The following is a 108,206-nucleotide window of genomic DNA, read 5'->3' as shown; positions in this document are numbered from 1 at the left end:
GTCCTCGGCGGCTGCACCCGGGCCCTCGTCGCGACTCGTGGCCGAAGCCGAACTATCGGCGGTGGGCACTGCGGGGTCGGCGGCTGGGGTGGGCTCCGACTCCGGCAAGTCCGAGACCGGGGTGTCGGTGTGCTCGGTCACCCGTAGTCCTCCTCGATGGTCACGGTGCTGGTCTGGACGTCGTCACCGATCCAGCTGATCGACAGTGGGCCGAGCGGGTCGGGCTGGTCGAACTCGATCGTCTTGCCTCGGTACAGCTCGAGCAGCGCGAGGAAGCGGGCGACGATCTCGACCGGCACGGTGCAGTCGGCGACCAGGTCGGTGAAGGTCGTCCAGCCACCTTTGCCTGCCAGCTTCAGCCGTTCGAGCACCAGCGCGGCCTGTTCGGCGATCGACACGGCGTGGTTGTGCAAGTGGTCGAGCCCCACCTTGGGCACCGGGCGCGGCCGGAACGCCGCCGCGGCGATCGCGGCGAATTCGTGCGCGTCAACTCCCAGCGTAACCTCGGGCAGCAGGTCGGCGAAGCGCTCCTCCAGGCCGACGGCGCGCGGATACCGCCGCAGCGCGACCGCCTCCAGCTCGCCGAGCAACTCGGCCACCTGCTTGAACGCCCGGTATTGCAGCAGCCGCGCGAACAGCAGGTCGCGGGCCTCCAGCAGTTCGAGGTCCTCGGCGTCGGTCATCTCCCCCGACGGCAGCAGGCGTGCCGCCTTGAGATCGAGCAGGGTGGCGGCGACGACCAGGAATTCGGTGGTCTGGTCGAGGATCTTGTCGGCCCGCAGTTTCGTTGTGGCGTCCTCGGACAGCGCCGCGGTCAACGCTTTGGTGTAGGCGATGAACTCGTCGGTCACCTTGTGCAACGCCACCTCGGTGACATCCAGCTTCCGCGAGCTGATCAGGGTCAGCAGCAGATCGAACGGCCCCTGAAAGTTGCTCAACCGCAGATGAAACCCGGACTTCTGCTCCGTCTCCTGCGCCCCGCCCGCGACATCCGCATCGGCAGCCGTCGACTCCGAGGGGGACTCGGAGTTCGCGGTAGCGGGCTGCTCGGGCATCTGGACATCATCGGGTACGCCGGAGAGAGCCGATGTGTGCAGGTCCGGGGTGGCCTCGACTTCGTCCGCCGCACAGTCCGGTCGGTCGGCGCGCGCCGCAGCCCGCTCCAGGAGATCGCCCGACGGGTGGTCGTCGCCGTGGCCGGGCGTGTGGGTGGTAGCGGGTGGTGCGGGGTCGTTGCTGCCGATCACCGGCCGGACCGGTGGATGACTTCCCGCGCCATCGCCCGATACGCTTCGGCTCCACTGGATTTGGGCGCCCACGTGGTGATCGGCTCGCCCGCGACGCTGGCGTCGGGGAACCGCACGGTACGCGAGATCGCCGCGTCGTAGACCAGGTCACCGAACACTTCGACGACCCGCGCCATCACCTGACGCGAATGCAGTAGTCGCGCGTCGAACATGGTGACCACTATCCCGTACAGGCTGAGCCTGGGGTTGAGGCGGTCGCGCACCTTTTCCACGGTGTCGTTGAGCAGCGCGAGCCCACGTAGCGAGAAGTATTCGCATTCCATCGGAATGATGACCCCGTCGGCGCAGGCGAGCGCGTTGACGGTGAGCAACCCGAGCGACGGCTGGCAGTCGATGATGATGTAGTCGTACCGGTCGCGGATGGAATGCAGGGCGCGGCCGAGCGAGTGCTCCCGCCCGACCTCGTTGACCAGCTGGATTTCCGCGGCCGAGAGGTCGATGTTGCTGGGCAGCAGATCCATGTTCTCGACCCTGGTCTGCATCAGCACGTCATCGATCGAACCTTTGGAGCCGACCAGCAGGTCGTGCACGGTCAGCTCGAGATCGTGATGGGCCACACCCAATCCCGCCGACAGCGCGCCCTGCGGGTCCAGATCGACCAGCAGCACCCGGCGCCCGTACTCGGCGAGCGAGGCGCCGAGATTGATGGTGGAGGTGGTTTTGCCGACGCCGCCCTTCTGGTTGCACATGGCGATGATGAGGGCGTCGCCGTGCCGTTCCAGCGGCGTCGGGTCCGGCACGAGTCGCAGGGGGCGCCCGGTCGGGCCGAGTGCCGCGTCCTCCGCGACAGGGAGATCGACCCCGGTGCCCCACAGGGTTTCGGCCGCCGCCGCCGAGGCGGGACCCGGATGCGGCTCCGCCCCAGCACCCATCGGCGGCTCTGCCGCTCCGGCTGATGTCACGATCCGCTGCTCCTTATACGTTCCTGCCCGTTGCCTCGCCGAGCGTAGCGAAGCCGATCAGGCCCGACCTCGCTTTCGTACGGTCCAGCTCTCGATAGACGCTACCGCTTATGAGCGTGCAAGAGCCGCGACGCGCGCGGCGTGTTCGCGGCACCACGCCGGGCCGCGAACAGCAGAACGCTACCCTGTATCGCTCTGCGCCACTCCGGGTCACCGTTGAAACGCACGTCGAAGCGGCCGGGTGACTCGTCCGAGCTGTCCCGTGTCCGCCTCCCCGCGGCTGTCCGGATGTGCTCGGATCGAACGATACCCGGTGCCGCGACCGCGCCGTTCTAGCGGGCGCGGGGATGCGCGGTCGCCCACACCTCGCGCAGGGTGTTCACGGTGACGAGGGTGTAGATCTGGGTGGTGGTGACCGACGCGTGGCCCAGGAGTTCTTGGACCACACGGACATCCGCGCCGCCGTCGAGCAGATGGGTGGCGAAGGAGTGGCGCAGCGTATGCGGCGAGACGGCGGCGCCGATGCCCGCGCGTTCGGCCGCGGTCTGCAACACCTGCCATGCGGTCTGGCGCGACAACCTGCCGCCGCGCGCGTTCAGGAACAGCGCGCCCGCGTTCGCTTTGCCGGCGGCGGCCAGCATCGGACGCCCCCGCACCAGATAGGCGTCCACCGCGGCGAGCGCGGGCCGACCGATCGGCACCATGCGTTGCTTACCGCCCTTGCCGTGCAGCACGACCGCGCGTTCGGCGATATCGAGATCGTCGACATCAAGTCCGACCATCTCGGAGATGCGCGCGCCGGTGGAGTACAGCAGTTCCAGCAGCGCGCGGTCACGCAGCCCGCGCGGTCCGCCGTCGGCGCCGAGCGCGGCGTCCGGATCGTCGGCGGCCCCGCCGCCCGCGGCTTCGAGCAGCTTCAGCACCTGGTCGTAGGGCAGGGCTTTGGGCAATCGGCGACCGGGCGCGGGCGGTTTCACCGCGTGCGCGACATCGGTGACGGTGAGGCCTTCCGCGGCCGCGAACCGGTGCAGTCCGCGCACCGCGATCAAGGCGCGCGCCACCGAACTCGCGGCCAGCGGCGGATGGTCGGCGCCGCCCGCGCGCAACGCCATGGTGAATTCGGCGACGTCGCCCTCGGCGACCTGATCGAGCGCGGTGATGCCGCGCCCGGTCAGGAAGTCGAGATAGCGCCCGAGGTCACGCCGGTAGGCGCCGAGGGTGTTCCGCGCGGCGCCGCGCTCGACCGCGAGATGGTCGAGGTAGGCGTCCAGTTCCCGCGCGAGCACCCGGCGCCCCCGTCAGTCCGCGGACTTCTGCGCCGCCTTGCGGCGCAGGAACGCCGTGGGCTGACCCGGCCATGGCGCGTCCGCCGGACGTAGCTCGGTGTCGCCGGCCCGCGCCGCGGCGAGCGCGAGCACACCGGCCACCGCGGTCGCGTTGACGATCTCCCCGGCCAGTGCCGCGCGCACGGCGTCGGCGACCGGCATCCGCACGATCGCCAGATCGGCTTCCTCGAATTCCGGCTCGGGCTGGTCGGTTTCGTAGAGTCCGCGCGCGACGTACACGCGCAGCGCCTCGTCGGTGAAACCCGGCGACAGCGCCACGTCCACCAGTACCGACCAGTCCCGCGCGGCCAGCCCGGTCTCCTCGGCCAGCTCACGCCGCGCGGCGACGAGCGGGTCCTCACCTTGCAGATCGAGCAGACCGGCGGGCAGCTCGAGCAGCCGCCTGCCGATCGGATGCCGGTACTGGTTGATGAGCACGACATTGTCGTCGTCATCGATCGCGGCGACCGCGACGGCACCGTGGTGCTCGATCACCTCCCGCTCGACGACCTTGCCGCCCGGCATCCGCACCTGGTCCAGCCGCAGCGCGAGAATCGCGCCGCTGTAGACCGTTTCGCTCGACACCGTCTCGAAATCGTGGCTGCCCGGTGCGGCAGCGCCCCCGTCCACCGTCATCGCGCTACGCCTGCTCCGCCGCGCTCACGAACTCTTCGTCCGGGATGTCCACGGGCAGCCGCTCGGCGAGCTTGTAGGTCAGCGCCGCCGCGACCAGCGCCGCGAACAGCGGATGCGGACGGGTCGGCCTGCTCTTCAGCTCCGGGTGCGCCTGGGTGGCGACGAAGAACGGATGCACGTCGGCGGGCAGTTCGACGAACTCGACCAGATGCCCGTCCGGGGAGGTGCCGCTGAACCGCAGCCCGCTCTTCGCGATCCGGTCGCGGTAGGCGTTGTTCACCTCGTAGCGGTGCCGGTGCCGCTCGGACACCTGCTCGGCGCCGTACGCCTGGGCCACCACCGAACCCTTGGCCAGGGTCGCCGGGTAGGCGCCGAGGCGCATGGTGCCGCCGAGATCGGCCTCACCGGCGACGGCCTGTTCCTGATCGGCCATCGTGGAGATGACGGGATGCGGGGTGTCCGGCTCGAATTCGGCCGAATTGGCCTCGTCCAGACCGACCGACCTGGCCGCTTCGATGACCACGCACTGCAAGCCGAGGCACAACCCGAGCAGCGGAATACCGCGCTTGCGGGCGTAGGCGATCGCCCCGACCTTGCCCTCGATGCCGCGGATACCGAACCCGCCGGGAATCAGCACCGCGTCCACGTCCCGCAGCGCGGCCTGCGCACCCGCGGGCGTCTCGCACTCGTCGGAGGGCACCCAGCGGATCTGCACCTTGGCCCGCGAGGCGAATCCGCCCGCGCGCAACGCCTCGGTGACCGAAAGGTAGGCGTCGGGCAGGTCGACGTACTTGCCGACGAGCGCGACCTCGACCGTCTCGCGCGGCGAATGCACCCGGTCGAGCAGATCGCCCCACACGGTCCAGTCCACGTCGCGGAACGGCAACCCGAGCTTGCGCACCACATAGGCGTCCAGGCCCTCGCGATGCAGCACGCGCGGGATGTCGTAGATCGACGGCGCGTCCGGGGTGGAGATGCAGGCGTCGACGTCGACGTCGCACATCAGCGCGATCTTGCTCTTGAGCGCCTGCGGCACCTCGCGGTCGCACCGCAGGATCAGCGCGTCGGGCTGAATACCGATGTTGCGCAACGCGGCCACCGAATGCTGCGTCGGCTTGGTCTTCAACTCGCCCGAAGGCGCCAGGTACGGCACCAGCGAGACGTGCAGGAAGAAGACGTTGTCCCGGCCGACATCGTGCCGAATCTGGCGCGCCGCCTCCAGGAAGGGCTGCGATTCGATGTCGCCGACGGTGCCGCCGATCTCGGTGATCACCACATCCGGGGTCTGCCCCTGCGCGTCGGGCGCGCTCATCGCGAGCACCCGGCTCTTGATCTCGTCGGTGATGTGCGGAATCACCTGGACGGTGTCGCCCAGGTACTCGCCGCGCCGCTCCTTGGCGATGACCGTCGAATAGATTTGCCCGGTCGTCACATTCGCGTCCCGGGTGAGATCCCGGTCCAGGAACCGCTCGTAGTGACCGACATCCAGATCGGTCTCGGCGCCGTCCTCGGTCACGAACACCTCGCCGTGCTGGAACGGGTTCATGGTGCCGGGATCGACATTCAGATACGGGTCGAGTTTCTGCATCGTGACGCGCAGCCCACGCGCCGTCAGCAGCTGACCGAGGCTGGAGGCGGTAAGACCTTTACCCAATGAGGAGGCGACTCCACCGCTCACGAAGATGTGCTTCGTAGCTGTTCGCGCCTGAATCCGTGTTTGACCCACGGGTCTTCACGGTAACACGGATCAACTGTCCAGAAGTAACGCCACGCACGTTTGCTGTATATGTGCCGCGCGTGGCTGTCACCACTTGCTAGCGGGGAGCGGAGGCCAGTGTGAGGGAGGTCGCCTTGTCGCCGGTGCCGTATCGGCCGGCGCCGCCGTTCAGCTGTTCGGTCAGCGCCAGGACGGTGGTGACGCGGCCGATCTCGCGGTCCAGGTTGTCGACGGTGGTGACGGAGGTCGCGAGGGCGCCGTCGGTGCGGACGACGGCGATCGGGCCAGGGGTCTCGGCGGCTCCGGCGCGACCGGCCAGGACCACGCCCGCACCGCGGCCGCGCAGGGCGCCGGCGAACCTGGCGATGTTCGCGCCCTGGCTGTTCTCCGCGGACTTGGCGCCGTTGCCGGTGATGACGACGGCGAGCTGCGCCGGGTGCACCGGGGTGTCGCCGTAGGCGAGGAAGCCGCCGCCACGCAGGGTCTCCAGGACGAGGCCGAGTTCCTGTGGGGTGCCGCGGGTTTGCCCGTTGGCCGGATCGAGCAGCAGCACCAGGCCGAGCAGGTCGCCCGCCATGCTGCCCTGATCGACTGCGCCGGTGCGCAATTGGGCCCCGGCCGGGATGACGTTGGTGACGGCGGTGCGCATCCGGTCGCCCTCGGTGGCGTCGGCGAACGCGTCGGTGAGCGCGATCCGGCCGGTGATCGCGGCCCCCGAGGTTTCCAGCGATTTGGTGACGCCCTCGATATCGGCGGGATCGGCGTCCGGTGTGGTGAACACGACCACGCTGCGGTCGGCGAGGGTGCCGCCGAGGATACGTCCGGCGGAGCCCGCGATGAAGCGATCGGCGGCGTTGAGCTGATCGGTCAACTGCCGGTTCTGTTCGGACACGGTGTCGACCTGCTGACGCAGGTCGGACTTGTCCGCGCGCAACCCCGACAGCAGATCCGCCGCGAGGGTCTGCGAGCCGAGCACGACGCCGATGGCGAGTGCCAAGAAGATCGCCACGATCGAGACGGCGTGCTGGCGTAGCGAAATCATCGTTCTCCCTTGGTCGTGAAGCGCAGGCCGGTCACTGGCCGCCTGCGCCGACTAAGCCCTGCGCCCAGAGCGCGAACCGGTGCCAGGTGTCGGTGGCCCAGGTCAGAGCGTCGGTGCCGGTGTTGGACGCGAGCAGCACGACGATCACCGCGACCAGCGCGGCGAGCACCACCAGCGCGACCCCGATGCCGGAGACCCGGTTGCGGTACAGCGTGGCAACGGCTTTGGCGTCCATCAGCTTGGTGCCGAGCTTGAGCCGGGTCAGGAAGGTCGCCGGATTGCTCTCGCGCCGGCTGCGATCGAAGAAGTCGTCGAGCGTGGCGGCCGCGCCCGCGGTGACGATCAGCGCCGCACCGTGATGGTGAGCCAGCAGCAGCGCCAGGTCGGCGGGCGAACCCGAGGACGGGAACGTGGTGGCGCCGATGCCGAGATCCTGGATCCGCTCGAGGCCCTTGGCATGACCGTCGGTGTCGGCGGGCAGGATCACCTCGGCACCGCATTTCAAGGTGGCGGTGGTGATCTCGTCTGGATCGCCGACGACGAGGTCCGGCTTGTACCCCTGCTTCATCAGCGTGTCGGCGCCGCGACCGACGCCGACCATGATCGGCACGTACTCCTTGATGAACGGCTTGAGCCGCTTGAGATCCTCGGCGTGATCCGGCCCGTCGGCGACCACGACCACGTGCCGGTGCTTCATCGACAGTTCCAGTTCGGGCACGCCGATGCCGTCGATGAGCAACGCGCTCTCGGTACGGATGAACTCGATCGTGTTGCCCGCGAAGGCCTCCAGATGATCGGCCAGCCCGTTGCGCGCCTCGATCATCCGCTCGGCGATATCGGCGTCGGTGAGCTCGATGCCCTCGACGAGCACCTCCGGCTCCTTCTTGGTGACCTTGTCGAGATAGACGACGCCGCCGTCGATCCGGACCTTGATGCCGTCCTTGATCTTGCTGAAGGCATCCGAACTCACCGTGTCCAGCAGCAGGATCCCGTTGGCCACCAGCACTTCGGGGCCGAGATTGGGATAGCGGCCGGAGATCGAGGGCGAGGTGTTGATCACGGCGACCACACCCGCCTCGACCAGGCGGTCGGCGGTGAGGCGGTCCAGGTCCATCTCGTCGAGCACGACGACATCCCCCGGCCCCACCCGTTTCAGCAGACGCCGGGTATTGCGGTCCACCCGGGCGATCCCGGTGCGGCCGGGCAGCGTTTCGGTGTTCCTCGACAACAACGCCAGCATCTTCATGGCTCCGATGCTGCCCGCTAACCCTCAACCTTTGGTGGAGGCGCGCCGTATCACCTACCACATGGGTCACTGCTAAAACAGCGACTCGACCCACGACACGCGGAACTTCTGCCGGATCCGTTGTGGTCAGAGGCGAAAACGCCGCCTCGGACGGTCTGCGGGCCGACGAACTCGGCCGACGTGTGCCCTAGCTAACATTCGGCGCGTCTTGTGCGTCGGCAACCGTCCGGCATACCTTGACCCCATATTTCCATCTGGGATGGCTTTCGTCCGCGGCGCTGCGTACCGACAGAACTCCCATGGCATCTCCGACCCACCGGCCGAGCGCGACACCCACGTCGGCCACCGGGCCGAATCGAAGGCGGTACGCACCGTGCACAGATTGACGAGATTCCTTGCTGTTTCGGCGAGCACCGCGGCGATCGGAGCCGCGTCGACTCTCACCGCCCACGCCGATCCGGAAGCACCCGGCATCCGCTACACCGCGCGGGCGGTCGACGACGCCGTGGTGCTGACCACCGATTCCGGATCGCTCGACACCGCGGGCGACCAACTGGAGATCCGAGACGATGCGGGCGTCCTGCGTGCCTCGTTGCCTCTCGGTTACTACCAGGACAATCGACGCTGGCCCATCGCCGCGCGCCTGGACGGCACCACCGCGACTCTGACGCCGAGCGTCGATCCGGCCGCCGCGACACCGGCGCCCGGGGTCACCGACCCGTTGCACGACGTCGCGCTGGATCCCGAGTCCCCGGAATTCACCGACGCGCTGAAGAATTTCACGGCGATCGTCGGCGTCGGCACCGCGGTGGGCACGCTCATCGGCACGATCGTCGGCGCCGGGGTCGGCTGCGTGGCCGGCGGGGCGCTGGTCGGCGGCGCGGCGACCATTCCGACCATCGGGGTGCTGACCATCCCCGGGTTCCTCGGCGGCTGCCTGGTGACCGCGATCCCCGTGGCAGCCCTCGGCGGACTCATCGGAACCATCACCTTCGGCGTCACCGCCCTCACGATCGGCGGCTTCCTGCTCGGCGACGCGCTGTCCAAGCAGAACGCGGCTCCGCCGAAACCCTGACCCGCGAATCACCTGAGCATTCAAGGCATTACGGACAATCGCCCGCCCAAACTGTGTCTACCGTCACAGGAAGCGAACTATTTCGCGCGTCTAACTAGCGAGGTCGCTACCGTTTCGTTACCGTCGGCCGACATCGACGACCGCTCGACGGGACGCAGCAAAGGACACCGGCTGGATGCGCTTCGAAACAACCGCGAATATCGGTGCGACACACCGAATACCAGACGTTTCTCGCATACCGGCGCGTTCTGGACAATCCAGACAAACGCGGTCGGCGCGATGAGTGGATACGGTCCGCGAGGTTTCGAGCAGCGCAACACCTTCCGGCTGCGCAACCCGAACGACTTTCAGCAATGGATCAGCTATCCCCTGCGGCGAGCAGACCGGGCCGCTCGGGAGGATCATCGGCCCACAGCCGACCGCTGGCCCACCACCGAGGACCGCTGGCCCGGCGGCAACGATCGGTGCGCCGCCGCCGAGAAGCCGCGATTCGCCGCAGAACCGTGGTCCCCCGAAGACGGTTGGTCTGCGAACCATTGGCCGCCCGCCGATGAGCAGTGGGCCGAGGACTGGCCGACCGACGAGCCGCCCGGCGACCCGACACCCACCGATCAATGGACGTGGTCGAACGATCGCTGGCAGTCCCCGAACGAACCGTGGGCGGCCCCCGCCGCGCAAGTCCCGGGCGATCGGCCCCGCCCGAGCCGGCGTGCGGACCGATCCGACACCAGCCGCGCGCCTCGAACCGGCGTCGACCGTCGCGGGGGCGACCACAACAGTGTGTCCCGCACCGACCACGGCCGAGAGCGCCACATAGGTGCCGAGAGGGCGACGCTCGATTCTGCCGAGCCCCGCAAGCGACGGAGCGGGCGGCATCGGATGCCTGCGCCGCCGACGGCACTGAAAGGGCGGGCGGCGATCGTCGCGGTGGCCGCGGGCGCGATCGTGGCGGCTGGACAGAACCTCGAGACCGGGAGCGCGAAGGCGCCTGCGCAGTCGGTCGCGCCGATGGCGCTGGGGCAGCCGCAGGCAGTGGACCCGGTGGCCGTCAGTTCCGAGCCGCACAACACCGACCCGGGCCTGCTCGCGGAAGGTCCGGCCACGCTCGGCCAGTTCGCTGACATGCTGCAGAACGGCAGCAAGGTCGCGGACGAGATCGCCGCCGACGTCCAGGCAAAGCTGCGCCCCCTGTTCGTCAAGTTCACCTCCGGCACGTTCACCTCCGGTTACGGAATGCGCTGGGGCACCCTGCATCCCGGCGTCGACGTGGCCGCCCCCATCGGCACCCCGATCGTCGCGGTGGAGGACGGCACCGTGATCAGCGCGGGACCGGCCAGCGGCTTCGGCATGTGGGTGCGCGTGCTCGGCGACGACGGCACCGTCACCGTGTACGGCCACATCAACACCGCACTGGTCTCGGTGGGCCAGCACGTCACCGCGGGCGACGAGATCGCCACGGTGGGCAACCGCGGCGAGACCACCGGCCCGCACTGCCACTTCGAGGTCTGGCTGAACGGCACCGACCGCATCGACCCTCTCCCCTGGCTCGCCACCCGCGGCATCGGCCTCGGCCCCGAACGCGATTGACCTTTCCGGCCAGCGCAACTGACCCCGCCTGAATTATCGACACCGGAATCACGGCAGGTCAGGGCAACTACCCACACTCCCGAGCTGCCACGTGCGACTCGTCGCCGGGCGGTGAGGGTCGAACCCGGGCTTGTCGGATCCCACCATCCGCGAATTCGGATGGTGGGATCCGGACGACTCACCCAGCGCGCGCAGGCCGACCGGGCATCAGGGCACCGGCGACGAGACAAGCCGCGCCGAGGCAGACGCCGCAGGCGGCGAAGGCCGCACCGTAGCCCGCGCTCAACGCGATCGCGCTCAATGCTGCGAGCCCGACCGCGCCGCTGGTCTGGCGCACGGTGTTCAGCACACCGGCGGCCAAGCCGTTACGTTCCGGCGGCACGCCGTCGGTCGCGGCGACGGTGAGCGGGGTGAACGCGGCGGCCGTGCCGTAGCCGAAGATCATGCCCGAGACCAGCACCGACCAGAAGTACGGTGCGCCGAGCGCGATGCCGAGCGCCGTGCCGAGAAAGCCCAGCCCGCCGATCGCACAGCACAGCATGGCCGCCCGGCGGGCGCCGAACCGCACGGTGAGCCAGCCCGCGGAACGGGAACCGACGACCATCGCGATACCCGAAGGGAGATAACCGATCCCGGCCAGGAACGGCGAATAGCCGTACACGTCTTGCAGGTACAGCGACAGCAGGATGGGACTGCCGAGGAAGCCGGCCCCGAGCAGGAAGATCACGATGTTGGCGCTGGTCACCGAGCGCAACCGGAAGATGGTCAGCGGCAGCAGCGGCTCGGCGGACCAAAATGCCTGGTGCACAGCGAAAATGGCGATCAATGCCGAGCCGCCCAGCACCGCGCCGAGCACACCCGGATCGGTCCAGCCGGCGGCCGCCGACCGCATGATGGCCAGCACGACACCGGTGATGCCCGCAGTGGCCAGCACCGCGCCCACCACATCGAGCCGCGGTCGCGCGACGGCCCTCACCTGACGCGGCAGCACCACGAATGCGCCGATCATTCCGACGACCCCCACCGGTGCCAGGACGAAGAAGACCCAACGCCACCCGGCCAACTCGGTGAGCAGCCCGCCGAGCACCGGTCCCGCCGCGGCGCCCGCCGCCGCGACCGCGCTCCAGATGGCGAGCGCCCGGGCCCGCCCGGCGGGCTCGAGAAATGTCGCGGTCAGCATCGACAGCGTCACCGGCATCAGCAGCGCACCCCCGAATCCCTGCACCGCACGGGCCGCCAGCAGGAACCCCGGCGTGTCGGCGAACCCGGCCGCGACCCGGGCGACGGTGAATATCCCCAAGCCCGCCAACAGGATTCGGCGTCGGCCGAACACGTCCGCACAGCGCCCGCCGAACAGCAGGCAACCCGCGAAGGCCAGGGTGTAGGCGTTCACCGCCCAGGGCAACGCCGCGGGCGTGAAACCGAGGTCGGCACGCAGGTCGGGCAGCGTGATCGAGACGATGGTGGCATCCATGACCACGCTGAACGAACCGAGGCAGGCCAGCGCCAAGACCAGAACCTGCTGCCGTGTTGGCTGCTCGGCGCGCACGGCCGCACCGACGCTCACTGCTCCCACCCCGGTTCACCGGGTCGCGCATCGAATCGAATCGCGGGAACCGCGTATCGGGCCTCGGGTATCGCATAGAGCGCGTCGACCGCCGCACGGAGATCCGGATATTTCACCGCATGACCGCGGATCTCGGCCGGGTGCGCGGGCAAACCGGCTGCGGCGAGCAGTGTTTCGACCAGGTCGCTCATGCCGCCGCCGTCCAGGTCGGCGGCAGCTGCCGGTGCCATGCGGTGTCCTGCTGGAACGCCTCGCCGACCCGCAGGATCATGGCTTCACCGAAGGCCGGGCCGGCGATCTGACAGGACAGCGGCAGGCCGTCCGCGCCGAAGCCCATCGGCACGGCCAGCACCGGATTGCCGAGGGCGTTCCAGTACGGGGTGTGGATCATCCGGAACAGCGCGGCATCGTCCTGATGTCCTGCCGCATCGGCCAATTGGTCCAAACGCGGCGCGGTGACCGAGGCCGTCGGGCATACCACCACGTCGACCTGTGCGAACAACGCACCGACCGCCGCCTGCGCGACCCGCCGGACCCGTTGCGCCTGAACGTAATCCGCACCGGATATCAGCGCACCCTGGGCGAGCAGGCCGCGGGCGGCGACGAAATAGTCGTCCCAGCTTCGGGTCAGGTCGTTGCGGTGGTACGCCAGGCCTTCCGAGACCGCACTGACGATCGCGGCGGTGGTGGCTTCCCGGTAGAACGGCAGCGTGATCTCGGCCGTCTGGGCACCCCGCGCGCCCAGAACCGCTATCGCACGGTCGAATACGGTCGGCAGCTCAGGGTCGCACCCCTCGGCGAGTTCGCGAACCACGCCGATCCGCACACCGCTCAGGTCGGTCTCCGGCGGCTCGACGGTGAAGACCGTGTCCACCACGGGATGCGTACTGTCCGGGTCGCTCGGGTGCGGACCGGCGAGCACCGCGAGCAGTGCCGCGCAGTCGGCGGCGGTGCGCGCCAGCGGTCCCACCCGGTCGAGGCTGTAACCCAGTGGCACACAACCGGATTTCGGCACCCGTCCGAAAGTCGGCAGCAATCCGGTCACCCCGCAGAACGCGGCGGGCATGCGAATACTGCCCGCGGTGTCGGAACCGAGCCCGGCCGGGAACAGTCCCGCGGCGATCCCGTTCGCCGTGCCGGAACTGGAACCGCCGGCCCAGCGGTCGGCCCGCCACGGATTACGCGGCAGCGGGAACGGCTTGCCGGAATCCGGTATGCCACAGGCGAACTCCATCGTCGTGGTCTTGCCGGTGATGATCGCACCGGCCGCTTTCAACCGTGCCACGACCGGTGCGTCACGTCCCGCACCCCACGTCCGATCGTGCACCAGACTTTGTGCGGTGGTCGGACCTTCGGCCACCGCCATGGTGTCCTTCACCGCGACCGGAATGCCGTGCAGTGGCCCGCGAGCGAGCCCGGCCGCACGCTCGGCATCGGCCTGCCACGCCTGGTCCATGGCGGTTGCGTCGAAGCGGGTGAGATAGACCCCGAGTTCGGTGTCGTGCCGGTCGGCGAGCGCGATCGCGGACTCGATCAACGCGGCGCTCGTCGTTTCGCCCGCGCGCAGTGCGCGGGCGGCCTCGGCAATGGAATACATCGGCCGTCCCTTCGGAGTGATCCAGCAAGTTAGGGTTACCTTGCCCGTTCAACCCGAGTTGAGGTCAACTAGAGAAATGCCGGAGCTCACGGACATCTCCACCGTCGTCGACCATTTCGCGCTCCCGCTGTCGACACTGCACTACTGGGAACGCCGCGGCCTGCTGGCGCCGCATCGCCGCGGCGGCCGCCGCTACTACGACGACGATCAGCTCTATCGGATCGCGTTGATCAAGCAGTGGCGGACCACCGGATTGCTGAGCCTCGACGAGATCGGCGAGTTGCTCACCGCCCGTGCCACCGATCCGAACTGGCGCACCACGGTCGACGCGCATATCGCCGCGATCAATCGGAACATGGCCGAACTCGAAACCGCGCGCGCTTATCTGGACTATCTGCTCACCTGCCGATATGACGGTGAGCTGGAGAGCTGCCCGGCCTATCGCGCGACGATCGCGCTGCCGGACCGGCCTGGTCCATGATGTACGGAATGCACTGTCTGTGACACCGGCCACCCGGACTCCCGGCGAGTACCGGTGGTACCTATATGCTGCGGGTCACAGGTAACTCGAAGAGGAGACCCCCATGGCCAGCACCACCGTCGACGCCGTCATCGCCGCCCCGCGCGAGGTCGTGTACCGGCTCTTCGCCGATCGCGAGAGCGTCAGCCCGTACCTGCCGATCAATATCAAACTGACCAAGCCCGGACTGACCGAGCGCGAGGGCGTCGGCGCGCAGCACCTGCTCGGTGTCGGACCGCTCGGTGTCACCGAGGAGATCACCAAGCTGGTGCCGGGCGAGCGGATGGAATACAAGATCGTCAAGGGGGCCCCGGTGAAGCGCCACGTCGGCGTCATCACCTTCGCCGACGCCGAGAAGGGCACCCTGGTGTCCTACACGATGGAATCCGAGCCGAGCCTGCCCGTCCCGGCGAAGGTGCTGGAGTTCGGGTTGAAGAACCTGATCGGCCAGTTCATCAAGGCCGCGCAGAAGGCCGCGCGCTAAAACGCTCAGACGACCGCGCCGGACTTCTCCGAGCGCGCCGTCTCCAGCAGTTCCTCCGCGTGTGCCCGGCCGGTTTCGGTGTCGTCGAGACCGGCCAGCATGCGCGCCAGTTCGATGACCCGTTCGTCCTTGGTCAGCGCCCGCACTCCGCTGTTCACCTTGCCCTTGCCGTCGTCGGACTTGTCGACCACCAGGTGGGTGTCGGCGAAGGCCGCGACCTGCGGCAGGTGCGTCACCACGATGACCTGATGGGTGCGGGCCAGCCGGGCCAGCCTGCGCCCGATCTCCACCGCGGCGCGGCCGCCGACACCCGCGTCCACCTCGTCGAAAACCATGGTGGCGCCGTGATCCGAGCGGGCGAGCACCACCTCGAGCGCGAGCATCACCCGGGACAGCTCACCACCGGAAGCACTCTTGCTCAACGGAAGTGACTGCGCGCCCGAGTGCGCGGACAACCGGAACTCCACCTCGTCGACACCCGAGGATCCGGCGTGCAGCTCCTTGCCGCCGACGAGCAGCGGCGCGGAATCCTGCGGCCCCGCGGGAACCGGCCGGACCTCGACCTCCAGTTTCGCCTTGCCCATGGCCAGTCCGCCCAGCTCGGCGCTCACCGCGGACGCGAGCTTGCCCGCCGCCTTCTTGCGCGCGGCACTGAGCTTCCCCGCCGCCTCCCGCACCCGTTCGGCCGCGATATCGACCTCGGCCGCCAATGCGGTGAGTGCCTCCTCGGACACGTCGAGCGAGCCGAGCTTGGTGCGCGCCTCGTCGGCCCAGGCGAGCACACCGTCGATGTCGGGGGCGTACTTGCGGGTCAGCGACTTCAGTTCGGCCTGGCGAGTGAGCAGCGAGTCGAGCGCGCCGGGATCCGACGGCAGGTCCGAAAGATAGCCGCTGAGTTCGGTGGTCAGGTCGACCACCACCGCGATCGCCTCGCCGAGCCGCGGCGCCAGCGCGGTGAGCTTCGGATCGTCGGCCGACTCGATGCGCGAGCGCGCGGCGCCGAGCAATTCCAGTGCGCCGGAACCGTCTTCGGGCGAATCCGGCGAGCCGGCCAGCGCGTCGTGCGCGGTGACGGCGGCCTCGCGCAACGAATCCAGGTCGCTGAGCCTGCGCACGTCCTCGACGATGCGCACATCCTCACCGGGTTCCGGTGCGATGGCATCGATCTCGGTCAGCGAATGCTGCAACCGGTCGGCCTCCTGCGCCAATTCCCGGCTGCGCGCGGTACGTTCGAGCAATTCGTTGCGGGCGTCCAGCCAAGAGCGCCGCTGCACACCGTATTTGCGCAGCAGCGGCCCCACGGTGTCGGCCGCGAACTGGTCCAGAGCCGCCAATTGCTGGTCGGGACGCTGCAAACGCAGCTGATCGTTCTGCCCGTGCACGGTCAGCAACGGCGCGGTGAAATCGGCGAGTACCGCGGCGGGCACGCCGCGACCGCCCAGGTGCGCGCGGGAACGGCCGTCGCTGCCCACGGTGCGGATCGCGATGATGCTGCCGTCGTCATCCTGTTCGGCCGCAGCCGATTCCAGCACCTGCGCCACTTCGGCGCGGGCGCCGTCGTTCACGTCGTCGACGGTGAAACGGCCCTCGACCACCGCCCGCGCGGCGCCCAGCCGGACCCGCCCCGGATCGGCGCGCGCACCGCTCAGCAGGTGCAGGCTGGTGACCACCATGGTCTTGCCCGCACCCGTCTCGCCGGTGAGAACCGTGAGACCCTCGTGGAATTGCGCGGTGGCCGTCGAGATAACGCCAAGCCCGTCAATCCTGATCTCTGTCAGCATGTGTGCTCTCCGTTCGCCGTCGGCCACGCCAGCCTGTCACGGGCAATTGGAACTTGCGCACCATCCGGTCCGCGAAGGGCGCGGAATCCAGCCGCACCCAGCGCACCGGCTGCGCGCCGCGGACCGCTTCCAACCGGCCGCCACGCGGCAGGTCGAGCGTGCGCCTGCCATCCAGGAAAACTATCGCATCGTGTCCCTCGGCCGCCGCCTCGACCGCGATCCGCGACTCCGGGCTGGTCACCAGCGGCCGGGCGAACAGGGCGTGCGCGTTGCTCGGAATCACCAGCAGCGCTTCGAGTTCCGGCCACACCACCGGGCCGCCCGCGGAGAACGCGTACGCGGTGGAGCCGGTCGGGGTGGCGATCAGAATGCCGTCGCAGCCGAACGCCGACACCGGCCTGCCGTCCACCTCCAGCACCAGCTCCAATACGCCCATCCGCGAGGCGTTTTCGATGCTCGCCTCGTTCAGCGCCCAGCCGGTGTCCACCACCTCGTCGTCCACCCGGACGTTGACGTCGATGGTCATCCGGTGCTCGATGCGGTAATCCCGCCGCACCACATGGGCCAGCGCGTCGTCGAGATGCTCGGCCTCGGCCTCGGTCAGAAAACCGATGCGGCCGAGATTGATTCCCAGCACCGGCACCCCGGCGGGGCGCGCCAGCTCGGCGGCCCGCAGGAATGTGCCGTCACCACCGAGCACCAGCACCATCTCGCAACCGACCGCGGCCTCGGGCCCGTGCGCGACCACCCGCACCGGATAACCGCCCGGCTCGGCCTCGAACCGGGTGCTGTCCGCCTCGTCGTCGAGTACTCGCAGGCAGATGCCCGCATCGGCGAAGATCTTCGCCAGCCGGTGCGCGGTCTCGATGATCTCCGCCCGGCCGGGATGCGACACCAGCAGGATCTCCCGGCTATCGGCCCTCGTCGGCGCGTTCACTGTGGACCCTCCTCAACCGCACGCTCGACGAGGGCAGCCACTCGCGCCTCGTCGTCTTCGAGCCCGCCGTCCGCGGTAACGGACTTGCGCAGCCACAGGAAGTATTCGACATTGCCCGACGGGCCCGGCAACGGGCTGGCGGTCACGCCCTCGGTGTGCAGGCCGAGCGCCGCCGCGGCCGTCGCGACCGCACGTACCGCCGAGGCGCGCAGCGCCGGATCGCGCACCACACCGCCGGAACCGACCCGCTCCTTGCCGACCTCGAACTGCGGCTTCACCATCGGCAGCAGATCCGCGCCCGGCGCGGTGCACGCGGCCAGCGCGGGCAGCACCAGGGCGAGCGAGATGAACGACAGGTCACCGACCACCAACTCGACTGGGCCGTCGATCATTTCGGGGGTGAGGTTACGCACGTTCGTGCGATCGACCACCCGCACCCGTTCGTCGTTCTGCAACCGCCAGATCAACTGGCCGTAGCCGACGTCCACCGCGACCACCTCGCGCGCCGCGCGCGAGAGCAGCACATCGGTGAAACCGCCGGTGGACGCGCCCGCGTCGAGGCAGCGCTTCCCCGCGATGGTGAGCCCCGCCGGTTCGAACACCTCGAGGGCACCGAGCAGTTTGTGCGCGCCGCGCGAAGCCCACGACACCTCGTCGGCCTGCTCCCGGACCAGCAGCGGCGTACCCGCCTCGACGGCGGTCGCCGGCTTCACCGCGACCGTTCCGGCTATCAGGACGCGACCGGCGCCGATCAGCTCGACCGCGTGTTCTCGCGATCTCGCCAACCCGCGGCGAACCAGTTCGGCGTCCACGCGCGCGCGTCTGGCCACCTCAGATCTTGTCCACCGTGGCCAGGGCCTGCACGAGCACGTCGTGCGCCTGCTCCAGGATCCGGGCGCGGCGGGTGATGTCCGCGCCGGTCTCCGCGCTCTCCGCCGTCGCGTGCGCGCCCGGCCAGCCGGTGCGGGTGACGAGTTCGGTGAGCAGGCCATCGATCTCGGTGCGGATGCGCTCCGGATCGGCGGGCTCCGGACGCCCGGGTGCACCCGGCAGATGCTGGCCCGGCAGCGGAACCCCGGGGCGGGGTCCGCTGGCACCTGGCGTCGGCATTCCTGGGCGGGGCATGGGAGTAGTCATCGTGCGGTCAACGCTATCGGATTTCCGAACCGGACGCGCGCACCGTCACGGCTCGTCCCGGGTTGCGCCGCAACCGTTCGGCCAGCACTGCGGCGAGGTCGCTCGGATCGATGTCCGATTCGGCCGGAATCGGCGGGTGGTTCAGCGCGTCCAGCGAATCGGCCACATAGGTCGGAATGAACTCGGCCGCCGCGTCTTTCAGCTCGTCCAGGGTGCTGACGCCGGTGAGCACCAGCAGCGATTCCAGGCCCACGGCGTTCGCGCCCTCGATATCGGTGTCCAATCGGTCACCCACCACCAGCGCGCTGCGGGTGCCCGCGCGCACCAGCGCGTCCTCCATCAGCGGCGCGAACGGTTTGCCCGCCACCATCGGCTCGAGGTCGGTCGCGGTGCGCAAGGCGGCGACCATCGCGCCGTTGCCCGGAGCGAGACCGCGCTCGTTCGGCAGCGTCTTGTCGGTGTTCGCGGCGACCCACAGGGCGGCGGCGCGCAAGGCGTACGCGGCCTCGGCGAGTTCGGGCCAGCCGGTCTGCGGTGAATGTCCTTGCACCACAGCGGCAGGCGCGGCACCGTCGAACCGGCGCACGGGGCGCAAGCCGACCGCCGTCACCTCGGCGGCCAGATCGTCGGTGCCGACCACCAGCACCTCCGCGCCCGGAGCGAGGCGCTCGGCCAGCAGCCGGGCCGCCGCCTGCGCACTGGTCACCACGTCGTCGGTGGTCGCGGGGAAGCCGAGATCTGCCAGATGTGCGGCGACCGTCGCCGGCGACCGGCTCGCATTGTTGGTGACGTACACCAGCCGCTGCGCACCCTCGGCCGCCAGCGCCGCCGGCGCGCCCTCGATCACCACGGGACCCCGGTACAGGGTGCCGTCCAGATCAAGCAGCAAGGCTTCGTAGCGATCTCGTAGCCGCTTCACACCACTCTCCGTGTCACCGAACTTCGCATCCTCCGGATGCCCGAACCGGCCCCGCCGCGCCCATGGCAGCCCCGAGACACCCGCACATTACGCCAAGGCGCCGACACGAACCCCCGCCGGTTCGGCCTCCGTCCACCACCGATGTGCACCCGCACCGCACGGTCCGGGGTGCACAGCCAAGACGCGGGCGCACCCGTCCGCGATCGGGCCAGAGCTCGACAAGCGGGCGTCCCTCCAGCTTTGCCGCACCTGGTCGGGGCTACCGGTTGCTGCTGACGGCGACAAGAACCGCGCCGCGGCTCACGCGGTGCACCGAGTCGCGTCGACCCGTGCGCTCTTTCGAGGTGACGAGAACGGAGTCGACGGGGCGACTCGGCGCTGTTGCCGGATCCGCGGCGGTGGCGGTTCGCTATCTCAGCAGAGTGATATGCGTTCCGGGCGGAGTGCGGCGGGCGGTCCATCGAGCAGACCAGTTCTTGACCTGGCTGGGGCCCGACTCGGCAGGCAAGACCACCGGCCCAACTCTCGGTTGGGGAGGCGGATCGGGCGTTAAACTGCTGATCAAGTCGTCGGCGTCGGTCCTCGGGGGCGGGCCGGCACGGGAAGGTGGTGCCACGGTGTTTCCTGCCGAGGTGTTGGTTCCGGTGCTGCTGTGCGCGGCATCGCTGGCCGGTGCGGGACAGGCCGCGGCGGACAGTTACGGCGGCTGCCAGGTCGGCAGCATGATGAGCGGCCGGTTGGTGCCGGGGACCGGCAGTGCCGGACAGAGCATCCAGCGGGAAGCGAACCTGCGCGAATGCGCCAGTCCCCTGCTGCCCGGTGTGGACGCCGCGCGGATGAGCGTGACCATCCCGTTCAACGCGCCGGGCGCGACCAGCTCCGCCGAATTCGCCTGGTCCGACGGAAGTGTCAGCACGGCAACCGGTTACGGCAACGGCCTGTGGTCGATCACCGCCGGGCCCGCCACCGGCCACGCCCTGCACATCCACACCGCCGACACCTGGAACGGCTGGTACTTCAGCTACGCCGAGGTTCTCGTCACCTCCGCCGCCTTCGTCTCCTGAACCCCTTCTCCCCCAACACTTCACGAACCGATCCTGTACCCCCGTCCAGATTGCCGGTGAGTTGCGCGACACCGGTCCCGCGTTTCCAGCAACACACCGAACAAAATTGTCCCTCAGACACTTTTCGAATGCATTTTCGAGACTCGGCCCCTACGTTGGCCCCATGGTCAGCTCGCAACACGAAGCGATGCACCGCATCTTTCAATACGACCCTGGTACGTTCGCGCGCGCCTTCCGCGCTCTGGACCTACCGTTCCCCGACCCGCTGGAGGTGATTCAACTATCCGTCGACCTCACCGAATGCCGCCCGGTCGAGCGCCGCGCCGACACCATCCTGCAGATCGACACCGCCGAAGGACCATTCCTGCTGCTGGTGGAGGCCCAGGGCAAGCGGGATCCGACGCGGCCGCCCGCTTGGGCCTACTACCTGTCGTATCTACAGGCCAGATACGACCTACTACCGGTGCTCGTCGTCATCTGCCAGGACCATGCGGTCGCGTCCTGGGCCGAGGGTCCACTCGAAGTCGGCCATGAGCGGTGGCCGAGCCTGATCCTGCGCCCGCTCGTCCTCGGCCCGCACAATGTGCAGCCGGTGACCGACATCGACACCGCCGTCTCCGATCTCGCGCTCGCCACGCTGTCCGCCATCACGCACGCCAAACAACCCGATATCAACGAGATCCTCGAGACACTGGCCGCCGCCCTACGCAAAACCGGCCCGACCGAATCAGCTCATATGTACCGCGAACTCACCGAACTCGGCCTCGGTGATGGCGAAACCCAACAGATGTGGAGGAATATCATGTCCATGGACCTGGACTTCTTTCGTTCGAAGACTTCCAATGACCTGCGCGCGGAGGGGGACGCGAGGGGACGCGCCAAGTACATCGTTCGCACCTTGGACCAACGCGGCATCCCCTTGTCCGACACGGACCGGAACCGAATTCTGACCTGCCTGGACTTCGAGGTCCTCGACCGCTGGTTCGACCGCAGCTTTTCGGCCACCAGTGTCAACGAGGTCTTCACCGATGACCACTGAAGCGAATTCCATTCCGCTGTGGTTCTTCAGGTCCGAGACCTCGCAACGCATCCGTGCCGACGGAGAAGCCAAAGGACGCGCCGAGGACATCATCCGGATCCTCGAGCACCGTGGTGTACCTGTGTCCGACAGCGTCCGTGGCCTCATTCTGTCTTGCCGGGAGGCCGATTATCTGGACTCGTGGTTCGACCGCAGTCTCGTTGCCAGCACCATGCACGAAGTCTTCCTCGACACGCCGCCGTACGCCGAAGGGTTCGCCGACGGGCTAGCTAAGGCAGAGGCCAAAGTACGGGCCAAGCTCATCGTGCACATGTTGGAGCGTCGCGAAGTCCACCTGTCCGAAGCCGACCGGGAACGGATCCTGGCCTGCTGGGACCCCGAAGAACTGGACCGCTGGTTCGACCGCAGCATCTCCGCGACGACAGTCGACGAGGTCTTCGCCCAGGACGGGTGATCTGGCGCGGGCTCGAGCTGGACAGTTGATCACCAGGTACTGGTGGCGGCATCGGCCGAGAGGGCTACGCCACCATTACCTGGCGATCAGGCGTCCAGGACGGGTGCCGCCGGAGTGGCCGTGATGCGTGTGCTTGTTGAACGGCAACGGGTTTCGAACCGCGGCGGCCTCGTCCCACCCGATCGGCTCGCAACGCGAGACGCCGATCCCGGTCCTCGTCGGCGGCAACGGAGACCGCGTCCTGCGCCGGGCACCGGATCGAGCGACGTCTCGTCGGGCCACCACTAGCGCAGGGGCGGTGCTGGCGGGAGTTCATCCCGGCAGCGCGGCGGAAGGTGACGCCCGCGCGCTTCGTACGCGGGTGGCCAGTTAGCCACGACCAGGTGCGGACTCCAACAGCATTGGACTCAGCCGATGCGTCGTGCGAGCGGTTACGAACAAGCACGCTCAGGCGGGAGGAGCGGGCTCAGCTTTCGACGGGCTGGGCGATGAAGTCGGCGTGTTCGGCTTCGGTGGCGTCGCGGGCTTCGTCGATGAGGAGCACGGGGATGCCGTTGTCGATGGGGTAGGCGCGGCGCAGGCGCGGGTTGTAGAGGACGGTGCCCTCGGTCGCGCGGACCAGCAGCAGCGGGCCCTTGTCCTGCGGGCAGGCCAGCAGGCTCAACAGCGTGGCGTCCAAGGTGGTGTGCTCCGGCATGACCGAAAACCTACCCGACGACGTCCCGCGATTCGACCGCCGGTCGGCGGTGGAAGGAGATGTGGCGGTGGCCGAAGTAGCTGGCGACGGCTACCAAGCCCATCACCACGACCGCCGCGGGTTTGTCCGGGAAGTGCCATACCGACACGGCCAACTCCAGCAACACCATATTCAGCAGCAGCCCACCGGAATTCACCGCGACGAACCGCAGGAAATCACGCAGCAGATGCCCGCGCACCCGGAACACGAGCGTCCGATGCAACACGAACGCAACCGCAATACTCACCGCGTACGCCGCGGCCACCGCCACCGAGGGCGGCACGTTGTCGCCGAGCACCGCCAGCCACACCACGGTCATCCCGATACCGAGCGCGGTATTGAACCCGCCCACCACCGCGAACGCCAACTCTTGCCGCCGCACCACCCGCAACAAAGGCCCCGGATTCTCCACGCCCCCCGCGGCACTATCCCCCACCCCCGCCGCGACGCCTCCCCCCGCACCAGCAGCACCCCCACCAGTCAAAGCCCCACCACCCGCACTGGTCGCGCCACCCCGACCACCATCGGCCAGACCCGCAACACCCGCGCCAGCAGCGGCACCAGCCGAAACCTCACCACCCGCACGCGTCACCGCAGCCCGACCACCATCAGCCAGACCCGCGCCAGCCACGCCAGCAGCGGCACCAGCCGAAACCTCACCACCCGCACGCATCACCGCAGCCCGACCACCATCGGCCAGACCCGCGCCAGCCACGCCAGCAGCGGCACCAGCCGAAACCTCACCACCCGCACGCGTCACCGCAGCCCGACCACCATCGGCCAGACCCGCGCCAGCCACCACGCCATCAGGCACCGGCTCGCCGCCCGCACCGGCGACGGCTTCCGACCCCATCGCGCTCGGTCCACCTCGCGAAACATCTGTGTCCCCCACGGCAATACGAGCCGAGTCGGCCGCCGCGTAGCCGCCCAGGTCCGGAGCCGTCGCGCCTGTGCCACCGGCAGTCCGGAACGTCTCCCCCTCGGGCGCGAACTCCGCTGAACTCTGCACCGCATCGCCTGACTGCTGCGCAAGACCCTGATCTGCCTCGGCAGGCGACGCGGGCGGCACCTGATGGTTCGCGGTGTCAGCCCGCAGGTCGTACTTGTCGGCGTCGCGGAGAGGAGCTCTGGGCACTGCGCGGACCACCTCCTCGGTGCGTGCGGAAGCCACGCTCCGGTCATCGTCGAAATCCACCAGGCGGCACCTCCTGTCGCGCTGGGCACTCTAGTCGCCATCGCACGATTCCTCGACGACCACCCCGACCCGCGCGCCAACTGCCCGCCCCTCCACCCCCGGAACCGGCCGTGAACCGCACAGCACTCGCCCCTCCTCACGTCCGCCCGCCCCGCCAATCCGCCCCATCACAGACCTCCCGCACCGAGCCTCGGCGCGCCCGACTCTGCGGCGACCCGCTGATTAAGCCGACATGCGCACAACCTCCCGCGGCCGTGAGTCCGGCCCGCCGCATCACAGACCTCCCGCACCGAGCCTCGGCGCGCCACACCGCAAGTCGCTGTGCAAGGTGTCAACAAACTCTGTGAGGTCGGCCGCTAATCCGCTCAGCGGACGCATCTGGCGCACCCCCTCCGGGTACGTGCTGGTGAGCATGACGAATCTCGCTGAGGATCAGCGTGGACATACCCCCGCTGCGGGATTCGTGTCGGCGACCGAAGGGGCCGCCATGCGGGCACGTCCGGCTACGGGCGGCGGTCCTTCACAGGAGCGCGTCTTCGCGGATGTTCGCTCCGACTTCGTTGCGCCACAAGAAAACTCACGGGCCCGTGACCTTCGTCGACCCACTCGGACCGAGTCCTCGGTACAAGATCAGGGGGAACTGGTGGCGGCATCGCGCGAGAACGCGCCGCCACCAGTTCCCCCTGATCTTGGTTGTGACTCGCTCCCTCGTCCGGCCGAGATCGACGCTCCCGGACGACTTCCCCGATCAGCGCGACGCGTCGGCCAGGTCGGGTTCAGCGGGGTCGGGGGACGGTTCGGCGAGTTCCTCGGGGCGACGGCGGGTGTAGGACCAGTGGAGCAGTCCGGCGCCGACCAGGCCGAGGGCGATGGCGGCGGCGCCGATCTGCCAGCCGGGGGGCTGCCAGGTCACCTCGAGGTCGCCGTTTTTGGTGCCGGCCGGAATGTCCACTGCGAGGAAGGTTTTGGCGACGAGGTGGGTGGGGAGGTCTTTGCCGTCGAGGGTGGCGTGGTAGCCGGGCCAGCCGAGGCGGGCGAGGACGACCTGGCCGCCGGTATCGGAGCTGACCCGCACCTTGCTGGTGCGGTCGGATTCGGTGACCGAGGTGGCGGTGACGCCGAGACCGGCCGCGACGCGCCCGTTGCGGGTGGAGAGCAATCCGTCGACGCGTTCCAGCACGGAGATGTACTGCTCGTGGCCGGGGTAGTCGACCCATTTCCAGCCGGGCGGCGCGGGCTGGTTGCGGGCGTCGGGGTACATCGCGCGTTGCAGCACGACCCGGTCGACCTTCATGAGGTCGACGATGGTGCGCCCGGTGCCGGGTTCGATGTCGAACGCGCGCCGGAACGCGTCGGGGCACACGCTGGTGTCCCAGCGCATGCAGAGCAGCTCGCCGAACCAGTAGTGGCCGTTCGGTGTGTACCCGCTGACGTAGGTGAGTTCGAGATCTTTGGCGTAGTTGCCGAAGACGAGAGACCCGTAGGCGCCCTTCAGGTTTCGTTCGCCGGGTGTGATGGGTCCGCGATCGGCGAGTTGCAGGGTGGTGCCGGTGAAGTCGGGGAACGCGGCCTTCATCTCGGAGCGGTTGGTCGGCAGGTTCCAGCCCATCGGGGTCGGCTGCGCGGCCCACACCTGGACGTAGGCGATCGGGAACACCGCGACGAGCGTGAGCACGCAGGCGGCGACCGTTCCTTTGTTGCGTCCGAGCCACACCACGGCCGCACCGAGCGCGACCACCGCGAGCACCGCGACCACATGCCCGCCCAGTTCGTGGGGCGCGGCGGAGAACGACCGCACGAACAGCAACCCGATCAGCACGCCCGCGGCGATACCGCGCCGCCGCCAGCCGTCGAAGGTGGCGTAGCGCCCGAGCAGCACGCACACCAGCACCAGCAGCCCGAGCGCCACCATCGGCAGCACCCGCGCGGGCCAGCGCAGCGGGCCGATGGCGCCGGGCCCGGCGGTCCACATCAGCGCCATGATCGCGAACAACGCGATCGCGGTGAATTCCCGCCAGTTCTCCCGAGCTCTACGCCAGTCGATGAACGCCAGCGCCGGGATCAGGAACCACGCGATGTAGACGACCGGCATCGGCTGCACGTAACCCCACCAGGAGCTGTAGGCGGGCAGCGTGCTGGGCAGGCTGGCGTTCAGCGATTCGGACCAGGGCACGGTGAGGAACTGGTCGTTGTTGATCTGGGCGGTGCCGCGCCAGGTCACCTTGGCCGAGAGCATGCTCGGCAGGTAGGTGGCCAGGCCCACCAGTGCCGCGCAGCCGGCGGCGGCGAGCAACCACAGCGACGGACGCCATTTGCGTTGGTAGACAACCTCACCGACGGCGACCGCGCCGATCATCAGCCCGGCTTCCACGGCCGGGAAGATGTACTGCACCGAGATCGCCAGGTACAGGAACACGAAAGTCGGGATCGGCCCGCTGGACCGACCGAGTCCGCCGAGCCCGCGCGCGTACCGGACCCCGGACGCCCACGCGTGCGCCAGCCACGCCGTGCCGACGAACGCGGTGTACCAGCTGGCCTCGTCGAAGAACAGCAGCCAGCCGGTGAACGGCATGGTGACGCCGGCGACCGCCGCCCACGGGGCTTTCGCGCCGTAGGCGAGGCAGATCCGGTACACGCCGAGGCCGAGCACGATCGCGAAGACCAGTTTCACCACGGTGGCGTAGAGCGCCACGTTGTCCACCGAGGGCGCGATCAGATCGATCAGCAGCTGCGGCGGATTCAGCAGGCCCGCCTCTTCGATGGTGTAGTTGCCCGCCATCCAGTGTTCGGGAACCAGCATCGGAAATTGCCCGTCGCGCAGGCGATTTCCGAGCATCACCCACAGCGGGGCGTACTGCGACTCGGTGTCGTCGGTGTAGAAGTGCCGGACGTTGGCCAGCAGGACGGCGCCATATCCGGCGATCACTCCGAGTGCGGTTATCAGACCCCACTTGTACACGTCCCGCCGGGCGAGCGCGCTGCTGCTTTCCACCACGAGTCCCAGACCCTACAGGCATCACACCGCGGCGGGCTGTTCCCCTGTCCGTCGCCGCGACCGCACGTACACCCACTGCAGCACACCGGTACCGACGATGCCCGCGGCCAGCGCCGCGATGCCGATCTTCCAACCCGGCGGACGCCAGGTCAGCACCAGTTCGGCGTTCTGGGTGCCCGCGGGAAGGTCAACGGCGACAAACGATTTCGCCACGGTGGTGATCGGGATCTGCTTGCCGTCCAGCGTCACGCGATAGCCGGGCCAGCCCAGGCGCGCGAACACCACCTTGCCGCCCGCGGGCGCGCTCACCCGGACCCGGCTGGTGGTGTCGGTCTCCGAGATCGACGTCGCCGTCGCGTTCTTGGTGGCCGAGACCCGTCCGTTCACCGTCGAGATCGGCCCGTCGACGCGTTCGAGCACCGAGATGTACTGCTCGTGTCCCGGGTAGTCCACCCACTTCCAGCCGTCCGGTGCGGGTTGGTTGCGCGCGTCCGGGAACAGTGCCCGCTGCAACACCACCCGGTCGATCTTCATCAGGTCGGCGAGGTTGCGCCCGGTGGTCGGCTCCGGGGCGAACATGCGCCGGAACGCGTCCGGGCACACGCTGCTGTCCCAGCGCATGCACAGCAGCTCACCGAAGTAGAAGTGGCCGGTCGGGGTGTAGCCGTTGACGTAGCTCAGGTCCAGCGACTTGGCGTAGTTGCCGAAAACCAAGGAACCGTAGGCACCTTCGAGGCTCTTGTCCCCCGGCTGCACCAGGCCGCGCTCGGCCAGCTGAAGGGTGGTGCCCGGGAAGTCCGGGAAGGCGGCCTGGGCCTCGGAGCGGTTGGTCGGCAGGTTCCACGTCATCGGTGTCGGCTGCGCGGCGTTCACCTGCAGGTAGGCGATGGGGAACATCGCGACGATGGCCAGCGCGCAGGCCATCGCCGTGCCCTTGGTCCGATCCAGCCAGAGCACGCCGGCACCGAGCGCGACCACCGCCGCGACCGCGAGCACATGCCAGCCGACCTGGTGCGGATCGGCGGAGAAGGTCCGCACGAACAGCAGGAAGATCAGCACGCCCGCCGCGATCGTCCGGTTCTTCAGATCCCGCGTGGTCGCGTAGCGCCCGAGCAGCACGCACACCAGCACCAGCAGCCCGATGGCCAGCATCGGCAGCACCCGCACCGGCCAGCGCAGCGGACCGATGGATCCCGGCCCGGCCGCCCACATCAGCATCACGACCGCGAAGAACGCGACGCCGGTCAGCTCGCGCCAGGATCGCCGGGACCGCTGCCAGTCGATGAACGCCAGCGCCGGAATCAGGAACCAGGCGATGTAGGTGACCGGCATCGGCTGCACGTAGCCCCACCACGAGGTGAAGGCCGGCATCGAACTCGGCAGGCTGGCGTTGAGCGATTCCGACCACGGCACGGTCAGGAACTGGTCGTTGTTGATCTCCATGGTGCCGCGCCAGGTGACCTTGGCCGAGAGCATGCTCGGCAGGAAGGTCAGCAGCCCGGCCAGTCCGGCGCAGCCGCCGACGATCGCCAGCCGCAGTACGGGCAGCCATTTTCGTTGGTACACAAGCTCTCCCACCGCGACCGCGAGCAGCATCAGCGCCGCCTCGACCGCCGGGAAGATGTATTGGGTGGAGATCGTCAGATAGAGATAGACGAACACCGGGATCGGTCCGCCCTGCCCGCGGGTGTAGCGCACCGACGACGCCCAGGCGTGCACCAGCCAGGCCGTGCCGGTGAGCGCGGTCATCCAGCTGGCCTCGTCGAAGAACAGGAAGAAGCCCGAGAGCGGGAACGCGATACCCGCCACCGCCGACCAGGCGGGCCGGCCGCCGTAGGCGAGGCAGATCCGGTAGACGCCGAGCGCGGAGATGATCGCGAAGATCAGTTTCACGACGGTGGCGTAGAGCGCCATGTTGTCCACCGACGGCGCGATCAGATCGATCAGCAGCTGCGGCGGGTTGAACAGCCCCGCGTCGTCCATCGTGTTGTTGCCCGACATCCACCGCTCGGGCACCAGCACCGGGAAGGTGCCGTCGCGCAACGCGCGCCCGAGCCCGATCCACAGTCCGGTGTACTGGGATTCGGTGTCGTCGGTATAGAAGTGCCTGGCGTTGGCGAGCAACACCGCGACGTAACCGAGGATCACGCCGGCGACGGTGATCGCACCCCAGCGGTATACCTCGCGACGAGCGGAGCTATCGCCCGCCGCGGGCTCGGGCGCCGACGCGGCCCCCGCGGATCCGGCATGCGCGGGCGGCTCGGCAGAAGTAGCCGTGTTGACCTCGGCGGACCCGGGGAGCACCACCCTCGTCACTGCGCTATCCGTCACGAGTTCCAAACCCTACACAGCGGTGTGGCACTTGGCATCAGCCCGCCGCCGCGATGATGATGGGGGGATGTGCTGCCCCGGAATCGGAAACCCGCACCATGCTAGAGTTCTGGACGGCTCGGGCCCTGCTGTCCCGCGGGAGCTACCGGCACGCACCGTCATCGAAAGTCGATCAAGCTGATGCCGATTCCGTCCAATCAGACGCCCCGTTCCGCCGTCGTACCGAACGGCCGGTCCGCCCGATCGCACGGCATCTCCGTCGTCGTGCCGATCTACCGGGGTGAGGACACCGTCGGCGGGCTGGTCGCCGAACTCCACGAACTCACCCGCCCCAGCACCACTGCGGGTGGAGTCACCTTCCAGGTCGACGAGATCATCCTCGTGCACGATCACGGACCCGATCGCTCCGATGTGGTGCTGCAAGAACTCGAGCGGGCCTACCCCGAGGTGCGCACCATCTGGCTCAGCCGCAATTTCGGCCAGGACGCCGCGACCATCGCGGGCATGTCCGCGGCGAACGGCGACTGGATCGTCACCATGGACGAGGACGGTCAGCACGATCCGCGGTTCATCGGCACCTTCCTCGACGCCGCGCTGACCGAACGCGCCGAACTGGTCTACTCGAAGCCGAGCAACACCCGCCCGCACGGCTTCCTGCGCAACCTCACCTCGCGCGGCGCGAAACTGGTGCTGGCGACGCTGTTCGCGTTCCCCGACTCCACCCGGTTCGAGAGCTACCGGCTGATCCGCGGTGCCATCGGCCGCCAGCTCGCTGAGGTCGCGTCCAACGGGGTGTACCTCGATGTCGCGCTCACCTGGGTGGTCGGCAATGTCGCGCAGGTGCCGGTGGTGCTGCGCGCCGAGGGCCGCGAAGAATCCGGTTACAACTACCGCCGGCTGTTCTCGTTGTTCTGGAAGATGGTGCTGTGCAGCGGAACTCGCGGCCTACGCCTGGTCAGCATGCTCGGCGTGACGCTGGCGCTCGGTGGCGGGCTGCTCGCCGCGTTCATCGTCTACGAGGCGCTCACCACCGACAACTGGGCGCCCGAGGGCTGGGCGTCGATGATCGTCGTCCTGCTGCTCGTGTCCGGCGCCATCCTGTTCTCGCTCGGGCTCATCGCCGAGTATCTCGGGGTGGCGCTGCACATTCTGGTCGGTAAGCCGCTCTACCTGACCGTCGACTCACCCACCCCGCGTCCGCAGCCACTACCCTCCGCAGTCGAGGATCCCGCCGCCGACGCGACCGCCGAACTGCGGACCTTGACCACCACCGCCAACAGGGGGAACGACCGGGTTGACCACTGACCGCATCATCTTCAGCCGCCCCTTCCGGGCCGAGCGCGAACTGGCCAATCTGGCGGCCGTACTCGGCTCGGATCACAGTCACGGCGACGGTCCGTTCACCGCGTCGGCGACCGCGAAGCTGAAGACCATCACCGAGGCGCCGCACGCGCTGCTCACCACCTCGTGCACCTCCGCGCTGGAGATGGCGGGCCTGCTGCTGGAGCTGGGCCCGGACGACGAGGTGATCGTGCCGAGCTTCGCCTTCACCTCCACCGCGACCGCGATGGCACTGCGCGGCGCCACCTGCGTGTTCGCCGATATCGATCCGGAGACCGGCAATATCGATCCGGAATCGGTGGCGGCCGCGATCACCGACCGCACCAAGGCCGTCGTCGTCATCCACTACGGCGGTGTCGCCGCGGACATGGCCCGACTGCTCGAACTGTCCAACGCGCACGGCTTCGCCATCGTCGAGGACAACGCGCACGGCCTCGGCGGCCGCTGGCGCGGACGCGCGCTGGGCACCCTCGGCGCGCTCGGCACGCTGAGCTTCCACGACACCAAGAACGTGCACTGCGGTGAGGGCGGCGCACTGCTGCTCACCGACGAGATCCTGATGGCGCGCGCGGAGATCATCCGGGAGAAGGGCACCGACCGCGCCCGCTTCCTGCGCGGCGCGGTGGACAAGTACTCCTGGCAGGACATCGGTTCCAGCTACCTGCCCAGCGAACTGAATGCCGCCGTGCTCGACGCGCAGCTCGACGAGTTCGCCACCATCCAGGCCGGACGGCACCGGGTGTGGGACGCCTACGCCGCCGCGCTGCCGGACTGGGCCGCCCGCAACGACGTTCGGCTGATGACCGTGCCCGGCGATCGCGAGCACACCGCGCACCTCTACTACCTGCGCGTGCCCGATGAGGACCGCCGCGACGACCTGATCACGCATCTGCGCGGTAGGGGCATCGTGGCGCCGTTCCACTATGTGCCACTGGATTCCAGCCCGGCCGGGCTGAAACTCGGCCGCACCCCGCACCCCTGCGTGCGCACCGCGCAGTTCTCCGGAACCGTTGTGCGCCTGCCGCTTTGGCCGGACCTCACCGACGATCAGATCGGCCGCGTGGTCGCGGCGGTCACGGAGTTCACGGTCTAAGCGTTGAGGACGTACAGCTTTTCGCGGCCGCCCGCGATGAGTGACTGCCGGTCGATGCGGGCCGCGTAGCGCCGGAAGAACTCGTCCAGCGTCGCCTCGGTGAAACGGTGCGCCTGCGCGCCGTCGCCGGCATCGGTGAAACGCTGGCCCAGCAGCGCGAGCACCCGGTTGTCGCTGCTGGCCAGGTTGCGCACGGGTTCGGCGATGATCACCTGTTTGCGCGCCGCGGCCAGCATCCGGTCGAGCACCGGCGCGGGATCGGGCAGGAAGTGATAAAGGCTGGCCTGCATCAGCACATAGTCCGCCGCGGGCAGCGGTGTGTCGGAATTCAGATTCCAGACTCGGCCCTGCCCGCCTGCCGCGGTGAGCTTCGCGACGAAGCCGTCGTTACGATCCAGCCCCGTGTAGTCGACCGACTTCTGGCGCAGATACCGGGTGTACAGGGTCGCCGGACCGCAGCACAGGTCGAGCACGCTCGCGCCCGCCGGCACCAGCGCCTCGACGGCGCGGTACCGGGCCGCGTAGTGCCGGCCGTACAGCGCGCGCATCAGCAGCTCGTAGACGGTGGCGTTGCGGTAGATCAGGCTCGATCGCACCAAATACCCCTGTGAACAGAATCGGACAGCAACGTCAGCGTGGGATGCTACGGCGCGCGGCCGCCGCCCGCACATGCGGGCGGCTCGAGCCGGTGAATTCGGCGGCGCGCGAACGGCTATCGGTCGCCGAGCACGGCGGCCGCGTCTTCCTCGGTGAGGATTTCGTAGGCGTCCGAAGTCCGGTTGTACCACCAGGTGTCCGGCCCCGGCTCGGGGCGGCCCGCCGCCTGCACCGCACGGGTGGACGGGCGGTAGGAAGAACTGCGCGGGATCTCGTCCACCACGTAGACCACATCGGGCCGCTGGTCCGGATCGAGCGCGCGCAACGCCTCGGTCACGTCTTTGGGCTCCAACCGGAATCCCTTGCGCACGCACACCGCGGCGACCGCGATGCAGTTCTTGCCGGTGTCCAGCCCGTACGCGACCTCCATATCGATCGCCATGACGTCGTTGAGCACGTCGACGATCGGCTGGCCGAACACCGGCCCGCGCGCGGTGTGAATGACGGTGTCCTTGCGGTCGACCAGCCAGTAGTCGCCGTCGCTGTCACGGCGGAACAGGTTTTCCGTCGGCATCCACGAGTCGCCGGGCGCGAAGACACCGCGCAGCCCGCCCGCGGAGATGTCGATGCCCTCGGACGCTTTACCGATCAGCAGGCCGACCTCGTTGTCCGCGCAGCGCCGGGCGTAGCCGGCCTCGTCGGTCAGGATCTCCTCGGTGACCGGGTCGTAGGCGACCAGTTCCACCCGGGCGGTGCCGGGAACCGGCCTGCCCTTGCACCCGCGTTTGGCGCCCTGCACATTGGCCAGCACCACATCGCCCTCGATGGAGGCGTAGAACTCCACCACCCGAGCCGGGTCGAACTGTTCGGTGGTGCGCCGCCACAGTCCCGCGGGCATGCCGGAGCCGATGAACAGCCGGATCGGATGCCAGTGGTGGTTGGCAGCCGAGGTGGATGAAACCGGCCCCGCCGGGAACACCTCGGCGTCGAGGATGTCGCGCATCATCGTCCAGGTGTAGGTGACCACCGTGACGCCGTAGCGGTGCACCTCTTCGGCGAACCGGGCCGGATCCAGCGAGCGAGCCAGCGCGATCCGGCTGCCGCCCGCGATCGCGCCGCCCAGACTGACCAGCAGACCGGACGAATGATGCAGCGGCGCAAGGCAATACACCGTGTCCCTGCGGTTCAGATCGGCGGTGGTCGCGGTGCCGAAGGCCGACAGCGCCCAGCGATGGTTGGTGATGTATTTGGTCTCGAGCCGGTCGCCGGTGCCGGTGACGAGCACGAACGCCAGCTCCCTCGCGAGGCCGGGGTCGGGCCGGTACCAACCCGGCAGCTTCACCTGCGCGGGGTCGATCTGCTCGAGGTCGATCACCTGACCGTCGGCCGGCAGATCGAGCTGCCTCGCATCCCCGCCGCCGAGCACCAGCACCCGCGCCCCGGTGCCCGCCGCGTGCCGCAGGTTCTCCGGATCCGCGATCACCGTGTCGACGTGGGTCAGTTCCAGCGCACGGACGAGTTCGCTGCCGGGCGCGAGCAGCACCGCCACCGCGCCGAGCCGCGACAGGGCGGCGACCGTCGCCAGCGCGCTGGGCCGGGTTTCCATGAGCACGCCGACCCGCATCGCCGGGCGGATGCCGACCGAGATCAGCCCGCGCACCACATTGTCGATGCGCACGTTGACCGCGGCGTTGGTGTGCACCCGGTCATCGAAGAGGAACAGATCCTTCTGCGGGGCGCGCCTGCCCTGTTCGGCGATCAGCCTGCCGAGCGAGATCCGGGTGTGCGGCTGGATCATGCCGAGCCGGGTCAGCCGGGGCAGCGCCCGCGCGGCCTCGCCCGCCAGCTCCACCGAGCCGCGCACGGTGTTGTTCGCGATACCCTCCAGCGCCTTGCCGACGCCCGCGCCCGCCTCGGCCAGCGAGGCCGCGGTGTGCACCACACGGGTGGCCGCCGAACGCGGCCGGTTCGTCTCGACCTGATCGACCATCGGATGGATCTCCGGCGGCAGCAGGGTGTCTCGTTCGAGCCAGTCGACCCACTGGCGTACCAGCGGCCAGGTGTGGTTGGTCGCGGTGCTGCCCGCGACCAGACCGAAATGCCCGGCGACCAGCGTCGCCTCGTAGACCTCCGCGTTCGGCGCGGCCCGCACGATGCCGCGCACCGCGCCGGGCTGGCCGATGTCGTCCACCTCGCCCACGAACGCGAGGATCGGGCACTTCAACTCCGCGAGCGACACCGGGTGATCACGAATCACGAAGCCGCCCAACATCAAACGGTTGTGCGCGACGAACTGCTTGAGCAGATCGGCGGCGGCCGGACCGGCATAACCGACCCAGCCGTCGCTGTTCAGGAACCGGCGCTGCCGTTCCTTGGGCAGCAACGCCTCCCGGTCGTGCAGCTGGCGCAGGAAGTCGAGCCTGGCCTTCGCTGTCTTCATCGGATCGAGCATCTGGAAGCCGATCCGCACCATCGAATCGGTGATCGGCAGCCGGGTCACCACGTGATCGGCCAGGAAATCGGCCACGTCGGAGACCATGCCGTAGGGCAGGCCGAACGGCATGCCCGCGACGATGTCGACGGGACTGCCGAACGTCACGATACTCTGTACGCCTCTGCCGTACCGGTAAGCGGCGACCTGGTAGGCGAACATACCGCCCTGCGAGTACCCCATCAGGTGCACGCTGCTGCCGGTCGCCTCGGTCACCGCGTCGATCGCGCTGCTCACCGCGAGCACATGGTCGGCCAGGTCGCGCTCCCAGCCGCCCTCCTCTTTCGCGGGGGAGCCGAAATCGACCACCCAGCAATCGATTCCGCCGCGATGCAGGATTCCGACGGCGCCGTCGTCGGCGTTCACGTCCCAGATGTCGGCGTTCACCATCAACGGGGGCACGAGCAGCACAACCGGGCGGTCCGGGGTCGTGTCGTCCGGGAAGTAGTGCCGCAGCCGGTACATGCGCCGGCGCTCGACCACCTCGAACGGGGACGACTCGACATCGTGGGTCAACCCGCCGAAGCGGATGACCTCGAGGCCGTTCTGCGCAGTTGCCATCAACCGCTGCACCGACCCGACCAAATCCTTCGCGCTGAACTTCACAATCGCTCCTGGCCCTACCCTAGAACGTGGCACACATGACCGGCGCACTCCGCCGAAAAGGAGTCCCTTCCGGCCCCCGAGAAGTACGCCGACTACATGTTCTGTCGAGCTTCCCACACCAAGTGTCCATTATGTGGCTGCTGTGACCCGATCCATGTCGGTTCGCGCACTGATCGCGGCGCGCGAGGGTAGCTATCATCGCGCGATCTGTCCGCCGAATCACCGTTCGTGCACACTCCGTTATCCGGCGTTGTTTCGATCGGTCGCGTGTCGTGACCATCCGAACCGGCACGGGCACATCTGCCATATTTCGCTGCGCGGGCCATGTTTCCCCGACTAAACTCGGGCCGTCTGGAACACACTGTGGTGTAAGACATTTCGTTCGATCAATCAGGTTTCGCGGGTTTCCTGCCCGCTTATTCGTGGTGCAGTAAAGCCGTTTTGCGCTCATCGTATCGGTGCCCTATCTCGAGGGGAGGACCACGCATGACCATCGAAATGCCAGTCCACACGGAAAACAACGTACGCAAGAGCCTCAGCACGTCCGCCGCCGCCAAGCTGGCGCACACCACCAAGTCCGAACCGCAGATGCAGGGCATCAGCTCCCGCTGGCTCACCCGCATGCTGCCGTGGACGCAGGTCAACGGCGGTGTGTACCGGGTGAACCGCCGCCTCACCCACACCCTCGGCAACGGCGAGGTCGAATTCGTCGTCGAAGGGTCGCAGGCGCGCGTAATTCCTTTGGAACTCCGAGAACTTCCGGCACTGCGCGGTTTCGACGACGAAGAAGTGCTGCGCGCATTGTCCGACCGTTTCGAGCAGCGCGACCTGGAACCGGGCACCGTGGTCGCCGAATTCGGTAATCCGATGCATCAGGTCGTGCTCATCGTGCACGGAAAGCTGAGCAAACTCGGCTCCGGCGAATACGGCGAGCAGACCAAACTCGGCATGTTGGCGGGCGGCGATTTCTTCGGCGAACAAACGCTCACCGACCCGGATGCCATCTGGCCGGCCACGGTCAAGACCGTAACGCGGACAACGGTTCTCGTGCTCCCCCGGCAAGCCCTCGACGAAGTGACCGAGAACGCACCCGCGCTGCGCGAGCAACTCTCGCGCGTCGCCGCGGTGTCCACCCGGCCGCAGAACCACAAGGGCGAGGCCGATATCGAGGTCGCGTCCGGGCACGCCGGGGAGCCGATGCTCACCGGCACCTTCGTCGATTACGACGCGGCACCGCGGCAGTACGAGCTGAGCCTGGCGCAGAGCGTGCTGCGGGTGCACACGAGGGTCGCCGATCTGTTCAACGATCCGATGAATCAGGTCGAACAGCAGTTGCGTCTTACCGTCGAGGCGCTCTACGAACGCCGAGAGAACGACCTGGTCAACAATCCCGATTTCGGCCTGCTGCACAACTGCGATCTCAAACAGCGCATCGCCACCGAGTCGGGCCCGCCCACCCCGGACGACATGGACGAACTGCTCAGCATGCGGCGCAGCACCAAACTCTTTCTCGCACACCCGAAAGCCATCGCCGCCTTCGGCCGCGAATGCAGCAAACGCGGACTGTACCCCGACCCCGTCGACGTGGACGGCCACCGCGTACCCGCCTGGCGCGGCGTCCCGATCTTCCCCTGCGGCAAGATCCCGGTCAGCGACACCGCGACCACCTCGATTCTGGCCATGCGCACCGGCGAAAAGGACCAGGGCGTGATCGGCCTGCACCAGATCGGCATACCGGACGAGTACGAGCCGAGCCTCAACGTGCGGTTCAAAGGCATCGATGACCAGTCGATCATCTCTTACCTGGTCAGCTGCTATTACTCGGCCGCCGTCCTGGTGCCGGACGCGCTCGGCGTGCTGGACAACGTCCTGGTCGCCCGCCAAGCCGACTGACGGGGTGCGCAGCCATGTCGGTGCTCCCCCGCGCCGTGGCGCCGCCGGCCGCCCACGAGGTCGCCGTCACCGTCACCGCGCTGCTCTGCGGCCACGGCAGCCTGGCACCACAGGCCCTGCCGCGTCCCAAACCCGATCCGCCGGGCGATCCCGCGGCGGCGTCGGAACATCCCGCGACGGAGGTTGATCCCGCTCTCGCGCAACCTGATTCGCCCGAACCGGAGCCGTCGATCCCGCTCCGAATCCGGGGGCCGGTCTGTCTCGGCACCACCGGACTGTTGACCAGCCCGACCGTTGCCGAGGCCGCCGCGGCGGTCATCTCGTCCACCGGCACCGCACCGCCGGTGGTCGTCGGCGGCACCCTGCCGACGTCCACCGGCACTGCCCATCAGGATCGGGCGAAGGGCGTCATCCCTTCCGGCCCAACCGGATCGGGTACCGGCTCGGTGCGGCGCGCCCCAGCCGACGACCCGATCCCGCCGATGTACTGCCCACCTCCGCGCAGACGCTACAACGACCCCTGACCACCGACCCGACAACCAGAAAGACGCTGTCCCGCAATGTGAGCCCTACCGTGACCAAAGGGGATGATCTCGCATGACCACGCTCAACCCGCACACCGATACCGTGCTCCGCACCAGTTACCAGAAGTCGGTCGCCGAGTACTGGAACAACAACCCGAACGACGACCGGGTCAACACGAAACTCGGTGAGGTGGACGGGCTCTACCACCATCACTACGGTATCGGCGCCCCCGACCTGTCGGTCCTGACCGGGCCCGAGGAGACCAGGCAGGAACGCATCGTCAAGGAACTGCACCGGCTCGAGACCGCGCAGGCCGAGTTGCTGCTCGACAGTCTCGGTGACGTCCGGCCCGGAGACCGGCTGATGGATGGCGGATCAGGTCGCGGCGGGACGAGTTTCATGGCCAACCAGCGTTTCGGCTGCGCGGTCGACGGCGTCACCATCTCCGAATACCAGGTGCGCTTCGCCAACGAGCAGGCCGTCGCACGCGGCGTCGCCGACAAGGTGCAGTTCCACTTCCGGAACATGCTGGAAACCGGGTTCGAGTCGTGGTCGAGGCGCGCCATCTGGACGAACGAGACGACGATGTACGTCGACCTGTTCGATCTGTTCCGCGAATTCGCCCGGCTGCTGGAACCTGGTGGCCGCTATGTCTGCATCACCGGCTGCTCCAACGACCTCACCGGCGGGCGATCCTCGTCGGTCAGCTGGATCGACGCGCACTACGGCTGCATGATCCATCCGCGCAGCGAGTACTTCCGTGCCATGGCCGACAACGGCCTGGTGCCGATCGGGGTCACCGACCTCACCGCGGCGACCATCCCCTACTGGGAACTGCGCACCGAATCCGAGCTCGCGACCGGCGTGGAGAAGCCGTTCCTGACCGCGTACAAGGAGGGCAGCTTCCAGTACCTGCTGATCGCCGCCGATAAGGTAGGCAGGTGACCAACTCTGCCGACCAGCCGCTGACCGACCGCGAGGCCCTGCTCGTCGAGCTCGTCGACGACGCGGGTCACGCGGTCGGGACGTGCTCGGTGGCGTTGGCGCACCAGGCGCCGGGCCGGTTGCACCGCGCGTTCTCGGTGCTGCTCTACGACGCGGACGGGCGGGTCCTGTTGCAGCAGCGAGCGGCGGTCAAGACCCGCTTCCCGGCACAGTGGGCCAACACCTGCTGCGGGCATCCCGCACCGGGCGAACCGGTCGAGGCCGGGGCCGCGGTACGCCTCGCCGAGGAGATGGGCTTGGCTACCGCGCTCACCGAGGTGGGCGTCTATCGCTACCACGCCGAGGACTCGGCCACCGGTCGCGTCGAATTCGAATGGGACCACGTGCTGGTCGGCAAGCTCCCCGCCGGGACACCCCGCCCGAACCCGGCCGAGGTCGCCGACTACGCGTGGATCCACCCGGAGGCGTTGCGCGAGAAGCTGATCGCCGACCCCGGCAGCTACACGCCGTGGCTGGCCGGCGTTCTCGACGTCGCCGAGCAGGCGGTCACTGGAACGTCGCCGCGCTGAGCCGGCCGACGCCGGTGCGCAGGCCCGGGCCGAGGCAGCCCCCGACCATCTCGGGGGTCATCTCATAGTCCGCGGTGATCCGGACCGTGCTGCCCTGGCCGAGTCCGGCCACCACTGCCAGCGGGCCGACGGTCGGCTGCTGCATGGTGACCGGCCACTGACCCCACAGCCTGCTCGTCTCCCCGTTCGACCACAGCACGTCGACGGTGATCGGCCCGTCCGCCGGATGCATGCAGTCCGAGGTCGCGATGTGCGTGCCCGTGAACGTGCCGCCGGTGATGCCCTCGGGGCCACCGGAACAGTCCCGCAGCACGCCGACCGAGGTGAACGTCAGCGTGTCCGGCGACATATCGATCGCGCCGTCGACGGCGGTCCAGCGAAAGTCGCCGCCCGCGCAGGTGCCCGCCGGTGGCAGCGCGGACGCCGTGCCCGGGAAGAACGGGCCGAGCAATGTGGCGGATACCGCCGCCGTCAGGATGAACTTGCCGAGCAGCAACACCGCGGCACCTCTTCTCGCGGGCGGACCCCGAGCCGCGACCTGCCCACAGGTCGCCGATCGGGCTGGACCTTGCCGGAGCGGGTGGAACACGAGCATGACGAGAATCTCATACCGTCCCTGCGGTTTTTGTTCCGCCACACAGGCATCGGCTATCGGCCGCCCAGAACGGATCAGATGTTCGGATGCGCATATCTACGTAGGAGCATGTTCGAAATCCTGAGAGAAATCATAGGAACGGCACAGGCTACGACCAGGTCGGTCTTGCATCCTGGGACCCGTAGCAAGTTGCCGGCAAAGTGAGGTGCGCAATGGTTGAAGTCGAGGTCACCGGTACGACCGTGACGATCCAGGTGCTCGGTGGGCATCAGGTCCTCGCGCTACGTGAGCAGATCACCTTCGATCTAGCCGACATCACCGCGGTGACCAAGGCAGAGGTGGACCTGCGCCCGCCGTGGCTGCGCACGCCAGGCACCTTCTTCCCCGGCGTGATCGCCGCGGGCACCTTCCGTGGCAAAGGTCGAAAAGAGTTCTGGGACACCAGGTTCGACGGCCGCGCGCTGCGCATCGAGCTCTCCGGCGCCGCGTTCACCCGCCTCGTCATCGACGTGGAGGACCCGGACGCCGCGCTGCATCTACTCCGAACCGCGGTAGCGGCATAACCCCTCCCCCCGATGCCCCGCATGCTCGACGCATGCGGGGCATCGGCCTGCTCGGGGTACCCTCAGTCCGCTCGACTGCCGAACGAACGGAGCAGTCCCGCATAGGTTTTGGGCGGCGGCGTGGCGAACTCTCCCCTACCCGACTTGCGCACGCCCAGGGTGAGCAGCGACTGCACGGTCAGCGTCGCCGCCGCGACACCGTCCACGACCGGCACGCCGAGCTCGGCACGGATATCCGCGCACAGCCGCGCCATTCCCGCGCAGCCGAGCACGATGGCGTCGCAGCCGTCGGTGTCGACCGCCGTCCGGCACGCCTCGGTGACGATCTTGCGGGCGTCCGGATCGTCCAGGGCGAGCACCGGCAGTTCGCAGGCGTGTATACCACGGCAGAATCGTTGCCGCCCATAACGTTCCACCAGATCGGCGGCCCGGCCGACGGTGCGGCTCAGCGTGGTGACCACGCTGAAGCCACCGCCGAGGTGACTCGCCGTGGCCATGGCCGCCTCGGCTAGGCCGATCACCGGTCCGCGAGCCAGTTCCCGGGCGGCGTCCAAGCCCGGATCGCCGAAGCAGGCGAGCACGTAGCCGTCCACCCCCTCCGCCTCGCCGCGCCGGATCGCGGCGAGAATCCCTGGAACACTGAGGGCTTCGTCGTAATGGCTCTCGATCGAGGCGGGCCCCATCGCGGCGGTCACTGCGTCGAGCCGAGTGCCCGGTGCGATCACGGCTCGTGCGCACGGCTCGATCGCGTCGGTCATCGCCTGCGTGGTGTTCGGATTGATCACCCGGATCCACATCAGACAGAGACCTTCCACTTCGTTCGCGTGGCCAGCAGGAAGTAGACGAGGAAACCGAGTCCGCAACCGATGAACCAGCTGTACTGCGCGGCCGTGGACATCCCGGTGATGTTCTTCGCCAGTACCGGGAACACCGCCGCCAGCGCGCCCACCGCGGTGGCGAGCACCGCCGCGGGGTTGTATCCGCCCCGGTACCAGTATGTTCCGGACTTCGCCATGGAGAACAGGTCATCCACCACCACGTGCTGTTTGCGCACCAGGTAGTAGTCGGCGATCAGCACACCGAACAGCGGTCCGATGAACGCGCCGAGCACCTCGAGCGTGTAGTGGATCACCTCCGGGTTGTTGTACAGATTCCACGGAGTGATCAGCACCGAGCCCACCGCGGCGATCATGCCGCCGGCCCGCCAGCTGATCCGCTGCGGGCTCACGTGCGAGAAGTCGAAAGCGGGCGAGATGAAGTTCGCGACGATATTGATGCCGATCGTGGCGACGGTGAAGGTCAACGCGCCCAGCACGATCGCGAACGTGCTGTCGATCCGCGCGACCGTCGCGACCGGGTCGGTGATCAACTCACCGTAGACCGGCACAGTCAGCGCGGCGGTGATCACCACCAGAAGCGAGAAGACCAGGAAGTTGAGCGGAAGACCGAGCAGATTGCCACGACGCACCGCGGCGAAAGTCCTGCCGTAGCGCGAGAAGTCGCCGAAATTCAGCATCGGCCCGGAGAAGTAGGACACCACGAGCGCAATGGCGCCGAGCATCACCGGCACCGCGTCCCAACCGGTGTAGGTCACCGCGCCGAGGTTCAGATCGATGGCGTCCCAACCGGCTTCGGCGATCAAGTAGCCGCACAGCAGGAACATCACCACGTAGACCGCCGGTCCACAGAAGTCGATGAACCTGCGGATGGATTCCATACCGCGCCAGAACACCGCCGCCTGCACCACCCACAGCGTCAGGAAACTCCCCCAGCCGAGCAGCGAAAGGCCGAGGAACCCGTAGTCGCCGGTCACGGCGTACGGCGCCAGGCCTGGAAAGAGTTTCACCAGAACGACATCCAGCGCCGCCGACGCCAGAAACGTCTGAATCCCGTACCAGGCCACCGCGATCAGCCCGCGGATGATCGCGGGTATGTTCGCGCCGAGCACCCCGAACGCGCTGCGGCACATCACCGGATACGGTACGCCGGTCACCTGGCTCGGCTTCGCGACCAGATTGCAGAGCAGGTAGACGATGCCGATACCGATCAGCAGTGCCGCGAGCACCTGCCAACTGGCCAGGCCGAGCGCGAACAGGCTGCCCGCGGTGACGTAGCCGCCGACGCTGTGCACGTCCGACATCCAGAACGCGAAGATGTTGTAGGCGCCCCATTTCTGTTCCCGCAGCGGCGCCAGATCGGCATTGGTCAAGCGGGGGTGATACTCGGCGGGCACGGTGCTGCCGGACGTTGCGGGACGAGCGGGCGGCACGAACAGCGGTGCCGCGGGGACGAGTGCGTCGGTCATGAGGTTTCCCATCCGGGTGGATCTGTGATCGCACCGACGGTAGGAAGCCGCTATTGCCCGGCCGTTGCGTTGTTATTTCCCGGCTATTGCGCGGCAGATATATCTTCCGGCGCGAGCAGGCCGGTATCGGTGGGCAGTGTCGCGAGCACGGTCTCCAGCCTGCGGTGATGCCGCTCGGCAAGGGCGAGCAGGCGGTCCACGTCACGGGCCAGGAACGCGTCGAGCAGCAGTGCGTGGTCGGTGTGCAGCCGGATCCGATCGGCGCGGCCGATATGCACCATGGACTGCACCGGCTCGGTGACATTCCACGCCGCTTCCAGCATGTGCAACAGTCGGAACATGCGCGAGGGCCGGGTCAGCGCGACATGGAAATCGCGGGATCGGCGGTGATAGGCGGCCGAATCGTCGTCCCGGATCGCCTGTTCCAGCGCAGTGTTCACCGCGATCAGCTCGGCGCGATCGGCCGCGTCCGCGTGCCGCGCCGCGGCGGCGAGCGCGGCGCTCTCCAGGGTCTCGCGCACGATGTACATTTCGCGCAGCTCGGTGGCGGTGAGCTGGGCCACGGCATAGCCGCCGTGCGGCTGATGGGTGACCAGCCCCTCCCCGATCAACGTCTTGAGTGCCTCCCGGACCGGGATATGGCTCACGCCGAACAGCTCCGCCACCTCGCGTAGCGGAATGACGGTGCGCGGGGGCACCGCACCGTCCAGGATCACCCGGCGTAGCTCGCCGAGGATGATCTGCGGGCGGCCCGGTGTGTCGGCGACCAGCCGCGCGAGCAGCGCCGAACGTCGTCTCGGGGGCATACGAACACGCTAGACCAGGCATGTTGCGATTTCGCTCGGCATTGTGACGCTCAGGAAACGTCTGCGCGGCGGACACCGACGGGTGTGCGGGTGCTGCGATCGGGCATGCCATCCTGGAATCGATCCGTACAACAGAGAGTTTGGCGATGACGGTTTCGGCAGCACAGTTCGTAGATCGCCGGTTCGCGACACTGGTCGCCGAGTTCGACCGGCTGTTCCGCCGGCCCGGCGACGGCGGCGGCGCGCTGGCGGTCTATCTGCACGGCGAGCCCGTGGTCGATGTCTGGGCCGGGTTCGCGCGGCCCGGCGTGCCGTGGGCGCGGGACACGGTGGCCATGGCGTTCTCCACGGGCAAGGGTGTCGCGAGCACGCTGCTGCACCGGTTCGCCGAGCGCGGCCTGCTGGACTACGACGAGCTGGTCACCGCCTACTGGCCCGAATTCGGTGCGGCGGGCAAGGATCGGATCACGGTGCGCGAATTGCTCACGCACCGAGCGGGTTTGCATCGGCTGCGGGATCTGCTGCCCGGACCGGTGGAACGCTTTTTCGACGATGTGGCGGTGACCGAGGCCCTGGCCGCGGGGACGCCGGATCCGCGCCGGCTGGTCACCAGCGGCTACCACGGCATCACGTTCGGGCATTTGGTGGCCGAGCTGGTGCGCCGGGTGAGCGGGGCGAAGTTCACCGACGTGCTGCGCACCGAGATCGCCGAACCGCTCGGCGCCGAAGAACTCTGGTTCCGGGTGCCCGAAGCCGAACGCGGGCGCATCGCGACCAACTTCCCTCGGCTGACCGTGGCGGGGATGAGCTGGGAGAACAGCCGCCGGCTCGCCCGCAGGACCAGGTTCGCGGCCGCCATGGACACCACCCCGAACGGCTTCGCGGAACTGATCGCCGATCCGCGGCTGCACGATTCGGTGATGCCCGGCGTCAACGGCGTCTTCGGCGCCCGCGCCCTCGCGCGGCTCTACGGCGCGCTCGCCAACGGCGGCACGCTCGACGGCTTCGAGCTGCTGCGCCCCGAGACCATCACGGCGATGACCGAACGCCAGGTCTTCACTCCCGATTATGTGCTCGCCCTGCGCATCCCGTGGGCGCTCGGCTTTCACGGCGTGCCGATGAAGCCGTCCAAGGCCGAACCCATCTCGGCGTTCGGCCATTTCGGGCTCGGCGGCTCCGGCGCCTTCGCCGACCCGGCCACCGGAGTGGGGCTCGCCTTCGTCACCAACCGGCTCGGCAGCAGGATCACCCCGCTCGGCGATGCCCGGCTGGCCCGGCTCGGCGCGCTGGCACACAATCTCGCCAAACGGTGAACCGCACCGTTGTCCTTCGTTCGGCGTAAAGGAGAAATGGCCGAAGATTCGTGGGAGGAATGGCGGCCGAGGTGGCAGCATGTGCGGCATGGAGTTGGTCGGTATGGAACGGATCGAGGCCGCCGCGGCCTTGCTCGCGCCGGTGATGCGCAAGACGCCGATGGTCACCTCGCGGGTGCTCTCGGAGCGGGTCGGCACCGAGGTGCTGCTCAAGTGTGAGAACTTGCAGCGCACCGGGTCGTTCAAACCGCGCGGCGCGTACAACCGGATCGCCAATCTGCCCGCCGAGGACCGGGCGCGCGGGGTGGTCGCGGCGAGCGCGGGCAATCACGCGCAGGGCGTGGCCTGGGCGGCGGCCTCGCTGGGCCTCACCTCGACGGTGTTCATGCCGGTCGGCGCCTCGCTGCCGAAGTTGGCGGCCACCAAGGCCTACGGGGCCGAGGTGCGACAGGTCGGCGAGACCATCGAGGATTCCCTGGACGCCGCGATGGAGTTCGCCGAACGCACCGGCGCCACGCTGATCCATCCGTTCGATCACCCGGACATCGTGGCCGGGCAGGCGACGGTGGCGCTGGAGATTCTGGAGCAGCTCCCAGACCTGGGCGCGGTGCTTGTGCCGACCGGCGGGGGCGGACTGATCGCCGGGGTCGCGGTGGCCCTGCACAAGCTGGCGCCGCAGGTGCGCGTGATCGGTGTGCAGGCGGCCGAGGCGGCGGCCTGGCCGGGATCGCTGGCCGCGGGCAAGCCGGTGCGGGTCGGGCGGATGTCGACGATGGCCGACGGCATCGCGGTCGGCCAGCCCGGTCAGGTGCCGTTCGCCCATGTCGCCGAGCATGTTTCGACAATGCTGACGGTCGACGAGGACTCGCTGTCCAAAGCACTGCTGCTCTGCCTGGAACGCGCGAAGCTGATCGTGGAACCCGCGGGTGCGGCGGCGGTCGCGGCGTTGATGAGTTGTGCCGCAGCCGATCTGGATCTGGACCTGAGCCGGCCGGTGTGCGCGATACTGTCCGGCGGCAATATCGATCCGCTGCTGCTCACCCGGCTGATCGGCCACGGATTGAGCGCGGCTGGACGCTATCTCGCGGTGCGCGTGACGATCGCGGACCGGCCCGGTGGGCTCAGCGCACTGCTCGCGGTGGTCGGCAAGACCGGCGCCAGCGTGGTCGACGTCGCGCACTCGCGTACCGGTACCTGGTTGGCGCTCAACGAGGTCGAGGTCTCGCTCACGCTGGAGACCCGCGGCCACACGCACCGCGACGACGTCCTCACCGCGTTGACCAACGCGGGCTACTCCGTTCGTGTCGAGGACTAGATCGCCGACCGGCGCGACGGGGCGGCCGGCTGCTTTCGGGTACCGCCCGCAGCCGTGTCGCCGCCCTCGGTCGAGGGCGGCGACACGGGTGGTTACCAGCGAATCGAGTTGCTACCGAACCATATTCGTTCAGGGGAGCACGTCGGCGGACGCGTAGGTCTGCATCGCGTCGGCGATCGCACCGGCGTTGTCGGTCAACGCCTTATCGCTGATGTTGGCGGTCGTATCGCAGGAGCGGTGGTAGCAGGGGTCGTACGGACGACCCGCGGTGCCACCGAACTGCCGCTGCTCCTGGGCGGTCTTGATGCCTTCGGCGCCGGTGAACAGGCCGCCGACCGAGATACCCACCCGCATGAACGGGCCGTAGTCCGACCGACCGTCGAGCGCGGTGCGCCCGTACGGCAGCCCCTTCGAGGTGAAGTAGCGGATGAAGTTCTGCTCGATCTCGGCCGAACCGGCCGGGCCCTGCCTGCCGTCGTAGATCTTGTAGGCGTAGTTGATCGAACCGATCATGTCGAAGTTCAAGTAGAGCGCGATCCGGTTGCGATTGGCCTGAGACAGGTTGTTCACGTAGAACTTCGAGCCGACCAGGCCGAGTTCCTCGGCGCCCCACCAGGCGAAGCGGACCTTGTTCTTCGGCGTGGACGTGGCCATCTGCAACGCGATCTCGAGCAGAGCCGCACTGCCGGAACCGTTGTCGTTGATGCCGGCGCCCGCGCGCACGGAATCGAGGTGCGCACCGGCCATCACGACCTTCTCCGCGTTGCCCTGCGGGGACTCGGCGATCACGTTGTGCGTCGTGGCGGGCAGCGCCTCGGTGTCGGTCTTGAGCCGGACCACCGAGTTCGCCTGGCCGGCAAGGTCTTTGCCGACGGCGTAGCTGGTGGCGACGACCGGCACGGTGATGCCCTTTTCGTCGAGCGCCTCGGTGAAGGCGTCGGTGCGGCCCGGCTGCCCCTCGTTGAAGATGATCACGCCGGAAGCGCCTGCCGCCTGGGCATTTCGCGCCTTGTCCGCCGCGGTGCAGGTGCCGCGCTGCAGCAGCGCGATATTGCCGCGGGTGAACTTCGCGAAGTCCGTTGCCTCACAACCGGACGTCGAGGCGTTCGCCTCGCCACGCGGCGACAAGGCCAGGTCGACGCCCTGGACCGCGGCCTTCGTCTCGCCCGAGCCCGAGTAGGTCAAAGTGGCGAAATCACCGAGCTGGCTACGGTCCGTCGGGGTCGCCTTGTAACTGGTAGCGCCGCCGGAGACCCGTTCCATGACCGCCGTCGTCCGCTCCCGGAAAGACTGGAAGGTGAACGGCTGCAAGGTCACCTGATATCCGGCCTGGCGCAGCGCGCCGGCCACGTAGTCGCGCGAAGCGTCATAACCGGCGGTGCCCGCGGCGCGGGTACGACCGTTGGCGTTGGCGATGGCCTGGAACCGATCGAGGTGCTGCTTCACGGCGGGCGCCTTGATCGAGTCGGCCAGGTGCCGCTCGGGCGGTGCGCCGGGTTCCGCGTACGCGGAACCCATCAGCGCGAGTGAGAAAACGACGGGCAGAGCGGTGGCTGCGGCGATAACGCGGCCGGCCCTGTCTCGGGGGAAGATGCGGGGCATATCGGCTCCTCCAGAAGGGATGGATGAATCCCGGATGGTCGGAGATTAAGCCGATGCGTCACTGTGATGAAACCCCAGTTGATAGTGGGGAAAGCGGCTGCGTGCCAGGTTGTCCCGCCCGTGCCGACCGGACGCGTACGCGCCCGGTCGGCCCCTCATCGGGCAGTGGTCAGCACTTGCGCTTGTAGAAATACTTCGAGTTGGCCTCCATATCGGCCTGGGTGATGGCGATCATGTCGGTCTGGATCGTCCGGGTCACCGGCTTGCCCTCGATCGCGGCGACCGCCTGATCGACGCCCTTCGCCCCGATGCCCGCGGGATCCTGAGCGATAAGGGCTTGCACCGTACCGGCTTTCAGATCCTCGACCTGCTTCGGGCTGGCGTCGAAGCCGACCAGCTTCACCTGGCCGAGTTTGTTCGCGTTGCGCAGACCGGTTGCCGCGCCCTCGGCGGAGCTCAGGTTGGTGGCGAAGATACCGGCGAGATCGGGATGCGCCGCCAGCGTCGCGGTGACGATCGAAGCCGCCTGTGCCGCTTCGTTGTTGTTGTACTGCACGCCGAGCGAGGTGATGCCGGGGAAGCTCTTGACCGCCTCCTCGAAGCCCTGCGCGCGGGCGTCGGTGGTGGACGTGCCCGCCTTGGTGTTGATCACCAGCACCGGGCCCTTGTCCCCCACCAGCTTCGCCAAAGTCTGCGCCGCGAGCGCGCCGCCCTTCTTGTTGTCCGACGAAATCGACGACAGCGCAACGGAAGTGTCGTCCAGCGCGGTGTCCACCTCGACGATCTTGATGCCCGCGTCCTTGGCCTGCTTGATCGGATTGGCCATGGCGGTGGCGTGTGTCGGCGCGATCAGGATGCCGCCCGGCTTGTTCGCCACCACGCCGGTCAGCACCGGGGTCTGCGTGCCCGCGTCGAACTTGGTCGGCGCCTGCGTGTCCAGCTTGTAGCCGAGCTTCGCGGCCTCGTCCTGCGCGCCGCACTGCATCGAAATGTAGAACGGCTCGTCCGCGACGCCCGGGATCAGCACCAGCTTCTTGCTGTCGCCGCTGCCCGAATTGCTCACCTGCCCACTGCAACCCGCCAGCAGCGCGCCGACCGACACCATCGCGCCGATCACCACCGCGGTCCGCTTCGCCACCCTCATTCGGCTACCTCCGCCATTTCTGTTGTTGCCATACCTATTTCCGATCCCGGGCCCGGCGCCGGAACTGGTCGAACCAGACCGCCGCGACGAGGACCACGCTCACCGCGATCGGCTGCCAGAACACCGGCACCTGCGCGATGACGAACCCCTTCTTCAGCACCGACGGGATGAACACGCCGATCACCGTCCCGACGATCGTCCCGTCCCCGCCGAACAGGCTGGTGCCGCCGATCACCACGCCCGCGATGGCGTCCAGGTTGTCGGTGGTGTGGCCGCCGATCGTGGTGGTGCCGAAGTAGGCCAGATTCATGAAACCGGCCAGCCCGGCCAGCACCCCGGTGAGCAGGTAGACGGTGATCAGATGCCGGGTGACCGCGATGCCGGAGCGGCGCGCGGCCTCCTCGTTGGAGCCGATGGCATAGGTGTAGCGGCCGAAACGGGTGGTGTGCAGTACCCAGGCGGCCAGCACGGTCACCACGGTGGCGACCAGGACCAGGTTCGGCACGCCGCCCAGGGTGGTGCCGAAACCCAGTGTGTTGCGCAGTTTTTCGGGCACGGTGCGAGTGTCGACGCCGCCGGTGATCAGCTGCGCCGCACCGAGCGCGGCGCCGAACGAGCCGAGCGTGACGATCAGCGGCGGAATCTTGGCCTTGGCCACCAGAACTCCGTTGACCAGGCCCCAGACACCGCCGCCCACAACCGAAAGCAGGAAGCCGATGCCGATGATGCCCCAGCCCGCGTTGGTCGCGTCCTGATCCGGGCTGAGCGCCTCCATCGTCTTCGCGCCGATCACACCGGCGAAGATCAACACCATGCCCACCGACAGATCGATGCCCGAGGTGATGATCACGAACGTCATGCCCACCGAAAGCACCAGCAGCACCGAGGTTTCGATGAGCAGCGTCTGAAAGGTGAAGCGGGTGGGGAACGCGTCGGGGCGCAGCACGCTGAACACGATGCACAGCGCGACCAGCACCACGCCGATCCACACCGTGCTCGCGCCCATGAGCCGTTGCAGGGCAGTGCGTTGCGGTAGCTCGACCGCGCCGTTGCCGGTCGCCTCGCCTGCGACGTCCTGGGAACCGCCGGGGCGCGTCATGCCGCTTCCTCCTGTGACAGCGCGCCGGTCATGGCGCCCACCAATTGTTCGAGCGTGGCGTCGGCCGCGGTGAACCGCGCCACCCGCTTGCCCAGCCGGAGCACCTCGATGCGGTCGGCGACCGCCAGCACCTCCGGCATGTTGTGACTGATCAACACCACGGCGATGCCCTGATCGCGGACCCGGCGGATCACGTCGAGCACCCGCTCACGCTGCACCACGCCGAGCGCGGCGGTCGGCTCGTCCATGAACACCACCTTGCTCGCCCACATCACCGCCCTGGCGACCGCGACACTCTGCCGCTGGCCGCCCGAGAGCGAACCGATCGGCACATCGGTGCTCTGCAGGGTCACCCCGAGCCGCCGGAAGTGTTCGACCGCTTGGACTCTCATCGCTGTGCGGTCGAGCATGCCGAGCTTGCCGGGTAACCCTTTGCGCACCAGCTCCCGGCCGAGGAACAGATTCGCCGCCGGATCCAGGTCCGGGGCCACCGCGAGATCCTGATACACGGTTTCCACGCCGAGTTTGCGGGCCGCCGTCGGGGTATTCAGCACCACCGGCTTGCCGTCCAGCAGAATCCGCCCGGAATCGGGCTGTTCGGCGCCGGAAAGGCATTTCACGAGCGTCGATTTGCCCGCGCCGTTGTCCCCGATCAACGCGACGACTTCGCCCGCGCTCACCTGAAAGTTCGCGCCGCGCAGCGCCTCGACACCGCCGTACCGCTTCACCAGTCCCTCGGCCCGCAACGCGACCGCCGATTCCGCAGGCGCATCGGCCGTTTTCGCCGCATCGTCCGAGGTCATCGGCCACATCCGCGCACGCGCAGCTGAGCAAACGTCCAGTCCATCGCCCGATGCTACGACCGCCCCCGATCTCATGGGACGATTTCGACAAAATGCGTCCACCCCAACGCAATCCCACTTTTCCGCCCCCGAAAACAATGCACTCAATGTTCCATACGAACACGCTATGGAGTAGTGCGGCAGGAATTGCCTCAGACACCCTTCCCGGAAATCCCCGTTTCACCAGAACCGCCCGGTGCAGTGCCACGTCAAAGGAATCGCAGCCCATTCCTGTCGCCGAGCGGAGTAGTCACCTGGTGAAACCGACAGATTCGGTCGCCGGTTCAGTGCTGGCCGCCGAGTTCCAGGGCTAGAACGCCGAGGATGACGAGGGCTATGCCGCCTACCTGGATGAGGGTGAGGCGTTCGTCCAGGAAGAGGACGCCGATGACGGCGATGGCGGCTACGCCGACGGCCGACCAGATGCCGTAGGCGACGCCGATCTGCATGCCGCGCTTCAACGACTGGGACAGGAACCAGAAGGCGGCGCCGTAACCGATGACCACGACGATCGAGGGGACCAGTTTGGTGAAACCCTCGGACAGCTTCAGGGAAACGGTGGCGGTCACCTCGGACGCGATGGCCAAGGCCAGCAGAAGCATGGTCATGGCGGCAGCGTAGCGAGTATCGGACAATGGCAAGGCGGTGCGGGGGGCGAACGGCGACAAGGTGTGGTGATCAGCGTGGACGTGATGGTGCTGATCATCGGCGTGATCGTGGTGACCGTCGTGATCGTGCTCGTTGTGGTTGTCCCGCTGTCGATTCGCGCCGAACGCAGGCGTAAGGCCGCGCTGGCCGGCTGGGCGCACGCGCACGGCTGGTCCTACGCGGAGCGGGTCCGGGCGGACTGGACCGTGCGCCTACCCGGGCGCAACAAGCGCGGCCTGGGTGTGACGATGACGGGGCAGCTCGACGGCCGCTGGGTGACCGTCGCGGACTATTCGTACGAGACCACCTCGTCCAGCAACTTCTCCTCGACCTCGCACAGCACGACCAGTACGACGACGCACTACTACATCGTCATCGTCGTGCACCTGTCCCAGCCGCACCGGCCGGTCGCCGTGTTGACCCGCGGCCTGTTCTCTCAGCTCGGCCGCAGCTTGTTCGGCGACAAACCCACCGCCACCGGCAATCCGGACTTCGATTCCCGCTTCCGCATCGTCTCCCCCGATCCCCGGTACGCCCACTGGCTGGTCACCAAGGATCTGATCACCGCCCACCTGCACAACGCCGTCCCGCACTGGAGCGTCGGCAACCACGACCTGGTCACCTACCGCCCCGGACGCCTGAAAGACCCGAACGCCATCCCCGCCCTGGCCGCGCCGCTCCTCCACGTAGCAGCGTTGTTCCCCCGCTGAACCGCGTCGCACGGTCATCCGCCCGCACCGCATGCGGGCGCGTCTCGGCCGAAAACGCAGTGCACCGGGCGAGCGCAGCGGCCCGCGCAGATCAGCTGAGCCAGGTGCGTACTTCGCCGGTGGCCGTGCGGATTTCGTCGAGCTGGCGGGTGACCTGGGTGCCCGCGGTGCCGCCGCGGGCGTTGCGGGACGCGATGGAGCCCTCGACGGTGAGTACTTCGCGGACCTGGGGGGTGAGGGCGGGGTCGATGGCGGCGAATTCCGCGTCGGTGAGTTCGTCGAGTCCCACGCCGCGTGCTTCCGCGGCACGCACGCAGGCACCGGCCGCTTCGTGCGCGACCCGGAACGGAACGCCTTGCCGGACCAGCCATTCGGCGATATCGGTGGCCAGGGTGAAACCGGCGGGGGCGAGCTCGGCCATCCGCTCGGTGTGGAACGTGAGGGTCGAGACCAGGCCCGCGATGGCCGGCAGCAGGAGTTCCAGCTGCGCCACCGAATCGAACAGGGGTTCCTTGTCCTCCTGCAGATCCCGGTTATAGGCCAGCGGTTGCGCCTTCAGCGTGGCCAGCAGCCCGGTGAGGTTGCCGATGAGCCGGCCCGCCTTGCCCCTGGTGAGTTCGGAGACGTCCGGGTTCTTCTTCTGCGGCATGATCGAGGAGCCGGTGGACCAGGCGTCGGCCAGCGTGATGTACCCGAATTCCGGTGTGCTCCACAGGATCACCTCTTCGGCCATGCGGCTGAGGTCGACCCCGATCATGGCGAGCACGAACGCGGCCTCGGCGGCGAAATCGCGCGACGACGTGGCGTCGATCGAATTGGCCGCTGCCGCATCGAAATCCAGTTCGGCGGCGATCGCCTCGGGGTCGAGCCCGAGCGAGGAACCGGCCAGCGCGCCGGAACCGTACGGCGACACCGCGGCCCGCTTGTCGAAGTCGCGCAGCCGATCGATATCGCGCAGCAGCGGATGGGCGTGGGCGAGCAGGTGGTGCGCGAGCAGCACCGGCTGCGCGGCCTGCAGGTGCGTCTTGCCCGGCATCACCGCGTCCGGGTGCGCGCCCGCCTGCGTCACCAGCGCGTCGACGACCTCGATCAGTCCCGCCGCGACCCGCCGGACCGCGTCGCGCAACCACATCCGGAACAGCGTGGCCACCTGGTCGTTGCGGGACCGCCCGGCGCGCAACCGGCCGCCGAGTTCGGCGCCGACCCGTTCGATCAGCCCGCGTTCCAGAGCGCCGTGCACGTCCTCGTCCGAGTCGGCGGGCCCGAACGCACCCGAGTCCACGTCCGCGGCAAGCTGGTCCAGCCCGGCCAGCATCCCGGCGAGGTCGCTCTCGGACAGCAGTCCGGCCTTGTGCAGCACGCGGGCGTGCGCCTTGGACGCGCGAATGTCGTAGGGCGCCAAGACCCAGTCGAACTGGGTCGACTTGCTCAGCGCGGCCATCGCCTCGGCCGGTCCGGACGCGAATCGCCCGCCCCAGAGCGCACCTGTGTTCGTGCTGCCGCTCTGCGTCATGGTGTGCTGTCTCCTCAGGGTCGGATGGCGGTCATCAGTAGATGGGTTCTCATATGCGCGGCAAGGTCCGCGGCGACGGGGCGGCCGTGTTCGGCCAGCACGGTCGCCGGGTCGGCCCGCGTTGCGGACCAGCCCTGTTCGGTGAACCAGGCGACCGGATCACTGCGGCCTTCGGCCGGATACCACAGCGTGCCCACGTCGACATCGACGTCGAACGCGGCCCGCATCCGCGCTCTGGCGTCGTCGCTGTGCACCGTGTCGGGCGCTTCGGCCAAGGTCATGTTGAGCGCGACCCGGCTGCCCGGCGCGCTGAGTTCCGTCACGGCCGTCAGCAGCCGGTCCTGGGCGTCGGCGGGCAGGTAGCGCAGCAGTCCCTCGACGAGCCACGCGGTCGGCACGGCGGAGTCGAAACCCTTGTCCCGCAAAGCCGCAGGCCAGTCGTCACGCAGATCCACCGGGACCTCGCGGCGCTCGACCGCCGGTGCGATGCCCTGCGCAGCGAAAGCGGAAGCCTTGAACTGCAACACTTTCGGCTGGTCCAGCTCGTACAACATACTGCCACCGGCCCATTCGAGCCGGTAGGACCTGGCGTCGAGCCCGGCGGCCACGATCACGATCTGCCGGATGCCCGCGGCCACTACCGCGGCGAAGAAGTCGTCGAAGTAGCAGGTGCGCGCGACGATGAGGTCGGCGAGCAGCCCGTAGGAGCGCGTCGCGGCCGGATCGGCATCGCCGGAGCCCTGAACGAGCCGGGCCCAGGCGGCCGGATCGACCGCGTCCACCAGGACCTCGGCGTACGGATCACGGAACAGCGCGTCCGGCCGCCGGGACTCGCCCGCGCGCACCGCGGCGACACCGAGCGCCGTCGCGCCGACGCTCGTCACGATGTCCCAGCTGTCGTCGTCGGTCCGCATCATCGCTCCCTTCGGGTCGGCCGGTTCAGGGCCGACCCGTCCGAGGCTACTGCGCGCGCCGCCTACTTCTGGTTCAGGTCCCGGCGCGCGGCGACCTTGGAGGACAGGCCGTGGATCTGCACGAAGCCCTTGGCCAGCGACTGGTCGAAGGTATCGCCCTCGTCGTAGGTGGCCAGGTTGAAGTCGTAGAGCGACTGGTCCGAGCGCCGGCCGTTGATCACCGCGCTGCCGCCGTGCAGCACCATCCGGATATCGCCGGTGACAGCCTGCTGGGTGTCGCCGATGAAGGCGTCCAGCGCCCGCTTCAGCGGGGAGAACCACAGGCCGTCGTAGGCCAGCTCGCCCCAGCGCTGCTCGACCTGCCGCTTGTACCGGCCAAGCTCACGCTCGATGGTGACGTTTTCCAGCGCCTGGTGCGCGGTGATCAGCACGATCGCGCCGGGGGCCTCGTAGATCTCACGGCTCTTGATGCCGACGAGCCGATCCTCGACCATGTCGAGCCGGCCGACACCCTGCCGTCCAGCCCGATGGTTCAGCTCGACGATCGCTTCCAGCACGCTGACGGAGCGGCCGTCGATGGCGACCGGCACACCACGCTCGAAGGACACGATCAGCTCGTCCGGCGCCTCGAAGTTGACGGTCGGGTCGGCGGTGTAGTCGTAGACGTCCTTGGTCGGCGCGTTCCACAGGTCTTCGAGGAAGCCGGTCTCGACGGCCCGGCCCCACACGTTCTGGTCGATCGAGAAGGGCGACTTCTTGGTGACGTTGATCGGCAGCGCGTTCTCCTCGGCGAAGGCGATGGCCTTCTCCCGGGTCCAGGCGTAGTCGCGGACCGGGGCGATCACGTTCAGGTCGGGCGCGAGCGCGCCGATGCCGACCTCGAAGCGGACCTGGTCGTTGCCCTTGCCGGTGCAGCCGTGCGCGACGGTGCTCGCGCCGTGGAACTTGGCCGCCTCCACCAGGTGCTTGACGATGAGCGGCCGGCTGATCGCGGAGACCAGCGGGTACTGACCCATGTACATCGCGTTCGCCTGGATGGTGGGCAGGCAGTACTCGTCGGCGAATTCGTCGCGGGCGTCCACCACGATGGCCTCGACCGCGCCGCAGTCGAGCGCTCGCTGGCGCACCACGTTCATGTCCTCGCCACCCTGGCCCAGGTCGATGGCCACAGCCACCACCTCGGCACCGGTCTCCTTGCCGATCCAGCTGATCGCGACGGAGGTGTCCAGCCCACCGGAGTAGGCGAGTACGACGCGTTCGGACATGGTCTGTGTGCTCCTCGGTTTCGGTACGTGTGTGCGAAGTGCGGGCGACTGCCGGCCCCGGTGTTCGCCTCGGGAGCACGGGGCCCGCACGTTCTACAAATGATTATGCACGATGATGCAAGCCCATGCATAACCGGGGGTGCCCCAGCTACCGAACCGCATCATCGAGGCGGCGAAAGTCTCTGCCCATCAAGCGAATCCCCGCGCGCGAGCCCGGTCCTGTGCGACCCTTGGGGGCGGAAACGTTCGGCCAGGCAGAAGGAAGAACGTCATGCTGCTGCATCTCATCGGGCAAGAATTCAGCACCCTCGGCAACGGCGTCCTCGACGTCGGTCGCGCGGTGGTCGACCTCATCCAGGACATCATCAACGTGGCCACCCCCGACAACGGCGGCACCCCGCGCAGCGGCGGCGGTGGCCAGTACCCGTTCAGCTGACGCCGCTCAGGCGATCTCCTCGATCTTCGCCGCCAGTTCGGCGCCGGTGAACGGTTCGCGGGCGATGACGGCGATGGTGTCGTCACCCGCGATGGTGCCGACGATGTAGGGCAGGGCCGCCCGGTCCAGCGCGCTGGCCAGGTAGTGCGCCGCGCCCGGCGGAGTGCGCAGCACCGCGATGTTGCCGCTGTGGTCGGTGGATACCAGTAGATCGCCGAGCAGCTTCGCCAGCCGATCGGTGCCACCGGTGACCCCGCGGATGGGACTGCCGTCCTCGGGCACCACGTAGACCCCCGCGCCGCCGTCGGCCGCGCGCAGCTTGACCGCGCCCAGTTCGTCCAGATCCCGCGAGAGCGTGGCCTGAGTGGTCTCGATGCCCTCGGCGGAAAGCAGCGCCGCCAGTTCGGTCTGGCTGCGGACCGCGTGCGCGGTCAGCAGCTCGACGATGCGCGACTGGCGCCCGGCGCGGGTCCGCGCGATCTCCGGACCGGTCACGCCACACCGTCACTTCGCTTGGCCAGCAACCAGACCAGCAGCGCCTTCTGCGCGTGCAGCCGGTTCTCGGCCTCGTCCCACACCACGCTGTGCGGACCGTCGAGCACCTCGTCGGTCACCTCCTCGCCGCGATGCGCGGGCAGGCAGTGCAGCACCACGGCATCGGCGTCGGCGCGCCCGAGCAAGGCCGAGTTCACCTGGAACGGCCGGAACGGACCGACACGATCGAGCCCGTCGTTCTCCTGTCCCATCGAGGTCCAGGCGTCGGTCACCAGCGCGTCCGCGCCGTCGGCCGCCGCCTGCGGATCGTCGGTGAGCGTGATGGTGGCGCCCGTCTCGGCGGCCCGCTTGCGCGCCGCCTCCACGATCCACGGCAGCGGTTCGAATCCCGCGGGGGCCGCGATGGTGACGTTCAAACCGGCGGTGACACCGCCGAGCAGCAGCGAGTGCGCCATGTTGTTGGCGCCGTCGCCGAAATAGGCCAGATTGCGGCCCACCAGGGTGCCCTTGCGCTCGACCAGCGTCTGCAGATCGGCGAGCACCTGGCACGGGTGGAATTCGTTGGACAGCGCGTTCACCACCGGAACCGTTGCGGTCGCGGCCATTTCATCGAGCCGGACCTGCTCGAAAGTGCGCCAGACGATCGCGTCGACATAACGGGACAGCACGCGACCGGTGTCGCCGAGCGTCTCCTCACGGCCGAGCTGGGTATCGCGCCCGTCCACCACCACCGCGTGCCCGCCGAGTTGAGCGATGCCCACCTCGAACGAGAACCGGGTGCGGGTGGAGTTCTTCTCGAAGATCACCCCGACCCCACGCGGCCCCTCCAGCGGGCGCTGCGAGAACGGCGCGTGCTTGAGTTCGGCGGCGAGGGCGAGGATTTCGGCCTGCTCGGCCGGGCTCACGTCGTCGTCGCGGAGGAAGTGCCGGATCGGGGCCGAGGTCCCCGCAGCTGTGGAAGTCATTGCGCCGCAGCCTCCTTTGCGTCTTTGGTGGCGGCGTCGAGGATCCCGGGCAGATCGGCGACGAAGTTGTCGGCTTGGGTTTCGGTCAGGATCAGCGGCGGTGCGAGCCGGATGACGTCGGGCTTGGCCGGGTTCACCAGATAGCCCGCCGCCCGCGCCCGCGCCTCGACCTGCGCCGAGATCGCGTCGGTCAGCACGATGCCGAGCAGCAGTCCCGCACCGCGCACCTGATCGATCAGCGGATGCTCCAGCAGTTCGATGCCGTCGCTGAGCCGCTTGCCGACCGACTCGACGTGCGCGAGCAGTCCCTCCTCGTCGATGGTGCGCAGCACCGCGAGCGCGGCCGCCGCGCACACCGGGTTGCCGCCGAAGGTGGTGCCGTGCAAGCCCGGGGTGAGCAGCTCGGCCGCCCGCCCGGTGGCCAGCACCGCGCCGATCGGCAGTCCGCCGCCGAGGCCCTTCGCCAGCGTGATCACGTCGGGCACGATGCCGACGGCCTGGTGCGCGTAGAACTTTCCGGTTCGGCCGATGCCGGTCTGCACTTCGTCGAGGATGAGCAGCGCGCCGTTGCGCGCCGTGATCTCTCTGGCCTTGGCCAGGTAGTCGAACGGCGGAACCACCACACCGCTCTCGCCCATCATCGGTTCCAGGAACACCGCGGCGGTGTCGGCATCGACCGCGGCCTCGAGCGCGGCGGCATCACCGTAGGGCACGTGCACCACGCCCGCGGGCATCGGCTCGAACGGCGTGCGCTTGGCCGCCTGCCCGGTGAGCGCGAGCGCGCCCATGGTGCGGCCGTGGAACGCCTCCTCGCAGGCGACGATCTTGGACCGGCCGGTCAACCGTGCGATCTTGAATGCCGCCTCGTTCGCCTCGGTCCCGGAGTTGCAGAAGAACGCCCGGCCGGAGTGCCCGGCGTCGTTGGAGCCATCGCCGAAATGCGCGAGCAACCGCTCCGCCAATTCGATGACCGGCTCGTTCGCATAGATATTCGAGACATGACCGAGCGTGCCCAGTTGCTGGGTGACCGCGGCGAGGATCGCCGGGTGGGCGTGGCCGAGACTGTTGACCGCGATGCCGCCGAGGAAATCGACATAGCGGTTGCCGTCCGCGTCGTAGACCACCGCACCCGCGCCACGCACCAGCGTGAGCTTCGGGGTGCCGTAGTTGTTCATCATCGCGGCGGACCACCGCTGTTGGAATTCCTGGTCTTTGCTCATTGTTTCGTTCCGTCCGGCGAGCCGGCCCCGGCCGGGGCGGGCGTCACCATCGTTCCGATTCCTTCTCCGGTGAACAGTTCCAGCAGCACGGAGTGCGGGACGCGGCCGTCGATGACATGGGCGGTCGGCACGCCGCCGTGCACGGCGCGCAGGCAGGCTTCCATCTTCGGCACCATGCCCGCGTCGAGGCGGGGCAGCAACTCGGCCAGGGCCGCGGTGTCGATCCGGGTGATCAGCGACGAGCGGTCCGGCCACTCGGTGTACAGACCCTCGACATCGGTCAGCACCACGAGCTTCTCCGCGCCGATGCCCTCGGCGAGCGCGGCCGCGGCGGTGTCGGCATTGATGTTGTGCACCACGCCGTCGGCATCCGGCGCGATGGTGGAGACCACCGGGATGCGGCCCGCGTCGATCAGATCGAGCACCGCTGCCGGATTCACCTCGCTGACGTCGCCGACCAGACCGATATCGGTCGGCACGCCCTCGACGTCGACGGTGCGGCGGGTCGCGGTGAACAGGCCCGCGTCCTCCCCCGAGATACCGACCGCGTACGGACCGTGCGCGTTGATCAACCCGACCAGCTCGCGACCGACCTGCCCGAACAGCACCATGCGCACGACATCCATCACCTCGGGCGTGGTCACCCGGAAGCCGCCGCGGAACTCGCCTTGCAGGCCCAGCCTTTTCAGCATCGCGCTGATCTGCGGCCCGCCGCCGTGCACCACCACCGGATGCACGCCGACGGTACGCAGGAAGGCCATGTCCGCGGCGAAGGCCCGCTCGAGTTCGGCGTCGACCATGGCGTTGCCGCCGAACTTCACCACCACGATCTTGTCGCGGAACTTCTGCAACCAGGGCAGCGCGTCGGCCAGCACGTGCGCCTTGTCCAGCGCCGAAAGCTCGTGGTGCAGTTGGCCGGTCATGAGCTGTAGGCCGAATTCTCTTCGACGTAACCGTGCGAGAGGTCGGTGGTGCGGATAGTCGCCTGTGCGTCACCGACATTCAGCTCGATGCGCACCTCGATGTCCATTCCGGACAGGTCGACGTCGCGGGCGCCGGGCGCGCCGGCACCGTCGACGCACACCGGATTTCCGTTGAACGACACCGAGATCCGGTTCGGATCGAGGGTGACCGGCGCCATGCCGACCGCGGCGAGCACCCGGCCCCAGTTCGGATCCGAACCGAACAGCGCGGTCTTCACCAGGCTGTCACGGGCGACCGTGCGAGCCGCGGCGACCGCCTCGTCCTCGCTCACCGCGCCCGCCACCGTCACCAGCACCCGCTTGGTGACGCCCTCGGCGTCGGCCATCAGTTGCGCCGCCAGGTCGTCGCACACCGCGAGGACGGCGGCGTCCAGATCGGCCTGGCTCGGGGTGACCTCGCTCGCGCCGTTGGCGAGCAGCAGCACCGTGTCGTTGGTGGAGCAGGAGCCGTCCACGTCGAGCCGGTCGAAGGTGCGCGCGGTCGCGTTGCGCAGCGCCTGATCCAACTGGTCGGCGCTGACGGCGGCGTCGGTGGTGAGCACCACGAGCATGGTCGCCAGCGAGGGTGCCAGCATGCCCGCGCCCTTGGCCATCCCGCCCACGTTCCACTTGTCACGGTGATGGAAGGCCGCTTCCTTGGGCACGGTGTCGGTGGTCATGATGGCGTGTGCCGCATCCAGACCGCCGGACAGGCCGCCGCCCATCTCGTGCACGATCTCGGTGATCGCGGGAATCACCTTGTCCATCGGCAGCCGGTCGCCGATCAGCCCGGTCGAGCAGACCGCGATCTCCCCCGCGCCGGTTTCCGTGCCCCAATTGCTCAGGGCCGCAGCGAGTTCCTCGGCGGTCTTATGTGTGTCCTGAAAGCCGCCCGGCCCGGTGCACGCGTTCGCGCCGCCGGAATTCAGGATCACCGCGCGCAGCCGCTTACCGGTGAGCACCTGCTGTGACCACAGCACCGGCGCTGCCTTGATCTTGTTGCTGGTGAACACGCCCGCGGCCGCGTACTCGGGCCCCTCGTTGAAAACCAGGGCCAGGTCCGGCTTTCCGCTCGCCTTGATGCCCGCCGCGATACCGGCCGCGCGGAAGCCGAGCGGTCCGGTCACACCCTGGTTGCGTACCAGTCTGCCGTTCGCGTTCGATGCTGCGGCGAATGTCGTCACGGTGCCACTCCTACGGTGGGAAGTCCTGCGGTCTCGTCGAATCCGACGGCCAGATTCATGGATTGCACCGCGGCGCCCGCGGTGCCCTTGGTCAAATTGTCGATCGCACCGATCACCACGAGCAGGCCCGCGTCGGTGTCCACCGCCACCTGCAGGGTGACGGCGTTCGCGCCCAGCACCGCACCGGTCTGCGGCAGTACGCCTTCGGGCAGCAGATGGACGAAAGGTTCGTCGGCGTAAGCCTTTTCATAGACGGCGCGCGCCTGCACGACGTCCACCGTGGTCGGCGCGGTGCAGGTCGCGAGGATGCCGCGCGGCATCGGCGCGAGTACCGGGGTGAACGACACCGCGATATCGGTACCGCCCGCCGCCTTCAGGTTCTGCGCGATCTCCGGTGTGTGCCGGTGCGCCCCGGCGATGCCGTAGGCGCGCGCCGATCCCATCACCTCGGAGCCGAGCAGGCCCACATCGAGTTTGCGGCCCGCACCCGAAGTTCCGCTCACCGCAACGATATTCACCTGCGGCGCGACGATGCCCGCCGCGACCGCGGGCGCCAGCGCGAGGCTGGCCACGGTCGGGTAGCAGCCCGGCACCGCGATCCGGCGCGCGCCGCGCAGCCGCTCCCGGCCGCCGGGCAGCTCGGGCAGGCCGTAGGGCCAGCTGCCCGCGTGCGCGCTGCCGTAGTACTTCTCCCACGCCTGCGCGTCCGTCAAACGGAAGTCGGCGCCGCAGTCGATGATCACGGTCGAGTCGGGCAGTTGGGCCGCGATCGCCGCGGACTGACCGTGCGGCAGGCCGAGGAACACGATGTCGTGGCCGGCCAGTTCGTCGACACTCGTCGGACCGAGCACCCGATCCGCCAGCGGCAGCAGATGTGGCTGCAACTCCCCCAGCGCCGTCCCGGCATTGGCCCCCGCCGTCAGCGCGCCGATCTCCAGGCGCCCGTCGCGGTATGCCGGGTGCCCCAGCAACAGGCGTAGTACTTCGCCACCCGCGTATCCACTCGCCCCGGCCACCGCCACCCGCAGCGCGGGCGCGGTCGACGCCGGCGCGTGCACCGAATCAACCATGTGATGATTATGCACGACCATGCAAGCTCATTCATAGGCAGGGCTAGGTTTCCCAGCCCCCGCCGCTCGTCCAACAGTCGGCCGGGCACCACATCCACCGTAACGATTCACCACCCACCCCGGGGCCCGTCCCTGGCCCGAACGTCTCCATCACATCTCCACACCCCCTCCGAACAGCCAGTTTCGACCTGTCCCCAGAAAGGGTGTGACCCGAACCACCGGAAAGAAGGCAGCTCCCCGGTCTCATTCCGGCCCCGACCCCGACCGCCACCCGCCGCGCGGCAGCCGGATCGAGCAACCACGCGACGCGACCAACCATGCGACGAATCTTCGGATCAGCAGCCATCGACCGGAATGGACAGCGCCGAGACCACGGCCCCTCGGAGCCCCGGACCGGCCCCGCCTGGACCGGCCCGCGTATGCCCGAGCTTTCCTCCTCGCACACCCGCGCCACCTGGTCGCGCGATCGCCGGGTAGAGGTGGCGGCATCGCCCGAGTAGCCGGCGCCATGAAGCCGCTATACGGCCTCCGCCAACGTTTTCCGTGTCAAGTAGTCGAAAGTTGTAGCGCCGGTTATTCACCCGACCGATAATGCATCGGTAATGTCGACATGCCTGGTCAGCAGCGGGGATTCATTGCCGCACATGTCAAGCATCGAGAGACATCGGATGTCTTGTGGCGCAGCGTGTCTCAGACTCCGAGCGCGTAGAGATTGAGACACGAGAGCGTGGCCGTTTCGCACTCCGGTCGGCGTAGTTACGGATATTGTCTGCCAATGGTGTACGCGATTGCCAAGAGTGCCGGTTTCTATGCGGCGCACGGTATCTGGAGTGTTTCCGACGGCGATATGCTCACTCCGCTGCTCGGTTACGCGGCTACCGACGGAACAGAAGGCTTGGAGCGTCTGCACTCCGACGACGCTGCCGAGGCAGCCCACATCGGCGCCGAGCGATTACAGACCGGGCGGCCGAACTGGGTGCGCGCAGTGTTGATCGTCGACGCGTTCCTGCACCTGCCGCGCGGACGCACCGACGCCCTGATCATCGATGCCGTCGAGTACACGCCGCGACCACGATCCATGCGCATGGCTGTGCCGTACCGGCCACAGTCACCCAACGGCAAGTTCGCCGTGTACCGACCGAAATTCATTGACACCCAAGGATTTACCGATCCCGACTACAGCGAGCTGGCGGACTCGTTCTACGCGGGCGTCGATTCCCATCAACAGGCCGCGGCGGTCTGGCACGCCCACCTGCTGGACGAATCCGCCTGATCGCCACGCGCCCATCGACGGTTTTCAACGCCTACATCCGTCGAGCAGCAGACCGATGGTGATGCGTGCGTCATAGTTCGGATCTTCCCGCTCCGCACCCGCGCAGATGTCCCCGATGGCACGCAGCAACTGATAAGCGCTCACGTCGGCCGTTACCTCATCCATACCTTTTGCCGCACAGAGGATTTCGTCGAACACCGGGACGAGGCGGTCCAGGAACAACGCGTGCAGGGCGGTGAAGCCGTCGGGATCGTTGCGCAGTGCCGCGGCGAGTCCGTGTTTGGTCACCAGGAAGTCCACGAACAAGTCCACCCACCGGCGCAGCGCGTCGAACGGTGCGGTGGCGCTCGCGAGCAACGCGGGCCCGGCTTCGGTGCACGCGTCGATCTGGTGCCGATAGACGGCGGCGACCAAGTCCGCGCGGGTGGGGAAATGCCGGTAGATCGTGCCCATGCCGACCCCGGCCGCCGCCGCGATCCGGCGCACCGGCGCGTTCACCCCGTCGGCGACGAAGACCGCGGCCGCGGCGTCCAGCAGCGCTCGCTCGTTGCGGCGCGCATCCGCGCGTTTCGCCGAGGTCTCGGTCGGCGATGTCTCTTCGCCAGCACTCACGCGACGCACCTTTCCCAGGACAGCAGTTGTGAAGCGGAACATTGCTCCGTATATTCGGAACGGCGCTCCGTTTCTTCAGTCTATCTGCTACCACGGGGCGCGCTGCTCAACACGTTCGAAGGGAAGCCCATGCCCGCTACAGCCCCGGTCACCACGAGTGCCGTCCCCACGCTGAGCACGCCGATCATCAGCGTGAAACCCGTCGTCCTGCCCGCTCCGGAACGCGGCGACGACCTCCAGGTGCGAATCAGCGCCCCCGTCAACGGCACCGGCCTCCCGGTCCTCGTGCTCGCGCACGGCTTCGGCAAGTCGATGTCCTCCTACGATCCACTGGTGGACTTCTGGGCGGCCAACGGATTCGTGGTCGTCCAGCCCACGTTCCTCGATTCCCGCACGCTCGGACTCACCCCGGAAGACGCACGCTATCCGCGCATCTGGGAGATCCGGGTGCAGGACGTACTGCGCGTGCTCGATGAACTCGACCGCGTCCTCGCCGCCGTGCCGGGGCTCGGCACGCGCGTCGATCCCGAGCGGATCGCCGTCGCCGGGCACTCGTGGGGTGGCCAGACCGTCGGCATGCTGCTCGGTGCCCGCGTCCTCGGCACGGACGGGACGCCGGGCCCCGATCTGACCGACCCACGCGTGAAAGCCGGTGTGCTGCTTGCCACTACCGGACTGGGCGGCGCGGACCTGTCGCCGTTCGCCGCCGAAAACTATCCCTTCATGAGTCCCGATTTCGACCAACTGCGCACGCCCACCCTGGTAATCGCGGGCGACCACGACCACTCCGCGCTCTCGACCCGCGGCCCCGACTGGTTCACCGACGTGTACACCTACAGCCCCGGCGCCCGCAGCCTGCTCACGCTCTTCGGCGGCGAACACATGCTGGGCGGCATCCACAACTACCACGCCGCCGACACCACCGACGAGAACCCCGCACGCGTCGCCCTGGTCCGCACGGCCGCCTGGGCCTACCTGCGCGACGCACTGGCCCTCGATTCCGCCGCCTGGCACGAGGTCCAGTCCGACCTCACCCGAGCCACCACGCCGATCGGCCGCATCGATAACAAATAGCCGGTCCGTCAATCACTGTTCACGCCGCGCAGTGCCACGTACAGCAACCAGAGCAGTAATGCGATCGGCGTCAGCACCGCCGCGAACAGGATGCCCCCGAACATCCCGTAGCCGTGCGGATCGAAGAGCACTCCGGTGGCACTGAGCACCACCTCGCCGACGAGCACCGCGATCGCCGCGACCGTGCAGGCGAACGCGCCCAGCACGAGGCGGCGCAGCACGGTCCGCCGGCGGGTCGTCGGCTCCATATTCGCTCCGCGGGGTCGGCGTCACTGCGGGTCGGGCGTGCAGACGGTCAGGAACGATTTCCGATTCTCGCGCTGGACCGCCGCGGCGTCCATCCATCCGCGCCCGCCGAAAAGGTAACTCGCGGAAGGGTGCTGGGCCGACTCGCGCAGCAGTCGGTCGATATCGACCCTGGCTCCGTAGGACGGCGGCCCGTCGACGGCGAAGTGCAGCGAGCCCGCCTTGGTCCAGTCGTAGCCGGCGGGCAGTGGTGTGCGGACCTGCAGCGGACCGGTGTCCGGGGCCGGTCGCCCGGCGGAGCTCAGCAGGTTCATGTGCTCCACGAGCACGCCGGGCCGTGGCGCGGTCCACACCTGCTCGGTGCTCTTTTCGGTACCGGAGTCGAAGGTCAAGGTCAGGGCGGTGACGCCGGGGCACGGTGTGCCCGTCCAGAGTTCGAGCACGCCGTCGTCCACGCGGAACCCGGCGGCCGGCGGCAGCGACGGCTCGTACTGCGCCCTGGTGTCGCATGCCGCGGTGGCCGCCGCCATGAGCAGCACGGCGCAGGCGACACGCGGCCGGCTAGTACCCGCCATCGGACAGTCCCGCGTCTTTCTCGGTCTCCTCACCGCCGGTGACCTGCTCCCACACGTAGGAGGCGATGAAGCCGGCGTGACCCTCGCGCTCCCACTGCTGGGAGTGGCGCTCCTCGTGGTGCAGCAGCCGGTCCAGGTCCAGCCGTCCGCGGTACGGGCCGTTGTCGCCCTCGAACCAGGCGTGGCCCGAACTCGCCATCTCGCGAATCTGCTGCGCCGGATCCTGCGGATCGTCGATGTCGACCATGAAGGTATCGCCCCAGGTCGTGCCCGCGTTCGTGCTGAACCTGTCCTGGACGAAATTTCCGCCCAAGCCCATCATCATGCCGTTGGGCGTGGTCGCCAACCGGCCGCCGTTGCCGTGCACGAATGCCACATCTTCGTCATAGCTCCAGGAATTGTGCCGTTGCCGGTCGGTGATTCGACGCACTTCGTCGGAACTGTACGGGGTCGGCCTGAAATCGGTCTTCTCCCCCTCGGTGCCGTAGTCGGTGCCCGCGTTCAAGATATAGGTCATCCGCACGGCCTTCGCGGCGTCGGCCGCGCTGATATCGGTCGGCAACAGGAAGTACGACTTGAAGATACCGTCGCCGTCTTCGTCCTCCCGGATTTCCTGGAGCCTTTCCAGGATCTTGAAGTCCTCCGGGGTGATGTGGTGATCGGCGACGATCTGCTTGATCGTGTCGATCGAAACACCCCGGCGCACCGCGTTTTCGAGCCACTGCCGGTAGAAGCCGGAGACCGGCGGCCCGGTCAGCAGCCCGGCATCGCGCAGCGCCTGTTCCATCTCGGCCACTTCGGCGTCGAGTTCCCCACCCTTTTGCGCACCGGCCAGCGTGGTCGCGCCGTGGTCACTGACCTTGCGGTCCTGTGCAAGCTGCAGAACCAGGGCAATGGCAGCGTCGATATTCTTCGCGGTGGCGAGTATCGACTTGGTTTCCCGCACCACCTGCTGCCTGATGGTTTCGCGATGCCGCCGGGCCTCGGCCAGATCTTCGGCCTCGATGCGCGACCTCGGCGGCGGGTCGGGCGGCTTATTGTCCACGATCGTGCCGTCGGCGGTGATGGCGAACAGGTAGGAGTCGGCGAGCGCGTCATTGTTGGCGACCCGGATCTTCAAGGCGGACACGTCATCCGACGCGTTGTGCAGCGCGCGTTCCACCGCGGACAATTCCGCGATCAGAATCTCGGCGTTGTTGCGGGTGTCACCGAGCGAATTGCGTGCGCGTTCGCTCGCGGGGCCGTACCAGCTCGGTAATCGCCTGGCATCGTCGAGTTCATCCTGGAGTCCGACGAGTTTGTCCCGCCGCCCGCGCAGATCGGTGGCCGCGGTGTCGAGCGCTGTGGCGTCCCATTTGCGGACGTCGTGGTAGCCGACACTCATCGCCGGAAAGCCCTTTCGGCCTCTGCCTCGTTTTCGGTGTACAGCTTCACGGCCGCCTGCACCGAATCGTTCCACCGGCCGATCTCATCGGCCCAGCCCTTCGCGCGATCGTTGAACGTGGACCCCAGAGTGGGCGCGCGCTTGGCGGCGTCCCCGCCGGGCAAGGCGGTCGCGATCGCCGCCAATCCGGTGCCGGGGCCCACTTCCCGAGCTTGATTCGCCGCGGATCCCGCCGCGTTGCCCGCCGTCCGCAGCTGATTGATTTCGACCTCGAACCCGCCCACCGCCCGTGCCACCTATCCCTGAAATGCCGCCAATGCTATCCGCCCGAGAGGTTGTCGATCTTGCCCCCGGTTCCGGGGGCCGGGGATGACGTGCCGGGCAGCGGCGCTCCCGTCGAACTCGATCAGAACAATGGATCAGACTCCGGCACGGGTGTATCCCCGATGCGGGCGCCCGCTTCGTCGCCGACGGCGTACTGGATCGCGTCGATCTGGTCTTGCACCACCTCGGCGCGCGCCACCAATTCGACCCGGTCGGGTTCGGTGAGGCTCTCGGCACCGAGTTTCTCGTAAACGCAGGAGAGCGCTGACCGTAAGTCCTCCAGGTTGCTGTCCGGCTCCATGAGTCCTCACCCTACGGCCGAAACATCCCGAAGCTGCCGCATCTCCGGCGGCTATGCTGGCCGCGTGTTCGATCGGGAGGGTCGAGCACGCCGCGAGCGCGGTGCGGGTCGGACTGCACCTGCTCGAGGGGTTTACAGGCGGGCACGAGCGCCACATATGGTGGACCCGTGATCTTTTTCTATGGAAAGGGCGTCTTGCGCCCCTGCCGGTGATCCCCGGCAAGCGTCTGGATTCCGGTGATGCCGATGACCAGACCACTGTTGACGCCAACGCATCGAGTCCGCCGCCTACCGACGCGCTGTCTGAACCGGATTTCGGCATGGCCATCAACACGATTCGGTTCGACAGACAATTCCAGTTCCCCCGCCCACGCCGCTGGCTCCTCGCCGGCATCCTTCCGATCACGCGACGTGACCGGGTCATCCCACGCGTCGACGGTGTGGCCCTCACCGATCTGATCGACAGATTCGAGCTCGACGCAGGCATACAGCCCGCACCTGGGGCATACGGTGGCCTCATCCCGGCATACTCTCGGGACCTCCGGATGGACGACCACTTCCACGGAAGATCCACCATGGCAACGGGATCGAAGACACCCGTGCTCGTGTGTGAATGCGGCGAATGGGGCTGCTGGCCACTCCTGGCCGAGATTACCGTCACCGAGGACCTTGTGATCTGGGATCGCTTCGGTCCAAATCACCCAACACGCGGCGACTACGGTAGATTCGGCCCATTCCGGTTCGACCGCAACCAATACGACGACGCGCTAAGGGATCTGAGCAGGCCAATCAGCTCAGATATCGCGTGAACACGATTCGCCGTACGCCTGATTGACGGAACTCACGCTCGCATCTCGCGATGCACTCTCATGCCGCTTCCCGCGCGGGACCGACCGCGGCCTTCGCCACCACCATGCTCGACGCCGGAGTCGATCTCCGCGATGTTCAGACAGGTGATGCCGTGGAACCACTGCGGTCTTCGTAGTAGGAATACTCATGATCCGCGCCTCGATCCGGTGAACACTCGAAGCCGCAAGTCGAAACCCGAATTCGAAAGGGCTGCGGTGATGGATCGAATGAGAAGGTGGGTCGTCGTGACCGCGGTCGCGATCCCGGTGATCCAGGCGGTGGACATCCTTGCCCGATTCCTGACGGAGCCCGGCTGGATATTCGCCTTCGTCTTCTTCCTCGGCGCCCCGGTATGGCTGCTGAACTTCGGCCTGCTGGCCTGGATGGCACGCGGAATGCTCTCCTCCACAAGCGCTTTCGCTGAAGCCAAGCAATCCGCCCGAGTCGGCGTCTTGCTGCTGCTGTGGGCGTACGCTCTGGGCTTGACGCTCTTCTGCTGGTTCGCAGCAGACGGCGGTGACGTCCGCACCTGGCAGTCTCCGGCCGGCCGCCTACTCGGCGTGGACGGCTCCGGCAGCCATTCCCCCGAATACTTACAGTACGCCCAAGGATTCGGCATGGTCGGCCTGCCCCTCGGCTTCCTCGCTATGGTCGCCGCCGCGTCCATTTATGCAACGCTCAGCGGTCGAGCTCCCCTGCCCAAACCAGCCCGCCCGGCTCCGACCGAGTAGACAACAGGCCAACGAATTCATCCAGACCGTCATTCGGTGTGATGGCCGACTATGGGTATCCGCTTCTGCCACAGGGTCGGTCAGACCGGCCGCGCGCGGCATGACTCAAAGATCAACGAGCTGAGATCATCTCGGCGTCTGCAGTGCACTGAAGTGCCGAATGCAGGACACTTCGCATCGGCCGATTCACGTCGGTACTCGTGCCGCAGTGTTCGCGCCGCTGGCGGCAACCCGAACGCGCGAGATCAGAACCCGCAGGGCGTGCCGACCGCGTCCATGGCAGCAGCCAACGCGGGATCCTGCATCACCTTGTCGAAGTCGTCGAGGGTTGTTGCGGTGTCGAGCCGATTCAACAGTGACGCCGCGGTGTTGAGTGCGTCCTTCAGCGCGCCCTGGTCGGCGGCGTCCGCCGCTGCGCCGAATTTCTGCGCGGCTTCAAGGTAGATCTGCCGCAGGTCGGCGATCGAGCCGGGTCCGCCGAGTGCCGCGAGCTGGTTGTTCACATCGCTCCATGCCGCGTTGACAGCGACGCAGGTCGCCTTGTCATCGACCGCGCCCGCCGTACCGGCGACCGTGGTGAGCCCGCCGGTGACGGCCAAAAGCGCCGCCACGATAAGGACTGTTCTCCGCATGGGTACCTTCTTCTCCAGAGCCGATCCCCGACACCGGACATCCTTTCAGTACGGCGAATCGGTGCGCAATTCAGTACGGGCCGCGATCGCGCTATCTTGCCGCTGTGCGGGCGGTCTACACTGCGAAATACGTTGCGGGACAACATCACACATGTCCATGTGGTACGGCCTGCGTGGAGCATTATCTGCGCATCTCTCCCGCAGGTGCGCTTTCAGGGACTATCGGATTCGAAACTCAACCAGAACCAAAAAGCTAACCGTTAATTTTATCGTCGAGGATGTGAGCGTCGACAGCACGGGCATGCGAATCGTCATCGCCGGTGGCGGTCTGGTCGGATTGACCGCGGCGGCCTCCCTGCGGCGCGACGGTCACCAGGTCACGGTCCTCGAGCAGGCGATGGAGATCCGTGCCGCAGGGGTGGGAATCGGGCTGTGGCCCAGTGCGCTTCGCGAGTTCGATCGGTTCGGCATCGGCGCCGAGGTGCGGGCGAAGGGTCACGAGATCGAGGAATGGTTCTTCGACCCCGGCGGCCGGCCCCAGCAGCCCGCGGGCGAGACGAGCCATCCATTCCTGTTCGTCCCCCGGCCTTGGCTCAACAGGTTGCTTGCCGAGGCGGCGGGCCGCGACCGAATCACCATGGGCGCGCGAGTGATCGGCTACACCGAGACCACCGACGAGATCCGCGTACACCTCGACAACGCCGACGACGTCCACGCGGATCTGCTGCTCGGCGCCGACGGCGTCTACTCCAGGGTGCGCGTACAACTGCTGCCCGGCAGCGAGGCGCACCCGCAGTCACGCAACTTCGCTTGGCGCGCAATCGTTCCCACCGGCACCGAGCGCCCCGAGGGGACAGTGGTCACCCTTGGGCGAGACCACCTGCGCGGCGGATACACCCGCGTCGCCGAGGGCGAGACAATGTGGTTCATCGGCCAATTCGACGCACCGGCACGCACCGGCGGCAAACGCGAGCACACCCTACGGCTCGCCCGCCATTTGGCACGCGACGGCTGGCACGACGAGCTACTGCGCATGATTGCCGCCACCCCTGAGGACGACATCCTGGAGAACCAGGTCGTGATCGTACCGACACTGCCGCGCTGGACTGGCGCTCGTGTCGCGCTGATCGGCGATGCCGCACATGGCCTTTCGCCCCATGTCGCCGCCGGAGGCACCCTCGGCATCGAAGACGTAAGCGTGCTGCGTGCTGCGCTCGCATCCGCGCCTACCCTGCGCGCAGCGCTCGAGGACTACGAACGGCTCCGCATGCCGCGCTTCGAACAGGTACGCACACTGTCCCGCGACATCGAAACCGCCGATGACCCGGCAGAGTACGCGAGGCGATACACCGCGTTCAGTCACTGGATGCTCACCACATCACCCACCGCTGGATCGATCAGATCGCAGGTCAGTGGCTGATCGATCGCGGGCCATCGTCTATTGAGTCGGACAGCCGATGTCAAATCGGACAGTCGCTCGGTGCGTGGAGTGCGGCGCTGATGGGAGCATTCAGACCTGCGCGTATCCGCCGTCGGCGAAGAATTCGGCACCGTTGACGTAACTCGACGCGTCCGAGGCAAGGAACGTCGTCACGGCGGCGATCTCCTCGGGCTCGGCGAGCCGACCCAGGGGGACGGCACCTTCGGCCTGCTCGAGCATCTCGGGCGTGACCAGCTCGAGCAGACCGGGGCTGCGGGTGCCGCCCGGGGACACGACGTTGACCCGAAAGCCATGCGCGCGCGAGCTCAGGGCCCAACCGCGGGCGAGGCTGCGGACCGCGGCCTTCGACGCCGCGTAGACCTCGAGTCCCTGGTTGGGCCGTGTCGTGGCAGTCGAACCCGTCAGGATTACCGAAGCGTTGGGACTGAGGAACGGCAACGCTTGCTGCAAGGTGAAAATCGTTCCCTTGACGTTGGTGGTGAACACGGAGTCGATCAGATCCTCGGTCACCTCGCCGAACGGAGCTGCGGTGCCGACCCCGGCGTTGGCAACCAGCACGTCGATGAGTCCGGCCTGAGCGTGCACGGTCGCGTAGAACGCGTCGAGCTCTGCGGGGACCGCAGCGTCGCAGACCACGCCGGTCACGTCGGGTCCGAGCTCGGCGACCGCGGCGTCGAGGGCCTCCTTGCGGCGACCGGTGATGAACACCTTGGCGCCCTCGTCGCGGAACGCACGTGCGGTCGCGAACCCGATGCCGCTGCTGGCCCCGGTGACTACGGCGACCTTGTCGGTCAAGACGGGCATTCCGCCCCCTTCCAGGTTATGGACTATCACGTCCATAACCTTCCACATTATGGACCGGATAGTCAAGAACTTCGCCATCGAGAGGGTGACGTCTTGACGCGATGCCGAGCTGCTACCGCGTTGGGGTGGGCAGCAAACGCGCCAAGGCGGACTGGGCCACCGTGGTGAGCGCGTCGATGTCCATGCCGGTGCGCCCGAGCGCGATGACGCCGAGTTGGGCGACGAGCACCGCGCGAGCGGTCTCGGCGGGGTCGGTGTCGGGGTCGAGGTCTCCTTCGCGCTGGGCGCGCTCCAGTGCAGCAGTGAGGATGGCAGTGATCGCGTCATAGCTGCGGCGTGCCTCAGCGGCCACTTCCGGAGTACTGGCGGCAAGCTCGGCGTTGCTGTTGGCCAGCAAGCAACCTCGACGCGCAGTGGCTCCGGTCGGATCACTGGTCGAGCCGAGTACGAACTCGCGGACCAGGTCGATCCCCCGCGGCGCAGACGCCAGACGCTCGCGCAGCATCAGCAGGTTCGTGTCGTTGTAGTCACGAAGCACCCGCAGGAACAGGCTGCGTTTATCCCCGAACGCTCCGTAAAGGCTGCCTTTGCCCAGCCCGCTCACGCGCAGCAGGTCATCCATCGACGTTACCGCGTAGCCCTTGTCCCAGAACTCGTCGCGGATAGCGAGAATCACGCGATCTTCGTCGAACTCACGAGGTCGAGCCATGCGCCCACAGTACTAGTTTTGGACCGTACGGGCCATAATGGCGACAACGCCAGGCAGTCCAAGCGATGTCACGATTTCGCCTGAATACGCGGTAATGCCGCTGTGCGTTTGGTCCGGGACAGTGCCGTAGCTCCGCCGGAGTTCAACGCGCAGAGCTCATCTCCAGTTGAGCGACGCACCATAATGCCGAATTGCGTGCACTTCGGGCTCTGCGAGCATCTAGGCCCAGCATGCCGGATCGATGATCAGGTTCCCGTGCGCCTGGTCGACTGAGCTCACTTGAATGACCGTGCCTCCGGCAGGCTCACGGTAGGCAGCGGGTGAGTAGATCGCCGATTTGCTGGGCAGTGGGTGGGGTATCGGTGGCGATGCCGCGCAAGGTGATTCCCTGAGCGGTGTCGGTGAGCAAGGCCGCAGTGGCCGGGTCGGTGTAGTGCGTGTACATGGTGCGGGTGGCTTCGGTGAACCGGTCGGCGATGGGGCGTAGCGAGGGGCGTCGGATCGCGGCGATGTAGAGCTCGAGTTGCACGGTGGTGCGGGTGCGTTCAGTGGTGAAACACTCGACCAGGGCGTGCGCGGTCTGGTCGATGATTCCCGCGATCGTCATGGCGGGATCGGATCCAGGGATGGCGGCCATGAGCGCGGCGTAGTCGCTGACGCACAGTTCGAGTGCGGCGGCCAGCAGTTCTTCTTTGTCCTTGTAGTGGTAGGTGGTACCGGCGATCGGGACATCGGCGGCCGCGGCCACGGCGCGGTGGGTCAGTCCCTCCACCCCGCGTTCGCCGATCACTTCGATCGCGGCGCGTGCGATGCGTTCGCGTCGGTTCGGATCGAATCGCCTGCGCCGCAACGAGGTTGGTTGATTCTCGATCAGTTCCTCCATGCCACCCTCGGTCTCCGCTCGCTCGGTACGTTCCTGACCCCGCATCAGGGTACATATGTACCTATTGTGATTCGGCCCATAATCGCTGTACCGACGGGTCGCTCGCAGAGTACAAATGTACTCAACAGTTTCCGTGTGCTCTGTCGATCGAGTTTCGAGGTGATGACTTATCTCCCAGGCCAAGTAGCCGTAGTTCCGGCACCGACCACTCGCGCACCGATGTGCGCGTTCGGGTCCGTGTTCGTGGACGGCTCTTTCCCGATGGCCTGGGCTTTGTCGTACCCTCCCCACCCCTGCTGTGTGCAGTTGGCGTGCGTGGCCCCGGCCTGCCCCTGTTTTCCAACTGCTCAGAACAGGAGGTTTTCGTGTCCTCGGAAACTCTCGACTCCACCCGCGCGCGTGGCGCCGCGGGGCGGGCTCTGTCCATCACCCTGGTCGTGGTGTTGGTCGCCGAGCTGATGAACGCGCTCGACGGCTCGATCGTGCATACCGCGTTACCGACCATCCAAACCGAGACGGGCGCGACAAGCGCTGCGGTGCAGTGGATTCCGGCGGCCTACACGCTGGTGTTCGCGCTCGGGCTGATCACCGGCGGTCGCCTCGGCGACATTTACGGGCGCAAGCGCGTATTCCTGCTCGGCACCACGGCGTTCACCGTGGCCTCGCTGCTGTGTGGCGTGGCGAGTGGACCGGCGATGCTGATCGTGGCGCGTGCCCTCCAAGGCGGTGCGGCCGCGGTCATGGTGCCGCAGGTGCTGGCCACGCTGTATGTGAACTTCGACGGGGCCGCGCGTGCCAAGGCGTTCGGCTTGTACGGGTTGATCATGTCGCTGGGCGGGGTGCTGGGCCCGGTCCTGGGTGGTGTGCTCACCGGTGCGGATCTGTTCGATCTGGGCTGGCGCTCGATCTTCCTGATCAACATTCCGATCGGTGCGGTAACTCTCGCGCTCGGGCTACGGTTCATCCCCGAATCGAGTGACCCGCACGCGCGGCGACTCGATCCGCTCGGCATGGTCTTGTGCGGTTCGGCACTGCTGCTGATCCTCGTCCCCCTCACCGTGGGTGGGCAGAATCGGTGGCCCGCGTGGAGTGTGGTGATGCTGGTCGGCGGTCTCGCGATGCTGGCCGGGTTCGTGGCACAGCAGCGGGTCAAGACCACGACGAACGATTCACCTTTGTTGTCGCTCACAGTGTTCCGCAGTCGGTTCTTCTCGGGCGGGGTATCCGCGCAGCTGATCTTCGGTCTGGTCTCCGGGGCGTTCCTGCTGACCTGGACCCTGTTCATGCAGGACGGCCTCGGACTCTCACCGTCCCGGTTCGCACCGGCCGCCGCGGCCATCGCGATCGGCGGCATGGGCGGGGCGATGCTCGCCTCCAAACTCGCTCTCGCACACGCGCGTCGAGTACCCCAGACGGGCGCGCTGCTGGTGGCCTTGACGTTGTTGGGCTACCAACTGCTGGTCACCACACACGGGACCGAGATGCCGTTCGTGGCGGCGGTCGCGCCGATGCTCGCACTCGGTTGCGGGTTCGGCATGATCGGCGCGGGTCTGGCGGGATTGGCGCTGGGACAGGTCGATCCGGCGGACATGGGTGCCGCCTCCGGGGTGTTCAACACCGCGATGCAACTGGGCACAGCACTGGGCATCGCGCTGACCTCGGTGGCGTACTTCGCGCACGCACCCGCGGGCAGCCATGGCGGCCAGGTGAGTGCGGCGTTCGCCACCGCGCTCTGGTACGTCATCGGCGCGCTCGTACTGATGTGGGCGCTGATGTTCGCGCTGCCTCGCCCACAGCCCCGGGGCTGATCCGAGGGTTCCCCGCTACCGACCCGTAGCGGGGAACCCTCGCACCAGATAGTCAGTCTCCCAATCACTTCGACATCCTGGCGAATGGAATGCCCATGATTCGAGTGCTGATCGCCGGCGGCCTGCGCCTGCCTCGCGAAGCCATGGCCGCGGTTGTGGCTGACATCCCTGGTGTGCGGGTGGTCGCGCAGGTGGGTACCGGCCCACAGGTGACCCCGTGTGCGCTACGCACCGATCCGACCCTCGCGGTGCTGGACACCGACCTGCCCGGGCTCGACGGGATCGCGGCCGCGCAACGGCTTCGGTCGGCGGTGGCGAGCTGCCGGATCGTGTTGGTGACCCCACCGAACCGGCCCGACCTGCTCCGGCGGGCCCTCGAGGTTCCGGTCGACGGGCTGCTGAGCCGCAGTGCGTCGCTGGATGCGTTGACCCACATCGTATCCCGCGTCGCGCACGGGGAAACGGTGATCGAGCCACACGTGGTCGCCGAAGCCCTGCACACCCCCGACAACCCACTCAGCGCCAGCGACATCGACATCCTGCGATTGGCCGCACGCGGGCACACTCCGGAGGAAATCGGTGTGGCACTGCATCTTTCGGCGGGAACCATCCGCAACCGACTCGCGGCCATCAATCGCAAGAGCGGCACCCGCAACCGCATCGAAACCCTCGCGGTCGCCACCAGACGCGGATGGATCTGAGTCCGCGTGCACTGCGCACGCACCAACGTGCGATCCGCACGATCCGCCAGTCGTCCACATACCGCTCCAGCGCTGGTAGAACCGCGAATCCCGGCAACAGGCCGACTGGAAATCGGCTCGCACGAGCTGAATGCCGGGTCCAAGACTATGCACTTGCTGATCGAACCGATCGTGATCACCCTCGAGAATAGGAGAGACCATGTCTGCCCACTGCGATGTGTGCGGCAAGAAACCCAGCTTCGGCAATAGTGTCGCCCGAGCCGGACGCCGCGCCCAACAGCGCTACGTCAAAGGCCGCACCAGTCGCCGGTTCAACCCGAACCTCCAACCGGTGCGCGCGGTGAAGGACGGCACTCCCGTACGGATGAAGGTGTGCACCTCATGCCTGAAGAAGGGCAGCGTGCAACGGCGCCCGGCAGCGTAGGCATCATGGCCACCGCGGCCCAAGCATTGGCCCCGAGCGATGCGCCGGTTCCGGTCACAGGCCGGCACCGGCACTTTCAGGGATCACGATCGTGACGAATTCCCCTGCCACGACTGCCATATGCTGACCGCACCACTCTCGGGCCCCCACGAGTGGTACACCGTGCACGATGCCCTCTGGTCCCGCGCCGGAGCACGACCCGAGACCATCCTGTGTATCGGATGCCTCGAAGCCCGACTCGCGCGGCGACTACGGCACGGCGATTTCATGAACGCGCCCCTCAACGACCCCGAATTCGGCCACCACAGCATGCGGCTACGGCTACGGCAACGGCTTCGGCCTACACCCCTCGACGCCCGTTGATCACGGGCCCACCGCGACGGTCCGGTGAGTGCTCGACCTCTGTCCAGCAACTCACCAGACCCTCCCCGATCCGGAAGATCACCATGCTCACCACCCGATTCACCCTGCGCAAGAGCACATCCCACGACCAAGCCTTCCTGGCCGAGATGTTGATCGAAGCCGCTCACGCCTCCGGGCATATGCTCACCCTCGACGACCTGCCCGACGCCCCCGACTCCTACCGCTACATCGCGGGCTGGGGACAGCCCACCGACCTGGGTGTCATCGCCGAGGACGAACACGGCACACCCGTCGGCGCGGCCTGGACCCGACTGTTCGACCGCGCGGTCGCCTCACCCGCGTTCATCGACGAGGACACCCCCGAACTGACCATCGCCACCACCGTGACCGCGCGCGGTCACGGGGTGGGAACCGCATTGCTGCGCCGCCTGCAGGACACCGCCGCGTCGGCGGGAATCGGCGCCCTGGCCTTGGGCGTGCATCGCGAGAACGGACCCGCCCAACGGCTCTACCAGGCACAAGGGTGGACGCCCCATAGGCTGGCGGGTGAGTACAACATCTTGGTCAAACACCTCAACTGACACCCATCAACAGCTCTGCCTAGAAAGGAGCCACCCCATGGCATTCGCACCCTGTCTCGGCGTGCGGGACACCGCCGTGAGCAAGGCGTTCTACGAGAAGCTCGGATTCACCGTCGACAGCCAGACCGCCGACGGTCCCGAGGACATCCACATGCTCCTGTTCGACGGCCAGTTCTGCGGAATGCTCTACCGCAACACGCAATTGGAGAACTGGCTCCCCGAACTCGAGGGTAAACCCATCGGCTTCACCGGCGTGTTCTACCTCGAAGTCCGCGACTTCCAAGCCATGCTCGACACCTGCCAAGCCGTCACCACTATCCTGCGCGGCCCCTCGACCGATCACACCGGCACCCGCGAGTTCTACTTCGCAGATCCCGACGGCTACATCATCGGAGTCAACGACGCCGCATCCCGCCAGAACAGCGACCTGGTGGGCGAATACACCGCCTGACCGCAGCACCGCACCGGACGCACAGGCCCGTAATGGATTGTCCGGTGACCGTGAGCGGCGCCTAGGTGGGTCACGAACTAGCCCTTCCGACCCACCGTCGGCCAGCCAGCGCTGAAGCCAAGCGTGTCGGGCACCACAGACGAACACACTATTCTGCCGCTGTGCGTTTGGTCCGGGACAGTGCCGTAGCTCCGCCGGAGTTCAACGCGCAGAGCTCATCTCCAGTTGAGCGACGCACCATAATGCCGATTTTCGTGCGTCAATGAAACACCCACTTCGACGGCATCCTGACGGACGGCACCGAATCGGCAGGCATTCGTTCTGTTCGGCAACGGCCCGGCAGTCCCGATCCCGGTCGATCCTGGCAGCCGGCCGTGGTGAAACTCCGAGCACCCGCATCCACCGAGACTCGGCACCTCCGAACGTCTTTGTCGCCGTTGTGCGGGCATGGGTCGTCCGTTCAGATCGGTTGGCCCAGTACAGCTTTCGAATGTCGGCTTCTGCTGAGGCCCGCGCAGGCGATGCTGTAGGTCGCGCCGGTTGGCGTTGAACGGTCAGTTCTTCGACTGCGGTGTGTCGAGGCTGCGGGCCTGGTATGCGGCGCGGGCGGAGGTATCGGCGGTTTCGAGTTGGTCGGGTACGAAGGCTGAGTCGAGCGCGTCGCGCAGGAATTGTGGTGAGATCGCTCGGGCGGCCTCGACGAGGCGGATTCCGGAGGGGATCGTCAGCTCGAACCGGGGGCGGGCGATGACCGAGACGATGGCGTCGGCTACCTGTTCAGGGGTCAGGGGTGCGGCGCCACCTGTCGGTGAGGTGCCCGCGGCCAGCGGGGTGTCGACGATGCCGGGCATCACCACGCTGAGAAGTATTCCGCTGTCGCGGAGTTCACGGCGCACGGCCTGGAGGTAGCCGTAGACGCCGTGTTTGGTGGCGGTATAGGTGGCTTCTCCGGCGGCGGCGAGTTTCGAGGCGGCAGAGGCGACGGTGACGATCTGGCCACGGCCGCGCGGGCGCATGCTCGCCGCCGCGCTGCGGACTCCGTTGATCGTGCCGATCAGGTTGACCCGGATCTGGCGTTCTATCCACTGGTCGGGTTCCTCGGCGAAGGGACCGACCCACATCACCCCGGCGTTGTTGACCAGGACGTCGATCGGCCCGAGGGCTTGTTCGGCGGCCCGCAGGAAATCGGTGAAGGACGCGGCGTCGGCCACGTCGACCCGCACGGCCACCGCGGCCGAGCCCAGTTCCGCGGCGGCCTTCTCCGCCGCGGCCAGGTCGATGTCGCCGATCGCGACGCGAGCCCCACCGGCGACGAGGGCTGCCGCGGTGGCACGCCCGATCCCGCTGCCCGCGCCCGTGATCGCAACTATCCGCCCCCGAACCGATGCCTTCGACATCTCTGTCGTCCTTTCCTCAGGTTTTCCCGGAGGCGGAAGGGCGGTCTGGGACCGCCTTGTCCGCCGCTGAACTGCAAGCATCTATCCAGCAAACTGCTTGTGTCCACCACCCGCGTGGGTGCGACGTCGAGAGCGACAGCTGCGGGTGGTGAGATCCTCCCGGCGGCATCGATCGCTACGTTCCGCCTCACCTCGGTAGTGGTGCGTCGATCGACTGGGTGCTGCATCCGGTGGGTGTCGGTGCGTTGGCGGGGAAGCGTTGCTGTAGCCAGTCGTAGGCGAGGCCGATGGCGAGCAGGCCGGTGGAGATGTGGTCGCCGCCGCGTTGTTTCTGGTAGGTGATGGGTGTTCCTGCGGCGCAGAGCTTTTCGACGTAGGCGTCGGTTGCGGTCGGGGGGATGGCGGTGTCGCCGTCGGCTTGGTAGATGAACATCGGGATCGGGGGTGCGGTGTCGTCCGGTGACAGCCTGGACAGGAAGGCGGCGATCTGGGGTGTGGCGATGACCTGGTCGACTGGTTGGGTCAGGTATTCACTCACGTCGCGGTGTGAGTTCTCGAGCAGGGACTCGGTGAGACAGTGGCCGCGGTTGTGGGCGAGCACGGCCTCGGCTCCTGGCTTGAGGTAGGGGCGAAGCATGTCGGCGAACTCGGGGTAGGTCCCATACAGCGAGGCGATGGCGTTGGTGGGGATTCCCGACAGCGGGCCGGCGTTGTTGGCTTGGACGACCGAGGCGGCGTCGGTCGCGGGGGCGGCGTAGGTGGCTCCGGCGATGGCCAGTTCCGGTGCGTAGGTCGGTTGTAGCCGGGCGGCCCAGCCGGTGACCAGCCCGCCGCCGGACCAGCCGTACATGCCCACCCGTGTTTGCGGGGACAGCCCCAGAGGGGCGAATTGCTCGGCGGCGCGGACACCGTCGAGGATCATGTACCCGGGTTCGGCGGCGGCGGCGAAATGCCCGTAGCGGCCTTGGAAGTCGGGCACCGACATCGCCCAGCCGCGCGCGAGCGCGTCGGTCATTTGCGGGATCTGCGACATCGCCGAGGGTTCGGGTACGGCACCGGCCTGGTACCGGTAGGACGGTGAGCAATCCACGCCTGCGGCATCGTGATACATCTGCACCGACAGCAGCGGCCGGTCCGGTGCGGCGTTGTCGGGCAGGATGACCGTGGTGACCGTGGCGTCGGGCTGGTTGTTGAGGTCGGTGGTGCGGTACAGCAGCTGCCAGGCCTGGGCCGCCACCGGGAAGTTCAACGCGACCGGCCGCGAGGCCAGCACCGCACCGGGTGCACTCGCCTCGAAACCCGGCGGCGGCTGATAGAACGGATCCTCCTGCGGCCGCATCGGCGCGGCACCAGCCGGGGCCGGTGCACTCACCGCCGCTGCGGTGAGTCCCAGCATGACCGCGGCGATCCCGAGTCCCATCTTGCGCGCCAACACTTTCCGTGGCGATAGTGCAGCCGACATCTCGCTCTCCCTTCGACATTGGCCCCATCACCCGGGCGGGGCGACCGAGGATCATCGACAGTCCAACGAGGTTGCTCCATTCTCTTGCCGACCCCTGAAGCATCCATCTAGCAAATAGGTCACGTCCAATACTGTTTTCCACCTGGGAGATATGGTTTCTCATATTGGTGGACGGGGCGGCGAGGCGATCACCCACGCAGCAGTGGACAGAGCCGCTTGCGCGGTGTGCCTGGGTCGGCGGTGTGCAGTGTTCGAGAACTCCGCCGAGGGGCTGAGTCGCTATCTCTGGTCAGGCAATTCCGCGGTGAGCTCAGGCAGCAGGAGGCCAGGCCAGGCTCGCGCCGAAACCGGACCCGCGAACAACATCGGACGCCGGATAGTCGATTTGGCGGATAGTCGGGGGTGCCGGGCAGGTCAGTGCGGGGTGCGTACGAGGGCGAGTATCTGTTGGACGGCAGGGTCGGGGTTGGGGCGATGTGCCGCGAGGATGGTGATCTCGGCGGCGGGTGGCGGGTCCTTCAGCGGTACGTAGGTCACTCCGGGGTAAGGCGTAGGCGGTATCAGGCTGACGCACAGCCCGGCGGCAATGTAGCTGAGCAGACCGATGGCATTGTCGGAGCGGGCGTAATCACGGGGAGTGAATCCGGCCCGACGGCAAGCGGATTGGATGTGGTGGCCGAGCTCGTGGACCTGTTCGTCGGGCAGCACGAACCGTTCGTCACGCAGGTCGGCCAGCGAGAGAGCAGCCGCGGCGGCCAACGGGTGGGTGTGCGGGAGCGCGGCGCACAGGTATTCGCTGTGGATCGTGCTCACCTCGACACCCGGCGGGGCCTCGACCGGGTCGATGAGGAACGCGATGTCGAGGACACCGGCGTCGACGAGGTCGAGCAGGGTCGCCGCCGAGGGGTCCTGGCGGGTGTGCAGGCGCAGATCGGGCAGGCGCTCGGCGGCGGCGGCCAACAGGTCGGGAAAGTAGCGAAACGACAGCAGCGTTCCCGAGCCGATGCGCAGGTCGCCGTCGAGCCCGTGGCCGATGCGCCGGGCCCGCTCGATGGCGGCTCGCTGGGCGGCGAGCATCTGGGTGGCGTCGCGCGCGAAGGCCGCGCCCGCCGCGGTGAGCCGCACCCTTTTGTGGCTGCGATCCAGCAACGCGACGCCGAGTCCGCGTTCGAGCCGGGCGATCGCCTGCGACAGCGGCGGCTGGCTCATCGTCAAGCGCTGGGCGGCGCGGCCGAAATGCAGTTCCTCGGCAACGGCGATGTATTGCTCCAACAGCCTCGGCGTGAGGTCCATAGGCAAAACCATATCGCCGCTGTCGACAAAAGCATTGGACGCGACCCGTTTGCTGAATGAATGCTCGATATCAGGAAGAAATGACGTCGGCATCGCCAACGCTCGGGGTGCTCGAGACGATCGCGCTACTGCGTGCCAAGGCGGCATCGAGCCTCGATCTCACCGCCGCCTTACTGGATCGGATCGACCGGCACGACCCGGAAATCACTGCGTTCGTCCGCACATATGCCGACTCTGCGCGGGACGAATGTCCTCACATGCCGCATCCCGCGCGGGCCGCGGCAGCCAGCGCGACCAACTGAAGATCAACGGCCCCGGAGCATCTCGGGGCCTTCTCTGTGTCCGCACATGCCGAGTTCCGCGTCTTCGCTGCCTCAGACCGACCGAGGCAAACGAGCGAACATTTCGCAGACTGAGTACGCGTGGAACAATTCCGTCTTGTGGAACTGACCCCCATCAGCGACCGACTATTGGGCGCAACGGTCGCTGAGATCGGGCGCCTCGCAGCCGTGTCGGAAGCGGGTGCGATCCCCTTGACCGGCACGCTGGTTCTCGACACCGATCTCGGTTATGTGACGTTGCACTACTCCCAAGAGGGGCTCTCGGTTCGCGGTCCGGAGCAACTCTGCGACATACGTTGGGCCACAGAGCCCGACTTGACGCTGCGCGACCAGGGCAATGCCGAGGAATGGATAGAGTTGATACCTGTCGAGAACCAAACTGACGCTCCCGACCTGCCGCTGCACGTCGATGCGGTGAGCGCCTGGTTTGGCATCGGGGCATACCTCGACACGTTCGGAATCCTACTGACGAGCGGAGACCGCACTCTGGTTGTTATGACCACCGATAGCTTCGACCTGATTGTCTCCAATCGTCAGGACGCTCGGCAGCGCGCTGAACTGGTGGCCGCCAACATGAATTTGCGCTTGATCGAACAAGAGCAGAGGCTCTCACTACGAGGTAGAAGGGCCTTGCGTTGTTGCATACGCTAAGGGCACCCGGTGGGAGGCAAGCCGTTAGTGAGCCCACACCGATGGCGATAGTGGCAGCCGCATTCCCGCCGGTGTTTTGCGTCAACCCGGTGGCAGGCTGCGGTGCTCTGTCCGGTTGTCGAGGCTGATCTCTGGAAACGCGCGGTAATGCCGATGACAGCTTGGCGCAGCGCGAGATCGATGACATCTGCCGTCGAAATCGCGGCGGTTCGCAAGCGACCACTGTGTGCCAAATCCGACCGGGTTCCACACCGAAGTCCTACATTGCTGTGCTGAACTCTCTTCATGAGATTCGCTGAGGTCGGGGCAAGGACCCTTGCAGGGATCGGCAGTTACGCGGCCACTGCAATGTCGCTGGGTGGAGCCCGCTCTCGGATGCGTCGAGGCCTGTTCGGAGCAGACGTGCCTGCGGTGGTGAAGCAGGTGAGCGGACAAGATCTGCTCGCGCTGGGCGATGCGGCTCGCGCCCGTTTCTCGGCGTATGGTCGCCCGCGCTGGACTGCGGCGCACCTCGATGAGATTGCCTCGGTTTTCCTGATCCCGCTGGTTAAGAAGACGGGAGCAGACGGGCATCACCCCGCCTGGCGTTGTTACGCGGGGGTCACCTTGACCGGAAACGGAACCGTTGTATTCACCATCGACATTTCCATGGCAGATTTCGACCGCTTGCCCACCGCGAACGACCCCTGCGTGGTGGCCGAAGCATTGCTGCCTCATGCCACACACCTGCCAATCGAAGAGTGAGCGTTCTGACCGTAGTTGATGTGCGTGAGTTCGGGAACGCACCGACATGCCGCTGGGCGCGCGGTTTGCGCGGCGAGATCGACTGCCGCGCCGAACATCCGATATTGCCGATGAGCGGGCGTTTCGCCTGGCCCGCCGTCCCCGGGACGAGTCAGCCGATGACAAACGCCGGATCTGCCGACGAGAGTGCTTCAGGTGGCTGTGTCGCTCGATTGCATATCGGATGTTCTCGGTTGGTAAACGATCAACGCCGACAGGTGTGGGACGCTAGGCTGATCCGGGATGGTGAAACAGTTGGGGGACTAGATGGTTACCGCTGTCGTTGCGGCATTTGCAGGGCTCGCTGGAATCGCTGTCGGCCGATTCTGGGACAGCCGTGCTGAGTCGGCGCGATGGCGTCGCGATCAACGAATGCGAGGCTATGAGGAGCTCGCCAAGGAGTTCTACCGGTTCCGTGCCAGCATACGAAGGTGCCTGGTGTCAGCGGTTGATAGCGATCGTCGACTCGCTGCGGTCGACGCTCTTCACGACCATCATGCGGTGTGGAACGAACGCCTCACCTCGGTGTGGGTGCACGGGTCTGAGGCCGCTGCTACCGCAGCGTACGCGCTCGATCACGAACTTGCTGAGCTCGGAACGGCCGTAGTGTACGAGCGCCTGCCGGAGTCCGATTGGATCGTGCGCCGGGAGCCCGTTCAGCAACGGTTCGATGACTACATCGACGCCATCCGTGCTGATCTGGCGCTTCCGCATCTTCGGGTCTTGCGCGCCAACGCAAGTGATCGCCTCGAACAAGACTCGACACAGCGAACGCACTGACATGCCGCTGTGCGTTCGGTCCGGTCCGGGACAGTGCTGTAGCTCCGCCGGAGTTCAACGCGCAGAGCGCATCTCCAGTTGAGCGACGCACCATAATGCCGGATGCCGGATGCCGGATGCCGGATGCCGGATGCCGGATGCCGGATGCCGGGGAACGATCCCGTAGTTCTCGTTGTCAGCTCCGGGTGCCGTAGCTCTGGCGTCCCGGGCGTTCGCGGTCTGCAGCACTCCATCTTCGCCATCCCGGCCTGCCTTCAGACGGGATCCGTTGTCGGCCGGTAGGTTCCAGCCGAAGGCGGGGCCGGATTTCACTGCGGATGGGCTGCGCGGGTAGCGTCGCCGCGCAGAGCTCGGTCGGAGGGGATGGAGGCAACGTGATGGCGCTGGGGCGGTGGTGGCGCTGTGTCACCTGCTGGCGCGTGGCGACCTTGGTCTTGGTCGCGTTACCACGGGTGTTATATGCGCGCTTCCCGGAGTTGCCCGACAGTGACGCCGGGGCGGACCACAGCGAGGCCACGGTGGTCGTCTCAGAGACCGTCGTCGGGGTGGACTACCTGCCGGCGCGGCCGTTGCTCGAGCAATTGCTCGTATTCGTCGCAGAGTCCGGCCTCGTGGTGCTGCTGCCCGCAGTCGTCTTCGCGCTGCCGCGCAGGCATGTCCGGCGCGGAACACGCTGGGCCGCAGGAATTCTGGCCGTCCTCGGCACGGTAGACGGATATCTCGGGATGAAGGCGCTCGAGCACAACGACACGGCGGGATGGGATTTGCTGCTCCCGTCGCCGTTCTACTTGCTGGCAGCGGGCGCGCTCGTGCTGAGCCAACGGCAGCACCGGCCCGAGTCGAGTGAGCCCGCGACGAGCTAGCGTGGCAACGACACAACCGGCAGCTGGGTGTTGCCACGTCTTGTGACAGCAGCTCGGCGCCTCACGAACGTCCGGCCTCGCCGCTGTGCGGGCGGTCCGGCGCGGTTCAGCCGTCGGCCGGCTGATCTCGCGAACGCACCATACTGCCGATGATCGGGTCGAGCTGGAATGGCCCACCGATTCCGGCCAGTAGCGACCAAGGCGCCGGATCAGGATGTCTGCCTCCAGGCGTTGTACAGATCGCGCAGGTAGGCCCGGTCCTCGAGTTCGATCATGTGCACCAGGTTCAGGGCCGGGATGCAGGCGTCTTTGGTTGCGGGCTTGAACACATAGCAGTAGCCGGCGTAGGCGTTGCCCTCGCCGCGGACGCCGGGCTCGTGAACCCAGCGTGCGGGGACCGCGCGGCGCAGCAGCTCGCCCCAATACCACTGCGCGCCCGCAGCGAAGCCTGCGTTCTCGGCGGCCTCGAACGCCTCCTCGGTGAGCGTCACCCGGAACACGGCCTCCACCAGATCCTCGATTGACGCCGGAGAGAAATCCCAATCCCGGCCGGTGCCGAATCGGGCGATCCAGGCCGGGAATTCGCGTTCCCGCTCGGCCAGCCAGGAGTCCAGGAACGCTGACGGTGCCGGCGTGAAGTCGTCCAGTCCGGGGGTGTACTCCTTGGCCGGCCGCCACTGCGGGTGCGCCGCCCGATGCCGGGCGGCCGCGCGGGTCCAGTCGGCGTGCAGCCGGGCGAATACCGCGCCGTCACGCCAGTCGAGCGCGACCGCGACAACCTGTGCCGGCGCGATCTCCGGTAGACCCAGCGCGGGATCGGGCCGGACCCGGGGCGCCCCGTCCACCCAGGCCCAGCGACCGCCAGACACCCGCAACAGCACCTCACCGAGGAACACGGCCGCGGCCTCGATCAGAGGCAGGGCCGTAGCCGCCTGATCCGGGTCGGTGAACCGCTCCAGCAGCTCCGCCTCCAGCCGAGCCAGGGCACCGCCTGGGCCTTCGATCCCCTCGCCGACGGCGAAGAGGTCCTCGAGGGCCGCGACCCGTGGGTGTGCGCCGTTTACCCAGTCGTCGAGCTGCCGCTGTGCGTTCACGAGGCGGATCCTAGGTGCGATGCCGCCGATCAGCACGAGTTCCAACTGCCGCTGCCGTTTCGGCGCTCGAGGCGGTGCGGTCTTGGAGTCCGCGTCTGCGCTGACTTCAGTCAGCACGAGTGAGCGAGAATGCCGCTGAGCGCGTTGAGCCGAGCGGCAAGTGCCGCCGTAGCGCACGGCGCTTTGAGCCACAGACGGTTGCATCTCCGGATGTTGCCAACCCAGGCGCGACCGATTACATCGCGTGCGTCGCCGCGAGCGCCGCGACATCGTGAATGGGGTGGTAGCCGAGCACTCGCTCAGCCTTGCTCGAGTCGTATACCCGGTCGATCCGTGTTGGTAGCGGCCAATCGTGTCTCCGGAACAGCGCCGCTATCGCCGGCGCCCGGGTGGCCAACAGTGCTGTGGCGTCGATCAGCAATTGCTGTGTGTCGTTGGGGCGGAACAGCATTGGACCAGAAATATTGAACACGCCCGTCACGTCGGGGTGTTCGGCGGCCAGTCGGTGGGCACGGGCAACGTCGCGGACGTCGACCCCGCGGTAGAGCCGATGCGCGGCTGCCACTGCAGGCGGCTCCGGGAAGCAGCGGGCGATACGCAACACGATCGCCGAGAACGGGTGATCGGCCGGGACGAGAGCCTCCGCCGCGAATTTGGTTTCGTCGTAGATATCGCGGGGCTCAGCCGGCAGCGACTCGTCGACCCAGACCGCACGATCATCGGGCACCAGCGCATGCCCGTACACAGAGGTGGAGCTGGTGTAAACCACCCTCCTGACACCACATTCAGCTGCCGACTGGAGCAACTGCGCGGTGGCATCGACATTCACCGCGCGAAACTCACCATCGGGAACCGAACCGACATGCGGGGCATGCAAGGCGGCTACGTGCAGCACGACATCCACACCGGCGACGGCACATGTTCGTAGTCCCTCATCACGCAGATCACCGCAGTAGGTTGTCCAACGCCCCGGTCGCCGATCCCACCCCCGCACTCGCCAACCCGCGGAATGCATTTCATCGGCGACAGCAGCACCGACGACACCGGAGGAGCCGGTCACCAACACCACTCCCGACATCATGTGCGCCGACTCTACCGCGCGCCGACTCGGCCCCGGTCCGTTTGCCTCGCGGACGAACAGCCCATGCCGGTGCGTGGCGTTCGGCTGACCATCACGACGGCCGCCGCGCCCGCGCCGGGCGAATCGACCGGGACCGGATCACCCGCACATTCTCCCGGACCTGTGCAACTGAAGGTAGCCAACGCAGCGAACTACGGCGATGGAGTGAGCACCGTGCGGAGCGTGTCACGTAATCCGGCGCGTATCGAGACGCGACAGACTGATGTAGCATTAGAACATGCGTTCGAACGGAGCTTACGAAGAGCAGCTCAGCGCGCTGGAGGGTGCGCTGGCTGGGCTGCGGGGCCTCGATGTGGCGCGGGGTAGCGAAGAGGAGTTGTCGGACCTGCTGGATCGACTGGAGGCTGCCGCGCGGATGCTGGCGGGGTTGATCACACGGGTGGCTTATCGGCTGCGGCAGTTGCGCGAACCGATCTGAATCAGTGCTGCAACGCGGACAGATCGATCGCCAGCAATGTGCGCAAGGCGGTTTCGCCGTCAGCGGTGACGCGGACGGCGCGACCACTGCCGACGCGGGCGATCCAGCCGAGTTCGAGCAGGCGACGACAGATCTGCGCGCCCGCGGTGCCGCCGAGATGGGTGCGCCGTTCGGTCCAGTCGAGACAGGGCCGGGCGAGCGGGCGACGTGTCCCGCGCAAGGCGGTGGGCGGCACGCCCAGCGGGCCGGTGAGCCAGGACAGGCCGGCGTCGGTGAGGGCGAAGCCGATGTCCTGGTCGAGCAGGCCACGCGCGGTCATCGCGTCGGTGATCGCGACCCCGAGTCGCCCGGCCAAGTGGTCGTAGCAGGTCCGGCCGCGCGCCAAAGCCGTTGCGACAGTGGCGGTTCGCAGATTCGTCACGGCCGGGCGCGCCGGCTCGAACTGGGCGGCCATCGTTTCCAGGAGCTCGGCGACCTGCGGCCCGGCCAACTGCACATAGCGATGCCTGCCCTGACGCCGTTCGACCAACAGCCCGCCGTCGAGCAGCCGGTTCAAATGTTCGGTCGCGGTGGATGCGGCCACCCCGGTGTGCCGGGCGAGTTCGCCCGCCGTCCATGCCCGGCCGTCGACGAGCGCCAAACACATATCGGCGCGGGTCCGGTCGGCGAGCAAGGCGGCGAGACCGGCCAGTTCGGCTCCTCGGGATGACACCACCCCATCATGGCGCGCCATCGTTTCGGCGGCGACCGAAATGTCGCGGGGATACGGTCACGCCATGACTCGGACACCGCCTATGCGCACCGACCCCGACCAGGTGCGGCAAGCCTTGATCGACGCACCGGTACCGGTCGCGCCGCAGGTGGACACACCCATCGGTGTCGCGTGGTTGCGCGCGCACGTACCCCGGTTCCGCGAGGGCGCCGAGCACCGACGGCTGCGCGCGCTGGTCGAGGCCGAACTCGACCGCCTCTCCCCCGCCGACCTGCGTGCACGGGCGCGGGCGACGGGCGGCACCCTGCCGCATATCCGCGCCTTGGCCCAAGCGCTTGGGCTGCAAGGCGTCTCAGAAGAGGCCGTGGCATTGGTCGCCGCCCACTATCAACCGCACGAGCCGGATGATGCCGCCGCCGACGCGGCAGTAGCGGAATTGGTCGACGCCTGCGGCGGTGTACCCGACGACGCGACGGCGACGCGAATCTGCCTGCTGGTACAGGCCTGTGCCGCGACGACCGCCCTCGTCGACCACGTACGAGAGTTGGACCCGGGCGGCAGCGTGGACGAACGCATCGCACGCACGATGGACGAACATCCGCCGCTGCGTTCGACCCGCCGGGTGATCGACGGCGAACTGGTCGAACTCGACATGCGCCACCCTGGACTGGGTTTCGGCGCCGGGCCGCACGCCTGCCCCGGCCGGGCGCACGCCTTCGCACTCGCCGCAGGCATTATCGAGGGATCCGCGTGAACAAGACCGAGACCTTCCACCGACTGCACCACCGTGCCGAGCCGTTGGTGCTGCCGAACGCCTGGGACTTCGGTTCCGCGGCTCTGCTTGCGGCCGAGGGATTTCCGGCGATCGGCAGCACCAGCCTCGGTGTCGCGGTCGCGGCGGGCCTGCCGGACGGCACCGGCGTCACCGCCGAGGCCACCATGGCGCTGGCTCGGCTACTCGCCCGGCTGCCGGTGCCGGTAACCGTCGACATCGAAGGGGGTTTCAGCGAAAGCCCCACAGCGGTCGGCGAATACGTCGCGCGACTGGCCGAGATCGGTATCGCCGGAATCAATGTGGAAGACGGCCGTACGGAAAACTCGCTGGCCGCACCGCAACACCAGGCGGCAGTCATCGCGGCGATCAAAGCGCACGCGCCCCGGCTCTTCGTCAACGCGCGCGTCGACACGCACTGGCTGCACCTCGACGCTGACAGCACGCTCGACCGGGCGGCGCGCTATGCCGATGCGGGGGCCGACGGCATCTTCGTCCCCGGCCTCACCGATCCCACCGCGATCGAACGGACCGTCGCCGCCGTCCCGCTGCCCGTCAACATCCTCTATTCGCCCAACGGCCCGTCCCTTGCGACCCTCGCCGCCCTGGGCGTCCGGCGGATCAGCACCGGTTCACTGCTGTATCGCACCGCACTCGCCGCAGCCGTCGACGCCGCCCGAGCGGTTCGCGCCGACACCCCCCTGCCCACCGCGGCCCCGCCCTACGTTCGAATCCAAGCCCTCACCGAGTGAGAACGCCGAGAGTGACTCAGCGCCGAGTGGTCAACCGCGCATATCGGACAGTCGAAGTGCCGGGGGTGACTACCATTGAAGCCAGCGGCCGACGGCCGAAAGGGGCTCGCGATGTTCGAGAAATTCTCCGATCACGCTCGGCGAGTGGTGGTGTTCTCGCAGGAAGCCGCCCGTGATCTACACCATGACTACATCGGCGCCGAGCACATGCTGCTCGCCGTCCTCGACCTGTGCGAGCGCGAACCGACGCTCGGCGCCACAGCGGCGTTGGCGCAGCTCGGCATCGAGCCGAAGGCGGCGCTGGCCCGGATCGCGCTGCCGCCGGGACCCGGCGACCACAACGTGTCCGGCTATATTCCGTTCACCAAACAGGCCAGGAAGGTGCTGGAGAACAGCCTGCGTGAAGCGCAGGCACTCGACGACGCGCATATCGGCCCGAGCCATCTGCTCCTGGCCCTGACCAGCGCGGCCACCAACGATCCCGAAACCCCCATCGGCGCCGCCATCGCGGCACTGGAACTTTCGCACGACAACCTTCGCGCGGCGCTGCGGGCCGGCACCGCGGCGCGGGCCGCCGCCTCGGTGACGCCGCAGTTCGCACCGCAGGCGCTCGAGGCGCTGGCCGTCGCCAAGGTGCACGCGCAGCAAACCGGTAGCAGCACTGTCGATCTCGGACACCTGCTGCTCGGCCTGCTGACGCTGGACGACGACGTGGTGCGCCCGGCTTTCGACGCCCTCGAGGTGAATCGCGGCCGGCTCGCCGACGAGGTGCTCGGCAGGCTGCCGCACCGCGAATGACGCGGTTCTAGTGCTTCTGTACCACCCGCTCGCCCTGCCCCGGCTTCCAGATCGTGATGTCCAGGTGATCGTCGATCACCTGGACCGTGGAGGCACTGCTCAGGTCGGCGATGTAGAAGTGGTCGAACTTCTGCCCGCGGATGTCGAACCCGGATTCGTCGAACAGGTGCTGGGCGAACCGCTCGTGCAGCTGCCGGTCGGGTAGATCGACGACGGTGCCGAACAGTTTGGCGTCGCCCTCGCTGACCTGGGTGTCGACCGTGGCGGTGTGCAGACAGAACCGCGGATCACGCGCCAGGTCACGGAATTTCGTCGTGCCGGGCATCCCCGAGATCACCAGATTGCCCTCGAAGAACCGCGGTTCCACCGGGCTGATCCGCGGGAACCCGTCCGAGCGAAGCGTGCCCAGCATGCACAGGTTGCCGGTCGCGGTGTGCCGGCGCACGAACAGTTCGGCGATATGCGGTGCTTCTTCGGCGAAATCACTCCAAGTGGTCATGCACTGGACAATACGGTCAATTCTTGCCATCTTCTGTCAACTTTTCCGGTTACTCTCGGATCCATGCGCGCGAGTCGACTGGTGCAACTGCTGCTGCTCTTGCAGACCAGGGGGCGATCGACCGCCGGTGCGCTCGCCAAGGAGCTCGAGGTGTCGGTGCGCACGGTGTACCGGGATATCGAGGCGCTGTCCGCGGCGGGCGTGCCGGTGTACAGCGAGCCGGGGCGGGCGGGCGGCGTGCAACTGATCGATGGCTACCGAACCCGGCTCACCGGGTTGACCACCGACGAGGCCGACGCCGTGCTGCTCACCGGATTACCAGGCGCGGCAGCCGATCTCGGCCTCGGTACGGTGCTCGCGACCGCACAGCTCAAGGTGCTCGCCGCGCTACCACCCGAATTGCGCGGCCGCGCAACCAGAATCGCCGAGCGTATCCACATCGACGCACCGGGCTGGTTCCACCGCCCCGATGAAACGCCCACCCTCAACACCGTCGCCGACGCGCTCTGGCACGACCGCCGCCTGCACCTGCGCTACGGCCGCAAGGACAAGGTCGTCGAGCGCCTGCTGGACCCGCTCGGTCTGGTCATGAAGGCGGGCACCTGGTACCTCGTCGCGCGCGATGGCGCCGGGGTCCGCTCCTATCGGGTCAGTCGCATCGTCTCGGCCGAACCGAACGGCGAATCCTTCACGCGGCCGGCCGATTTCGACCTGTCCGCGCATTGGTCCGCGGCGGCCGAAGATTTCGCGCAATCAATGCTGCGGGTCCGCTCCCGCTGCCGGATCGCCGCGACCCACCTACGCCTGCTGCGCCTGTGGCACGAACCCGCGGCGGTCGCGGAGGCGCTGGCCTCGGCGACCGAACCCGACGCCGAGGGCTGGGTCGAACTGACCCTGGCCTCGGAAGCCTGGGACGTGCTCGCGCACGCCATCCTGCCGCTCGGCGAGTTCATCGAGGTGCTGGACCCGCCGGAACTGCGCGCGCGGCTGGCCGAGACCGCCGCCCGCATGCACGCCCGCTACCATTCGGGTTAGGACCGTAACGTTCCTAAGTCGGTGGCAGGGTGAAGCAATGTTGGAGACGTCGGCACGGCTGCTGAAACTGTTGGCTCTGTTGCAGACGCACCGGGATTGGACCGGTGCGGAACTCGCGCAGCGCCTCGGCGTCACCGGGCGCACGGTGCGCCGCGATGTCGAGCGGCTGCGGGAGCTCGGCTATCCGGTGGACGCGACACAGGGCACCGGAGGCTATCGGCTCGGCGCGGGCGCGGCACTGCCGCCGCTGCTGCTCGACGACGAGGAGGCCGTCGCCGTGGCGGTGGGGCTGCGCAGCGCCTCGGACGCCACGGTGGCGGGCATCGAGGAATCTTCGCTGCGCGCGCTCACCAAACTGGAACAGGTGCTGCCGCCGCGACTGCGGCATCGGGTGCGCACCCTGCGCGCGGCCACCGTACGGGTCGGGGCGCCCGGCGCGGCGGTGCGGCCGGAGACGTTGATGGCCATCGCGGAGGCCTGCCAGCGGCACGAAGGGCTCCGCTTCGACTACCGCGCGCACGACGGCACGTCGACCATCCGCAAGGTGGAGCCGCACAACCTGGTGCATTTCAGTCGCCGCTGGTACCTGGTGGCGTGGGATATCGATCGTGGCGACTGGCGCACCTTCCGGGCCGACCGCCTCACCCCGCGCATCCCGACCGGTCCCCGCTTCACCCCCCGCGAACCACCGGAAGGCGATGTGGCCGAGTATCTTTCGCGGCAGTTGTCCACGAACTCCTGGCCGTGCCGGGCGACCGTACTGCTGCACTGCTCCGCGGCGGCCGCGGCAGATCGCATCTGGCCGGGCATGGGCGTGCTGGAACCGGTGGACGCCGACTCCTGTCGCCTGCTCGTCGGCGCCGAGACCCCGGCGGACCTGGTCTGGATGATCACCTCGAGCAACCTGGACTTCACGCTGCTCAGCGGCCCACCGGAACTGGTCACCGCGTTGCGCACCCAGGCCGCACGTTGCACCGACGCACTGCGTGATTGGTCCTAACCGGGTCAGCAGGTCCAATCGAGCACCGGGGCGAACGATTTCGTCTGCACCGCCGCGGGCGTCAGCCGCAGCAGCAGGTTGCGCGCGAATACCGCAGGCGCCGAGGACAGTTGAGCGACGGTGCCGACCCGGCGCGAGCGCGTGACGATCATCTGAGTGCGCCGCCTGCGTTCTCGGTCGTACCGGGCGAGGCCGGTATCCGCGGCGGCGACGCGGGCCAGGATCACCGCGTCCTCCAGCGCCTGACAGGCGCCTTGACCGAGGTTGGGGGTCATCGCGTGCGCGGCGTCACCGAGCAACGCGATGCGGCCCGCGACAAAGGCCGGCAGCGCGGGCAGGTCGTATAGATCGTGCTTCAGTACGGCGGATTCCATTGCGGCGGCGAGCAGTTCCGGAATCGGTGCGTGCCAGTCGCCGAATCGGCGGCGGAGTTCGGCGAGTCCGTCACCCGGTGTGCCCGCCGGCATATCGGCGGTGGCGAAACAGTAGACACGGCCGTCGGCCAGCGCCCCGTAGCCGAAACGTTCACCGCGTCCCCAGGTTTCGGCCATACCCGTGATCGGCTCGGTCGGCGTCACCACCACCCGCCACGCGGTGTAGCCGCTGTAGCGTGGCATGACGTCGCCGCACACCGCGCGCCGCACGACGCTGCGGATTCCGTCGGCGCCGACGACCAGATCGCCCGTCGAAGTGCCCGCGTCGTGCACGACGGTACCGTCGGGACGCGCCGCACGCACCGAAATGCCGGTGCGCAGCACCTTTTCGGGCAGCTCGGCGCGCAGGAGGCGGAGCAGGTCGGCGCGATGCAGCATGATCGGACTGCCGTAGCGCGCCCGGATCGCCGCGCTGTCCACGCGCGAGAGCCAGGCTCCCCTGCTGTCCCGGATCCCGGCCAAACCCCCTTCGACCGCCCGTGATCGCACCTGCGCGCCCAGGCCCAGCGCATCGAGCGCACGAAGAGCGTTGGGCCAGAGCGAAAGTCCCGCGCCGAGCGCGGTGATAGCGGCGGCTCGTTCGAGCACCTCGACGTCCCACCCCTGCCGCGTGAACGCGACCGCGGTCGCCAGTCCCCCGATGCCACCGCCGACAATGATCACCTTTGCCATCGTCCGACTCCTCCCGCTATCAGCTGACGGCTAAGTTACTACATATGTAGTCCATAAACTACTTCTGTAGTGCAATTCACTACCGGTGTAGTATCTCAGCGTGCCTACGAAGCGGGAAATCGTCCTGGATGCCGCGATCGAGCTGCTGGGATCGCGTGGTTCTCGCGCGCTCACCCATCGCGCGGTCGACGAGGCGGCGGGGATGCCCACCGGCTCGACCTCGAACTATTTCCGGTCGCGGGACGCCCTGCTCTCCGGCGTGGCCCAACGCCTGGAAGAGCGCGACTACGCCGACTGGGACGCACTGAGCCGGGTGCCGGCGCCGAGCACCCTCGACCAGCTCGTCGAGAGCATCGCTCTGTTCGTCACGCATGCGATCACCACCGACCGCACCCGAACCCTCGCCAGGTACGCCCTGTTCCTGGAGGCACAGGACTCCCCGGCAACGCAGGCCGCGGTGCGGCGCGGAAACGAACGACTGACGGACTGGATTCGCACCATGCTCGGCAACGTCGACGCGGGGCCGGACGTGGCGAAGCTGCTCGTCGACTGTCTCGACGGCGTGGTGCTACACCAGTTGGCCGGCCCCGCAACGGAGTTCGACGCACAGCGGGTGGTGGACCGGTTGGTCCGCGCGCTGCTGCTCAGCTGACGATGGCGAACAGCACCGCGGCGACCGCGAAACTCACCACCGAGAGAATGGTTTCGAGGACGGTCCAGGTCTGCAGGGTCTGTTTGACGGTCAGGTTGAAGAACTTCGCGATGATCCAGAAACCACCGTCGTTGACGTGGCTGAGGATGATCGAGCCCGCGGCGATCGCCATGGCGATCAGCGCGATCGACATCTGCGAGTAGCCGTGATCGGCCACCAGCGGCGCGACGATACCGCCGGTGGTCACGATGGCGACCGTTGCCGAGCCCTGCGCGATGCGCAGACCACAGCTGATGATGTAGGCGAGCACGATCACCGGCAGCCCGGCCGCGGACATGGTGTCGGCCAGCGCGGTGCCGATCCCGGTGGCGGAGATGACCTTTCCGAAGAACGCACCCGCACCGACCACCAGCAGCAGCATGCCGACCGGCCGCAGCGATTCGGCGGTGAGCTCGCTGAGCTCCTGCACGGTGGAACCGCGGCGCACGCCGAGCACGTAGAACGCGATGAGCACCGCGATCAGCAACGCGACGGCGGGCGTGCCGAAGAAGGTCAGCACCTGCAGCAGCTGAGAGTCCTTGTCCAGCAACTGGGTACCGAAGGTGGCGCCCAGGATCAACACCAGCGGAATCGCGATGATCGCGCCGATCAGGCCCACCGACGGCGGCGTGGCCGTCACGGTCTTGGTCGCCGTGCCGGTGCCGCCGCCGGTGCCGTCGGAAATCCGCTCCCCCTCATCGGGAGCGGTTTCCTTCTCCTTGGTGACCAGGAACTCGTCGGGCACCTCGACGTGCACGCGCTTGCCGATGTAGCTACCCCAGACGATGCCCGCCGCGACGAAACCCGGTAGACCGCAGACGAATCCCATCAGGATCAGCCAGCCGAGGCTCACCCCGAGCAGGCCGCCCAGCGCCACCGGCCCCGGGTGCGGCGGCAGGAACGCGTGCGTCATCGACAGACCCGCCAGCATCGGCATCGCGTACAGCACCAACGAGCGCCCGCCGCGCTTGGCCGCCACGTAGATCAGCGGCGCGAGCACGAAGATGCCGATATCGAAGAAGACCGGGATACCGAAGATGAGCCCGAGCAGGCCCATCGCGAACGGGGCGCCCTTCTCGCCGAACAGGTTCAGCAGCTTGCCGGTGAGCACGTCGGCGCCGCCGGAGCGTTCCAGGATCGCGCCGAGCACCGTGCCGAGCCCGATGATGACGGCGATATGCCCGAGGATGCCGCCGAATCCGGTCTCCAGCAAGGAATCACCGGCTTTGATCGCCGTGCCGACGATCTTCGACACCGGCAGGCCGGCGGCCAGCGCCAACCCGAGCCCGGTGAGCAGCAGCGCGATGAACGGCTCCAGCTTGACCTTGATGATGGCGAACAGCAGCACTGCGATCGCGAGCCCGCAGAGCACGAGCAGCCCCGGGGTACTGGTGCGCAGCCAATCTACGGTGGCGCCCATGGGTAGACCTCTCAATTCATGGATCGAACGAACGACGCCGCGCGGTCGGCGATTTCGGTCCACCGGCCCGCCGCGACATCGGAAGGGGCAACGACATCGGTGCCTGCCGTGACGGCGACTGCGCCAGCGGCCAGGAATTCGGCGGCGTTGCCCGCGTTGACGCCACCCGACGGGATGAGCGCAACATCTGGAAACGGACCACGCAGGTCCTTCAGGTAGCCGGGGCCGAGGGCTCGCGCGGGGAAGATCTTCACCGCGGCCGCACCGAGATCGAGCGCGGTGAGCACCTCGCTCGGCGTGAATGCGCCCATCACGACCGGAATGTCGTGCCGCGCGGCCACCTCGGCGACCTCGGTGCGCAGGCCCGGCGTGACCAGGAACTGCGCACCACTGTCGATCGCGGCCTTGGCCTGTTCACCGGTGAGCACGGTCCCGACGCCGAGTACCGCCTGCGCGGCGGACCGCGCGGCCGTGAGATAGCCGAGCACACCCGGCGTGGTGAAGGTGAGTTCCAGCGCCCGGATACCGGACGACGCCAGCGCCTGCGCCAGTGCCACCGGATCGGGAATCTCCGGCGCGCGAACCACACTCAGCACCCGGTCGGCCCGGATGGCCGCCATGGCGGTACTGCCCGAGGTCATCAGACTGTCTCCTTTCGCGCGGCGTCCATGCGCAGCGCCCGCCCGGCGAGCGTGCCGGTGGGTGCGCCGTCGTCGATGGCGAAGCGCCCGTTGACGAGCACGTGCGTAATGCCGCGCGCCTGCTGTTTGGGGTCGTCGAAGGTAGCCGTATCGATCACCGAGGCCGGATCGAACACGACGAGATCGGCTGCGTAACCGGTGGACACGAGGCCGCGGTCGCGTAGTCGCAGGCGTTGCGCGGGGCGGCCGGTCAGGTGGTGTACGCAGTCCTCCAGCTCCAGCACGCCGAGTTCGCGCACGTACCGGCCGAGGTAACGCGGGAAGGTGCCCCAGGCGCGCGGGTGCGGCCGGGCGGGCGCGAGTAGCGCGTCACTGCCGCCCATGTGCCCGGGGTGCACCATGATCGCGCGCACGTTCTCCTCGTGCCCGACGTGCTGCAGGATGCCCGTCGCGAGCTGATCGCGTTGCAGCAGTTCGAAGAACACCTCGACCGGGGCCACCGCGCGTTCGGCGGCGATCTCGTCGATCCGTTTGCCGACGTACTCGTCGAGGTCCGCGTTGGCGACCCCGCTGATCTGGATGGTCTCCCATTCGACGGTCACGCCGTGGCAGCCGTCGGACCCGTGCACGTCGACATCCTCGGCGATGCGCGCCCGCGTCGCCGGATCGTCGAGCCGCGCCAGTGCCGCGTCCGGACCGCCGGACATCGCCCAGCTCGGCAGCAGCGCCGAAAGCGTGGTGGCGCCGGGCAGGTAGGGGTAGGTGTCCAAGGTGATGTCGCAACCTTCGGCCCTGGCTTCGTCGATCAGCGCCAGGAATTCCGGTGCGCGACCGCGGTTCACGTGGAAGTTCATCGTGGCGTGTGTGAGGTGCAGCGCGCAGCCGGTGCGCCGGGCGAGGCCGATCATCTCCGCGTACGCCTCGAGCGCGCCCGCACCGTAGGAGCGGGTGTGCGGCGCGTAGAAGCCGCCGAACTCCGCGACCACCTCGCACAGGGCGGCCAATTCACCGGTGTCGGCATACATTCCGGGCGTGTAGGTGAGCCCGCTGGACATGCCGACCGCGCCGTCCCGCAATCCCTGGGCGAGCAGCTCCTGCATGCGCCGGATCTCGTCGCCGCTCGCGGGACGCTGGTCCGCGCCGACCACCAGCAGCCGCAGTGTGCCCTGCGGCACGAGATAGGCGGCGTTGGGCGTGATTCCGCGATCGAGGCGGTCCAGGTACTCGGCCACGCTGCGCCAGGAGAAGTCGAGATCCGTGGGATTGCCGTTCCACCCGGCGATCTGGCGGCGCACCACATCGAGGGTGACGTCGTCGATCGGGGCGTAGGACAGCCCGTCCTGTCCGATCACCTCGGTGGTCACGCCCTGGCTGATCTTGGCGAAATGCCCGGGCTCGGTGAGCAGATGCAGATCCGAGTGCGCGTGCATGTCGATGAAGCCGGGACACAGCACGGCACCGGGTCCGGTCTCGACCACCCGGTCGGCCTCGGCGAACGAACCGGGGGCGGTGATCTGGGTGATGCGACCGTCGGCGACGCGCACGTCGCCGCGGAAGCGCGGCAGACCGGTGCCGTCGATGATGTCGATCTCGCGAAAAAGTATGTCCGTCATGGGGTCCGGCTCGTCAGAAGAAGGTGTGCAGGAAGTCGACCACGCGCGGCGACGCGGCATCCGCGTCGTCGATCACCGGGACGAGCCGCCACTTGTCGAACGCGGTGCACGGGTGCGAGAGCCCGAACCGCACGACGGTGCCGATCGGCAGGTCCGCCCCCTCGGGCAGGCGCAGGAACAGGTGCTGGTCGTTGAGCGCCGACGTCCGTGCCGCCGGGTCGACCGGCGTATCTTCCGGTCCCGCAATGCGTTGCGGGACCGGAAGACCCTCATCGAAGGGCAGATCACGCTTGCCCGCGTCCAGCAGGGCCAGTCCCGGCTCCGGACGAGAAATGGTGCGCGCCCAGCCGTGCATGGCCGAGCGCAGCGGCTTGTCGCTGCGCGCCGCCGCCAGCGGCGAGATGCCCGCGTAGAAGCCGTCGTCGTGGATGAGGTACGCGCCCGAGCGCAGCACGATGGTGGTCGGCACGCCCTGCGTGCCTTGTTCGTCGGCCGATCCGGCCAGTCGCTCCACCACCAGGTCGGGGTAAGCACTGCCGCCCGCGGTGATGATCGCCTCGCCCGGATACCCGCCGGCGGCGGCGATTTCGCGGTGCAGGCGGGCGAGCTCGTCCAGGTAGTGCCGCACGATGTCCACTGCCTCGGGGGCGCGATCGTGCGCGAGTGCGCCTTCGTAACCGCCGACCCCGCCCAGCGTCAGCCGCTGCGCGTCGGCGATGGCGGCAGCGATGGCGTGCGCCTGCTCGACCGTGCGCGCACCCGTACGGCCGTGCTGCCCACCGAGTTCGACCAGCACCCGGACCCGTGCCGCACCGGGCGCGGTACTCAGGTGCCGGTCCATCAGGGCGACCGTCTCGACGCTGTCCGCCCAGCAGACGAACTCGAACGCCGGATCGTTGGCCAATTCCTCGGCCACCCAGTGCAATCCGACCGGATCGACGAGCGCGTTGGCCAGCAGGATCCGGCGCACGCCGAAGGAGCGGGCGACCTGGACCTGCCAGATGGTCGCCAGCGTGATGCCCCAGCAGCCGGCGGCGAGCTGTTGCGCCCACAGCTGCGGCGCCATCGTCGTTTTGCCGTGCGGCGCGAGTTGCACGCCCGCGGCGCTCACCCAGTCGGCCATCAGGGCGAGGTTCGACTCGACGGCCGCGCGGTCGATGGTCAGCACCGGGGTTTCCAGTTGCGCGAGCGTCGGTGCGGTGGCGAGGAATTCGCGCACGGTGTGCCCCCAGGCGGCGGGCGGCAGCCCTTTGTGCTCGGGACCGAGCCTCCGGTCTCCGAGTGCTGCTACGACGTCGTCGTCGATCACCACGGCGTTCCTTCCCGCATCCATCTACATAGCTTCTCGCTATTGCATATTATGCAATGCTTGTTGCGCATCGTGTTTCGTGTGGTTATTCTGCACGGGATGGCCTCTGGCCGCAAGCACAGGAAGGAGATCGGTGTGACGTGGCCTACGTCGACCCGCCCACGAGCGGTGACCGTCGGCGAGGGACTCGCTGTGCTGGTGGCACAGCCGGGTCCGCTGGAAGAGTCGGACACCTTCGAGCGGACCGCGGGCGGCGCCGAAGCGAACGTGGCCACCGTGCTGCCGCAACTGGGGGTCGACACCGCCTGGCTGTCGCGCATCGGCAGCGACGGCTTCGGCCGATACCTGATCGCCCACCTCGCGGCACGCGGCGTCGACGTGTCGGCGGTCGTCACCGATCCGGCCCGGCCGACCGCGGTGTACGTCAAAGAGCGCGGCAGTGGTTCCGGTAGAGCAACCGACCTCGCCGAACGCGCCAGCCGCATGCTGTACTACCGCACCGGCTCCGCGGCCAGCGCGATGTCGCCCGCCGACCTCGACGCGACCGCCGCGGCCGCCCTGCTCGCCCGCTGCGACCTGGTGCATTTCACCGGGATCACCACGGCGCTGTCCGATTCGACGACCGAGCTCACCGAGGCTTTGCTGGCCCTCCCCCGCAACGGCCGGCTGGTGAGCTTCGACCTCAACTTCCGTCCCGCACTGTGGGCGCAGCGACTCGAGCTGGCTGCGGACGTGCTCGCGCGGCACGTTCGAGGGAGCGACGTGGTATTTCTCGGCGCCGACGAGGCTGCCGCCGTCTTCGGCACCGGGGATCCCGGCGCACTGCGCGCCCTGTTTCCAGAACCCGCGCAGCTCATCGTCAAGAACGACGAACACACCGTCACGGGATTCGCGGGGGCCGATCACGTCGAGGTGCCGGCGCTCGGACTGGAGGTCACCGAGCGGATCGGCGCGGGCGACGCGTTCGCGGGCGGCTATCTCGCGGCCCTGCTGCACGGCAGGCCGCTGGACCAGCGGCTGCGCTTCGGGCACCTGTGCGCCGCCGCCGCACTCACCGGCACCGGCGACGGCGCCGAACTTCCCCACCCGTCGGTCCTGGAACGGCTCGCCGCCCTGGACGAAAAAGGTTGGGCCGAACTGCATTACAACGAGACCGTCATCGAGAATGTGGTCCTGTGAACCACCCTAGAGTCTGTGAGACGCCGTCATGAGTCAGAGTTTGTCGCGTGCCTTGACCATTCTGGTTGCGCTCGGCGAGGATTCGCGGTCGCTGGACCAGCTGGCCACCCAGCTCGGCGTGCACAAGTCGACCGTGCTGCGGTTACTCCAGACGATGGAGGCGCAGCGCTTCGTCACCCACGACAGCCAGCACCGCTACATGCTGGGGTCGCGGTTGTTCGAACTCGCCAACCGCACACTGGAACAGCGCGACGTGCGCACCCTGGCGCGGCCGCACCTGAGCGCGTTGAACGCCGACACCAAGCAGACCATCCACCTCGCCACCTACGAATCCGGCGAGGTCGTCTACATCGACAAGCTCGACGCCACCCAGAGCGTGCGGATGTACTCCCGGGTCGGCAGGCCCGCGCCGCTGCACTGCACCGCCGTCGGCAAGGTGCTCATCTCGTCGCTGCCCCGCGCCGAATGGCGGGTGATCGCCGAGAAACTCGACTATCACCCGTTCACCGAACGCACCATCCGCACCCCCGAGCGCTACCTGATCGAACTGGAAAAGGTTGCCGCCCTGGGCTATGCGGAAGACCATGAAGAACACGAGAGCTTCGTGAACTGCATCGGCGTGCCCGTGCGCAACGGCACCGGCGCGGTCGTCGCCGCGGTCTCGATGTCGGTGCCGGACATGCTCCTCGACCACGACCAGGTGCTGGCCGAACTGCCGCGTGTGCGCGCGGCCGCCGACGCCATCTCCGCCGAACTCGGCTGGGCACCCAGCCGCACCCACACCGCAACGAAAGGCTAGTTATTTCATGAGCGAAAAGATCGCCGTCCGCACCACCGACGCGCCCGCGCCCGCGCACACCTTCTCCCAGGGTGTGCGCAAGGGGCCGTTCGTGCAGGTCTCTGGACAGGGTCCGGTGGACCCGGTCAGCAACGAATACCTGTTCCCCGGCGACGTTGCGGCACAGACGATCCGGACCCTGCAGAACGTGAAAGCGATCATCGACGCGAGCGGTGCGACGTTCGATGACGTAGTCATGCTGCGCGTCTACCTGACCACCCGCGACGACTTCGCCGCGATGAACGAGGCGTACGGCGAATTCGTCACCGCCAACACCACCGGCGACGTGCTCCCCAGTCGCACCACCGTCTTCACCGGTCTCCCACGCGCCGAGATGCTGGTCGAGATCGACGCCATCGCCATCGTCACGGAGTAGGGTCCCCGGGTCCGGCTCGACCAGCTCCCCGCCGGTCGAGCCGGACCTGCCCGCAGCTTTACATGGTCGAGCCGGATAGGACTCTCAGCGGTCGCTGATCTGTTGAGGCGATCTCAGTACCGAGGAAAAGCCGAACAAACGGGCAGTGCCCTGCCGACGTGGTCGGCGACACGACGGCGCAGCAACTCGTACTCTTCGACCCTGCGCCGCAGCGGTCCGACAGGACGGACAACCCTTGCGTTCGTGACGGTCTCCCCGAGCCTGAACTGCTCGAGGGTCAAATCCACTTCCGCCCCGTCGGGCAGACGATTCCACCAGTGGTAACCGCGCTGCTCCTCGACCAGATACACGTCGCCGAGCATCAGGTCGCCGCCGAACACATCCTGCACCACCAGGGCCGTGATATCGCAATGCCCCCATGCCGGATTGCCGAAATCCCAAGCCGCTCTGGCCACGTCGTCGGGCGAACACGTATCAGCAGCCCAGCTGCTCCGCAAAGCCTGCTCGATCACATCGAGCGTGAAAGAAGACACCCAGTCAGCCTGCCATCTCAGTGGAGTTCACGCCCGGTCCAGCACCTGGGCCGACCCTCACCCTGGAAAGCTGTCGAACACGCTCGGGCCGGGACATTCTCGGTTGCCGACCCGACCGGTCCGACCCGCTCGTGCGCGGGTCGGACCGGTCCGGCCCTCAGGCTTCCGTGGGCGACCCGCTGCCTGGGGAGGCAGCCTCCTTAGGGTCGCCGGGGGAAGCCGGCTTTTCGGTTGCGGGTGCTGCGGCCTTTTTCGCGGGGGTCTTCTTGGCCGCGGCGGTCTTCTTTGCGGCGGTCTTCTTTGCTGCGCCAGCCGATTTGGTCGCACCGGCGGATTTGGCGGCGGCGGTCTTCTTGGCCGCACTTGACGCAGTGGACTTCTTCGCCGCACCGGTCTTCTTCGCTGCGGCGGTCTTCTTCACCGCACCAGTCGTCTTCGCTGCGCCGGTCGACTCGGTTGCCGCCGCCGATTCGGCGGCTACCGCAGACTCGGACGCGGAGGGTGCCGCGGCTGCGCCGGATGCGTCCGCCGACGGGGCGGCGCCTGTCGCGGTGGCTTTCTTCGCCGCTGTCTTCTTCGCCGCGGCAGTCTTTTTGGCCGGGGTCGCCTTCCGCGCAGTTCCCGTCGCCGTGGTCTTCTTCGCTGCGGCGGCCTTTCGTGGGGCGCGGGCGCCCGCAGTCTTCTTCGCAGCCGCACCACCGACCGCCGCAGCCGCACCACCGGCCACGGCAGCTGTCGCCGCACCGGGCTCAGTCGCCGCGTCACCATTCACCGCGACGGATTCCGCCGCGACGGGCGTATCGGTACCAACGACCGACGTCGAAACGGCCTCCGCGCCGGACTCGGCGGGGACAGCCGCCTCCGCAGTGTCCACCGCGTTCTGCCCGGTAGCGACAACAGCTTCAGCCGCATCGGCGGCGGTGCCGGTCTCAGCGACGCCGACCCCGTTCTCCGCCACTCCGGGCTCGGCCACGGTGGCCGAGCCAGTTTCCGTCGCAACCTCGTCGGCGGGGTCAGCCGCGACGGCAGTCGCAGCCGACTCGGCCGAGCTCGCACCATTCTCCGCCCCGACCGTGGACGACGCAGTCACTGCGACATCAGGCCCGGCGGTGCCGTTGGCCGACACACGTTCGGTGACAGCTGCTTCGGGTGCGACGGCTACCGTTTCCGTCGGCTCGGCTGCGGAAGCCGCAGCCGCCGACACGTCTTCGGCGGCAGCGGCTTCCGGCTCGGCGGTGGCGGCGTCGACCGGGACGTCCTCGGCGAAGGCTTCTTCGAGTTTGGCGAGGGCGGCGGCTTTGGCCGAATCGACCTCGGGGACGACCTTTTCGGTCACGGCGGTCGATGCCTCGGTGGGCTGCACCTCGGCGACGGGCGCGGCCGCAGGAACGGCGGCATCCTCGTCCGGCCCCACCGCGACCGAATCCACCTCGGCGACAGTCTCTTCCGGCGCGACCGCGGCAGCATCCTGCCCCGAATCCGCTTCGGCGGCAGTTTCTTCCGCCGAGAACGCGGCAGCGTCCACTCCGTCCACCGCTTCTTCGGAGACGACCGCCGCGGCAGCCGCCTCGAGGGAGGGAAGCTCGCCGAGGTCGATGTCCTCGACCAGGCTGACGCCGGGGATGGCGTCGAGAAGTTGGCGGGTGTAGAGGTCGGACGGGGTGGAGAGGACCTTCTCGACCGGGCCCTGTTCGACGACCTTGCCGTTGCGCATGACGAGGACGTCGTGCGCGATGGCCCGCACGACCGCGAGGTCGTGCGAGATGAACAGGTAGCTGACGCCGAGCTGCTGTTGCAGCGAGGACAGCAGGGTCAGGATCTGGTCCTGCACGAGCACGTCCAGCGCGGACACGGCTTCGTCGCAAACCACCAGCGGCGATCCGACGGCCAGCGCGCGGGCGATGGCCACGCGCTGGCGCTGCCCGCCGGACAGCTCGTTCGGATAGCGGTGTGCGACCACCGCGGGCAGCGCGACCTGCTCGAGCAGCTCGGCGACCCGCGCCCGCCGGGACGCGCGATCGCCGACGCCGAAGGCCCGCAGCGGCTCGGCGATCAGCTTCTCGACGGTCCACATCGGGTCGAGCGAGGCGTACGGATCCTGGAACACCGGCTGCATGGCGCGCCGCGCCGCTCGCAGTTGCGCACCGCGCAAGCCGCCCAGTTCGGCGCCGTCCAAGCGCACGGTGCCGGCGGTCACCGGCACCAGGCCGAGCACCATCCGCGCGGTCGTGGTCTTACCCGACCCCGATTCGCCGACGATCGCCGTGGTGCGCCCGCGCTCGATCGTGAACGACACGTCGTCCACGGCTTTGAGCACCCCGCCGCGCCCCCGGATCCGGTACTCCTTGCTGATGTGCGAGACCTCCAGGATCGGAGAACTCTTGGCGGACTTGCCGGTTGGGGCGACACCGTTGCGGGAGGCGGTCTCGCCGTCGGCGAGCGCGGCCGCCGTATCTTCGGCCGCCTCGTCGGTGTCCACGCTGCCGACTGCGACGCCCTCATCGCGCCGCGGTCCGATCAGCGCGGGCGCGGCCGCGACCAATCGCTGCGTGTACTCCTCTTGGGGTTCGGTCAGCACCTGCCGGGCCGGTCCGGTCTCGACGATCCGCCCGTCCGACATCACGATGACCCGGTCGGCCCGCTCGGCGGCCAGGCCGAGGTCGTGGGTCACCAGCAGCAGCGCGGTGCCGAGTTCCTGGGTCAGTTTCTCCAGGTGGTCCAGGATCTGGCGCTGCACGGTCACGTCCAGGGCCGAGGTCGGCTCGTCGGCGATGAGCAGATCCGGCCGGCAAGCCAGGCCGATCGCGATCAAGGCGCGCTGGCGCATACCGCCGGAGAACTCGTGCGGGTACTGCCGGGCGCGGCGCGCGGGTTCGGGCAGCCCGGCCTGGCCGAGCAGTTCGATGGCCCGCCCCTTCGCCTCGCGACGCGAGCAGAGCCTGTGTGCCAGAAGGGTTTCCGACACCTGGCGACCGACCCGCGACACCGGGTTCAAGTTCGACATGGGGTCCTGCGGGACGAGGCCGATCTCGCGCCCGCGCAGCTTGCGCAGTCGCTTCTCGTCCGCGTTCGTGATGTCCTCGCCGCGCCACCGCAGGGTGCCGCCGGTGACTCGGCCCGCGCCGGGCAGCAGACCCATGATCGCGTGTGCCAGTGTCGATTTCCCCGAGCCGGACGCGCCGACTACGGCGACCCGCTCGCCCGGCTGGATGACCAGGTCCGCGCCGTGCACGGCGGTCGTGTCCCCGAAGGCCACGCGCAGTGCACTGACCTCGAGTAGTGGCCCGCCCGTCACCCGACCGCCGCCCCTCACGGAATCGCTTCGCGATGCTGTTGTCATAGTCGTTTTCCCTCAGCGCCTTGTCTTCGGGTCGAGCGCGTCCCGCAGGGCGTCGCCGAAGAGGTTGAATCCCAAGCAGATGATCGCCAGTGCCACACCGGGGAAGATGCCGGGCCACGGCGTGCGGAGCAGGTACTGCTGCGCGTCCGACAGCATGATGCCCAGGCTGGGCGCGGGCGGTTTGATGCCGAGTCCGAGGAACGACAGGATCGCCTCACCGAGCACCGCGGTCGGCATGATCACCGTGGCCTGCACGATGATCGGCGCCAGCGAGTTGGGCAGGATGTGCTGGCCGAGGATGCGCAGCGGCCCGACGTGCATGGCCTGCGCGGCGAGCACGAAGTCGGTTTCCTTGAGCCGCAACGTTTCCGCGCGCACGACCCGCATCATCACCGGCACCTGCGCGATGCCGAGCGCGATCGCCGCGTCGGTGAGTCCGCCGCCGTTGATGGCGGTGAGCCCCACCGCCAGGATGACGAACGGGAACGCGAGCAGCACGTCGGAGACCCGCGACAGCACCATGTCGAACCCACGCCAGTACCCGGCGAGCAGGCCGAACGGCACGCCGATGATCACCGCGCACA

Annotated in this window: 107 protein-coding genes; 43 read left to right on the top strand and 64 right to left on the bottom strand. The window is 68.0% G+C overall.

What is annotated here, in order from left to right:
* Window positions 1-137 precede the first annotated feature (137 nt).
* The 7 genes from NBRGI_RS29030 to steA form a co-directional block, all read right to left on the bottom strand.
* Window positions 138-1,055: a segregation and condensation protein A gene (locus NBRGI_RS29030; RefSeq protein ID WP_051728114.1), complete on the bottom strand. Its 918-nt coding sequence runs from the start codon at window positions 1,053-1,055 to the stop codon at window positions 138-140.
* Window positions 1,056-1,243: 188 nt separating this feature from the next.
* Window positions 1,244-2,179, bottom strand: coding sequence for a ParA family protein (locus NBRGI_RS29025; protein WP_029900380.1), 936 nt, complete (start codon window positions 2,177-2,179; stop codon window positions 1,244-1,246).
* 362 nt (window positions 2,180-2,541) lie between these two features.
* Window positions 2,542-3,495 (bottom strand): site-specific tyrosine recombinase XerD, encoded by a 954-nt coding sequence (xerD, locus tag NBRGI_RS29020; RefSeq protein ID WP_029900379.1) that lies wholly within the window; start codon window positions 3,493-3,495, stop codon window positions 2,542-2,544.
* Window positions 3,496-3,507: 12 nt separating this feature from the next.
* Window positions 3,508-4,170: an NUDIX domain-containing protein gene (locus NBRGI_RS29015; protein ID WP_029900378.1), complete on the bottom strand. Its 663-nt coding sequence runs from the start codon at window positions 4,168-4,170 to the stop codon at window positions 3,508-3,510.
* Window positions 4,171-4,174: 4 nt separating this feature from the next.
* Window positions 4,175-5,896 (bottom strand): CTP synthase, encoded by a 1,722-nt coding sequence (locus tag NBRGI_RS29010; RefSeq protein ID WP_029900377.1) that lies wholly within the window; start codon window positions 5,894-5,896, stop codon window positions 4,175-4,177.
* An 88-nt stretch (window positions 5,897-5,984) separates the two neighbouring features.
* Complete coding sequence (locus NBRGI_RS29005; protein ID WP_029900376.1) at window positions 5,985-6,929, bottom strand: copper transporter; 945 nt, start codon at window positions 6,927-6,929, stop codon at window positions 5,985-5,987.
* A 31-nt stretch (window positions 6,930-6,960) separates the two neighbouring features.
* A complete protein-coding gene (gene steA, locus NBRGI_RS29000) occupies window positions 6,961-8,175 on the bottom strand; it encodes a putative cytokinetic ring protein SteA (protein WP_014983568.1) in 1,215 nt (404 codons plus the stop codon).
* Between the two features lie 373 nt (window positions 8,176-8,548).
* Between steA and NBRGI_RS28995 the strand changes: the two genes are divergently transcribed.
* On the top strand, window positions 8,549-9,250 hold the full coding sequence (locus NBRGI_RS28995; RefSeq protein WP_051728112.1) for a hypothetical protein: 702 nt from the start codon (window positions 8,549-8,551) through the stop codon (window positions 9,248-9,250).
* Window positions 9,251-9,529: 279 nt separating this feature from the next.
* Entirely contained in the window at window positions 9,530-10,837 is a 1,308-nt protein-coding gene (locus tag NBRGI_RS49980) for a M23 family metallopeptidase (protein WP_051728106.1), read from the top strand.
* A 178-nt stretch (window positions 10,838-11,015) separates the two neighbouring features.
* Here the strand turns inward: NBRGI_RS49980 and NBRGI_RS28985 are convergent, their stop codons facing one another.
* Genes NBRGI_RS28985 through NBRGI_RS28975 form a run of 3 tightly spaced genes read right to left on the bottom strand, consistent with a single transcriptional unit; the run spans window position 11,016 to window position 14,001 of the window.
* Window positions 11,016-12,404: a DHA2 family efflux MFS transporter permease subunit gene (locus tag NBRGI_RS28985; RefSeq protein ID WP_029900373.1), complete on the bottom strand. Its 1,389-nt coding sequence runs from the start codon at window positions 12,402-12,404 to the stop codon at window positions 11,016-11,018.
* Window positions 12,401-12,634 (bottom strand): hypothetical protein, encoded by a 234-nt coding sequence (locus tag NBRGI_RS28980; RefSeq protein WP_228833547.1) that lies wholly within the window; start codon window positions 12,632-12,634, stop codon window positions 12,401-12,403. The genes NBRGI_RS28985 and NBRGI_RS28980 overlap by 4 nt, the downstream gene beginning before the upstream one ends.
* Window positions 12,592-14,001: an amidase gene (locus NBRGI_RS28975; RefSeq protein ID WP_029900371.1), complete on the bottom strand. Its 1,410-nt coding sequence runs from the start codon at window positions 13,999-14,001 to the stop codon at window positions 12,592-12,594. Before NBRGI_RS28975 ends, NBRGI_RS28980 begins: the two co-directional genes overlap by 43 nt.
* 76 nt (window positions 14,002-14,077) lie before the next feature.
* Between NBRGI_RS28975 and NBRGI_RS28970 the strand changes: the two genes are divergently transcribed.
* Together NBRGI_RS28970 and NBRGI_RS28965 are read left to right on the top strand one after the other, a co-directional pair.
* Entirely contained in the window at window positions 14,078-14,482 is a 405-nt protein-coding gene (locus tag NBRGI_RS28970) for a helix-turn-helix domain-containing protein (protein ID WP_029900370.1), read from the top strand.
* Between the two features lie 103 nt (window positions 14,483-14,585).
* A complete protein-coding gene (locus tag NBRGI_RS28965) occupies window positions 14,586-15,005 on the top strand; it encodes an SRPBCC family protein (protein ID WP_029900369.1) in 420 nt (139 codons plus the stop codon).
* 5 nt (window positions 15,006-15,010) lie between these two features.
* On the opposite strand, the gene recN is transcribed toward NBRGI_RS28965, so the two are convergent.
* Genes recN through NBRGI_RS28940 form a run of 5 tightly spaced genes read right to left on the bottom strand, consistent with a single transcriptional unit; the run spans window position 15,011 to window position 19,779 of the window.
* Window positions 15,011-16,786, bottom strand: coding sequence for a DNA repair protein RecN (gene recN, locus NBRGI_RS28960; RefSeq protein WP_029900368.1), 1,776 nt, complete (start codon window positions 16,784-16,786; stop codon window positions 15,011-15,013).
* Window positions 16,764-17,723, bottom strand: a complete 960-nt coding sequence (locus NBRGI_RS28955; RefSeq protein ID WP_029900385.1) for an NAD kinase — start codon at window positions 17,721-17,723, stop codon at window positions 16,764-16,766. Before NBRGI_RS28955 ends, recN begins: the two co-directional genes overlap by 23 nt.
* On the bottom strand, window positions 17,720-18,553 hold the full coding sequence (locus tag NBRGI_RS28950; protein ID WP_029900367.1) for a TlyA family RNA methyltransferase: 834 nt from the start codon (window positions 18,551-18,553) through the stop codon (window positions 17,720-17,722). Before NBRGI_RS28950 ends, NBRGI_RS28955 begins: the two co-directional genes overlap by 4 nt.
* Window position 18,554: 1 nt before the next feature.
* Window positions 18,555-18,860 carry a hypothetical protein gene (locus NBRGI_RS28945; protein WP_228833548.1) on the bottom strand — a complete coding sequence of 102 codons (306 nt, stop codon included), beginning with the start codon at window positions 18,858-18,860 and terminating at the stop codon, window positions 18,555-18,557.
* A 13-nt stretch (window positions 18,861-18,873) separates the two neighbouring features.
* Entirely contained in the window at window positions 18,874-19,779 is a 906-nt protein-coding gene (locus NBRGI_RS28940) for an HAD-IIA family hydrolase (protein WP_029900365.1), read from the bottom strand.
* Between the two features lie 617 nt (window positions 19,780-20,396).
* Here NBRGI_RS28940 and NBRGI_RS28935 point away from each other — a divergent pair.
* The 3 genes from NBRGI_RS28935 to NBRGI_RS48800 all read left to right on the top strand — a co-directional run bounded on the left by NBRGI_RS28935 (window position 20,397) and on the right by NBRGI_RS48800 (window position 22,336).
* Window positions 20,397-20,843 carry a hypothetical protein gene (locus NBRGI_RS28935; protein ID WP_148310984.1) on the top strand — a complete coding sequence of 149 codons (447 nt, stop codon included), beginning with the start codon at window positions 20,397-20,399 and terminating at the stop codon, window positions 20,841-20,843.
* Between the two features lie 163 nt (window positions 20,844-21,006).
* Window positions 21,007-21,882: a hypothetical protein gene (locus tag NBRGI_RS28930; protein WP_029900363.1), complete on the top strand. Its 876-nt coding sequence runs from the start codon at window positions 21,007-21,009 to the stop codon at window positions 21,880-21,882.
* Window positions 21,872-22,336, top strand: coding sequence for a hypothetical protein (locus NBRGI_RS48800; RefSeq protein WP_063726325.1), 465 nt, complete (start codon window positions 21,872-21,874; stop codon window positions 22,334-22,336). Before NBRGI_RS28930 ends, NBRGI_RS48800 begins: the two co-directional genes overlap by 11 nt.
* A 466-nt stretch (window positions 22,337-22,802) precedes the next feature.
* Here NBRGI_RS48800 and NBRGI_RS28915 read toward each other — a convergent pair whose 3' ends face one another.
* The 4 genes from NBRGI_RS28915 to NBRGI_RS28890 all read right to left on the bottom strand — a co-directional run bounded on the left by NBRGI_RS28915 (window position 22,803) and on the right by NBRGI_RS28890 (window position 29,410).
* On the bottom strand, window positions 22,803-23,033 hold the full coding sequence (locus tag NBRGI_RS28915) for a Trm112 family protein (RefSeq protein ID WP_014983551.1): 231 nt from the start codon (window positions 23,031-23,033) through the stop codon (window positions 22,803-22,805).
* Between the two features lie 10 nt (window positions 23,034-23,043).
* Window positions 23,044-24,267: a GtrA family protein gene (locus NBRGI_RS49705; protein ID WP_268808436.1), complete on the bottom strand. Its 1,224-nt coding sequence runs from the start codon at window positions 24,265-24,267 to the stop codon at window positions 23,044-23,046.
* Window positions 24,268-25,015: 748 nt separating this feature from the next.
* Window positions 25,016-27,259 (bottom strand): membrane protein, encoded by a 2,244-nt coding sequence (locus tag NBRGI_RS28895; RefSeq protein WP_036561358.1) that lies wholly within the window; start codon window positions 27,257-27,259, stop codon window positions 25,016-25,018.
* Window positions 27,260-27,283: 24 nt separating this feature from the next.
* Complete coding sequence (locus tag NBRGI_RS28890; protein WP_036561355.1) at window positions 27,284-29,410, bottom strand: membrane protein; 2,127 nt, start codon at window positions 29,408-29,410, stop codon at window positions 27,284-27,286.
* A gap of 363 nt (window positions 29,411-29,773) precedes the next feature.
* Between NBRGI_RS28890 and NBRGI_RS44370 the strand changes: the two genes are divergently transcribed.
* Together NBRGI_RS44370 and rffA are read left to right on the top strand one after the other, a co-directional pair.
* Window positions 29,774-30,898: a glycosyltransferase gene (locus NBRGI_RS44370; RefSeq protein ID WP_029900359.1), complete on the top strand. Its 1,125-nt coding sequence runs from the start codon at window positions 29,774-29,776 to the stop codon at window positions 30,896-30,898.
* Window positions 30,888-32,027 carry a dTDP-4-amino-4,6-dideoxygalactose transaminase gene (rffA, locus tag NBRGI_RS28880; protein WP_029900358.1) on the top strand — a complete coding sequence of 380 codons (1,140 nt, stop codon included), beginning with the start codon at window positions 30,888-30,890 and terminating at the stop codon, window positions 32,025-32,027. Before NBRGI_RS44370 ends, rffA begins: the two co-directional genes overlap by 11 nt.
* On the opposite strand, the gene NBRGI_RS28875 is transcribed toward rffA, so the two are convergent.
* Both NBRGI_RS28875 and NBRGI_RS28870 read right to left on the bottom strand, forming a co-directional pair.
* Window positions 32,024-32,623 carry a class I SAM-dependent methyltransferase gene (locus NBRGI_RS28875; RefSeq protein ID WP_029900357.1) on the bottom strand — a complete coding sequence of 200 codons (600 nt, stop codon included), beginning with the start codon at window positions 32,621-32,623 and terminating at the stop codon, window positions 32,024-32,026. The genes rffA and NBRGI_RS28875 overlap by 4 nt on opposite strands.
* Window positions 32,624-32,739: 116 nt before the next feature.
* Window positions 32,740-35,676 (bottom strand): acyl-CoA synthetase, encoded by a 2,937-nt coding sequence (locus NBRGI_RS28870; RefSeq protein ID WP_051728109.1) that lies wholly within the window; start codon window positions 35,674-35,676, stop codon window positions 32,740-32,742.
* Between the two features lie 531 nt (window positions 35,677-36,207).
* Here NBRGI_RS28870 and NBRGI_RS28865 point away from each other — a divergent pair.
* The 4 genes from NBRGI_RS28865 (at window position 36,208) to idi (ending at window position 39,653) form a co-directional block, all read left to right on the top strand.
* Entirely contained in the window at window positions 36,208-37,614 is a 1,407-nt protein-coding gene (locus tag NBRGI_RS28865; RefSeq protein ID WP_029900355.1) for a family 2B encapsulin nanocompartment shell protein, read from the top strand.
* A gap of 14 nt (window positions 37,615-37,628) precedes the next feature.
* Complete coding sequence (locus NBRGI_RS28860; protein WP_029900354.1) at window positions 37,629-38,138, top strand: hypothetical protein; 510 nt, start codon at window positions 37,629-37,631, stop codon at window positions 38,136-38,138.
* Between the two features lie 73 nt (window positions 38,139-38,211).
* A complete protein-coding gene (locus NBRGI_RS28855; RefSeq protein WP_029900353.1) occupies window positions 38,212-39,084 on the top strand; it encodes a geranyl diphosphate 2-C-methyltransferase in 873 nt (290 codons plus the stop codon).
* Window positions 39,081-39,653 carry an isopentenyl-diphosphate Delta-isomerase gene (idi, locus tag NBRGI_RS28850; RefSeq protein WP_029900352.1) on the top strand — a complete coding sequence of 191 codons (573 nt, stop codon included), beginning with the start codon at window positions 39,081-39,083 and terminating at the stop codon, window positions 39,651-39,653. The genes NBRGI_RS28855 and idi overlap by 4 nt, the downstream gene beginning before the upstream one ends.
* Here the strand turns inward: idi and NBRGI_RS28845 are convergent.
* Window positions 39,631-40,152: a hypothetical protein gene (locus NBRGI_RS28845; protein WP_029900351.1), complete on the bottom strand. Its 522-nt coding sequence runs from the start codon at window positions 40,150-40,152 to the stop codon at window positions 39,631-39,633. The genes idi and NBRGI_RS28845 overlap by 23 nt on opposite strands.
* Window positions 40,153-40,460: 308 nt before the next feature.
* Here NBRGI_RS28845 and NBRGI_RS28840 point away from each other — a divergent pair, with 308 nt between their 5' ends.
* Window positions 40,461-40,811: a hypothetical protein gene (locus tag NBRGI_RS28840; RefSeq protein WP_029900350.1), complete on the top strand. Its 351-nt coding sequence runs from the start codon at window positions 40,461-40,463 to the stop codon at window positions 40,809-40,811.
* Window positions 40,812-40,873: 62 nt separating this feature from the next.
* Here NBRGI_RS28840 and NBRGI_RS28835 read toward each other — a convergent pair whose 3' ends face one another.
* From NBRGI_RS28835 to NBRGI_RS28825, 3 genes are all read right to left on the bottom strand, one after another.
* The gene (locus tag NBRGI_RS28835; RefSeq protein WP_029900349.1) at window positions 40,874-41,608 is read right to left on the bottom strand and encodes an aspartate/glutamate racemase family protein; all 735 of its coding nucleotides are present in this window, start codon (window positions 41,606-41,608) and stop codon (window positions 40,874-40,876) included.
* A complete protein-coding gene (locus tag NBRGI_RS28830) occupies window positions 41,608-43,116 on the bottom strand; it encodes an NCS1 family nucleobase:cation symporter-1 (protein ID WP_029900348.1) in 1,509 nt (502 codons plus the stop codon). Before NBRGI_RS28830 ends, NBRGI_RS28835 begins: the two co-directional genes overlap by 1 nt.
* Before the next feature lie 83 nt (window positions 43,117-43,199).
* A complete protein-coding gene (locus NBRGI_RS28825) occupies window positions 43,200-43,922 on the bottom strand; it encodes a GntR family transcriptional regulator (RefSeq protein WP_029900347.1) in 723 nt (240 codons plus the stop codon).
* Between the two features lie 146 nt (window positions 43,923-44,068).
* On the opposite strand from NBRGI_RS28825, the gene NBRGI_RS28820 reads away from it, so the two are divergent.
* On the top strand, window positions 44,069-45,235 hold the full coding sequence (locus NBRGI_RS28820) for a serine hydrolase domain-containing protein (protein ID WP_051728103.1): 1,167 nt from the start codon (window positions 44,069-44,071) through the stop codon (window positions 45,233-45,235).
* Window positions 45,236-45,314: 79 nt separating this feature from the next.
* A complete protein-coding gene (ilvA, locus tag NBRGI_RS28815; RefSeq protein WP_029900345.1) occupies window positions 45,315-46,550 on the top strand; it encodes a threonine ammonia-lyase in 1,236 nt (411 codons plus the stop codon).
* Window positions 46,551-46,679: 129 nt separating this feature from the next.
* Here the strand turns inward: ilvA and NBRGI_RS28810 are convergent, their stop codons facing one another.
* The 5 genes from NBRGI_RS28810 to NBRGI_RS28790 form a co-directional block, all read right to left on the bottom strand.
* A complete protein-coding gene (locus NBRGI_RS28810; RefSeq protein WP_228833551.1) occupies window positions 46,680-48,068 on the bottom strand; it encodes a M28 family peptidase in 1,389 nt (462 codons plus the stop codon).
* Between the two features lie 253 nt (window positions 48,069-48,321).
* Window positions 48,322-49,296, bottom strand: coding sequence for an ABC transporter substrate-binding protein (locus NBRGI_RS28805; RefSeq protein ID WP_014983532.1), 975 nt, complete (start codon window positions 49,294-49,296; stop codon window positions 48,322-48,324).
* Between the two features lie 34 nt (window positions 49,297-49,330).
* Complete coding sequence (locus tag NBRGI_RS28800) at window positions 49,331-50,395, bottom strand: ABC transporter permease (protein ID WP_029900343.1); 1,065 nt, start codon at window positions 50,393-50,395, stop codon at window positions 49,331-49,333.
* Window positions 50,392-51,198: an ATP-binding cassette domain-containing protein gene (locus NBRGI_RS28795; protein ID WP_051728108.1), complete on the bottom strand. Its 807-nt coding sequence runs from the start codon at window positions 51,196-51,198 to the stop codon at window positions 50,392-50,394. Before NBRGI_RS28795 ends, NBRGI_RS28800 begins: the two co-directional genes overlap by 4 nt.
* 323 nt (window positions 51,199-51,521) lie before the next feature.
* Window positions 51,522-51,845 (bottom strand): DMT family transporter, encoded by a 324-nt coding sequence (locus tag NBRGI_RS28790; protein ID WP_014983529.1) that lies wholly within the window; start codon window positions 51,843-51,845, stop codon window positions 51,522-51,524.
* A gap of 66 nt (window positions 51,846-51,911) precedes the next feature.
* Between NBRGI_RS28790 and NBRGI_RS28785 the strand changes: the two genes are divergently transcribed.
* Window positions 51,912-52,595, top strand: coding sequence for a hypothetical protein (locus tag NBRGI_RS28785; protein WP_148310983.1), 684 nt, complete (start codon window positions 51,912-51,914; stop codon window positions 52,593-52,595).
* Window positions 52,596-52,686: 91 nt separating this feature from the next.
* Here NBRGI_RS28785 and argH read toward each other — a convergent pair whose 3' ends face one another.
* The 3 genes from argH to NBRGI_RS28770 all read right to left on the bottom strand — a co-directional run bounded on the left by argH (window position 52,687) and on the right by NBRGI_RS28770 (window position 56,287).
* Window positions 52,687-54,108 (bottom strand): argininosuccinate lyase, encoded by a 1,422-nt coding sequence (argH, locus tag NBRGI_RS28780; RefSeq protein WP_029900340.1) that lies wholly within the window; start codon window positions 54,106-54,108, stop codon window positions 52,687-52,689.
* Window positions 54,109-54,122: 14 nt separating this feature from the next.
* Window positions 54,123-55,022 carry an SAM-dependent methyltransferase gene (locus NBRGI_RS28775; RefSeq protein WP_029900339.1) on the bottom strand — a complete coding sequence of 300 codons (900 nt, stop codon included), beginning with the start codon at window positions 55,020-55,022 and terminating at the stop codon, window positions 54,123-54,125.
* A 62-nt stretch (window positions 55,023-55,084) separates the two neighbouring features.
* On the bottom strand, window positions 55,085-56,287 hold the full coding sequence (locus NBRGI_RS28770) for an argininosuccinate synthase (RefSeq protein WP_029900338.1): 1,203 nt from the start codon (window positions 56,285-56,287) through the stop codon (window positions 55,085-55,087).
* 271 nt (window positions 56,288-56,558) lie between these two features.
* On the opposite strand from NBRGI_RS28770, the gene NBRGI_RS48255 reads away from it, so the two are divergent.
* Window positions 56,559-56,723 carry a hypothetical protein gene (locus tag NBRGI_RS48255; protein WP_156055162.1) on the top strand — a complete coding sequence of 55 codons (165 nt, stop codon included), beginning with the start codon at window positions 56,559-56,561 and terminating at the stop codon, window positions 56,721-56,723.
* A 6-nt stretch (window positions 56,724-56,729) separates the two neighbouring features.
* Here NBRGI_RS48255 and NBRGI_RS28760 read toward each other — a convergent pair whose 3' ends face one another.
* From NBRGI_RS28760 to argC, 6 genes are read right to left on the bottom strand one after another with little or no spacing between them, the layout of a single operon-like run.
* The gene (locus NBRGI_RS28760; protein ID WP_014983524.1) at window positions 56,730-57,218 is read right to left on the bottom strand and encodes an arginine repressor; all 489 of its coding nucleotides are present in this window, start codon (window positions 57,216-57,218) and stop codon (window positions 56,730-56,732) included.
* Entirely contained in the window at window positions 57,215-58,183 is a 969-nt protein-coding gene (gene argF / locus NBRGI_RS28755; RefSeq protein ID WP_029900337.1) for an ornithine carbamoyltransferase, read from the bottom strand. Before argF ends, NBRGI_RS28760 begins: the two co-directional genes overlap by 4 nt.
* The gene (locus tag NBRGI_RS28750) at window positions 58,180-59,403 is read right to left on the bottom strand and encodes an acetylornithine transaminase (protein ID WP_029900336.1); all 1,224 of its coding nucleotides are present in this window, start codon (window positions 59,401-59,403) and stop codon (window positions 58,180-58,182) included. Before NBRGI_RS28750 ends, argF begins: the two co-directional genes overlap by 4 nt.
* On the bottom strand, window positions 59,400-60,326 hold the full coding sequence (gene argB, locus NBRGI_RS28745; protein WP_029900335.1) for an acetylglutamate kinase: 927 nt from the start codon (window positions 60,324-60,326) through the stop codon (window positions 59,400-59,402). The genes NBRGI_RS28750 and argB overlap by 4 nt, the downstream gene beginning before the upstream one ends.
* Entirely contained in the window at window positions 60,323-61,549 is a 1,227-nt protein-coding gene (argJ, locus tag NBRGI_RS28740; RefSeq protein ID WP_029900334.1) for a bifunctional glutamate N-acetyltransferase/amino-acid acetyltransferase ArgJ, read from the bottom strand. Before argJ ends, argB begins: the two co-directional genes overlap by 4 nt.
* On the bottom strand, window positions 61,546-62,619 hold the full coding sequence (gene argC, locus NBRGI_RS28735; protein ID WP_029900333.1) for an N-acetyl-gamma-glutamyl-phosphate reductase: 1,074 nt from the start codon (window positions 62,617-62,619) through the stop codon (window positions 61,546-61,548). The genes argJ and argC overlap by 4 nt, the downstream gene beginning before the upstream one ends.
* Before the next feature lie 775 nt (window positions 62,620-63,394).
* Here argC and NBRGI_RS28730 point away from each other — a divergent pair.
* Window positions 63,395-63,892 carry a hypothetical protein gene (locus NBRGI_RS28730; protein ID WP_029900332.1) on the top strand — a complete coding sequence of 166 codons (498 nt, stop codon included), beginning with the start codon at window positions 63,395-63,397 and terminating at the stop codon, window positions 63,890-63,892.
* A 24-nt stretch (window positions 63,893-63,916) separates the two neighbouring features.
* Here NBRGI_RS28730 and NBRGI_RS28725 read toward each other — a convergent pair whose 3' ends face one another.
* Window positions 63,917-64,504 (bottom strand): TetR/AcrR family transcriptional regulator, encoded by a 588-nt coding sequence (locus tag NBRGI_RS28725; protein WP_029900331.1) that lies wholly within the window; start codon window positions 64,502-64,504, stop codon window positions 63,917-63,919.
* A 129-nt stretch (window positions 64,505-64,633) separates the two neighbouring features.
* Here NBRGI_RS28725 and NBRGI_RS28720 point away from each other — a divergent pair, with 129 nt between their 5' ends.
* Window positions 64,634-65,578, top strand: a complete 945-nt coding sequence (locus tag NBRGI_RS28720) for an alpha/beta hydrolase family protein (protein WP_051728102.1) — start codon at window positions 64,634-64,636, stop codon at window positions 65,576-65,578.
* A gap of 8 nt (window positions 65,579-65,586) precedes the next feature.
* On the opposite strand, the gene NBRGI_RS28715 is transcribed toward NBRGI_RS28720, so the two are convergent.
* The 5 genes from NBRGI_RS28715 to NBRGI_RS28695 form a co-directional block, all read right to left on the bottom strand.
* Window positions 65,587-65,826 carry a hypothetical protein gene (locus NBRGI_RS28715; RefSeq protein WP_029900329.1) on the bottom strand — a complete coding sequence of 80 codons (240 nt, stop codon included), beginning with the start codon at window positions 65,824-65,826 and terminating at the stop codon, window positions 65,587-65,589.
* Between the two features lie 21 nt (window positions 65,827-65,847).
* Window positions 65,848-66,399: a hypothetical protein gene (locus tag NBRGI_RS28710; protein WP_029900328.1), complete on the bottom strand. Its 552-nt coding sequence runs from the start codon at window positions 66,397-66,399 to the stop codon at window positions 65,848-65,850.
* Window positions 66,386-67,783 (bottom strand): hypothetical protein, encoded by a 1,398-nt coding sequence (locus tag NBRGI_RS46735; RefSeq protein ID WP_051728101.1) that lies wholly within the window; start codon window positions 67,781-67,783, stop codon window positions 66,386-66,388. The genes NBRGI_RS28710 and NBRGI_RS46735 overlap by 14 nt, the downstream gene beginning before the upstream one ends.
* Window positions 67,780-68,079 (bottom strand): hypothetical protein, encoded by a 300-nt coding sequence (locus NBRGI_RS28700; protein ID WP_235211138.1) that lies wholly within the window; start codon window positions 68,077-68,079, stop codon window positions 67,780-67,782. Before NBRGI_RS28700 ends, NBRGI_RS46735 begins: the two co-directional genes overlap by 4 nt.
* A 110-nt stretch (window positions 68,080-68,189) precedes the next feature.
* Window positions 68,190-68,408: a hypothetical protein gene (locus NBRGI_RS28695; protein WP_029900325.1), complete on the bottom strand. Its 219-nt coding sequence runs from the start codon at window positions 68,406-68,408 to the stop codon at window positions 68,190-68,192.
* 53 nt (window positions 68,409-68,461) lie between these two features.
* On the opposite strand from NBRGI_RS28695, the gene NBRGI_RS48795 reads away from it, so the two are divergent.
* Both NBRGI_RS48795 and NBRGI_RS28685 read left to right on the top strand, forming a co-directional pair.
* On the top strand, window positions 68,462-69,217 hold the full coding sequence (locus tag NBRGI_RS48795; RefSeq protein ID WP_200882239.1) for a hypothetical protein: 756 nt from the start codon (window positions 68,462-68,464) through the stop codon (window positions 69,215-69,217).
* A 267-nt stretch (window positions 69,218-69,484) separates the two neighbouring features.
* Window positions 69,485-69,988: a hypothetical protein gene (locus NBRGI_RS28685; protein ID WP_029900323.1), complete on the top strand. Its 504-nt coding sequence runs from the start codon at window positions 69,485-69,487 to the stop codon at window positions 69,986-69,988.
* 245 nt (window positions 69,989-70,233) lie between these two features.
* Here NBRGI_RS28685 and NBRGI_RS28680 read toward each other — a convergent pair whose 3' ends face one another.
* Entirely contained in the window at window positions 70,234-70,599 is a 366-nt protein-coding gene (locus tag NBRGI_RS28680) for a hypothetical protein (RefSeq protein ID WP_029900322.1), read from the bottom strand.
* A 172-nt stretch (window positions 70,600-70,771) separates the two neighbouring features.
* Between NBRGI_RS28680 and NBRGI_RS28675 the strand changes: the two genes are divergently transcribed.
* Window positions 70,772-72,040 (top strand): FAD-dependent oxidoreductase, encoded by a 1,269-nt coding sequence (locus NBRGI_RS28675; protein ID WP_235211137.1) that lies wholly within the window; start codon window positions 70,772-70,774, stop codon window positions 72,038-72,040.
* Between the two features lie 90 nt (window positions 72,041-72,130).
* Here the strand turns inward: NBRGI_RS28675 and NBRGI_RS28670 are convergent, their stop codons facing one another.
* The 3 genes from NBRGI_RS28670 to NBRGI_RS28660 all read right to left on the bottom strand — a co-directional run bounded on the left by NBRGI_RS28670 (window position 72,131) and on the right by NBRGI_RS28660 (window position 74,457).
* Entirely contained in the window at window positions 72,131-72,865 is a 735-nt protein-coding gene (locus NBRGI_RS28670; RefSeq protein ID WP_029900320.1) for an SDR family NAD(P)-dependent oxidoreductase, read from the bottom strand.
* Between the two features lie 112 nt (window positions 72,866-72,977).
* Entirely contained in the window at window positions 72,978-73,574 is a 597-nt protein-coding gene (locus NBRGI_RS28665) for a TetR/AcrR family transcriptional regulator (protein ID WP_029900319.1), read from the bottom strand.
* Window positions 73,575-73,878: 304 nt separating this feature from the next.
* Window positions 73,879-74,457, bottom strand: a complete 579-nt coding sequence (locus NBRGI_RS28660) for a TetR/AcrR family transcriptional regulator (RefSeq protein ID WP_063726326.1) — start codon at window positions 74,455-74,457, stop codon at window positions 73,879-73,881.
* Window positions 74,458-74,822: 365 nt separating this feature from the next.
* On the opposite strand from NBRGI_RS28660, the gene NBRGI_RS28655 reads away from it, so the two are divergent.
* The 5 genes from NBRGI_RS28655 to NBRGI_RS28640 all read left to right on the top strand — a co-directional run bounded on the left by NBRGI_RS28655 (window position 74,823) and on the right by NBRGI_RS28640 (window position 78,785).
* Window positions 74,823-76,265 (top strand): MFS transporter, encoded by a 1,443-nt coding sequence (locus NBRGI_RS28655; protein WP_200882238.1) that lies wholly within the window; start codon window positions 74,823-74,825, stop codon window positions 76,263-76,265.
* A 95-nt stretch (window positions 76,266-76,360) separates the two neighbouring features.
* The gene (locus tag NBRGI_RS28650) at window positions 76,361-76,966 is read left to right on the top strand and encodes a response regulator transcription factor (RefSeq protein ID WP_029900316.1); all 606 of its coding nucleotides are present in this window, start codon (window positions 76,361-76,363) and stop codon (window positions 76,964-76,966) included.
* Between the two features lie 199 nt (window positions 76,967-77,165).
* A complete protein-coding gene (gene rpmB, locus NBRGI_RS46730; protein ID WP_081878274.1) occupies window positions 77,166-77,390 on the top strand; it encodes a 50S ribosomal protein L28 in 225 nt (74 codons plus the stop codon).
* A 446-nt stretch (window positions 77,391-77,836) separates the two neighbouring features.
* Window positions 77,837-78,334, top strand: coding sequence for a GNAT family N-acetyltransferase (locus NBRGI_RS28645; protein ID WP_051728099.1), 498 nt, complete (start codon window positions 77,837-77,839; stop codon window positions 78,332-78,334).
* Window positions 78,335-78,371: 37 nt separating this feature from the next.
* Complete coding sequence (locus NBRGI_RS28640; protein WP_029900314.1) at window positions 78,372-78,785, top strand: VOC family protein; 414 nt, start codon at window positions 78,372-78,374, stop codon at window positions 78,783-78,785.
* Between the two features lie 554 nt (window positions 78,786-79,339).
* Here the strand turns inward: NBRGI_RS28640 and NBRGI_RS28635 are convergent.
* The 3 genes from NBRGI_RS28635 to NBRGI_RS28625 form a co-directional block, all read right to left on the bottom strand.
* On the bottom strand, window positions 79,340-80,182 hold the full coding sequence (locus tag NBRGI_RS28635; RefSeq protein ID WP_029900313.1) for an SDR family NAD(P)-dependent oxidoreductase: 843 nt from the start codon (window positions 80,180-80,182) through the stop codon (window positions 79,340-79,342).
* Between the two features lie 187 nt (window positions 80,183-80,369).
* On the bottom strand, window positions 80,370-81,644 hold the full coding sequence (locus tag NBRGI_RS28630; RefSeq protein WP_081878272.1) for a lipase family protein: 1,275 nt from the start codon (window positions 81,642-81,644) through the stop codon (window positions 80,370-80,372).
* A gap of 414 nt (window positions 81,645-82,058) precedes the next feature.
* Complete coding sequence (locus NBRGI_RS28625; RefSeq protein WP_036561306.1) at window positions 82,059-82,937, bottom strand: LysR family transcriptional regulator; 879 nt, start codon at window positions 82,935-82,937, stop codon at window positions 82,059-82,061.
* Window positions 82,938-83,017: 80 nt separating this feature from the next.
* Here NBRGI_RS28625 and NBRGI_RS28620 point away from each other — a divergent pair, with 80 nt between their 5' ends.
* The 5 genes from NBRGI_RS28620 (at window position 83,018) to NBRGI_RS28600 (ending at window position 86,355) form a co-directional block, all read left to right on the top strand.
* A complete protein-coding gene (locus tag NBRGI_RS28620) occupies window positions 83,018-83,239 on the top strand; it encodes a hypothetical protein (RefSeq protein WP_029900310.1) in 222 nt (73 codons plus the stop codon).
* A gap of 120 nt (window positions 83,240-83,359) precedes the next feature.
* A complete protein-coding gene (locus tag NBRGI_RS28615; RefSeq protein ID WP_148310981.1) occupies window positions 83,360-83,929 on the top strand; it encodes a hypothetical protein in 570 nt (189 codons plus the stop codon).
* A 411-nt stretch (window positions 83,930-84,340) separates the two neighbouring features.
* The gene (locus tag NBRGI_RS28610; RefSeq protein ID WP_029900308.1) at window positions 84,341-84,673 is read left to right on the top strand and encodes a hypothetical protein; all 333 of its coding nucleotides are present in this window, start codon (window positions 84,341-84,343) and stop codon (window positions 84,671-84,673) included.
* Between the two features lie 477 nt (window positions 84,674-85,150).
* Window positions 85,151-85,492 (top strand): hypothetical protein, encoded by a 342-nt coding sequence (locus NBRGI_RS47720; protein ID WP_148310980.1) that lies wholly within the window; start codon window positions 85,151-85,153, stop codon window positions 85,490-85,492.
* A 374-nt stretch (window positions 85,493-85,866) separates the two neighbouring features.
* Window positions 85,867-86,355 (top strand): hypothetical protein, encoded by a 489-nt coding sequence (locus NBRGI_RS28600; protein WP_148310979.1) that lies wholly within the window; start codon window positions 85,867-85,869, stop codon window positions 86,353-86,355.
* 209 nt (window positions 86,356-86,564) lie between these two features.
* Here the strand turns inward: NBRGI_RS28600 and NBRGI_RS45520 are convergent, their stop codons facing one another.
* Window positions 86,565-87,449 carry a hypothetical protein gene (locus NBRGI_RS45520; RefSeq protein WP_148310978.1) on the bottom strand — a complete coding sequence of 295 codons (885 nt, stop codon included), beginning with the start codon at window positions 87,447-87,449 and terminating at the stop codon, window positions 86,565-86,567.
* A gap of 235 nt (window positions 87,450-87,684) precedes the next feature.
* Window positions 87,685-88,527 carry an NAD-dependent epimerase/dehydratase family protein gene (locus tag NBRGI_RS28590; protein WP_081878277.1) on the bottom strand — a complete coding sequence of 281 codons (843 nt, stop codon included), beginning with the start codon at window positions 88,525-88,527 and terminating at the stop codon, window positions 87,685-87,687.
* 280 nt (window positions 88,528-88,807) lie between these two features.
* On the opposite strand from NBRGI_RS28590, the gene NBRGI_RS28585 reads away from it, so the two are divergent.
* On the top strand, window positions 88,808-89,008 hold the full coding sequence (locus NBRGI_RS28585) for a hypothetical protein (RefSeq protein ID WP_014983476.1): 201 nt from the start codon (window positions 88,808-88,810) through the stop codon (window positions 89,006-89,008).
* Window position 89,009: 1 nt separating this feature from the next.
* On the opposite strand, the gene NBRGI_RS28580 is transcribed toward NBRGI_RS28585, so the two are convergent.
* Entirely contained in the window at window positions 89,010-89,720 is a 711-nt protein-coding gene (locus tag NBRGI_RS28580; RefSeq protein WP_036561329.1) for an ArsR/SmtB family transcription factor, read from the bottom strand.
* A 64-nt stretch (window positions 89,721-89,784) separates the two neighbouring features.
* Between NBRGI_RS28580 and NBRGI_RS28575 the strand changes: the two genes are divergently transcribed.
* The 3 genes from NBRGI_RS28575 to NBRGI_RS49975 all read left to right on the top strand — a co-directional run bounded on the left by NBRGI_RS28575 (window position 89,785) and on the right by NBRGI_RS49975 (window position 92,042).
* Window positions 89,785-90,474 carry a hypothetical protein gene (locus tag NBRGI_RS28575; RefSeq protein ID WP_063726324.1) on the top strand — a complete coding sequence of 230 codons (690 nt, stop codon included), beginning with the start codon at window positions 89,785-89,787 and terminating at the stop codon, window positions 90,472-90,474.
* Window positions 90,471-91,244, top strand: a complete 774-nt coding sequence (locus NBRGI_RS28570) for an isocitrate lyase/PEP mutase family protein (RefSeq protein WP_029900301.1) — start codon at window positions 90,471-90,473, stop codon at window positions 91,242-91,244. Before NBRGI_RS28575 ends, NBRGI_RS28570 begins: the two co-directional genes overlap by 4 nt.
* A 111-nt stretch (window positions 91,245-91,355) precedes the next feature.
* The gene (locus NBRGI_RS49975; protein ID WP_051728097.1) at window positions 91,356-92,042 is read left to right on the top strand and encodes a Clp protease N-terminal domain-containing protein; all 687 of its coding nucleotides are present in this window, start codon (window positions 91,356-91,358) and stop codon (window positions 92,040-92,042) included.
* A gap of 7 nt (window positions 92,043-92,049) precedes the next feature.
* Here NBRGI_RS49975 and NBRGI_RS28560 read toward each other — a convergent pair whose 3' ends face one another.
* A complete protein-coding gene (locus tag NBRGI_RS28560; protein WP_029900299.1) occupies window positions 92,050-92,541 on the bottom strand; it encodes a pyridoxamine 5'-phosphate oxidase family protein in 492 nt (163 codons plus the stop codon).
* Window positions 92,542-92,604: 63 nt separating this feature from the next.
* Between NBRGI_RS28560 and NBRGI_RS28555 the strand changes: the two genes are divergently transcribed.
* Together NBRGI_RS28555 and NBRGI_RS28550 are read left to right on the top strand one after the other, a co-directional pair.
* Entirely contained in the window at window positions 92,605-93,576 is a 972-nt protein-coding gene (locus NBRGI_RS28555; RefSeq protein ID WP_029900298.1) for a helix-turn-helix transcriptional regulator, read from the top strand.
* Window positions 93,577-93,613: 37 nt separating this feature from the next.
* Window positions 93,614-94,576, top strand: coding sequence for a helix-turn-helix transcriptional regulator (locus tag NBRGI_RS28550; RefSeq protein WP_029900297.1), 963 nt, complete (start codon window positions 93,614-93,616; stop codon window positions 94,574-94,576).
* 5 nt (window positions 94,577-94,581) lie between these two features.
* Here NBRGI_RS28550 and NBRGI_RS28545 read toward each other — a convergent pair whose 3' ends face one another.
* The gene (locus tag NBRGI_RS28545; protein WP_029900296.1) at window positions 94,582-95,682 is read right to left on the bottom strand and encodes an FAD-dependent monooxygenase; all 1,101 of its coding nucleotides are present in this window, start codon (window positions 95,680-95,682) and stop codon (window positions 94,582-94,584) included.
* Between the two features lie 100 nt (window positions 95,683-95,782).
* Between NBRGI_RS28545 and NBRGI_RS28540 the strand changes: the two genes are divergently transcribed.
* Window positions 95,783-96,334, top strand: coding sequence for a TetR/AcrR family transcriptional regulator (locus NBRGI_RS28540; RefSeq protein ID WP_029900295.1), 552 nt, complete (start codon window positions 95,783-95,785; stop codon window positions 96,332-96,334).
* On the opposite strand, the gene NBRGI_RS28535 is transcribed toward NBRGI_RS28540, so the two are convergent.
* Genes NBRGI_RS28535 through NBRGI_RS28520 form a run of 4 tightly spaced genes read right to left on the bottom strand, consistent with a single transcriptional unit; the run spans window position 96,327 to window position 101,380 of the window.
* Window positions 96,327-97,793 carry a GntP family permease gene (locus NBRGI_RS28535; protein ID WP_029900294.1) on the bottom strand — a complete coding sequence of 489 codons (1,467 nt, stop codon included), beginning with the start codon at window positions 97,791-97,793 and terminating at the stop codon, window positions 96,327-96,329. The genes NBRGI_RS28540 and NBRGI_RS28535 overlap by 8 nt on opposite strands.
* A gap of 11 nt (window positions 97,794-97,804) precedes the next feature.
* Window positions 97,805-98,434 carry a bifunctional 4-hydroxy-2-oxoglutarate aldolase/2-dehydro-3-deoxy-phosphogluconate aldolase gene (locus NBRGI_RS28530; RefSeq protein ID WP_029900293.1) on the bottom strand — a complete coding sequence of 210 codons (630 nt, stop codon included), beginning with the start codon at window positions 98,432-98,434 and terminating at the stop codon, window positions 97,805-97,807.
* Window positions 98,434-100,047 carry an N-acyl-D-amino-acid deacylase family protein gene (locus NBRGI_RS28525; RefSeq protein WP_029900292.1) on the bottom strand — a complete coding sequence of 538 codons (1,614 nt, stop codon included), beginning with the start codon at window positions 100,045-100,047 and terminating at the stop codon, window positions 98,434-98,436. Before NBRGI_RS28525 ends, NBRGI_RS28530 begins: the two co-directional genes overlap by 1 nt.
* 13 nt (window positions 100,048-100,060) lie before the next feature.
* Entirely contained in the window at window positions 100,061-101,380 is a 1,320-nt protein-coding gene (locus NBRGI_RS28520) for an amino acid deaminase (protein ID WP_029900291.1), read from the bottom strand.
* A 111-nt stretch (window positions 101,381-101,491) separates the two neighbouring features.
* Here NBRGI_RS28520 and NBRGI_RS28515 point away from each other — a divergent pair, with 111 nt between their 5' ends.
* The 3 genes from NBRGI_RS28515 to NBRGI_RS28505 are packed head-to-tail and all read left to right on the top strand — an operon-like array spanning window position 101,492 to window position 103,749.
* Window positions 101,492-102,535, top strand: a complete 1,044-nt coding sequence (locus NBRGI_RS28515; protein WP_235211136.1) for a sugar kinase — start codon at window positions 101,492-101,494, stop codon at window positions 102,533-102,535.
* Window positions 102,536-102,563: 28 nt separating this feature from the next.
* Window positions 102,564-103,334, top strand: a complete 771-nt coding sequence (locus NBRGI_RS28510) for an IclR family transcriptional regulator (protein ID WP_029900289.1) — start codon at window positions 102,564-102,566, stop codon at window positions 103,332-103,334.
* A gap of 7 nt (window positions 103,335-103,341) precedes the next feature.
* Entirely contained in the window at window positions 103,342-103,749 is a 408-nt protein-coding gene (locus NBRGI_RS28505) for a RidA family protein (protein WP_014983460.1), read from the top strand.
* A gap of 113 nt (window positions 103,750-103,862) precedes the next feature.
* On the opposite strand, the gene NBRGI_RS28500 is transcribed toward NBRGI_RS28505, so the two are convergent.
* From NBRGI_RS28500 to NBRGI_RS28485, 3 genes are all read right to left on the bottom strand, one after another.
* Window positions 103,863-104,261, bottom strand: a complete 399-nt coding sequence (locus NBRGI_RS28500; protein WP_200882236.1) for a YunG family protein — start codon at window positions 104,259-104,261, stop codon at window positions 103,863-103,865.
* A 178-nt stretch (window positions 104,262-104,439) separates the two neighbouring features.
* Window positions 104,440-107,622 (bottom strand): dipeptide ABC transporter ATP-binding protein, encoded by a 3,183-nt coding sequence (locus tag NBRGI_RS49690; RefSeq protein WP_200882235.1) that lies wholly within the window; start codon window positions 107,620-107,622, stop codon window positions 104,440-104,442.
* A gap of 12 nt (window positions 107,623-107,634) precedes the next feature.
* Window positions 107,635-108,206: ABC transporter permease (locus NBRGI_RS28485; protein WP_029900287.1), on the bottom strand; the 572-nt coding region annotated here is incomplete at its 5' end.

The organism is Nocardia brasiliensis IFM 10847 (assembly GCF_000710915.1).
Classification (GTDB): domain Bacteria; phylum Actinomycetota; class Actinomycetes; order Mycobacteriales; family Mycobacteriaceae; genus Nocardia; species Nocardia brasiliensis_A.
Note: the sequence above shows the minus strand (reverse complement) of the source record. Positions and strands in the feature narration are given on the sequence as shown.

Bases quoted from the DNA above. Each gene is read 5' to 3' on its own strand.
- NBRGI_RS28830 (WP_029900348.1), bottom strand. From the start codon at position 43,116: ATGACCGACGCACTCGTCCCCGCGGCACCGCTGTTCGTGCCGCCCGCT.
- NBRGI_RS28800 (WP_029900343.1), bottom strand. From the start codon at position 50,395: ATGACGCGCCCCGGCGGTTCCCAGGACGTCGCAGGCGAGGCGACCGGC.
- rpmB (WP_081878274.1), top strand. From the start codon at position 77,166: ATGTCTGCCCACTGCGATGTGTGCGGCAAGAAACCCAGCTTCGGCAAT.
- NBRGI_RS28695 (WP_029900325.1), bottom strand. From the start codon at position 68,408: ATGGAGCCGGACAGCAACCTGGAGGACTTACGGTCAGCGCTCTCCTGC.
- NBRGI_RS28865 (WP_029900355.1), top strand. From the start codon at position 36,208: ATGACCATCGAAATGCCAGTCCACACGGAAAACAACGTACGCAAGAGC.
- NBRGI_RS28965 (WP_029900369.1), top strand. From the start codon at position 14,586: ATGGCCAGCACCACCGTCGACGCCGTCATCGCCGCCCCGCGCGAGGTC.
- recN (WP_029900368.1), bottom strand. From the start codon at position 16,786: ATGCTGACAGAGATCAGGATTGACGGGCTTGGCGTTATCTCGACGGCC.
- argF (WP_029900337.1), bottom strand. From the start codon at position 58,183: ATGACTTCCACAGCTGCGGGGACCTCGGCCCCGATCCGGCACTTCCTC.
- NBRGI_RS29025 (WP_029900380.1), bottom strand. From the start codon at position 2,179: ATGGGTGCTGGGGCGGAGCCGCATCCGGGTCCCGCCTCGGCGGCGGCG.
- NBRGI_RS28530 (WP_029900293.1), bottom strand. From the start codon at position 98,434: ATGACCTCGGGCAGTACCGCCATGGCGGCCATCCGGGCCGACCGGGTG.
- NBRGI_RS28585 (WP_014983476.1), top strand. From the start codon at position 88,808: ATGCGTTCGAACGGAGCTTACGAAGAGCAGCTCAGCGCGCTGGAGGGT.
- NBRGI_RS28930 (WP_029900363.1), top strand. From the start codon at position 21,007: ATGGTCAGCTCGCAACACGAAGCGATGCACCGCATCTTTCAATACGAC.
- NBRGI_RS28650 (WP_029900316.1), top strand. From the start codon at position 76,361: ATGATTCGAGTGCTGATCGCCGGCGGCCTGCGCCTGCCTCGCGAAGCC.
- NBRGI_RS28620 (WP_029900310.1), top strand. From the start codon at position 83,018: ATGACGTCGGCATCGCCAACGCTCGGGGTGCTCGAGACGATCGCGCTA.
- NBRGI_RS49975 (WP_051728097.1), top strand. From the start codon at position 91,356: ATGTTCGAGAAATTCTCCGATCACGCTCGGCGAGTGGTGGTGTTCTCG.
- NBRGI_RS28625 (WP_036561306.1), bottom strand. From the start codon at position 82,937: ATGGACCTCACGCCGAGGCTGTTGGAGCAATACATCGCCGTTGCCGAG.
- NBRGI_RS29030 (WP_051728114.1), bottom strand. From the start codon at position 1,055: ATGCCCGAGCAGCCCGCTACCGCGAACTCCGAGTCCCCCTCGGAGTCG.
- NBRGI_RS28510 (WP_029900289.1), top strand. From the start codon at position 102,564: ATGAGTCAGAGTTTGTCGCGTGCCTTGACCATTCTGGTTGCGCTCGGC.
- NBRGI_RS28645 (WP_051728099.1), top strand. From the start codon at position 77,837: ATGCTCACCACCCGATTCACCCTGCGCAAGAGCACATCCCACGACCAA.
- NBRGI_RS29005 (WP_029900376.1), bottom strand. From the start codon at position 6,929: ATGATTTCGCTACGCCAGCACGCCGTCTCGATCGTGGCGATCTTCTTG.
- argC (WP_029900333.1), bottom strand. From the start codon at position 62,619: ATGGTTGATTCGGTGCACGCGCCGGCGTCGACCGCGCCCGCGCTGCGG.
- NBRGI_RS28710 (WP_029900328.1), bottom strand. From the start codon at position 66,399: ATGGCGGGTACTAGCCGGCCGCGTGTCGCCTGCGCCGTGCTGCTCATG.
- NBRGI_RS48800 (WP_063726325.1), top strand. From the start codon at position 21,872: ATGACCACTGAAGCGAATTCCATTCCGCTGTGGTTCTTCAGGTCCGAG.
- NBRGI_RS28945 (WP_228833548.1), bottom strand. From the start codon at position 18,860: ATGACTACTCCCATGCCCCGCCCAGGAATGCCGACGCCAGGTGCCAGC.
- NBRGI_RS28775 (WP_029900339.1), bottom strand. From the start codon at position 55,022: ATGCGGACCGACGACGACAGCTGGGACATCGTGACGAGCGTCGGCGCG.
- NBRGI_RS48255 (WP_156055162.1), top strand. From the start codon at position 56,559: ATGCTGCTGCATCTCATCGGGCAAGAATTCAGCACCCTCGGCAACGGC.
- NBRGI_RS28525 (WP_029900292.1), bottom strand. From the start codon at position 100,047: ATGACGGACATACTTTTTCGCGAGATCGACATCATCGACGGCACCGGT.
- NBRGI_RS44370 (WP_029900359.1), top strand. From the start codon at position 29,774: ATGCCGATTCCGTCCAATCAGACGCCCCGTTCCGCCGTCGTACCGAAC.
- NBRGI_RS28545 (WP_029900296.1), bottom strand. From the start codon at position 95,682: ATGGCAAAGGTGATCATTGTCGGCGGTGGCATCGGGGGACTGGCGACC.
- ilvA (WP_029900345.1), top strand. From the start codon at position 45,315: ATGTGCGGCATGGAGTTGGTCGGTATGGAACGGATCGAGGCCGCCGCG.
- NBRGI_RS28660 (WP_063726326.1), bottom strand. From the start codon at position 74,457: ATGGAGGAACTGATCGAGAATCAACCAACCTCGTTGCGGCGCAGGCGA.
- NBRGI_RS28980 (WP_228833547.1), bottom strand. From the start codon at position 12,634: ATGGCACCGGCAGCTGCCGCCGACCTGGACGGCGGCGGCATGAGCGAC.
- NBRGI_RS28685 (WP_029900323.1), top strand. From the start codon at position 69,485: ATGAGAAGGTGGGTCGTCGTGACCGCGGTCGCGATCCCGGTGATCCAG.
- NBRGI_RS28670 (WP_029900320.1), bottom strand. From the start codon at position 72,865: ATGCCCGTCTTGACCGACAAGGTCGCCGTAGTCACCGGGGCCAGCAGC.
- NBRGI_RS28665 (WP_029900319.1), bottom strand. From the start codon at position 73,574: ATGGCTCGACCTCGTGAGTTCGACGAAGATCGCGTGATTCTCGCTATC.
- NBRGI_RS28970 (WP_029900370.1), top strand. From the start codon at position 14,078: ATGCCGGAGCTCACGGACATCTCCACCGTCGTCGACCATTTCGCGCTC.
- NBRGI_RS28560 (WP_029900299.1), bottom strand. From the start codon at position 92,541: ATGACCACTTGGAGTGATTTCGCCGAAGAAGCACCGCATATCGCCGAA.
- NBRGI_RS28870 (WP_051728109.1), bottom strand. From the start codon at position 35,676: ATGGCAACTGCGCAGAACGGCCTCGAGGTCATCCGCTTCGGCGGGTTG.
- NBRGI_RS28715 (WP_029900329.1), bottom strand. From the start codon at position 65,826: ATGGAGCCGACGACCCGCCGGCGGACCGTGCTGCGCCGCCTCGTGCTG.
- NBRGI_RS28730 (WP_029900332.1), top strand. From the start codon at position 63,395: ATGGTGTACGCGATTGCCAAGAGTGCCGGTTTCTATGCGGCGCACGGT.
- NBRGI_RS49690 (WP_200882235.1), bottom strand. From the start codon at position 107,622: ATGACAACAGCATCGCGAAGCGATTCCGTGAGGGGCGGCGGTCGGGTG.
- NBRGI_RS28825 (WP_029900347.1), bottom strand. From the start codon at position 43,922: ATGCCCCCGAGACGACGTTCGGCGCTGCTCGCGCGGCTGGTCGCCGAC.
- NBRGI_RS28975 (WP_029900371.1), bottom strand. From the start codon at position 14,001: ATGTATTCCATTGCCGAGGCCGCCCGCGCACTGCGCGCGGGCGAAACG.
- NBRGI_RS28790 (WP_014983529.1), bottom strand. From the start codon at position 51,845: ATGACCATGCTTCTGCTGGCCTTGGCCATCGCGTCCGAGGTGACCGCC.
- NBRGI_RS28520 (WP_029900291.1), bottom strand. From the start codon at position 101,380: ATGGATGCGGGAAGGAACGCCGTGGTGATCGACGACGACGTCGTAGCA.
- NBRGI_RS28855 (WP_029900353.1), top strand. From the start codon at position 38,212: ATGACCACGCTCAACCCGCACACCGATACCGTGCTCCGCACCAGTTAC.
- NBRGI_RS28795 (WP_051728108.1), bottom strand. From the start codon at position 51,198: ATGACCTCGGACGATGCGGCGAAAACGGCCGATGCGCCTGCGGAATCG.
- NBRGI_RS29015 (WP_029900378.1), bottom strand. From the start codon at position 4,170: ATGACGGTGGACGGGGGCGCTGCCGCACCGGGCAGCCACGATTTCGAG.
- NBRGI_RS28810 (WP_228833551.1), bottom strand. From the start codon at position 48,068: ATGGGTTCCGCGTACGCGGAACCCGGCGCACCGCCCGAGCGGCACCTG.
- NBRGI_RS28840 (WP_029900350.1), top strand. From the start codon at position 40,461: ATGGTTGAAGTCGAGGTCACCGGTACGACCGTGACGATCCAGGTGCTC.
- NBRGI_RS28805 (WP_014983532.1), bottom strand. From the start codon at position 49,296: ATGAGGGTGGCGAAGCGGACCGCGGTGGTGATCGGCGCGATGGTGTCG.
- NBRGI_RS28635 (WP_029900313.1), bottom strand. From the start codon at position 80,182: ATGTCGAAGGCATCGGTTCGGGGGCGGATAGTTGCGATCACGGGCGCG.
- NBRGI_RS28750 (WP_029900336.1), bottom strand. From the start codon at position 59,403: ATGAGCAAAGACCAGGAATTCCAACAGCGGTGGTCCGCCGCGATGATG.
- NBRGI_RS28535 (WP_029900294.1), bottom strand. From the start codon at position 97,793: ATGGGCGCCACCGTAGATTGGCTGCGCACCAGTACCCCGGGGCTGCTC.
- NBRGI_RS49980 (WP_051728106.1), top strand. From the start codon at position 9,530: ATGAGTGGATACGGTCCGCGAGGTTTCGAGCAGCGCAACACCTTCCGG.
- NBRGI_RS28640 (WP_029900314.1), top strand. From the start codon at position 78,372: ATGGCATTCGCACCCTGTCTCGGCGTGCGGGACACCGCCGTGAGCAAG.
- NBRGI_RS28915 (WP_014983551.1), bottom strand. From the start codon at position 23,033: ATGCCGGAGCACACCACCTTGGACGCCACGCTGTTGAGCCTGCTGGCC.
- NBRGI_RS28505 (WP_014983460.1), top strand. From the start codon at position 103,342: ATGAGCGAAAAGATCGCCGTCCGCACCACCGACGCGCCCGCGCCCGCG.
- NBRGI_RS28630 (WP_081878272.1), bottom strand. From the start codon at position 81,644: ATGTCGGCTGCACTATCGCCACGGAAAGTGTTGGCGCGCAAGATGGGA.
- NBRGI_RS46735 (WP_051728101.1), bottom strand. From the start codon at position 67,783: ATGAGTGTCGGCTACCACGACGTCCGCAAATGGGACGCCACAGCGCTC.
- NBRGI_RS28550 (WP_029900297.1), top strand. From the start codon at position 93,614: ATGTTGGAGACGTCGGCACGGCTGCTGAAACTGTTGGCTCTGTTGCAG.
- NBRGI_RS28590 (WP_081878277.1), bottom strand. From the start codon at position 88,527: ATGTCGGGAGTGGTGTTGGTGACCGGCTCCTCCGGTGTCGTCGGTGCT.
- NBRGI_RS28720 (WP_051728102.1), top strand. From the start codon at position 64,634: ATGCCCGCTACAGCCCCGGTCACCACGAGTGCCGTCCCCACGCTGAGC.
- NBRGI_RS28575 (WP_063726324.1), top strand. From the start codon at position 89,785: ATGACTCGGACACCGCCTATGCGCACCGACCCCGACCAGGTGCGGCAA.
- steA (WP_014983568.1), bottom strand. From the start codon at position 8,175: ATGAAGATGCTGGCGTTGTTGTCGAGGAACACCGAAACGCTGCCCGGC.
- argB (WP_029900335.1), bottom strand. From the start codon at position 60,326: ATGACCGGCCAACTGCACCACGAGCTTTCGGCGCTGGACAAGGCGCAC.
- NBRGI_RS28835 (WP_029900349.1), bottom strand. From the start codon at position 41,608: ATGTGGATCCGGGTGATCAATCCGAACACCACGCAGGCGATGACCGAC.
- NBRGI_RS48795 (WP_200882239.1), top strand. From the start codon at position 68,462: ATGCTGGCCGCGTGTTCGATCGGGAGGGTCGAGCACGCCGCGAGCGCG.
- argH (WP_029900340.1), bottom strand. From the start codon at position 54,108: ATGACGCAGAGCGGCAGCACGAACACAGGTGCGCTCTGGGGCGGGCGA.
- NBRGI_RS28555 (WP_029900298.1), top strand. From the start codon at position 92,605: ATGCGCGCGAGTCGACTGGTGCAACTGCTGCTGCTCTTGCAGACCAGG.
- NBRGI_RS28675 (WP_235211137.1), top strand. From the start codon at position 70,772: ATGTCCATGTGGTACGGCCTGCGTGGAGCATTATCTGCGCATCTCTCC.
- NBRGI_RS28860 (WP_029900354.1), top strand. From the start codon at position 37,629: ATGTCGGTGCTCCCCCGCGCCGTGGCGCCGCCGGCCGCCCACGAGGTC.
- NBRGI_RS28770 (WP_029900338.1), bottom strand. From the start codon at position 56,287: ATGTCCGAACGCGTCGTACTCGCCTACTCCGGTGGGCTGGACACCTCC.
- NBRGI_RS28820 (WP_051728103.1), top strand. From the start codon at position 44,069: ATGACGGTTTCGGCAGCACAGTTCGTAGATCGCCGGTTCGCGACACTG.